Annotated in this window: 93 protein-coding genes and 2 pseudogenes; 67 read left to right on the top strand and 28 right to left on the bottom strand. The window is 36.0% G+C overall.

Annotated elements, in window-relative coordinates:
• Window positions 1–113: 113 nt before the first annotated feature.
• Together ACQKMD_RS02900 and ACQKMD_RS02895 are read left to right on the top strand one after the other, a co-directional pair.
• A pseudogene (locus ACQKMD_RS02900) lies at window positions 114–1,154 on the top strand (MFS transporter); the annotation flags it as partial.
• 64 nt (window positions 1,155–1,218) lie between these two features.
• A complete protein-coding gene (locus ACQKMD_RS02895) occupies window positions 1,219–2,121 on the top strand; it encodes a chemotaxis protein (RefSeq protein ID WP_427749274.1) in 903 nt (300 codons plus the stop codon).
• 66 nt (window positions 2,122–2,187) lie between these two features.
• Here ACQKMD_RS02895 and ACQKMD_RS02890 read toward each other — a convergent pair whose 3' ends face one another.
• Complete coding sequence (locus ACQKMD_RS02890; RefSeq protein WP_427749272.1) at window positions 2,188–2,643, bottom strand: YkyB family protein; 456 nt, start codon at window positions 2,641–2,643, stop codon at window positions 2,188–2,190.
• A 148-nt stretch (window positions 2,644–2,791) separates the two neighbouring features.
• Between ACQKMD_RS02890 and ACQKMD_RS02885 the strand changes: the two genes are divergently transcribed.
• The 17 genes from ACQKMD_RS02885 to ACQKMD_RS02805 all read left to right on the top strand — a co-directional run bounded on the left by ACQKMD_RS02885 (window position 2,792) and on the right by ACQKMD_RS02805 (window position 25,523).
• Window positions 2,792–4,330 (top strand): Ppx/GppA family phosphatase, encoded by a 1,539-nt coding sequence (locus ACQKMD_RS02885; RefSeq protein ID WP_427749270.1) that lies wholly within the window; start codon window positions 2,792–2,794, stop codon window positions 4,328–4,330.
• A gap of 3 nt (window positions 4,331–4,333) precedes the next feature.
• Window positions 4,334–6,445 carry an RNA degradosome polyphosphate kinase gene (locus ACQKMD_RS02880; RefSeq protein ID WP_427749269.1) on the top strand — a complete coding sequence of 704 codons (2,112 nt, stop codon included), beginning with the start codon at window positions 4,334–4,336 and terminating at the stop codon, window positions 6,443–6,445.
• 211 nt (window positions 6,446–6,656) lie between these two features.
• Complete coding sequence (locus tag ACQKMD_RS02875; protein ID WP_427749267.1) at window positions 6,657–8,684, top strand: EAL domain-containing protein; 2,028 nt, start codon at window positions 6,657–6,659, stop codon at window positions 8,682–8,684.
• A 123-nt stretch (window positions 8,685–8,807) separates the two neighbouring features.
• Window positions 8,808–9,575, top strand: a complete 768-nt coding sequence (fadH, locus tag ACQKMD_RS02870; RefSeq protein ID WP_427749265.1) for a 2,4-dienoyl-CoA reductase — start codon at window positions 8,808–8,810, stop codon at window positions 9,573–9,575.
• Between the two features lie 60 nt (window positions 9,576–9,635).
• On the top strand, window positions 9,636–9,878 hold the full coding sequence (locus ACQKMD_RS02865) for a hypothetical protein (RefSeq protein ID WP_427749263.1): 243 nt from the start codon (window positions 9,636–9,638) through the stop codon (window positions 9,876–9,878).
• 198 nt (window positions 9,879–10,076) lie between these two features.
• Complete coding sequence (cbpB, locus tag ACQKMD_RS02860; RefSeq protein WP_427749261.1) at window positions 10,077–10,520, top strand: cyclic-di-AMP-binding protein CbpB; 444 nt, start codon at window positions 10,077–10,079, stop codon at window positions 10,518–10,520.
• A 96-nt stretch (window positions 10,521–10,616) separates the two neighbouring features.
• Window positions 10,617–11,525, top strand: a complete 909-nt coding sequence (locus tag ACQKMD_RS02855; RefSeq protein WP_427749259.1) for a LysR family transcriptional regulator — start codon at window positions 10,617–10,619, stop codon at window positions 11,523–11,525.
• A gap of 63 nt (window positions 11,526–11,588) precedes the next feature.
• A complete protein-coding gene (dapD, locus tag ACQKMD_RS02850; RefSeq protein ID WP_427749258.1) occupies window positions 11,589–12,302 on the top strand; it encodes a 2,3,4,5-tetrahydropyridine-2,6-dicarboxylate N-acetyltransferase in 714 nt (237 codons plus the stop codon).
• A 13-nt stretch (window positions 12,303–12,315) separates the two neighbouring features.
• Window positions 12,316–13,452, top strand: coding sequence for an N-acetyldiaminopimelate deacetylase (locus ACQKMD_RS02845; protein WP_427749257.1), 1,137 nt, complete (start codon window positions 12,316–12,318; stop codon window positions 13,450–13,452).
• Window positions 13,453–13,617: 165 nt separating this feature from the next.
• Window positions 13,618–16,008 (top strand): DUF7408 domain-containing protein, encoded by a 2,391-nt coding sequence (locus tag ACQKMD_RS02840; protein ID WP_427749256.1) that lies wholly within the window; start codon window positions 13,618–13,620, stop codon window positions 16,006–16,008.
• Entirely contained in the window at window positions 16,005–16,934 is a 930-nt protein-coding gene (locus ACQKMD_RS02835; protein ID WP_427749255.1) for an ABC transporter ATP-binding protein, read from the top strand. Before ACQKMD_RS02840 ends, ACQKMD_RS02835 begins: the two co-directional genes overlap by 4 nt.
• Complete coding sequence (locus ACQKMD_RS02830) at window positions 16,931–17,779, top strand: ABC transporter permease (RefSeq protein ID WP_427749253.1); 849 nt, start codon at window positions 16,931–16,933, stop codon at window positions 17,777–17,779. Before ACQKMD_RS02835 ends, ACQKMD_RS02830 begins: the two co-directional genes overlap by 4 nt.
• Window positions 17,780–17,791: 12 nt before the next feature.
• The gene (locus tag ACQKMD_RS02825) at window positions 17,792–19,276 is read left to right on the top strand and encodes a hypothetical protein (protein WP_427749251.1); all 1,485 of its coding nucleotides are present in this window, start codon (window positions 17,792–17,794) and stop codon (window positions 19,274–19,276) included.
• Between the two features lie 12 nt (window positions 19,277–19,288).
• Window positions 19,289–20,284, top strand: coding sequence for an AAA family ATPase (locus tag ACQKMD_RS02820; RefSeq protein ID WP_427749249.1), 996 nt, complete (start codon window positions 19,289–19,291; stop codon window positions 20,282–20,284).
• Window positions 20,281–21,159, top strand: a complete 879-nt coding sequence (locus ACQKMD_RS02815; RefSeq protein WP_427749248.1) for a DUF58 domain-containing protein — start codon at window positions 20,281–20,283, stop codon at window positions 21,157–21,159. The genes ACQKMD_RS02820 and ACQKMD_RS02815 overlap by 4 nt, the downstream gene beginning before the upstream one ends.
• A gap of 10 nt (window positions 21,160–21,169) precedes the next feature.
• Window positions 21,170–22,939: a vWA domain-containing protein gene (locus tag ACQKMD_RS02810; protein ID WP_427749246.1), complete on the top strand. Its 1,770-nt coding sequence runs from the start codon at window positions 21,170–21,172 to the stop codon at window positions 22,937–22,939.
• Complete coding sequence (locus ACQKMD_RS02805) at window positions 22,923–25,523, top strand: VWA domain-containing protein (protein WP_427749244.1); 2,601 nt, start codon at window positions 22,923–22,925, stop codon at window positions 25,521–25,523. Before ACQKMD_RS02810 ends, ACQKMD_RS02805 begins: the two co-directional genes overlap by 17 nt.
• A gap of 40 nt (window positions 25,524–25,563) precedes the next feature.
• Here the strand turns inward: ACQKMD_RS02805 and ACQKMD_RS02800 are convergent, their stop codons facing one another.
• The 7 genes from ACQKMD_RS02800 to ACQKMD_RS02770 all read right to left on the bottom strand — a co-directional run bounded on the left by ACQKMD_RS02800 (window position 25,564) and on the right by ACQKMD_RS02770 (window position 32,259).
• On the bottom strand, window positions 25,564–26,733 hold the full coding sequence (locus ACQKMD_RS02800; RefSeq protein ID WP_427749242.1) for an MFS transporter: 1,170 nt from the start codon (window positions 26,731–26,733) through the stop codon (window positions 25,564–25,566).
• A gap of 130 nt (window positions 26,734–26,863) precedes the next feature.
• Window positions 26,864–27,937, bottom strand: a complete 1,074-nt coding sequence (locus ACQKMD_RS02795) for an ABC transporter substrate-binding protein (RefSeq protein WP_427749240.1) — start codon at window positions 27,935–27,937, stop codon at window positions 26,864–26,866.
• Complete coding sequence (locus ACQKMD_RS02790; protein WP_427749238.1) at window positions 27,934–28,737, bottom strand: ABC transporter permease; 804 nt, start codon at window positions 28,735–28,737, stop codon at window positions 27,934–27,936. The genes ACQKMD_RS02795 and ACQKMD_RS02790 overlap by 4 nt, the downstream gene beginning before the upstream one ends.
• Complete coding sequence (locus ACQKMD_RS02785; RefSeq protein WP_427749237.1) at window positions 28,721–29,545, bottom strand: ABC transporter permease; 825 nt, start codon at window positions 29,543–29,545, stop codon at window positions 28,721–28,723. The genes ACQKMD_RS02790 and ACQKMD_RS02785 overlap by 17 nt, the downstream gene beginning before the upstream one ends.
• Window positions 29,535–30,641: an ABC transporter ATP-binding protein gene (locus ACQKMD_RS02780; RefSeq protein ID WP_427749235.1), complete on the bottom strand. Its 1,107-nt coding sequence runs from the start codon at window positions 30,639–30,641 to the stop codon at window positions 29,535–29,537. Before ACQKMD_RS02780 ends, ACQKMD_RS02785 begins: the two co-directional genes overlap by 11 nt.
• A 15-nt stretch (window positions 30,642–30,656) precedes the next feature.
• Window positions 30,657–31,199 (bottom strand): helix-turn-helix domain-containing protein, encoded by a 543-nt coding sequence (locus tag ACQKMD_RS02775; RefSeq protein WP_038183578.1) that lies wholly within the window; start codon window positions 31,197–31,199, stop codon window positions 30,657–30,659.
• Window positions 31,200–31,587: 388 nt separating this feature from the next.
• Entirely contained in the window at window positions 31,588–32,259 is a 672-nt protein-coding gene (locus tag ACQKMD_RS02770; protein WP_427749234.1) for a LytTR family DNA-binding domain-containing protein, read from the bottom strand.
• A 183-nt stretch (window positions 32,260–32,442) separates the two neighbouring features.
• On the opposite strand from ACQKMD_RS02770, the gene aceA reads away from it, so the two are divergent.
• The 7 genes from aceA to ACQKMD_RS02735 all read left to right on the top strand — a co-directional run bounded on the left by aceA (window position 32,443) and on the right by ACQKMD_RS02735 (window position 38,308).
• The gene (aceA, locus tag ACQKMD_RS02765) at window positions 32,443–33,726 is read left to right on the top strand and encodes an isocitrate lyase (protein WP_427749232.1); all 1,284 of its coding nucleotides are present in this window, start codon (window positions 32,443–32,445) and stop codon (window positions 33,724–33,726) included.
• An 18-nt stretch (window positions 33,727–33,744) separates the two neighbouring features.
• A complete protein-coding gene (aceB, locus tag ACQKMD_RS02760; RefSeq protein WP_427749231.1) occupies window positions 33,745–35,349 on the top strand; it encodes a malate synthase A in 1,605 nt (534 codons plus the stop codon).
• 20 nt (window positions 35,350–35,369) lie between these two features.
• The gene (locus tag ACQKMD_RS02755) at window positions 35,370–35,492 is read left to right on the top strand and encodes a protein YhfH (protein ID WP_427749229.1); all 123 of its coding nucleotides are present in this window, start codon (window positions 35,370–35,372) and stop codon (window positions 35,490–35,492) included.
• A 278-nt stretch (window positions 35,493–35,770) separates the two neighbouring features.
• A complete protein-coding gene (locus ACQKMD_RS02750) occupies window positions 35,771–36,049 on the top strand; it encodes a hypothetical protein (RefSeq protein ID WP_427749227.1) in 279 nt (92 codons plus the stop codon).
• Window positions 36,050–36,399: 350 nt separating this feature from the next.
• Window positions 36,400–36,948 (top strand): peroxiredoxin, encoded by a 549-nt coding sequence (locus ACQKMD_RS02745; protein ID WP_427749226.1) that lies wholly within the window; start codon window positions 36,400–36,402, stop codon window positions 36,946–36,948.
• A 98-nt stretch (window positions 36,949–37,046) separates the two neighbouring features.
• Window positions 37,047–37,505 carry a TlpA disulfide reductase family protein gene (locus ACQKMD_RS02740; protein ID WP_427749224.1) on the top strand — a complete coding sequence of 153 codons (459 nt, stop codon included), beginning with the start codon at window positions 37,047–37,049 and terminating at the stop codon, window positions 37,503–37,505.
• A 143-nt stretch (window positions 37,506–37,648) separates the two neighbouring features.
• Window positions 37,649–38,308, top strand: a complete 660-nt coding sequence (locus ACQKMD_RS02735; protein ID WP_427749222.1) for a potassium channel family protein — start codon at window positions 37,649–37,651, stop codon at window positions 38,306–38,308.
• Between the two features lie 130 nt (window positions 38,309–38,438).
• Here ACQKMD_RS02735 and rnjA read toward each other — a convergent pair whose 3' ends face one another.
• On the bottom strand, window positions 38,439–40,106 hold the full coding sequence (rnjA, locus tag ACQKMD_RS02730) for a ribonuclease J1 (RefSeq protein WP_427749220.1): 1,668 nt from the start codon (window positions 40,104–40,106) through the stop codon (window positions 38,439–38,441).
• A 4-nt stretch (window positions 40,107–40,110) separates the two neighbouring features.
• Window positions 40,111–40,320 carry a DNA-dependent RNA polymerase subunit epsilon gene (locus ACQKMD_RS02725; protein ID WP_053417599.1) on the bottom strand — a complete coding sequence of 70 codons (210 nt, stop codon included), beginning with the start codon at window positions 40,318–40,320 and terminating at the stop codon, window positions 40,111–40,113.
• A 282-nt stretch (window positions 40,321–40,602) separates the two neighbouring features.
• Here ACQKMD_RS02725 and ACQKMD_RS02720 point away from each other — a divergent pair, with 282 nt between their 5' ends.
• Window positions 40,603–41,376: a Cof-type HAD-IIB family hydrolase gene (locus ACQKMD_RS02720; protein ID WP_427749218.1), complete on the top strand. Its 774-nt coding sequence runs from the start codon at window positions 40,603–40,605 to the stop codon at window positions 41,374–41,376.
• Between the two features lie 54 nt (window positions 41,377–41,430).
• Here the strand turns inward: ACQKMD_RS02720 and def are convergent, their stop codons facing one another.
• Window positions 41,431–41,988, bottom strand: a complete 558-nt coding sequence (def, locus tag ACQKMD_RS02715) for a peptide deformylase (RefSeq protein ID WP_427749216.1) — start codon at window positions 41,986–41,988, stop codon at window positions 41,431–41,433.
• Between the two features lie 356 nt (window positions 41,989–42,344).
• On the opposite strand from def, the gene pdhA reads away from it, so the two are divergent.
• From pdhA to qoxD, 9 genes are all read left to right on the top strand, one after another.
• Window positions 42,345–43,460 carry a pyruvate dehydrogenase (acetyl-transferring) E1 component subunit alpha gene (gene pdhA, locus ACQKMD_RS02710; protein ID WP_427749214.1) on the top strand — a complete coding sequence of 372 codons (1,116 nt, stop codon included), beginning with the start codon at window positions 42,345–42,347 and terminating at the stop codon, window positions 43,458–43,460.
• 3 nt (window positions 43,461–43,463) lie between these two features.
• Window positions 43,464–44,441, top strand: coding sequence for an alpha-ketoacid dehydrogenase subunit beta (locus tag ACQKMD_RS02705; protein WP_427749213.1), 978 nt, complete (start codon window positions 43,464–43,466; stop codon window positions 44,439–44,441).
• Between the two features lie 30 nt (window positions 44,442–44,471).
• Entirely contained in the window at window positions 44,472–45,791 is a 1,320-nt protein-coding gene (locus tag ACQKMD_RS02700) for a dihydrolipoamide acetyltransferase family protein (protein ID WP_427749211.1), read from the top strand.
• Window positions 45,792–45,795: 4 nt separating this feature from the next.
• On the top strand, window positions 45,796–47,211 hold the full coding sequence (gene lpdA, locus ACQKMD_RS02695) for a dihydrolipoyl dehydrogenase (RefSeq protein WP_427749209.1): 1,416 nt from the start codon (window positions 45,796–45,798) through the stop codon (window positions 47,209–47,211).
• 318 nt (window positions 47,212–47,529) lie between these two features.
• Window positions 47,530–48,312, top strand: a complete 783-nt coding sequence (locus ACQKMD_RS02690; protein ID WP_427749207.1) for an SDR family NAD(P)-dependent oxidoreductase — start codon at window positions 47,530–47,532, stop codon at window positions 48,310–48,312.
• 688 nt (window positions 48,313–49,000) lie between these two features.
• Window positions 49,001–49,918: a cytochrome aa3 quinol oxidase subunit II gene (gene qoxA / locus ACQKMD_RS02685; protein WP_427749205.1), complete on the top strand. Its 918-nt coding sequence runs from the start codon at window positions 49,001–49,003 to the stop codon at window positions 49,916–49,918.
• 35 nt (window positions 49,919–49,953) lie between these two features.
• On the top strand, window positions 49,954–51,897 hold the full coding sequence (gene qoxB / locus ACQKMD_RS02680) for a cytochrome aa3 quinol oxidase subunit I (protein ID WP_427749203.1): 1,944 nt from the start codon (window positions 49,954–49,956) through the stop codon (window positions 51,895–51,897).
• A complete protein-coding gene (gene qoxC / locus ACQKMD_RS02675; RefSeq protein WP_427749201.1) occupies window positions 51,897–52,499 on the top strand; it encodes a cytochrome aa3 quinol oxidase subunit III in 603 nt (200 codons plus the stop codon). The genes qoxB and qoxC overlap by 1 nt, the downstream gene beginning before the upstream one ends.
• Window positions 52,499–52,780 (top strand): cytochrome aa3 quinol oxidase subunit IV, encoded by a 282-nt coding sequence (gene qoxD / locus ACQKMD_RS02670; RefSeq protein ID WP_427749318.1) that lies wholly within the window; start codon window positions 52,499–52,501, stop codon window positions 52,778–52,780. Before qoxC ends, qoxD begins: the two co-directional genes overlap by 1 nt.
• Before the next feature lie 302 nt (window positions 52,781–53,082).
• On the opposite strand, the gene ACQKMD_RS02665 is transcribed toward qoxD, so the two are convergent.
• Window positions 53,083–53,745: a hypothetical protein gene (locus tag ACQKMD_RS02665; protein WP_427749199.1), complete on the bottom strand. Its 663-nt coding sequence runs from the start codon at window positions 53,743–53,745 to the stop codon at window positions 53,083–53,085.
• A gap of 33 nt (window positions 53,746–53,778) precedes the next feature.
• Window positions 53,779–53,904, bottom strand: a pseudogene (locus ACQKMD_RS02660) (TetR/AcrR family transcriptional regulator); the annotation flags it as partial.
• 114 nt (window positions 53,905–54,018) lie between these two features.
• Between ACQKMD_RS02660 and ACQKMD_RS02655 the strand changes: the two are divergent.
• The 5 genes from ACQKMD_RS02655 to ACQKMD_RS02635 all read left to right on the top strand — a co-directional run bounded on the left by ACQKMD_RS02655 (window position 54,019) and on the right by ACQKMD_RS02635 (window position 60,026).
• The gene (locus ACQKMD_RS02655) at window positions 54,019–57,108 is read left to right on the top strand and encodes an efflux RND transporter permease subunit (RefSeq protein WP_427749197.1); all 3,090 of its coding nucleotides are present in this window, start codon (window positions 54,019–54,021) and stop codon (window positions 57,106–57,108) included.
• A 164-nt stretch (window positions 57,109–57,272) separates the two neighbouring features.
• Window positions 57,273–57,932 (top strand): CidA/LrgA family protein, encoded by a 660-nt coding sequence (locus tag ACQKMD_RS02650; protein WP_427749195.1) that lies wholly within the window; start codon window positions 57,273–57,275, stop codon window positions 57,930–57,932.
• A complete protein-coding gene (locus ACQKMD_RS02645) occupies window positions 57,929–58,606 on the top strand; it encodes an LrgB family protein (RefSeq protein ID WP_427749194.1) in 678 nt (225 codons plus the stop codon). The genes ACQKMD_RS02650 and ACQKMD_RS02645 overlap by 4 nt, the downstream gene beginning before the upstream one ends.
• A gap of 133 nt (window positions 58,607–58,739) precedes the next feature.
• Window positions 58,740–59,702 (top strand): NAD(P)H-dependent flavin oxidoreductase, encoded by a 963-nt coding sequence (locus ACQKMD_RS02640; protein WP_427749192.1) that lies wholly within the window; start codon window positions 58,740–58,742, stop codon window positions 59,700–59,702.
• Window positions 59,703–59,741: 39 nt separating this feature from the next.
• Entirely contained in the window at window positions 59,742–60,026 is a 285-nt protein-coding gene (locus ACQKMD_RS02635; protein WP_427749190.1) for a UPF0223 family protein, read from the top strand.
• 30 nt (window positions 60,027–60,056) lie between these two features.
• Here ACQKMD_RS02635 and ACQKMD_RS02630 read toward each other — a convergent pair whose 3' ends face one another.
• Window positions 60,057–60,689 carry a YktB family protein gene (locus ACQKMD_RS02630; protein WP_427749188.1) on the bottom strand — a complete coding sequence of 211 codons (633 nt, stop codon included), beginning with the start codon at window positions 60,687–60,689 and terminating at the stop codon, window positions 60,057–60,059.
• Between the two features lie 157 nt (window positions 60,690–60,846).
• On the opposite strand from ACQKMD_RS02630, the gene ACQKMD_RS02625 reads away from it, so the two are divergent.
• Window positions 60,847–61,044, top strand: coding sequence for a hypothetical protein (locus tag ACQKMD_RS02625; RefSeq protein ID WP_427749186.1), 198 nt, complete (start codon window positions 60,847–60,849; stop codon window positions 61,042–61,044).
• A 140-nt stretch (window positions 61,045–61,184) separates the two neighbouring features.
• Complete coding sequence (locus tag ACQKMD_RS02620; RefSeq protein WP_427749184.1) at window positions 61,185–61,976, top strand: inositol monophosphatase family protein; 792 nt, start codon at window positions 61,185–61,187, stop codon at window positions 61,974–61,976.
• Window positions 61,977–62,041: 65 nt separating this feature from the next.
• Here the strand turns inward: ACQKMD_RS02620 and ACQKMD_RS02615 are convergent, their stop codons facing one another.
• Window positions 62,042–62,227, bottom strand: coding sequence for a DUF5325 family protein (locus ACQKMD_RS02615; protein ID WP_427749182.1), 186 nt, complete (start codon window positions 62,225–62,227; stop codon window positions 62,042–62,044).
• A gap of 183 nt (window positions 62,228–62,410) precedes the next feature.
• Between ACQKMD_RS02615 and typA the strand changes: the two genes are divergently transcribed.
• The gene (gene typA / locus ACQKMD_RS02610; protein ID WP_427749180.1) at window positions 62,411–64,252 is read left to right on the top strand and encodes a translational GTPase TypA; all 1,842 of its coding nucleotides are present in this window, start codon (window positions 62,411–62,413) and stop codon (window positions 64,250–64,252) included.
• A 29-nt stretch (window positions 64,253–64,281) separates the two neighbouring features.
• Window positions 64,282–64,671: a YlaH-like family protein gene (locus ACQKMD_RS02605; protein ID WP_427749179.1), complete on the top strand. Its 390-nt coding sequence runs from the start codon at window positions 64,282–64,284 to the stop codon at window positions 64,669–64,671.
• A 102-nt stretch (window positions 64,672–64,773) separates the two neighbouring features.
• Here ACQKMD_RS02605 and ACQKMD_RS02600 read toward each other — a convergent pair whose 3' ends face one another.
• Entirely contained in the window at window positions 64,774–64,977 is a 204-nt protein-coding gene (locus tag ACQKMD_RS02600) for a YlaI family protein (protein WP_427749177.1), read from the bottom strand.
• Window positions 64,978–64,991: 14 nt separating this feature from the next.
• Window positions 64,992–65,492 (bottom strand): peptidyl-prolyl cis-trans isomerase, encoded by a 501-nt coding sequence (locus ACQKMD_RS02595; protein ID WP_427749175.1) that lies wholly within the window; start codon window positions 65,490–65,492, stop codon window positions 64,992–64,994.
• Between the two features lie 178 nt (window positions 65,493–65,670).
• On the opposite strand from ACQKMD_RS02595, the gene ACQKMD_RS02590 reads away from it, so the two are divergent.
• The 3 genes from ACQKMD_RS02590 (at window position 65,671) to pyc (ending at window position 70,635) form a co-directional block, all read left to right on the top strand.
• Entirely contained in the window at window positions 65,671–65,952 is a 282-nt protein-coding gene (locus ACQKMD_RS02590; RefSeq protein WP_427749173.1) for a DUF1507 family protein, read from the top strand.
• Window positions 65,953–66,019: 67 nt separating this feature from the next.
• Window positions 66,020–67,189: an FtsW/RodA/SpoVE family cell cycle protein gene (locus ACQKMD_RS02585; protein WP_427749171.1), complete on the top strand. Its 1,170-nt coding sequence runs from the start codon at window positions 66,020–66,022 to the stop codon at window positions 67,187–67,189.
• A gap of 14 nt (window positions 67,190–67,203) precedes the next feature.
• Window positions 67,204–70,635: a pyruvate carboxylase gene (pyc, locus tag ACQKMD_RS02580; protein WP_427749169.1), complete on the top strand. Its 3,432-nt coding sequence runs from the start codon at window positions 67,204–67,206 to the stop codon at window positions 70,633–70,635.
• A 65-nt stretch (window positions 70,636–70,700) separates the two neighbouring features.
• On the opposite strand, the gene ACQKMD_RS02575 is transcribed toward pyc, so the two are convergent.
• Window positions 70,701–71,621, bottom strand: coding sequence for a COX15/CtaA family protein (locus ACQKMD_RS02575; protein ID WP_427749167.1), 921 nt, complete (start codon window positions 71,619–71,621; stop codon window positions 70,701–70,703).
• A gap of 323 nt (window positions 71,622–71,944) precedes the next feature.
• Between ACQKMD_RS02575 and cyoE the strand changes: the two genes are divergently transcribed.
• The 7 genes from cyoE (at window position 71,945) to ACQKMD_RS02540 (ending at window position 78,866) form a co-directional block, all read left to right on the top strand.
• Window positions 71,945–72,862 carry a heme o synthase gene (cyoE, locus tag ACQKMD_RS02570; protein ID WP_427749165.1) on the top strand — a complete coding sequence of 306 codons (918 nt, stop codon included), beginning with the start codon at window positions 71,945–71,947 and terminating at the stop codon, window positions 72,860–72,862.
• Between the two features lie 96 nt (window positions 72,863–72,958).
• Window positions 72,959–74,044: a cytochrome c oxidase subunit II gene (gene coxB, locus ACQKMD_RS02565; protein ID WP_427749163.1), complete on the top strand. Its 1,086-nt coding sequence runs from the start codon at window positions 72,959–72,961 to the stop codon at window positions 74,042–74,044.
• A 34-nt stretch (window positions 74,045–74,078) separates the two neighbouring features.
• Window positions 74,079–75,950 carry a cytochrome c oxidase subunit I gene (locus tag ACQKMD_RS02560; protein ID WP_427749161.1) on the top strand — a complete coding sequence of 624 codons (1,872 nt, stop codon included), beginning with the start codon at window positions 74,079–74,081 and terminating at the stop codon, window positions 75,948–75,950.
• Window positions 75,950–76,576 carry a cytochrome (ubi)quinol oxidase subunit III gene (locus ACQKMD_RS02555; protein WP_427749159.1) on the top strand — a complete coding sequence of 209 codons (627 nt, stop codon included), beginning with the start codon at window positions 75,950–75,952 and terminating at the stop codon, window positions 76,574–76,576. Before ACQKMD_RS02560 ends, ACQKMD_RS02555 begins: the two co-directional genes overlap by 1 nt.
• Entirely contained in the window at window positions 76,576–76,908 is a 333-nt protein-coding gene (locus ACQKMD_RS02550) for a cytochrome C oxidase subunit IV family protein (RefSeq protein ID WP_427749158.1), read from the top strand. Before ACQKMD_RS02555 ends, ACQKMD_RS02550 begins: the two co-directional genes overlap by 1 nt.
• A gap of 545 nt (window positions 76,909–77,453) precedes the next feature.
• The gene (gene ctaG / locus ACQKMD_RS02545) at window positions 77,454–78,374 is read left to right on the top strand and encodes a cytochrome c oxidase assembly factor CtaG (RefSeq protein ID WP_427749157.1); all 921 of its coding nucleotides are present in this window, start codon (window positions 77,454–77,456) and stop codon (window positions 78,372–78,374) included.
• Between the two features lie 30 nt (window positions 78,375–78,404).
• Window positions 78,405–78,866, top strand: coding sequence for a DUF420 domain-containing protein (locus ACQKMD_RS02540; protein ID WP_427749155.1), 462 nt, complete (start codon window positions 78,405–78,407; stop codon window positions 78,864–78,866).
• Window positions 78,867–78,907: 41 nt separating this feature from the next.
• Here the strand turns inward: ACQKMD_RS02540 and ytvI are convergent, their stop codons facing one another.
• Window positions 78,908–79,963, bottom strand: a complete 1,056-nt coding sequence (gene ytvI, locus ACQKMD_RS02535; protein WP_427749154.1) for a sporulation integral membrane protein YtvI — start codon at window positions 79,961–79,963, stop codon at window positions 78,908–78,910.
• A 111-nt stretch (window positions 79,964–80,074) separates the two neighbouring features.
• Window positions 80,075–80,440 carry a YugN family protein gene (locus tag ACQKMD_RS02530; RefSeq protein WP_427749152.1) on the bottom strand — a complete coding sequence of 122 codons (366 nt, stop codon included), beginning with the start codon at window positions 80,438–80,440 and terminating at the stop codon, window positions 80,075–80,077.
• Between the two features lie 146 nt (window positions 80,441–80,586).
• Here ACQKMD_RS02530 and ACQKMD_RS02525 point away from each other — a divergent pair, with 146 nt between their 5' ends.
• Window positions 80,587–81,657 (top strand): CAP domain-containing protein, encoded by a 1,071-nt coding sequence (locus ACQKMD_RS02525; protein ID WP_427749151.1) that lies wholly within the window; start codon window positions 80,587–80,589, stop codon window positions 81,655–81,657.
• Here ACQKMD_RS02525 and ACQKMD_RS02520 read toward each other — a convergent pair.
• On the bottom strand, window positions 81,624–82,394 hold the full coding sequence (locus ACQKMD_RS02520; protein ID WP_427749149.1) for an aspartate kinase: 771 nt from the start codon (window positions 82,392–82,394) through the stop codon (window positions 81,624–81,626). The genes ACQKMD_RS02525 and ACQKMD_RS02520 overlap by 34 nt on opposite strands.
• A gap of 117 nt (window positions 82,395–82,511) precedes the next feature.
• Here ACQKMD_RS02520 and ACQKMD_RS02515 point away from each other — a divergent pair, with 117 nt between their 5' ends.
• The gene (locus tag ACQKMD_RS02515) at window positions 82,512–83,984 is read left to right on the top strand and encodes a UDP-N-acetylmuramoyl-L-alanyl-D-glutamate--2,6-diaminopimelate ligase (protein WP_427749147.1); all 1,473 of its coding nucleotides are present in this window, start codon (window positions 82,512–82,514) and stop codon (window positions 83,982–83,984) included.
• Here ACQKMD_RS02515 and ACQKMD_RS02510 read toward each other — a convergent pair.
• The gene (locus ACQKMD_RS02510; RefSeq protein WP_427749316.1) at window positions 83,955–84,245 is read right to left on the bottom strand and encodes a PaaI family thioesterase; all 291 of its coding nucleotides are present in this window, start codon (window positions 84,243–84,245) and stop codon (window positions 83,955–83,957) included. The two genes, ACQKMD_RS02515 and ACQKMD_RS02510, sit on opposite strands and share 30 nt — an antisense overlap.
• Before the next feature lie 274 nt (window positions 84,246–84,519).
• On the opposite strand from ACQKMD_RS02510, the gene ACQKMD_RS02505 reads away from it, so the two are divergent.
• Both ACQKMD_RS02505 and ACQKMD_RS02500 read left to right on the top strand, forming a co-directional pair.
• Window positions 84,520–85,146: a LysE family transporter gene (locus ACQKMD_RS02505; protein ID WP_427749145.1), complete on the top strand. Its 627-nt coding sequence runs from the start codon at window positions 84,520–84,522 to the stop codon at window positions 85,144–85,146.
• A 127-nt stretch (window positions 85,147–85,273) separates the two neighbouring features.
• Complete coding sequence (locus ACQKMD_RS02500) at window positions 85,274–86,518, top strand: MFS transporter (protein WP_427749144.1); 1,245 nt, start codon at window positions 85,274–85,276, stop codon at window positions 86,516–86,518.
• 70 nt (window positions 86,519–86,588) lie between these two features.
• On the opposite strand, the gene ACQKMD_RS02495 is transcribed toward ACQKMD_RS02500, so the two are convergent.
• Window positions 86,589–86,864, bottom strand: coding sequence for a YqhV family protein (locus ACQKMD_RS02495; RefSeq protein WP_427749142.1), 276 nt, complete (start codon window positions 86,862–86,864; stop codon window positions 86,589–86,591).
• A gap of 304 nt (window positions 86,865–87,168) precedes the next feature.
• Between ACQKMD_RS02495 and ACQKMD_RS02490 the strand changes: the two genes are divergently transcribed.
• The gene (locus tag ACQKMD_RS02490) at window positions 87,169–87,615 is read left to right on the top strand and encodes a YlbF family regulator (protein WP_427749140.1); all 447 of its coding nucleotides are present in this window, start codon (window positions 87,169–87,171) and stop codon (window positions 87,613–87,615) included.
• A gap of 13 nt (window positions 87,616–87,628) precedes the next feature.
• Here ACQKMD_RS02490 and ACQKMD_RS02485 read toward each other — a convergent pair whose 3' ends face one another.
• Window positions 87,629–89,398: an IS1182 family transposase gene (locus tag ACQKMD_RS02485; protein WP_427749138.1), complete on the bottom strand. Its 1,770-nt coding sequence runs from the start codon at window positions 89,396–89,398 to the stop codon at window positions 87,629–87,631.
• A 154-nt stretch (window positions 89,399–89,552) separates the two neighbouring features.
• Window positions 89,553–90,452, bottom strand: a complete 900-nt coding sequence (locus tag ACQKMD_RS02480; protein WP_427749136.1) for a glycerophosphodiester phosphodiesterase — start codon at window positions 90,450–90,452, stop codon at window positions 89,553–89,555.
• Between the two features lie 130 nt (window positions 90,453–90,582).
• Here ACQKMD_RS02480 and ACQKMD_RS02475 point away from each other — a divergent pair, with 130 nt between their 5' ends.
• Window positions 90,583–90,855: a YlbG family protein gene (locus ACQKMD_RS02475; protein ID WP_427749135.1), complete on the top strand. Its 273-nt coding sequence runs from the start codon at window positions 90,583–90,585 to the stop codon at window positions 90,853–90,855.
• Window positions 90,856–90,935: 80 nt separating this feature from the next.
• Here ACQKMD_RS02475 and ACQKMD_RS02470 read toward each other — a convergent pair whose 3' ends face one another.
• Window positions 90,936–91,325 carry a DUF7147 family protein gene (locus ACQKMD_RS02470; RefSeq protein ID WP_427749133.1) on the bottom strand — a complete coding sequence of 130 codons (390 nt, stop codon included), beginning with the start codon at window positions 91,323–91,325 and terminating at the stop codon, window positions 90,936–90,938.
• A 55-nt stretch (window positions 91,326–91,380) separates the two neighbouring features.
• On the opposite strand from ACQKMD_RS02470, the gene ACQKMD_RS02465 reads away from it, so the two are divergent.
• The 3 genes from ACQKMD_RS02465 to coaD are packed head-to-tail and all read left to right on the top strand — an operon-like array spanning window position 91,381 to window position 93,897.
• Entirely contained in the window at window positions 91,381–92,802 is a 1,422-nt protein-coding gene (locus ACQKMD_RS02465; RefSeq protein WP_427749132.1) for a hypothetical protein, read from the top strand.
• A 41-nt stretch (window positions 92,803–92,843) separates the two neighbouring features.
• Window positions 92,844–93,419: a 16S rRNA (guanine(966)-N(2))-methyltransferase RsmD gene (gene rsmD, locus ACQKMD_RS02460; protein ID WP_427749130.1), complete on the top strand. Its 576-nt coding sequence runs from the start codon at window positions 92,844–92,846 to the stop codon at window positions 93,417–93,419.
• Window positions 93,412–93,897 carry a pantetheine-phosphate adenylyltransferase gene (gene coaD / locus ACQKMD_RS02455; protein WP_427749128.1) on the top strand — a complete coding sequence of 162 codons (486 nt, stop codon included), beginning with the start codon at window positions 93,412–93,414 and terminating at the stop codon, window positions 93,895–93,897. The genes rsmD and coaD overlap by 8 nt, the downstream gene beginning before the upstream one ends.
• Before the next feature lie 53 nt (window positions 93,898–93,950).
• Here coaD and ACQKMD_RS02450 read toward each other — a convergent pair whose 3' ends face one another.
• Window positions 93,951–94,859: a hypothetical protein gene (locus ACQKMD_RS02450; protein WP_427749126.1), complete on the bottom strand. Its 909-nt coding sequence runs from the start codon at window positions 94,857–94,859 to the stop codon at window positions 93,951–93,953.
• A gap of 113 nt (window positions 94,860–94,972) precedes the next feature.
• Between ACQKMD_RS02450 and ACQKMD_RS02445 the strand changes: the two genes are divergently transcribed.
• The gene (locus ACQKMD_RS02445; RefSeq protein WP_427749314.1) at window positions 94,973–96,028 is read left to right on the top strand and encodes a SepM family pheromone-processing serine protease; all 1,056 of its coding nucleotides are present in this window, start codon (window positions 94,973–94,975) and stop codon (window positions 96,026–96,028) included.
• Window positions 96,029–96,031: 3 nt separating this feature from the next.
• On the opposite strand, the gene ACQKMD_RS02440 is transcribed toward ACQKMD_RS02445, so the two are convergent.
• Window positions 96,032–97,243, bottom strand: a complete 1,212-nt coding sequence (locus ACQKMD_RS02440) for a nucleotidyltransferase (RefSeq protein WP_427749124.1) — start codon at window positions 97,241–97,243, stop codon at window positions 96,032–96,034.
• Window positions 97,244–97,369: 126 nt separating this feature from the next.
• Between ACQKMD_RS02440 and ACQKMD_RS02435 the strand changes: the two genes are divergently transcribed.
• Complete coding sequence (locus ACQKMD_RS02435) at window positions 97,370–97,903, top strand: YceD family protein (protein ID WP_427749122.1); 534 nt, start codon at window positions 97,370–97,372, stop codon at window positions 97,901–97,903.
• Window positions 97,904–97,927: 24 nt separating this feature from the next.
• Window positions 97,928–98,101, top strand: a complete 174-nt coding sequence (rpmF, locus tag ACQKMD_RS02430; RefSeq protein ID WP_038183775.1) for a 50S ribosomal protein L32 — start codon at window positions 97,928–97,930, stop codon at window positions 98,099–98,101.
• Window positions 98,102–98,222 lie beyond the last annotated feature (121 nt).

Below are 98,222 nucleotides of genomic sequence, written 5' to 3'. Positions count from 1 at the left end.
AGGGTCTTTTTGATATGCGCAATTTTGATTTAGGTGGTAGGGGTACCCCTACCACCTAAATCAAAATCATATATTCCAATAAAATTCTTTCAAAATTACTTGACTGGAGGTAAGAAAAGAGGTTTATCGTATGGTTCGCATCGATTTCTATAATTTTCACTTTCATGATGGGGGTATTTAGTTACTGGCAAACAGATACTACATTTAGTGGAGTACCAATGAGTCTGTTTTTAGTTGTTGCAAGTTTTGTCATAGCGAAGTTCTTCTTTAATTCAAGCTTAGTATTCTATGATGCCATGATGCCAGATTTAGGGACAAAAGAAGAGATGCCTCTGATTTCGGGATTTGGAGTAGCAATTGGATATTTTGGTACGATTGTTGGTTTGCTAGTCTATCCATTTGTCAGTGTTGGGGATTTCCATCGTGCATTCATTCCTACGGCGGTATTATATTTAATTTTTTCATTACCATTATTTTTCATTAACAAAGATAAACCAATTCCAAAAGAACAAAGGAAAGTTAATTCTTTCTTATTTGGTTATAAAGAAATAATAAAAACATTTAAAGAGATGCGTACTTATAAGGCGATATTCACTTTTATGATTGCCTATTTCTTTTTAAATGATGCAATTGCAACAACCATAGCGATGATGGCTGTATATGCAACAGCAATTGTCGGCTTTTCCTCGGGACAATTTATCATTCTATACTTAGTTTCTACTGTATCCACTATTGTTGGTTCCCTTGCATTTGGCCATATTACTAAAAGGGTGGGGGCTAAGAGAGCGATAACTTTTGTAGCACTGTTAATGATTGTATCTCTTATCATCGCGGTATTTGCCTTAGAACAATGGATGTTCTGGATTGCGGGAAGTATGTTTGGCGTTTCTCTCGGATCTATGTGGGTAACATCCCGAACCTATATTATCGAACTTAGCCCAAAAGAAAAGCAAGGACAGTTTTTTGGGTTATTCGCTTTCTCTGGGAAGGTTTCATCAATTATTGGTCCTGCTATTTATGGGACGGTAACTTTATTACTAAAGGAATATGGAACGCTTGCTAGCCGTGTAGCATTATCAACTTTGATTGTTTTAACTGTGATTGGACTATTCATCCATTTAAGAGTTCGCCCGAATGTCACTAAATCTATATAGGAGTAATGTACCTTGTATGTTACAATTAGAGTAAGGAAAAGTGTGACTCAAGGAGGTTAACATAATGGTAGAAAGTCAGGGTATTTTACTAGAGAGTGGAACAAATGAACTTGAAATTGTTGAGTTTGAAGTAGGTTCCAATAAATTTGGTATTAACGTTATTAAAGTAAAAGAAATCATACAACCAATTCCGGTTACTTTTATACCTCATGCTCATCCGCATGTTGAAGGGATCATTCAATTACGGGGAGAAGTATTGCCAGTCGTAGATATGAAAAAAGTATTAGGTTTATCTGGTGCTTTTAATGAGCAACAAAAATATATTGTTGCAGAATTTAATCGACAACGAGTTGTCTTCCATGTTGATAATGTTACGATGATTCATCGTATTTCATGGAATCAAATCGAAAAACCTACTGATATGTACCAAGGTGGTGGTTCACAAGTCATCGGAGTAATCAAACAAGAGGACTTAATGTTGCTACTATTGGACTTTGAGAAGATTATGGTAGATATTAACCCTGATTCGGGTATTAGTGTAGAATCTGTAAAGAAACTAGGTGATCGTCAGCGTTCAGAGAAGAAAATAGTTATTGCTGAAGATTCGCCATTACTGCGCAAATTACTGCATGATACGATGCATGAAGCCGGTTATATGAATATAGAATTCTTTGAGAATGGTAAAGACGCCTTAGATTATTTACTGGCTTTAGCAGACAAAGAAAATGATATTTCAAAGGCTGTGCAATTAGTCGTAACAGATATTGAGATGCCACAAATGGATGGTCATCATTTAACAAAACAAATTAAAACTCATCCCGTATTGTCAAAATTACCTGTTATTATCTTCTCTAGTTTAATAACAGATGATTTAAGACATAAAGGGGATCAAGTCGGAGCTGAAGATCAAATCAGCAAACCGGAGATTGCCGAGCTCATTTTAAAAATAGATCAGTACATCCTTTAAGTAAATGAATGCTAAAAACCGGATACCTTACTAATTGAGGGATCCGGTTTTATCATTATGAGTGAACTAATGTCCGTAGAAATAACTTGTATTATTTACTAAAGGTTTCTTTTTAGGCTTAGAAGTACTACCCATCTCTTTTTTTACTATTTGCTGGGTTTTTATCCCTAAATAGTCTTTTAATACATTTTTAGCTGTGTTTAAGCTCATTTTTCTTTGGGGATTACGATAGCTGTCATCAAGGTGTCCTAGATGGGGTAATGAAGAAAAGTCATCTTTTTTTGGCAGAGTATGGAAAAAATAATCTGCGCATTGAATGAGTACGGATGATTGTTGCTTACTAAAACGAGGGTTTTTCACAAAATGTAAACCAATTTTTTTCGCTCTGCTGTCGAGGATCATTTTCTCAAGTGCAAGGCGTTTTAGTTCGTAAAGAGGTTTGTTGTCTGGTGCAGTTTTTGCGTGTCTATTTACAGTATAAATAGCAGTAGCTAGTTGATCATCACAATATTCTCTTTGCATAAAATACCGCCTTTCTACTTAAGTTAATGTCTGTAATTGGTTTTGTTTAGAAGAAAATTCAGAGCATTCAATTTATAATATACATTATAATACCAATTTTACTCTCAGTTGTATAGAGAGACAAGAAAAATTCTAAGGATGTGCCCCAATGACTTATTTTAAAACAGCTATTATCGATATTGGCTCAAATACAATCCGACTTGTACTTTATACGTATGATCCACTAAGAGGATTAAAGGAAGTAGAAAATATTAAATCGGTAGCCCGCCTGAGAAATTATTTACAAATAGATAATGTTATGTCTGAAGAAGGCATACAGGAACTTGAACAAGTTTTGCTTTTTTTCCGAGACATATTAAATGATTATCACATAATAGACGTAAGAGCCATTGCTACAGCTGCAATTCGTCAAGCAAAGAATAGCTCTGAAATTATTGAACGTATGAGGAGAAATACAGGCGTAAAAATAGAACTATTATCAGGAGAACAGGAAGCTTATTTTGGCTATTTTGCTGTGGCTCATACATTAGAAACACCATCAGGGATAACAATCGATATTGGGGGTGGTAGTACAGAGCTAACCTATTTCAAAGATAAAGAACTACAGTGTTATCACAGTTTTCCATTTGGATCCGTGTCATTAAAGCAACAATTTATAGAAGGTGACACAATGACAAAAGAGGAAGGTAATAAGATTTATGACTTTGCAAAAAGTAAATTTGAGACATTGTTATGGTTGAAAGACGCTCAGTTGCCAGTTATCGGCATCGGAGGAAGTGCTCGTAATATGGCAAAACTAGATCAACGTAAAAAGGATTATCCTATTTCAGGGGTCCATCAATATGAGATGACAAAAGAGGACTTCACAAATATTAGTCATGAAGTAACATCATTGACATACGAACAATTAAACCAACTTGATGGGCTTTCAAGTGATCGAGCAGATATTATTGTACCAGTGATTATAGTATTTCAAGCGTTAATGGATGTTGTATCTAGTGAGACATTCCAATTTAGTCGAAAAGGGTTACGTGAAGGTCTTGTCATTGATCGCATATTAAAAGACAATCCAACAGCTTTTAACAAATACAATGTTTTTGAGAGGAGTACAAAATTTTTAGCTGCTGAATTTGATAAGCCATTAGAAAATACAGCTCATTTTGTGCAGCTAACGGAAATAGCCTATTTTGAATTTTGTAAAATAGGGGCATTTTTGTATAATGCGGAAGATTTACATATGTTGAAGCAAGCCGCTAGATTATTTCATATTGGCGAGTACATTGAAGTTGATGCAGCAAGTCAACATACATTTTACTTGATATCAAATCGTTCAATTGATGGGATAAGCCACGATCAGCGTGTTCGTTTAGCGTTAATTGCTTCTTACAAGAACAGAGATGATTTCAGTCGTTATTCGGAACCATTTATGGAGTGGTTTTCAAAGGACGAGTTTAAAAAAATGCGAGACATCGGTGCTTTACTTAAATTTGTCTATGCATTAGATGCCTCAAAACGAAACATTGTCGAATCGATTGCTATGGAACAATCGGGTGATAATGTAAAACTGAAGATTTTCACATTAGGTAATGCTATGGCTGAAATGTATCAAGCGAATCGCCAAAAGAAGCATATTAGTCGAATTTTTAAAGGGGAAGTAACACTACACTTTATAGATAAGGAAGGGTAAACAATGGAATTAGTCCAAGTTAAGCAGACAGAAATTACAAAACCAGAATACTACAACAATCGCGAGTTAAGTTGGCTAGCATTCAATGAACGCGTGTTGCAGGAAGCGGAGGATGCCCAAAATCCATTACTTGAAAGATTGAAATTTTTGGCGATATTTAGTTCAAATTTAGACGAATTTTTCATGGTACGTGTAGCAGGGTTACAAGATCAGGTGAAAGCTGGATTTCATAAACCGGAGAACAAATCGGGTTTAACACCAAAGGAACAATTAGCTCGAATTTCTGAGAAAACCCAAGCACTTGTTTCAAGACAAACAGCTATTTATAAAGAATTAATGAAACAACTACTACCAAAAGAGAATGTTTATACGCGCAAAATAGCAGAGCTAAATGGAGAACAAACTAATTTTATCAATGAATATTTCGAAGAAACGATTTTTCCAGTATTAACACCTGTAGCAGTTGATGCTTATCGCCCATTTCCAACATTAATCAGTAAAACTTTAAATATGATTATACTTTTGGAACAAGATAATGTAGAACCAGAATTTTGTGAAAAGGTAGCAGTTGTACAAGTACCATCTGTCTTAGAACGTTTTATCCAAGTACCATCTAAAGGGAATGAAATCACAGTGGTACTACTTGAAGATATAATCAGTGCGAATATTAATAAGTTGTTTTACGGCTACAATGTTAAATCGGTACAATCTTTCCGACTTACACGTAATGCCGATTTAACTATTCATGAAGAAGGTGCGCGTGATTTACTTCTAGAGATTGAAAAAGAGTTGAAAAAGCGTAAATGGGGTGCCCTCACTCGTCTAGAAGTGCGTACAGGAGAAATGGATAAAGGCGTACTACAATTTCTTTTGAACGAATTAGAAGATTGGGAAGCGGAAGTATATAGCGTAGATTGTCCACTAGATCTAACATTTTTATTCTCGTTTGTAAAACTTGTGAGTGAAGGCAGAGAGCATTTAGAATATGAAAGTTTTATCCCTCAGCCGCCTCAAGACTTAGAATCAGATGAAAACATTTTTGAGAAAGCATTAGTTCAAGATATTTTCTTTAATCATCCATACGAATCTTTTACACCAGTAGTGGAATTTGTAACAGAAGCTGCTAACGATCCAAGTGTTTTAGCCATTAAGCAGACGTTATATCGTGTCAGTGGCAATTCACCAGTTATCCAAGCGCTAAAATACGCTGCTGAAAATGGGAAACAAGTAACCGTACTAGTAGAGTTAAAAGCTCGTTTTGATGAAGAAAATAATGTGCATTGGGCAAAAGAACTGGAACAATCAGGCTGTCTAGTTATTTATGGAATGCATAATTTAAAAACACATTCTAAAATTACGCTAGTAGTAAGAAGAAGACAAAGTAAAATAGAGCGGTTTGTCCATTTAGGTACAGGGAACTATAATGACGCAACAGCGAAAATATACACGGATATGGGGATAATAACGACGAAAAAGAAGTTTGGTATTGATGCGACTAACTTCTTTAATTTCCTTAGTGGCTATACGGAGAAGCCCAATTTCCATCACATAGTGGTGTCACCTAATGATATTAGAATCGAGTTTATTAAATTAATTGATGAAGAAATAAATTACCATCTAAAGCATGGTAAAGGGCATTTCCGCGCGAAAATGAATTCATTAACGGATAAAGAGTTAATCATGAAAATGTATGAAGCTTCAATTGCGGGGGTAAAAGTAGATTTAATCATTCGTGGGATATGTTGTTTACGCCCAGGCATTAAAGGTATTAGTGAAAATATAACAGTTATTAGTATTGTTGGTCGTTTTCTTGAACACTCGCGTATCTATTGGTTCCATCATAATGGAGAAAATAAATTATTCTTATCTTCAGCGGATATGATGACAAGAAATATGATAAAACGTGTTGAAATTCTATTTCCAATTTTTGATACTGAAATAAAAAAACGTATTATGAAATCTATGAAAACTCAGTTCCGTGATAATGTGAAAGCACGTATTCAAGATGAGAATGGTGTGTATTATTATAACGAGAAAAAAGATGGAGATAAATGTATAAATAGTCAGGAAATCTTCTTAAAAGAAGCATATCGTGTCCTGATAGACGAAGAGTAAAAATAATAAATTATTCAAACTAAGACTTTCGCTAATATGACGAAAGTCTTCTTAATATTAGTTGAAAAATCCTGTGTGAAAATATACTTTATTAAGTCCACTACGAATAATATACCAAAAGATATAAAAGTATAAATAAAATTGTATTCAATCGAATAAAAATCAATTATGATAATACGTAGTAGACTACTTCTGTTAATGGAGGCATTATATGTATAATTCATCACTGAGTCCTCAACAATTTCAAAATTATTTACAGAAATTGTCAAGATTACATCCTGAATCCATGACTATGTTAATAGAACAAGGTAAAAATAATCAATATTGGATTACATACGTAAATGAATCGTTTAAAACGTTTTTTGAACATTCATTTGAACATAAAGTACTTGCATCACCTTTTTTTACATGTCAAATGGGAACTAATTTAGAAGATTTCCTATTACAAAAAGATGAAGTGATAGAACCATATACTAAGCAGATAACGATTATGAAGAAAACGATACAACATACCTTTAATGTCTGTGTAATTGCAGATACAACGACACAACACAAAGTAATCTGTCTATCTTTAACTAAAGTAGTAAGTAATGAACCGTATTGCTCACTAATGGATCACAATTTGGATTCTGTCATTACGATTAATCGATGTGGGCATATTATTAAAAGTAATAGAGCAGTGAATTCTGTATTTGGGTATAAACAAAAAGCTTTATTAAAAAAGCATTATTTAGACCTTGTATCCAAGCAAGGTGAGCTAAAGATGGTGAAATTGATAGAGCAAACGATCAAGCAAAAGCAACCTATAGAATTAAGTGAATGCGATATAAAAAATGTCGAGGGTAGAACATTAATGGTATACGTAAAAAGTATTCCAATTATTAAAAATAATGAAGTAAAAGAAATACAACTAATAATGCGAGATATTACAAGGTATGATGAAACAGGGAAGACGGTTTTCTATTTGTCATATCATGATCAATTAACAGGTATTTGGAATAAACGTGCTTTAAAGGAGCATTTTAAAGAAGAAGAAAGAATTTCCAAGTGTCAAGGTAATCAGATGGCGATAATTTTATTGGATTTGGATCGTTTTAAAAAAATCAACGGTTCTATTGGCTCCAACAATGGGGATGAGTTGTTAAAGAAAGTGGCCCAAAGACTTTCTACATTGTCAGACGCTAATAGCCAAATATATAGACAAAATGGTGATGATTTTATCTTTCTTTTACAACAATCAGATGTAAAAAAAACGGAGTACTTTGCTGAGAAAATATTATCTTTATTCAAAAAACCTTTTTGTGTTGATGATATAGAGTTGAATATTTCAGGTTCTATTGGCATGGTTATGTATCCATCTGATGGTGTGGAATTAGATGAGTTATTAAAAAAGGCAGATCAAGCACTTAGATACGTAAAAGAACGTGTTCCTTCTACTTTCCGCTTTTATCAAAGCAAAATGCATGATACCTCTAATAATGGAACAGTGATGGAATCCCATCTTAGACGTGCAATTGAAAAAAATGAATTAACTATTCATTATCAACCACAAGTGGATCTAGATACTGGGAAAATAAACAGTTTTGAAGCATTACTTAGATGGAATAATCCTAAGTTTGGTTTAGTGCCCCCAGGCATATTCATTCCTATTGCAGAAGAATCTGGTCTCATTTTAGAAATAGGGGATTGGGTTCTAAATCAAGTATGTATTCAGTTGAAAGAATGGCAAATTAAAGGGTTTATAGATGTACGAATTGCCGTTAATATTTCATCTAAGCAATTTAAGCAAGAAGCTTTCGCTAATGCAATAAAAAAATATATTTACAAATATGAATTAAAACCTCAAGCATTAGAACTTGAAATTACCGAAAGCTCAATGACAAATATTCATGAAACGCTTTCAATTTTACAAGAATTAAAGAAAATGGGTGTTGTTATTTCAATTGATGATTTTGGAACTGGCTATTCATCTCTTAGTTATTTAAAACGATACCCGATTGATATTATTAAAATTGATCAGTCATTTATTAAAGAAATTGAGCAAGATGAAAAAGATGAAGCAATAGCGAAAACGATAATTCATCTGGCACATAGTTTAGGTATGAAAGTAATTGCTGAAGGTGTCGAGAAAAAAGATCATGTAGAAATTTTAAAAGCTGTAAATTGTGAAAAGGCTCAAGGTTACTATTTTAGCCGACCAGTGCCGATTGAAAGTATTATCGAAATGTATTTTTGTTAGTCAGGATAATAAAAACCTTAATGAGCCGATTATTGAGGTTTTTATTTTGGTCTGAAATAAAGACAGTAATTCCGAAGTATGGTAAAATTATGAATGAACATTCATTCAAAGGGGGAATCGTAATTGTTAAATGGAAAAACAATTATTATCACAGGCGGTTCAAATGGGATGGGGAAATATATGGCAAAAACGTTTGTAGCAGAAGGTGCAAACGTTGTCATTACAGGCCGTGATTTGGAGCGTCTAAAAAACGCAAAGGATGAAATTTCAATCGATGGTAACAATATTGGTATTTTTCAAATGGATGTAAGAGAACCTGAGCATGTTGCTGGAATGCTAAAGTTTGCAGTAGATACTTTTGGGCAAGTAGACGGTCTAGTAAATAATGCTGCAGGAAACTTTATCGTCCGTGCTGAGGACTTATCTGCAAATGGATGGAAATCCGTTATTGATATCGTCCTAAACGGTACATTTTATTGCTCAAAAGAAGTAGGCAAATACTGGATGGATAACAAAATAAATGGTTCCATTCTAAATATGGTTGCAACCTATGCGTGGGATGCTGGTCCAGGAGTTGCTCATTCAGCGGCAGCAAAAGCTGGAGTATTATCTTTAACAAGAACACTAGCAGTTGAATGGGGAAGACAATATGGTATTCGAGTTAATGCGATTGCTCCGGGACCGATTGAAAGAACTGGTGGTGCTGATAAGTTATGGCAATCTGAAGAGGCTGCGAAGCGTACTTTACAGTCGGTGCCACTTGGTCGCTTAGGAAAACCAGAAGAAATTGCTGACTTAGCAACGTTCATGATGTCAGATAAAGCAGCTTATATGAATGGGGAAGTTGTCACACTTGATGGTGGACAACACTTAAATCAGTATCCTTTCTAACGACTAAAATAGTAAAGTAATGCACATACTTAGCGAAACAAGTAAGAAGGAAGTGACGCTATGGGTACGTGGACTTGGCCATTAATGGCGGTAATATTAATTATTTGTAGTATCGGTTATGTTTATACGAGACGTATTGCGAAAATGGAACAACAGGCTGTTCACAATAATGATCAACCGATTAGTCAAGCAGTTAAAGATAATCCGACGATGCTTAATCCAATTATTTGGGCATATGGCTTAGCTTTTGTTTTCGTATTCATTATAATTGTTTATAATGTTGTGAAATATCAATGGATATAAAAGGTGGTAAGAGGGAGTGTTAGAAATCCCTCTTCTCATCTTTTTTAGTTTAATTGCATAAAAACTCAGAAAAAAGAATTAAAATTAGCGTTTAGTAAAATGTTATTTGTATAAATGGAAATTGTATGAGGGACTATGATATGATTAAATTGTATTTTGCTGTTCTGAACCAAGGAACAGAAAAAGGAGTAGAATACTATGGTGTCCTTAAGTAGCAGAGAGTTCCTTGAAATGCCAATTGCTGATTTTATTATTAATTCTGAGAAAGTTGCACATGTTCAAATGGGCAATAATGCAGAGCATGCCTTACTAGTCCTAACGAAAACAGGCTATTCTTCTATACCAGTACTTGATGCAAAATACCGTCTGCATGGCATGTTAAGTATGCGTATGATCACAGAACCGATTTTGGGAATGGAACATATAGAGTATGAGAGATTAGCAGACATTAAAGTAGATGAAATAATGGATAAGAAAGTCGCGACCTTAAACATTAAAGATACTTTTCAAAGAGCATTAGATCTTGTGATTAATCATGCATTTTTATGCGTTATTGATGATGAAGGTACTTTCATGGGGATTATGACACGTCGCGTGATTTTAAAACAGCTAAAAAAACATATCTATCAATTCAATTCTTAATATGACAAAATGAGAGAAGGTCGCCATTAATGGGACCTTCTTTATTAATTATAAATGATTTAATCCATATAAGGACGATCAGGAGGTTACTTTTCGATGACTACAACAGAAGCGCAAATTGTAAAAGTATTGTCAGAAGAGGGCAATATGAGAAAAGCAGCTGAACGTTTATTTTTATCCCAACCGGCACTTTCCCAACGTTTACAATCCATTGAAAAAGATTGGGGAGCACAGTTGTTTTTACGCTCACAGAAGGGATTAACACCAACACCAGCAGGGGAGTTGGTTATACAATATGCGATTGATACAATTGCTAAAAAAGAAGAGATTTATGAAATGATTCAGTCGTTGAATTCAAAAGTACACGGTACATTGAAAATAGCATGTGCTTCGATTGTAGGGCATACATGGTTACCTAAAGTATTGAAGGATTTTATGACACAATATCCTGAAGCGAAAATTTCACTGAACACTGGTTGGAGCTCAGAAATTGTTAAGTCTCTATATGATGGGGAGGCACATGTAGGAATAGTCCGTGGACATACAGACTGGAAAGGGTCGAAGATTCACTTATTCCGTGATACGTTGTATTTAGTAGATAAAGAAATTGAAGAGATTGATGAAGTTTTCGAGACAGATCGTCCATTTATCCAATTCAAAAGTGATTCTAATTATTATCAAGAAATACAACAATGGTGGCAACGTCATTTTAAGTCTAATCCTCGGCGACAAATTACGGTAGATCAAATTGAAACGTGTAAACAAATGGCGTTGAATGGAATTGGTTATGCCATTTTACCTTCTATTACATTAAGTGGGCATGAGGATGTTAATACCATCCCGCTGACGAACAATGAAGAAGAATTTGAGCTAACACGTGATACATGGCTTATTGGTTATGAGTCTTCTTTTGAATTGCGTCAAGTCGCAGCCTTTGTAGACCTTGTGAAAAAACATGCTGAATGTTTGTATGATTATTCGAATAGTGTGGAAGAAAAGAAATGACAACGCTATTATGTTTCGTGTACAATTAGTCCATATTTTCAGAATAGTAGGAGGACGTAGCCAATGCAGAAATTGAATGCACAAGAAATTATTGCTTATTTAGCAAATGCCAAAAAAGCAACACCTGTGAAAGTTTATGTAAAAGGTGAAAAGATAGCAGAGCTTTCATTTGGTGAGGGAAGTAAAGTTTTTGGCGAAGGCAATTCAGCTGTCGTATTTGGAGAATGGGCTGAAATTGAAAAAGTTTTAGAAGCTAACGAAGCGCAAATTTCTGATTTTGTTGTTGAACATGATCGAAGAAATTCTGCGGTACCAACTCTTGACTTAAAAGGTATCAATTCTCGAATTGAACCTGGTGCTATTATTCGTGATCAAGTTACGATAGGGGATAATTGTGTCATCATGATGGGGAGTGTCATTAATATTGGAGCTGAAATTGGCGATCGTACAATGATTGATATGAATGTCGTTTTAGGTGGGCGTGCAATGGTCGGAAAAGATTGTCACATCGGTGCAGGCGCTGTTCTAGCAGGTGTAATTGAGCCACCTTCCGCATCACCAGTTGTTATTGAGGATAAAGTAATGATTGGTGCTAATGCAGTTGTTTTAGAAGGTTGTAGAGTGGGAGAAGGTGCTGTAGTTGCAGCAGGAGCAGTAGTTACCAAAGATGTACCACCGTATACTGTAGTTGCAGGGACTCCAGCAAAAGTCATTAAAGCGATTGATGAAAAGACGAAATCTAAAACTGAAATTATGCAAGATCTTCGTAAATTATAAGCGGGTGTATAAAATGAAAAGTTTACTGGAAATTAGACGTGAGTTACATAAAATTCCGGAAGTTGGTTTCAAGGAAGAAAAAACTCAAAAGTATTTACTCACAATCATTGAAAAATTGTGGAAGCCATATATTCAAATTGACGTATGGCGAACAGGTATTATCGTGACGATTAATGGCTTGAATCCACAGTTGAAAATCGGTTGGCGAACAGATATTGACGGTCTTCCGGTTTCAGAAAACACCGGTTTGTCTTATGCTTCCGAACATCCAGGCTTTATGCATGCTTGTGGCCATGACTTCCATATGACTATCGCTTTAGGTTTAATTCAAGCCTTCTCAGAAAATCGACCAGAAAACACAATAATTATATACTTCCAACCAGCTGAAGAAGGTCCAGGTGGTGCAAAGCCAATGCTTGAATGGCTACAAAGCGAAAGACCTGATTTAGTCCCTGATACTATTTTTGCCTTACATATCGCACCTGAATATCCAGTTGGAACGATTGCGACAAGACCAGGCATGCTATTTGCGAATACTTCTGAGCTTTTTATTGATTTAAAAGGTTTGGGTGGACATGCAGCATATCCTCATAATACGAGAGATATGACAGTTGCAGCATCAAATCTAATGATTCAACTTCAAACCATTGTCAGTCGTAATATAAATCCTCTAGATAGTGCCGTTGTAACTATTGGTAAGATGACTTCAGGTACTGTCCAGAATATTATTGCTGAAGATGCACGATTAGAAGGTACAATTCGTACGATGTCTGTAGAATCGATGAAACTGATTAAAAAGCGAGTGGAAGCTCTTTGTAGAGCGACTGAAATAGCCTATGAATGTAAAGTAAGCATTGATTATGGTTCATCTTATTATCAAGTGGAAAATGATGAGCAATGTGCGTATGATTTATTAAGCTTTGCCGAGCAGTTTCCTGGTGTCGTAGCATATGAATGTCCTCCAGCAATGACAGGCGAGGATTTTGGATTCTTTTTAAAAGACTTACCAGGTGCTATGTTCTGGACAGGAGCAAATACGCCACATGGATTGCATCATTCAGCTATGCAACCAGATGAAGAATTGATTATTGTTAATACACAATTTGTAGAACAATTTTTACGGTCAATTATAGTTTATGAAAACCTATAGTGTAATTTTGCACTATAGGTTTTTTACTGTACAAAAAGATATTTTTAAACTAAATAAAGAAATATTTACCTTATTTTATAATATATATATAATTTTGTTATTTATGCAACCAAATTGCTGGCAAAAACGTACTAATGAAAAAGAAGAAAGAGGGGGGAGTTTCCATTGCGAAGTAGGCTATTATTACTGGTCTCATGTTTTTTATTAATTTTTAATTTTTTACCAGGTATTCAAATCGAAGCGTCTGCTGCACCAAAGCTGGATGTGAAAACATCAGTTGGATTTGAAAATAAGGGTAAATATAACAGAGGATTACCTCTTACGATAACGGTCAAGAACACAGGAACAGCATTTTCTGGTGACATCGTTATTGACGCAATGCAAGACTATAATACTGGAAGTGGTATGGCTATCCCAATTGAACTTGGAGAAAATGAAACTAAAACGATAGAAGTAGCATTTGAACAATTTTCTGACGCCTTTGTTGGAAATGGGTCAAATCAGCAAATGATTCACTTTTACGAAGGTGGTTGGAAAAAAGGAAAATCAATTAAATACACTGGTAAAGCAAAAGTCAATCCTCAACTACTTGAAGAAGACACACCAATTGTTTTCACATTAACAAGTAATGCGGATCGATTATTGGGCTTCACTAAACTTGGCAAGAATAATACAACTAAAATGGAAGTAATCGATGTTGCACAATTAACGAACTTCACTTTACCATCAAAAGCAGCATCTTGGTCGGCGGGTGATGTACTTGTTATTGATGAATATAAATTAGCCGACTTATCAGAAGAGCAACAAAAAGCAATTATCGAATGGGTGAAAAATGGTGGCAAAGCAATCATAGGGGCTTCTGCCAATGTAGATGCAGAAGTTGGTTTATTGAAAGAATACTTGCCATTAACTTTAGGTGAAGAGCGAACAGTATCAAAAGAAACATTGAAAACGTTAACAAAAGGCGGTAATTTTAAAGAAAATGCAACAGCTTACGAAGCTGAAATAAATAAAAAAGCAGTAGTGATATTAGAAGCAGATCATTCTCCGCTTGTTGCTAAACTTGCTGTTGGCAAGGGGGAGGTTATTGAAACTGCCTTTTCTCTAGGAAATGCTCCGTTGGCAAAAGAAGACGATTACACAAAACTTCTTGAAAAAATAGTACCCATCAAAGTTAGTAACCAAGCATTACAATCAGTAATGAACCAAATGAATTGGGAAATAGTCAGTCAAAATGAGACATTCCCTTCATTCCAAGTCTCCGCTATTTTGTTACTAGTGATTGTTGTTTTATATATCTTTCTAATAGGACCTTTACTATATTTCTTACTTAAAAATAAAGATAAACGAGGACATGCATGGTGGATTATTCCTGTATTATCAATTGTGACTTCCTTATTAATCTTTTGGTACGGGGCAAAAGATCGTCTATTAAATCCTCAAATTCAAGAAACAGCTGTTTTTAAAGTAAATGATGATAGCAGTTTGTCAGGTAGCTATGCGTCGGCTTTGTTATCAAATCGTAGTGGCAATTTTGAATTTACAGCACCAAAAGATACATCAATGTCTATGTCTATGTCTAATACATATACAGGTTACAGAAATTTAAATGATGTACATCAAAAAGCCATGTTGGAACAATTTGCTGACCATCAATCATTAACGATTCGAAATAGCCGTTATTGGGCTGTTAATAGCTTAGTTGGTAATACGCAAATTAATGATGTTGGTCGTCTAGACATTCAGTTAGACGTAGAAGGTGGGGCTGTAAAAGGGACAGTTAAGAATAACTTCGCATTCAAACTTAAGGATGTTTCAATTTGGTCAGGAGTTAAGTGGTTAGAACTTGGTGATATTGAACCAAACGAGACTTTAAAAGTAACTCAAACAATTAATGGGTCTATATTATTGTCTCCAATGCAGATGGGCATGCCAGGAATAGAACCAGCAAAAAATAAAAAAGAGGTTTTAAAAAATCGTAAGCAGAGTGCTCGAAACTTAGCTTATCAATTATTAGATGGTAATGATCAACCTGCTATAGTGGCATGGGTAGATGAAGTATTGTTACCAATTGAATTAAAAACTCAAAAAGCTGAGAGAACTTCTTTGAGTTTACTAGTCCAAAATTTTAATCCGAAAACAAATTTATCGGGTGATTTCGTATTACCAGCAAATGCAATGACTAAAGAGATTAATTCAACAATGGGAGGCTATGTTGAACAAACCTTTGAGGATATAAATTCTTGGTATTTAGATGATGGTGAATATGATGTGAATTGGACGATACCACATTCCATATTAGATAAAAAAGTAAAGTGGACAGAATTACAACTTGCCAATACGGATATGCAAACTTTAACAATCAATTTGTATAATGTGAAAAAAGATAAGTTTGAAGAAATATCTGATGCAAGATTTATAGTAGACAAAGACGTTTCGCATTATATTTCAAAAGATGGGCATGTAATTTATAAATTAATTAAGAATGTTGGGAAATATAATGATAATAGGACTGTGTTACCAGAGTTGCAATTGAAAGGGGAGGTCCAAAAATGATAGAAATTAAAGGACTAACAAAAAAATACGGTTCCTTTTATGCTTTACAAGGACTGGATCTCTCAATTGGTGAAGGAACAGTATTTGGTTTTGTTGGAGCAAATGGAGCAGGCAAGTCAACGACATTTTCAATTTTATCAACACTTTTGCAACCCACGGCAGGTGATGCATGGATTGATGGTAAAAGTGTAACGAAACAATCTGAGGATATCCGTAAACTAATTGGGTATATGCCTGACTTCTTTGGTGTCTATGACCAATTGAAAGCAGATGAATATTTGGATTTTTTTGGTTCAAGTTATGGTATTCCAGCAGCAGAGCGAGAGAAGTTAATTCCTCAATTATTAGAACTAGTCAATTTAACACATAAACGCTATGAATATGTAGATGTATTATCACGTGGCATGAAGCAGCGCCTTTGTTTGGCTAGAACGCTTATACATGATCCTAAAGTTCTTATTTTGGATGAACCTGCATCGGGGTTAGACCCCCGTGCTCGAATAGAGATGCGTGATATTTTGAAACAGCTAAAATCAATGGGTAAGACAATATTAATTTCTTCGCATATTCTCCCTGAGCTTGCGGAAATGTGTGATGAAATTGGTGTTATTGATAATGGGAAATTAATTGCACATGGATCAGTATCAGCCATCCAAACACAATTACAAGGTGAAAAAGTGTTGAATGTAAAGCTAAAAGATTCTTTTGAAAAAGCTGTAAGTTTCTTTGAAGAAGATCCTTTTATAACAGGAATTGAAGTAACTGACGAGAAGTTATGTTTCCGTTATCGAGGATCAGATGAAGAGCAAATAGAGCTATTGAAAAAAGCAATATTAGCAAATATTCCAATTCTGTCATTTGTGGAAGAGGAAAAAGACTTAGAAGATGTCTTTATGGCTATAACGAAGGGAGTAGATGAAGCGTGAAATCACTGTTCACAAATCCCGTACTTATAAAAGAGCTTAAGCTGAGATTTCGCTCCTTTAAAAGCTTTTCAGGTATCATGTTTTATTTATTAGCTCTTAGTATTTTTGTTTTTGGTTTTATTTTTGTATCAATGGAGTTTAACATTAGTGGTTTTATAAATCCACAGGAAAGTGTTCTGTTATTTAGCTTGTTAACGTTTGTACAATTGGCGCTCATTTTATTTATTACACCAGGTATGACAGCTGGTTCAATTAGTTCTGAGCGTGAAAAGCAAACCTTGAGTATTCTACTGACGACAGCACAATCTTCTTTCCAAATTATTTTTGGGAAAATGAGTTCGTCTATTGCATTTTTAGTACTTTTATTAGTCGCAGGTTTGCCAATTTATAGTTTAGTGTTTTTATTTGGTGGTGTTTCACCTACACAACTACTCGTTATCTTCGCATTTTTAATTGTGACAATGCTTGCCATTGGAAGTATAGGTGTTATGTTTTCGACATTATTAAGAAAAACAATTCTCTCAATGATTGTAACGTATGGTTCGATGCTATTTATAACAGGTGTCACAGCGTTTTTCTTTTTAATCTCAATGAGGATGAATATGTCAGGCACAACCGGTATGTCAAGTAGTTCATCAATTTTTGCACATTTTTGGGGTACGATTAATCCAATTGCTTTAATGATGACACTAATCAGTCCTGAAATGTTAGATAGTTTCTATGAAGTGACGAAAATCCATTTCCCAATTTGGGCAGGGTATTTAATTTTCTATTCAATTGTGACAGTCGTTTGCTTACTTATAGCTATAAAAAGACTACGCGTTAACATGAAAAAAGCGAAATGAGGAGGGTAATCGATGAACGGTCAAAGTCGTTTAGCACTTGCAGTTAAAAAGGCAAAAACGAGCCTTTTTTTGGAACACTTTTTTACTAGAATTCAGTTGGGTTTACTAGTCGCACTGGGTGTTAGCTTTGTTTTAATGATCGTTTCTCGATTCTTTATTTTTCCTTATTATTCTCAAATTGCACTAGTAGTCGCCATCATGATTTTCATTTCTTGGACACTTTATATTTTATGGACAAAGCCATCAAAAGAGCATTCTATACATGCTCTTGATGGCTATTTCCCTCATAATCAACTACGCGCAGTATTTTCAATTGAAGACACATCGACGACCTTGTTTCAACATTTATTGAAGCAGACAGATGATAATGCTGATATAGCGTTGCTCAAATTTAAAGCAAGAAAAAAGAAAATCGTGCATGTACCCTACATATTAGGTAGCTTTTTTATTGCCGTTGCAATTTTCGCGCTTACATTATTTCCGGCGACAACACAATTAGCTGCAAAAGATGCAGAGCAAGAAAATAAAATCATTTCGGAAATAAAAAAAGAAGTGAAAAAGCTTGAGAAAAAGGCAAAATCAGAAGAAGTAAAAAAAGAATTAACGAAGCTACAGGAAAAGCTAAAAGACACTAAAACATCTGAAGAAGCGTTGCGTGAGCTCGTGAAAAAGCAAAAGGAATTACAATTAAAAGAGCAGCAATTATTGGAGAAAAAGAAATTAGCTAAAAACGATGAAAAAGGCGAAGGAAAAGGACTATCGGAGTCGGAATTGAAGGAGTTAGCCGATCTGCAAAAAGCGAATGATAGATTGATGGATGAGGCGAAGGATGCACAAACTGCGATGAGTCAACAAGGAAAACCACTATCTCAATCGCTTCAAACGGCGTTACAAAATCAGCAGTCAAATGGTCAAAGTCAAAATCAAGCTGCTACTTCTAATAGCAATGCTAGCCAGAGCTCTAGCCAAAATGCTAATAGTTCACAAAATAGTAGTTCATCTCAATCAAATAGCCATAGTAGTCCTAATCAGAACAAAAAGAGTCAAGGTCAGAAGCAAGGCCAGGGTCAAGGCCAGGGTCAAGGGCAAGGTCAAGGCCAGGGTCAAGGCCAGGGTCAAGGTCAAGGTCAAGGTCAAGGTCAAGGTCAGGGTCAAGGCCAGGGTCAAGGCCAGGGTCAAGGTCAAGGCCAGGGTCAAGGCCAGGGTCAAGGTCAAGGTCAGGGTCAAGGTCAAGGTAATCGCAATTTGCTAGCAATACCGGAACGTATTGGCAGTAAAGGGGATACATCGGTAGACTCAGGCAAAATGGGTGAGGGTAGTGCAGCAGAGATTCATGAAACAGAAAAAGGCCCAGTGCATAAAGGATCCTTACGACCTTATGAAGAAGTTGTTGGGAGTTATAAAAATTCGTATTTCCAAACAACAGATCGACTGCAATTACCAAAAGAATTACAAAATATTGTTCAAAATTATTTTACGACCATTGATAACAAATAGAGGAGGAAATCCATGTCTTACACGCCAGAGCAATATGTAACGATGAGTGAAAAATTACAAGCTGTTAGAGACGAAATTGGTCGTTTTATCGTTGGGCAGGAAGAGGCAATCGATTATACAATGTTTGCTGTTCTTGCAGATGGCCACGCCTTATTAGAAGGACTTCCCGGACTAGGGAAAACGATGTTAATCCGTACAATTTCTGAAGTACTTGATCTATCTTTTTCACGTATTCAATTTACGCCAGACTTAATGCCAACGGATATTACAGGTACGAGTGTTATTGAACGTTCAGCTGATGGAAATCAGCGTTTCTCTTTCCAAAAGGGTCCTATTTTCAGTCAAATGGTATTAGCCGATGAAATTAACCGTGCAACGCCAAAAACTCAAAGTGCATTACTAGAGGCAATGGGTGAAAAAACAGTAACTGTTCTTGGTGATACAAAGAAAATGGCAAAACCATTCTTTGTATTAGCTACCCAAAATCCAATCGAAATGGAAGGAACATATCCTCTACCAGAAGCACAAATGGACCGTTTCCTTTGTAAAATACTAGTTCCTACTCCATCCAAATCAGAACTGATGGAAATCATGAAAAGAACGACGGGGTCAATCTCAATTGAATTACAAAAAATCATGAATGATACAGAAATCGTTGAACTACAAGAAATGGTGAAAGAAATTATAATAGCTGAAGATATGCTTTCTTATGCGGTAGATTTAGTCGTTGCTACGCATCCAGATAGCTCTGATACGATTGATGAAGTAAAGCAGTATATTGAGTATGGTAGTGGTCCTCGTGGATTGCAAAGTATTGTAAAACTTGCAAAAGCACGTGCTCTTATCAATGGACGTTATCACGTATCTATTGCAGATATTAAAACTGTAGCAAAACCAGCTCTACGACATCGTTTAATGCTCAATTATGAAGGAGAAGCAACGGGCTTACAAGTTGACGATGTATTAGATACGTTACTTGATAAAATGAAACAAGGGCAAGTAGTATGAAGCAACCCCATTTTTTGCTGCCAAATGAATGGGCAAGTAAAATTCGCCGTTTATCATTAAATACAGCTACAAAAATACGCGGACATCATAAAGGATCACACCGATCACAGCGCTTTGGAGCATCTCTAGATTTTTCTGACTTTAGAGAGTATCATCCAGGTGACGATGTAAGACAGTTGGATTGGAATGTCTTTGCGAGAACAGAGAAGTTTTTTATTAAACGCTTTTTAGATGAACAGGAGATGCGTGTTCATATTTTACTTGATACAACAAAATCTATGGGAGAGGAAGCGAAATGGCTTTTTGCCAGACAGCTTTCTACAGCATTAGGCTTAATGGTGTTGAATAAAGACGATCGATTATCATTTTCATATGTGTCAAATAAGCCAACACCACCATTTCGTCGAAAAGGTTCCACGTATCAAAGGGCTTATGAAAAGACAGTAGCTGATTTATCGGAACCAATATTCAGTAAAACCTTTACTGATCATGCTTTGCAAACCTTGCCTAGGGATGCAACAATTCTACTAATTATTTCAGATATGCTCGAGCCACTTGAAAGATGGAGCGCTTTTTTAAGTAAAGTGCCAAGATTTGCTGGGGATATTCGACTTCTTCAAATACAGTCAGCAGATGAAAAATTGCCAACGTACTCTGGGGATGTGCGATTAGTTGATGTAGAGACATCGTCGAGCGTTAATGTATCAATGTCGCAAAATGTTCTTCGATCATATGAAGAAAAACAACAAGGGCACCAATTGCAGCTTGAGGCAATATGTAGAAAATATGGTGTTCAGCATATAACCTTGCAAGTGGCAGATGGACTTCAACATGCTCTATTCAACCAACTAGTCAAAGCAAAATGGCTACAGTGAGGTGAAGTAAATGGGATTTAATCAACTACCGTTTCTATTAACAGGAATTATTCCTCTAACGGTTTTAATTTATTATTTTTTCCGTAAGAAGTATGTGGAGAAACAAATTTCCTCTACGCTTTTTTGGGATGAAGTAATGAAGGAAACGAAGGCTTCCCCTTATTTGCAACATTTACAAAGAAATGCTCTATTTTATTTGCAAATACTTGGACTGATTATACTCGTTTTCGCTTTATTACAGCCGTATTGGAAAACGAAGTCTATTGCAGGTGATCAAATTATTTGGGTAGTTGATACATCAGCTACAATGTTAGCAGAGAAAGATGGTCAAACGATATTTGAAGGTCATCAAAAAGAAATGCTAGATTTAACGAATAAGCTAGGTGGTAAAGCTGTTACGATTATGACAACTGGGCCAGAGCCACAAGTTATTTTGCGCAACGAAACAAATACAAAGACAATTCAAAATGCCGTGAAATCATTAGAAGTTACATATGCTAATGAAGAATTTCCAAAAACGTTAGACTTTTTACAGACATTCATTAGCAAGAAATCAGCGGTTATTTATTTGTTCACAGATGCTATAGAACGTGACCAATTGCCACTGGAATTATCAGATATTAAATGGATTGTTATAGGGGCACCTGATGACTTACAGAACATTTCATTGCAGCGTTTTGGTGCAACAAAAGTAGATGGCCAGTTGAAAGCGATAGCTCAAGTGAAAAATGATACGAGTAAAGAACAGCAGGTAACAGTCACTATTTCTAATGATACAGGTAAAACGTTAGTAAATAAGAAAATTACTATTCCTGCAAATGAAGAAGAACGTGTTCTCTTCGATAAACTTACTGATCAAACAGTACTAACAGCTAAGTTGAAAGTAAACGATAACTACAAAGTGGATAATGAAATGACCATTTTGGTACAGCAGAATATGACCAAAATTTTAGTCGATCAAGGGTTACAGCAACTTGTACAAAAAGCATTTCAAGCAATGGATTTCCCAGTAAGTATCGTACCATCGTTACAATTGGAAGATTCAAAGGACGATGCAATTATCGTGACAAACCAAACGAAGTTGTTAGAACAAAAAAAGCAACCCGTACTATTAATTGGCCGTGATGATAAAAAAGCAAAAAAAATCAGCGGTGAGGTTGAAACGGAGAATTCTAATCTCTTTGCTTATGCACCGATTAAAGATGTCTATGTCAATGAGCTATATCCGGCATTTAAGGAGTATAAAACAGTTGCAACAATTGGTGATGAGCCGTTTATTCAAATTTCACCAGTAGGACATATTGTAGTCTTAGCTGATATACAAATGACAGACTGGCCATTACATCCGTCATTCCCTTTATTTTTATGGAGCGCTAAAGAAAATCTTGCTAGTAGTGGTAGTGATATTGGTACGTTTTCACCAAATGAAAGACGTACTATATCTTTAGCAGAAAAAGATAGAGAAACAATGGGGTATGAAATTTATACCCAAGATGGTGAATATATTCGTAGCTTTGAAAATGGTAGCAGTTTTATCGCACCTACCAAACCAGGACTCTATATGATCAAATCAGGAAACGAGGAAAAACGCTTCGCAGTTACATTACAACAGCAGGAGAAAGTAATTGTACAAGGAACATCGTTTGAATATGGGGAGACGGCAGATAAAAAAGCGACTAACTTTGTACAGCAATCCCTTGTACCATTGTTTTTATTCTTTATCATCGTATTATTACTAGCTGAATGGGAGGTGCAACGTCGATATGGATTTACGCATTGATGACCCCCTATGGCTACTGTTATTTATACCGGTTCTATTGTATTTTGGATGGGCGTGGTTACAAAGTAGGGAAAGTTATAATAAAGAACATAAAATTATTTTCTGTATGCGTGTAGTAGCAATAAGTCTTCTCGTTTTTGCATTGAGTGCACCTTATATATTATTGTCGATAAAAGAAGAACAAGTAGTCTTTTTAGTAGACCGTTCTGCCTCGATGAAAGGAACTGAAAAAGACATTGCCAGTTGGATCCAAGAAAGTATGGAAAGTAGTAAGGAATATCAATCTAAAGGAGTTTATAGTTTTGCTACAGGAGTACAGACAGATCTTGGCTTAACGGCTAACAGAACCAATTTACCAGAATGGCCTGTATTAAAAGACAGTGGTCAAACAAATTTAGCAAATGCCTTACAGTTAGTAACGAATGTAGTAGACAAAAATAAGGCAACCCGTATTGTTGTTTTTTCAGATGGTGTTGAAACAGCGGGGTCAACAACAGAACAACTTAGTCGATTACAAAATAGTAATGTTCAAATTGATACAGTAAAAGTGGATAAACCAGTAAAACAAGATGTTGCCATTACTTCCTTTGAAACACCGCCAGTGGCATATAAAGGTGAGCGACAACAGTTAACTGTGCAAATAGAAGCTTCTACAAATACAACAAGCGAGCTACTATTATCAGCGAATGATAAAATAATTGAAAAGCAAAAAGTTCAGTTAGATAGTGGTTCAAATACAGTTACTTTCCGCCATACAGCTAAAGGTGATGGTCTTATTAAGTATAAGGCCCAGCTTAAAATGGCAGAAGATGCATTACTTGAAAATAATGAATTGACAAGTGTTACTACAGTACAAGGAACACCACATATATTATTAGTACACAGTGACGATGTGAAATCAAGCAGTCTATCGAATGTTATTGACCAGAGCACTCTGAAGGTAGATACCATCTCCGCGTTGGAATTACCTTCAATGCAGTCTTCTTATATTGGTTATGATGCTATTATTTTTGACAATGTCTCAGGGCATTTAGTCGGAGAACAGAAAATGGCGATGATTGAACAGGCGGTTAAAAACTTTGGTATGGGCTTTATGATGATTGGTGGGGAAAATAGTTTTGGTCTCGGTGGTTATTTCAAAACGCCGATTGAGACCATTTTGCCTGTTGAAATGGAAGTGAAGGGGAAAGAAAAGATTCCTTCTCTTGGTTTAACAATTGTTCTAGATCGTTCTGGAAGTATGTATGGTAACAAAATTAATTTAGCAAAGGAAGCAGCTGCACGCTCAGTTGAATTATTGCGCGAAGATGATATATTTGGTTTTATCGCATTTGACGATCGGCCATGGGAAATCATACCGCCAAATCCGTTAGAAAATAAAAAGCAAGTGATTGAGCAAATTCTATCTGTCACACCAGACGGAGGGACGGAAATTTATACATCTTTAAGCTTAGCTTATGAACGTATGCAAGATTTAAAGTTACAGCGCAAACATATTATTTTGTTAACAGATGGTCAGGCAGCCACAAATAATTCCTATGAGCAGCTAATTGAAGAAGGTAAAAAAGCGAATATTACACTTTCTACCGTTGCAATTGGACAAGATTCTGATCGAGGTTTGCTTCAATATCTAGCAGAAGCAGGAGCAGGTCGATTCTATGATGTGGCAGATGAAGAAACAATTCCGTCGATACTCTCTCGTGAAACTTCGATGTTGACCCGCACATATATCGAAGACAATCCATTTTACCCCATCATAGGTGGAGGGGCAAAATGGCAAAGTCTATTTAAAGATGGCGTGCCGAAAATGAACGCATATATTGCTACTACAGCTAAACAGACAGCTAATGTCATTATAGAAAGTGAAAAGGACGATCCTGTTCTTGCAGAATGGAAGTATGGTCTAGGAAAGACAATGGCCTTTACATCGGATACAACAGGAAAATGGAGCGGGGATTGGGCTCGCTTCCAAGGATGGTCAGATTTTTGGAACACGACCGTATCGAAGCTACTCCCTTCATATAATGAAGTGCCTTATAATATTCAACAGCAAAGCGACGGTTCTTTTATCGTTTCAGACCCGACAGCACAATCGGCCTTTATGGACATAGTCGTTGTAGATGAAAAAGGTGAAGAGTTATCAATCACAGAAGAACCTTTATCACCAGGTAAAACTCGTGTGAATTTTGATCATGGACCTGGATTAGTATTCTTTAGAGTTTCCAATGAAGATGCAGGGATGTATCAGGCTGGACTGACAATCCCTTACAGTGCAGAATATCAAATACAGCCGGACAATACGAAGTTATTAACAGAGCTTTCGACAAAAACCAATGGTAAAGAACTAACAGAACCGGCCGAAGCATTTCGTAAGCTTCCTTCAGCAAGTTCAAACCAGCAGAACATTGCACAATGGTTAGTGTTAATGGCGATGTTATTATTCTTTATCGATATCACAATAAGACGCTTCGGTTGGACTACATTACGAAATATTCCAAATGGAATTCGTAAAACAAAAAAAGAAACTCAACAAGAAGAACAACTTAACGTTGGTGAATTGTTGAAAAATAAGAAAATACGTTAAAAAGGCGGCTCGAATTTGAGCCGCCTTTTCATATGTTCTATTAAGCTTGTGCTGTTTTTCTTTTTGTCCAAATTGCAGTTAGACAGAAACAACCTACTAAAATTATTGTTCCAAAAATATATGGACTATTCATTTTCCAATCGAATAATATGCCGGCAAGGGCAGGTCCAATCATATTTCCTAAGCTCATATATGCATTATTCATACCAGCAGCGAATCCTTGTTCATTGCCAGCTGTTTTTGAAATCAGAGTATTTACAGCCGGACGAATTAAAGTGGTTGCTGTTGAGAATAGAGTCGCCACAAGTAACATGATAAAGTATCCACTAACGAATAATATTCCTAGCATACTAATGGAAGCAACTACAAGGCCAAATAAAATAATTTTCATTTCTCCAAATCTCTTAAATAGACTATTTAATGCAAAGCCTTGAACGACCACTCCAGCAAAACCACCAACAGTCATTAATATGGCGATATCAGTTGCTGTGTATGAAAACTTATAAGTTAAGAACATTGATAAAGTCGCTTGGAAGTTTGATATTCCAAATGAGAATACAAAGACAACAATAAGTAGTACAAAATATGAGGCATGGAATGAACGAGATAGTTGTTTGAATATGTTTTCACCTTTTACAACATTCTGTATTACAGGGGTTGTCGCTGGTAATAAGATAAGAGATAAAACGCCAGCAATAATAGAAGATGAACCAGCAAAGTAAAATGGAAAGTGCAAACTAACATGAGACAAAAAGCCACCAATTCCAGGTCCAATCATAAAGCCTAGTGAAACAGCTGCTCCAATTTGCCCCATCGCTTTTCCGCGTGCGTCAATGGTTGTAATATCTGCTACATAAGCCATAATAGGTGGTACGATAAAGGCAGAGCCTACTCCTATTAAGAAACGACAAACGAATAACATCCAAAGCTCTGTAGATAAGCCAAATGAAATTTGTGCAATACCGTTTAGAATTAGACCAAAAACTATTAATTTTTTTCGACCGATACGGTCAGATAAATTCCCAGCAATAGGGGAGAACAGAAATTGTGCAAAAGCAATAATAGCAATTAAAAAACCGAGTACTTGTCCAGCTGCACCGAATAGTTTTAAATAAGTTGGCATGACGGGAATAATGAGACCAACGGCACTCATGGTGATAAACATATTGAACATTAATAAGATCAACGCCAATTTATTAGAGGATTTCATAGATTGCTCTCTTTCTTGTAGAAGTATTTCGTGTTACTAATTAATGATACTGATAGAATTATACAGTTAGATTTTGCGTTAAGCAACAAAAGAAGCTCAGTAAGGTTTACACCTACCGAGCTTCTTCATTCTATCGTATGGACATTTTAAATTTTAAGAAAAATTCATTGTACTCACCGATTTTTTCTTTACCTAAATTTTTATACACATGTAAATTATTTCGAACTTCTTTTGAAGGATAGTAACGTTCATCGTTCACTACTTCTGGGTCCATTAATTTTAATGCTGCCTTATTAGGTGTAGAATAGCCGACATAATCAGCATTTTGAGCAGCTACTTCAGGATCTAACATGAAGTTAATAAATTTATGGGCACCCTCTATGTTTTTAGACGTTTTAGGAATAACCATGTTATCAAACCATAAATTAGAGCCTTCTGATGGTACATTATACGTTAAGTCTGCATTTTCATTCATCATATCAGCAGCTTGACCTGACCAAGTTAGAGCGACAGATGCATCACCATTTACCATTAATTGAGTTACTTCATCGCCGATAATAGCTTTGACATTTGGGGCCAGTTTAATTAGTTTATCAGTTGCTGCCTGTAATTCATCGGTATCAATTGAATTAAGTGATTTCCCCATACTGTTTAAGCTAACACCTAAAACTTCACGAGCACTATCAACTAATATCACTTTTCCTTTTAGAGATGGATCCCAAAGGTCATCCCAGCTATCGAAATTTTGACCATTTAACATCGTTGGATTATAAACAATGCCTACGGTACCCCAGAAATAAGGGACGGAGTATTTATTCTTCGGATCAAAATCTAAATTTAAGAAATCATCATCGATATTCTTGATGTTTGGAATTTTTTTGTAATCAATTGGAAGCAGTAACTTACGTTCTTCCATTTGCTCAATTGTGTATTCAGATGGCATCGAAATATCGTAAGATGTACCACCTTGTTCTATTTTCGTCATCATCGCTTCATTTGAATCAAATGTTTCGTAAATAACATGAATACCAGTTTCTTTTTCAAATTGTTTAAGTAAGTCGGGATCAATATATTCTCCCCAGTTATAAATGGTTAAAATATCTTTTCCTGATTTACCGGAAGTTTTGTCCATTACACTTGCAGCGTACATCAGTATTGCGCAAACAAGAATTATGCCAACTGTATAACGTACTAATGACTTCATTTCGGAACCTCCGATCCACGTGCGCCTTTACTACGGTTTGTGATGAAGTAATAACCGAGCACAAGTAACATCGTAACAAAGAATACTAATCCAGATATAGCATTAACAGTTAAAGAAACACCGGCGCGCGCCATTGAGTAGATTTCAACTGATAAAGTACTGAAGCCATTTCCAGTAACGAAAAACGTCACAGCAAAATCATCTAGAGAATAAGTTAACGCTAAAAAGAATCCGGCGAAAATACCTGGTTTGACATAAGGTAAAATAACGCGTGTTAAAATGTCTCGACGTGTAGCACCTAAATCAAGTGCTGCATCAATAAGAGAAGAACTCATTTCTTGCAGTTTAGGCAATACCATAATGACAACAATTGGAATACTGAAAGCGACGTGTGATAATAATACAGAACTGAAGCCTAATTTAACTCCAACCATTGTAAATAAGATCAAGAATGAAGCCCCGATAATTACATCTGGACTAACAATTAAAATATTATTTAGCGAGAGTACAGTATTGCGTAGTTTTTGATTGCGCATAGAAATAATTCCAATCGCACCAAGAGTTCCGATTATCGTAGAAATGAGTGCAGACAATAATGCTACTACAACTGTATTAATCAAAATGTTTATCAAACGTGTATCTTCAAATACAGCTATATAATGCTCTAATGTAAATGATTTGAAATTTGTCATCGTTCCGCCACTGTTAAAAGAGTAAAATACTAAAAACAGAATAGGCGCATACAAAACGACAAAAACCAAAGCTAAATAGAGCTTTGAACTTTTACTTAGCTTTTCCATTTAGTGATGCCCCTTTCTCTTTTTGACCAGTGATTAGCATAATGATGAACATAAATAGTATTAAGAATACAGCGATTGTCGAACCCATTCCCCAGTTTTGAGTAACCAAAAATTGTTGTTCAATTGCAGTACCAAGTGTAATAACGCGATTACCTGCAATGAGTCGAGTAATCATGAATAGAGATAATGCAGGGATGAATACAGCTTGAACTCCTGATTTAATACCGTTCATTGTAAGTGGTAATATAACTCTACGGAATGTAGTTAGTTTAGAAGCACCTAAATCGCGAGAAGCATAAATAAGTGCTGGATTTAGTTTATCCAGTGCATTGAAAATCGGTAAAATCATAAACGGAATGAAAATATAAACAGCTACAAAAACAAAACTCATATCAGTAAATAGTATTTGTTGTTCTGGAATGCCGATTATTTTCAAAAATGCATTAATTGGACCACTCATGCCGAAAATTCCAATGAAAGCATACGTTTTTAAAAGTAAGTTAATCCATGATGGAATAATAATTAATATTAGCCAAAGTTGTTTTTGCTTTGTTTTAGTAATTAAATAAGCTGTAGGATAAGATACTAATAATGAGAATAGTGTAATCAGAAACGCGTACCAAAACGAACTTAACGTCATTTTCAAATAAACGCCCGTAAAGAAGTTTTGATAGTTTGCTAATGTGAAATTCCCATTTAAATCAAGCAGTGAGTAATACACAACCAATATAATTGGTGCAATTACAAAGAGCGCAATCCACAAATAGTACGGAATGAGCGTAATTGAACTATTTTTTTTATTTCTCATCTTCTTCATCTCCATATGATTCTAAACGTTTGTCAAAGTCTTCCTCTGTTTCGTTTAGACGCATAACGTGAATGGCTTCAGGATCAAAATCTAGTCCGATTTTCGTACCAACTGTTGCTTTTTTTAATGAGTGTACAAGCCATTCGTTTCCATCTCCATCATAGGTAGATAATTCATAATGTACGCCGCGGAATAATTGTGTATCTACAGTTACTTCTAACTTACCTTTTTCAAGTGACGTAATTTCCAAATCTTCAGGTCGAATTACGATATCTATTTTTTCATTTGGATTTAAGCCTTGGTCGACACATTCGAATGTTTTGCCAGCGAAATTCACGACAAAGTCTTCAATCATCGTACCAGGCACTATATTTGATTCACCGATGAAATCTGCAACGAATCGGTTAATAGGTTCATCATAAATATCAACTGGTGTACCACTTTGTTGAATATTTCCCTCGTTTAAAACGAAAATTTCATCCGACATTGCTAATGCTTCTTCTTGATCATGTGTAACGAAAACGAAAGTTTTACCTAGTCGTTGTTGTAATTCGCGTAGTTCATATTGCATTTCTGTACGAAGCTTTAAGTCTAAAGCAGACAAAGGTTCATCTAATAAAATAATTTCAGGGTCATTAACGATTGCCCGAGCTATAGCGACACGTTGACGTTGACCACCTGACATTTCAGAGATTTCTCGATTGCCATAACCGTCTAAGTTAACAAATTTTAATGCTTCATTTACACGAGTTGTAATTTCAGCATTTTTTAGTTTTTTGATACGTAATCCAAACGCTACATTTTCAAACACATCTAAATGTGGGAATAGGGCATAGTCTTGGAATACAGTATTCACTTGTCGTTCATTTGCAGGAACATTATTGATTTTCTTACCATTAAAATAAATTGAGCCACTCGTAGGCTCCATGAAACCAGCGATTAGGCGGAGAATTGTTGTTTTACCACAACCAGATGGACCTAGTAGCGTGTAAAACTCACCTCTCTCTAATTCAAAACTGATGTCTTTTAATACAACAGTGCCATCAGAATAAGACTTTGACACGTTTTCAAAGCGAATAATTGAGTTTTCAGTCATGTTGGGCCTCCTAAACTATAAATAAGATTCGGTTGCGACGAGTAAAAGCTCGGTTTTTCCTGCGTGAGCATTAAACAGCTGATGAGTATCCGAAGCATCGAAATAGACCGCATTACCTGCAGTTGCGATATATTCTTCCTTACCTAATACAAGTCGAACACGCCCTGTTAAAACATAAATAAATGTTTCAGATAGAGAAGGCTCAAATTGTTTGAATTCACCGTTTTGTTCAAATGTTAAAATGACAGGTTCAATTTCTTTTTCATTAGAAGTTGGAATAAGCCATTGAATACGATATTTTTTATCTTCGTCTGTAAAGATTGTTTGGTCCTCATCTGTGTAGACGACCTTTTGTTCTTCTTGTTCATCATCAAAAAAGTCTTTTGGTGTTGAGCCAAGAACTTCTAGCAATGTGAAGAGAGTTTCAATAGAAGGGGAGTTAAGATCTCTTTCTAATTGTGAGATGTAACCTTTGCTCAAATCTGTTCTTTCGCCTAACTCTTCTTGAGTAAGCCCCTTTTTTAGGCGAAGTCGTTTAATCTTTTTGCCGATTTGCATCTACCTTGCTCCTCGATTGTTTACTATTCGTAAACTTAAAGAATCAAAAGTTTACTTTAACGAAACTTTTAGTTTACTCAAACGATATCTATTATACAAAATTGACAGCATTTTTCAACCGTTTTAAGAAAAAATAAAAGCTAGTTTGAAAGTTTATGAGAAAATATCCGTAATTCTAAGTTGAAAATTGTATTCTCTATTATTTGGGTACCCAAAATTGGAAAGAATGTATTCCATTTATATAGAAGATGATTCTGTAAAGTTGTTTAGTAATAATATAAATTAAGATTATTTTGTAGGATATAATCTATCAATTCTTCAATTGAAACTTTTAGAATTAAAAAACCGAATGCGTTTTCGCATCCGGTAGACAGAATTAATATTAATTCTAAAATTCTAGAGCTTTTTTCACATCATTAATATAGGAACTACTCACAGGTAGTTCAGTATTATCTTTCAAAACTATCATTAAATTAGAAGAGAAGTCTTTCGTTATTTTTTGAATGGAGTGAATATTTACTATATAAGAACGGTGAATTCGTAGAAAACAATCAGGTAATCGTCTATGTAACTCTTTTAAAGTTAAGTTTGTTTTGTATTGTTCACTTTTAGCATAAAACCAGCTCTTTTTATTTAAACTCTCGAAATGCGAAACTTTCTCAATTGCGATAGGCGCCCATTCATCTTCTTGTTTACCAGTTATAAAGCGAAACGGTTCTTTTATAGCAACCTGGTGATCAGGAGGTAATATGACAAGTAGTGCTGCAGGCTGCCCATTTAAGTCGATGGGATAACCAATGCCGTAATAGGGTGTACCTAATAGCTCTTCTTCTACAACAGCTTCAATCTTTCTTCGTTCTTGAATGACTCGTTCTGCAATGCTACCTTTTTTTATACCTTTTCCATTATTTAGATGTACATCATAAGCGCCAGCTAAATAGTAGATGTACGATTCTCCGGTGGCAATCGCCAATGTGGCATCTTGTGGAATCCAATCTGCTAACAAATTCTTGTATTGATTAATTAGTTCTTTTGCAAAACCAACTTTATCCTCAACCATTTGAAGCGCCCCCTCAATTCATCTTGGAAAAACGTTCTTTCATCGTAAAAAAATGGGTTTTTGTCAAAAAACAATAACAAAAATTAGAAACTGTTATATATTAATTTATAACAACGTTTACTGTTATGCAACAATAAATTCAAGCAGACTTTAACGTAAATTAATTGGAAGGTGTGGATTGTAATGGTATCAAGACAACAACAAGTGGAGCAATTAGAAAAAAGCTGGGCAGAAGAGGGTCGTTGGTTAGGGATTGAACGTCCATATAGCGCTGAAGAAGTAGTTAAATTACGCGGTTCTGTAATTATTGAACATACATTGGCAAAAAAAGGTGCTGCACGTTTATGGAAATCTTTGCACGAAGAAGATTTCATTAATGCTTTAGGAGCATTAACAGGTAATCAAGCAGTACAACAAGTTAAAGCAGGTTTAAAAGCAATTTACCTAAGTGGTTGGCAAGTAGCGGCAGATGCAAACCTTTCTGGTCAAATGTATCCTGACCAAAGCTTATACCCAGCTAATAGTGTTCCTACGGTTGTTAAACGCATTAACCAAGCACTACAACGTGCAGACCAAATCGATCATGCTGAAGGGCGTGAAGATGGTTTTGACTGGTTCGCACCAATTGTAGCAGATGCGGAAGCAGGATTTGGCGGACCATTAAATGTCTTCGAATTAGTTAAAGGTATGATTGAATCAGGTGCATCAGGTGTTCACTTAGAAGATCAATTAGCTTCAGAAAAAAAATGCGGTCATTTAGGAGGCAAAGTTTTATTGCCAACACAAAATGCAATTCGTAATCTGATTTCTGCAAGACTTGCAGCTGATGTTTTAAATGTACCAACAATTCTAATTGCTCGTACTGATGCTGATGCTGCGGATATGGTGACAAGTGATATCGATCCAAGAGATTCAGAATTTATCACAGGAGAGCGTACTCCTGAAGGTTTTTTCCGTACAAAACCGGGTATTGACCAAGCGATTGCTCGTGGGCTTGCTTATGCGCCGTATGCAGATTTAATTTGGTGCGAAACATCAACGCCGGATTTAGAAGAGGCAAAAAAATTTGCTGATGCAATCCGTGCAAAATTCCCAAATAAAATGCTTGCATATAACTGTTCACCGTCATTCAACTGGAAAGCAAACTTAGATGATGAAACAATCGCTAAATATCAAGTGGAACTAGGTAAAATGGGTTACAAATTCCAATTTGTAACGTTAGCAGGATTCCATGCTTTAAACCATAGCATGTTCGAATTGGCGCATGATTATAAAGACAATGGCATGGCTGCATATTCTAAACTTCAACAAGCTGAATTTGCTAATGAAACAATAGGTTATACAGCTACAAAACATCAACGTGAAGTAGGAACTGGTTACTTTGATGATGTATCTCAAGTAATTTCAGGAGGAACATCTTCTACAACTGCTATGAAGGGCTCTACTGAAACAGCACAATTTATTTAATCAAATGGGGGATAGGTTATGAGTACTAGACATGCAACTTCTCAAGATATTAAAATTTTAGGAAAACAATCGGCAGCGAGCGAAGAAATTTTAACAGCTGGAGCTTTGCAATTTATAGCAGCGTTACACCGCCAGTTTGATCAAAGAAGAATGGAATTATTAGACGAGCGCCAAAGTAGACAACAGCGCATCGATGCTGGAGAGAAACTGGATTTTCTACCAGAGACAAAAGAAATCCGCGAAGGAGAGTGGACCATTGCTCCACTCCCTGCGGACCTACAAGATCGTCGTGTAGAAATTACGGGGCCTGTTAATCGTAAAATGGTCATTAATGCACTGAATTCTGGTGCCAAAATGTTCATGGCATGCTTTGAAGATGCAACGTCTCCTACTTGGGATAATATGATTGAAGGGCAAGTGAACATGTGTGATGCAGTACGCAAAACGATTTCATTTACACAAACATCTGATGGTAAAACATATAAATTAACTGACAATCCAGCTGTCTTGCTTGTTCGTCCGCGAGGTTTACACTTACTCGAGAAAAATATAGAAATCGACGGTAAACAAATCGCTGGAGGTTTGTTTGATTTCGGTTTATATGTCTTCCATAATGCTAAAGAGTTAGTAGATCGTGGTTCCGGTCCGTATTTCTACTTGCCAAAACTTGAAAGTCATTTAGAAGCCCGATTATGGAATGATGTATTTATCTATGCTCAAGAGCAACTTGGTCTTCCGCAGGGGACGATTAAGGCGACTGTCTTAATCGAAACGATTACAGCCGCATTTGAAATGGATGAGATTTTATATGAATTGCGTGAGCATTCAGCAGGGCTAAATTGTGGACGATGGGACTATATTTTCAGCTATTTGAAACGGTTACGTAATCAACCAGAAGTAATTTTACCTGACCGTGGCCAAGTGACTATGACATCGCCATTTATGCGTGCGTACACATTGAAATGTGTGCAAACTTGTCATAAACGGAATGCACCAGCTATTGGGGGTATGGCTGCGCAAATTCCGATTAAAGATGATCCAGAGGCAAATGACATCGCTTTTGGAAAGGTGCGAGAAGATAAACGCCGTGAAGCTTCAGATGGTCATGATGGTACTTGGGTTGCACATCCAGGATTAGTATCAGTAGCAATGGAGCAATTCGATGAGCATATGAAAACACCAAACCAAATAAATCGTAAACGGGAAGATGTGCATGTGACAGCAAAAGATTTGTTAAAAGTACCAGTAGGAACAATTACAGAGGCTGGATTACGAGTCAATTGCAGTGTAGGGGTACAATATATCGCTTCATGGTTAAGAGGTAATGGAGCAGCGCCAATTAACCATATGATGGAAGATGTGGCTACTGCAGAAATTTCACGTTCTCAAACTTGGCAATGGATTCGTCATCCGCAAGGGAAACTTGATGATGGTCGTGAAATTAACGAGCAGTTATTTATAGAAGTATTACAGCAAGAACTTGCACAAATTGAACAACAAGTTGGCCAAGAAAACTTCCAAAATGGTCGGTATGAAGAAGCGGCAGACATTTTCGAGTTCTTGACGTTAAAACCGACATTTGAAGAATTTTTAACTTTACCAAGCTATAGTCATATTCAATAACAAAAACGGGGGAGATTACAATGGAAACAAAGAAACAAGAAGTAGCAAAAAAACATTGTCGTGAATGTGGTTGCCTAATTGTTGAGCGTGTGGAATCGACTCTTTATGAGTGTGAGCGCTGCATCGGTATAAACGAAGAATGAATAATTAAACTCATCGGTCAACAATAGGCTGATGAGTTTTTTGTTGTATTGAATTAAAAGAGACATTCATCAGCAATAACATATTTGAAATGTTTTTACTTAGACTTTTTAACCTATTCTATATGCCTCTAGTGAAATTTAAATCAATCTATTCGACCTTTAAAGTAATTATAGAATATATGCAATAGTTCGTCGAAATGTTCTTAAAAAATAAAAAGTATTATAGAGAAAAATGGCGGAGAGTTATGCTAAACTAGATATCTAAGGAGGCGGAAATATTGGGAAAGAAATTGTTTTTTTATCTAGATCCTAAAGAACGACAGGGTGCAGTAAAAGTCCCAAGTGATCCCGTTTTTGAAGGTACATTTCTAATGGCAAATAATCGCTTAATTGATGCAGTAGCGTTAGAAGATTATTGTCCTGAATGTTTAGGATTATTACGCTATTCTGATGAATATGATTCGTTGTTTTGTGCGAATTGCAATGAATGGCGAGAAGAGGAATGTGACGATCCCTTCTGTGATAATTGCAAAGGCCGACCTAATCGACCTTTGTAAAAGATGTTGTAGAATAGTCAACAATCAATGAGTGGGATATTTATGCATATGCAAAATATTAACATTGACTAATAAACCTAAAATTATTAAGATTTCAAACTCCATCTTTGGAGTTTTTTCTTTTTTTATCATTTTTTTAATAAAATCAATAGATATTTATCGGATATAAGTTTTTTATTCTTGAATACATAAAATGTCGATTATTTGTCACAATAAGAGATAGATTAGAATAATTATTAAGTGTCTATGATTGATTTCGCAATGGTGATTTGCTATTGTAGGAATTGGATTAATGCGAAAATTATAGTTTTTCGCAATAGCATATATAAAAATATTTGGAGGGATTCAACATGGCAGAACGTTTAGTAGCAAATCAAGCACCACGCTTTGAAATGCAAGCAGTACTAGCTAATAAAGAATTCGGTAAAGTTAATTTAGAAGAAAACATGAAAAACGACAAATGGACTGTTTTATTCTTCTATCCAATGGACTTCACATTTGTATGCCCTACAGAAATCACTGCAATGTCAGATCGTTATGACGAATTTGAAGATCTTGATGCAGAAGTAATTGGTGTTTCAACTGATACAATCCACACTCACTTAGCATGGATCAATACTGATCGTACTGAAAATGGTCTCGGTCAATTAAAATTCCCATTAGCAGCTGATCACAATCAACGTGTATCTCGTGATTATGGTGTGTTAATTGAAGAAGAAGGCGTAGCACTTCGCGGATTATTCATCATCAATCCAGAAGGCGAACTTCAATATCAAGTTGTTAACCACAATAACATCGGTCGCGATGTAGATGAAACTCTTCGTGTACTACAAGCACTACAAACTGGTGGTCTTTGCCCTGCTAACTGGCGCCCAGGTCAAAAGACTCTTAAAGTTTAATTTAGATTTTTAACATCAAAAAGGCCTAACAAATGTTAGGTCTTTTTTTGAAAGATGAGAATATACTAAGTACGAATTCCATTATGAGGTGATTAAATATGAAACTACGTGCACAAATGCCTGAATTAGTAGGCGAAACAGCTTGGTTAAACGGTAAAGTATCAAAAGAGAACTTAATCGGCAACAAACCAACACTAATTCATTTCTGGTCAGTTAGCTGTCATTTATGTAAAGAGGCGATGCCAGAAGTTAATAAATTCCGTGATGAATACAGTAGAGAATTGAATGTTATTGCAGTTCATATGCCACGTTCTGAAAATGATTTAGATTTAGACGTTATTAAAGCAACTGCAGCTGAGCATGATATTACTCAACCAATCTTTGTTGACAGTGAAATGAAGTTAACTGATGCTTTTGATAACGAATATGTACCTGCATATTATGTTTTTGATAAAGAAGGTCAACTTCGTCACTTTCAAGCAGGAGGCAGTGGTATGAAAATGCTTGAAAAACGCGTTAACCGTGTATTAGACGAAGTTCGTAAAGCTGACGCATAAAAAATTTCAAATGTCATAAGAATTGTCCCATTTTTATTAGGACAATTCTTTTTTTGTTGGGAAAAATAGCAATTGACCCGTTTGTATGCTTGAATGTATTGTGTTACACTATGTCCATTCTTTACAGTATCGGGGGAAATTTCATGAAAAAAGAATTTGTTGTCATTGGTTTAGGCCGTTTTGGTGGCAGTATTGTTTCAGAGCTGATCCAACAAGGTGCTGATGTAATGGCGATAGATAAACATGTAGAAAGAGTCGATGAGTTTGCTCCAATCGCTACACAAGCAGTCGTAGCAGATACGACGGATGAATCCGTTTTGAAATCACTTGGAATTCGTAACTTTGAACATGTAATTGTAGCAATCGGTGATGATATCCAATCGAGTATTTTAACAACATTGATGTTAAAAGAAATAGGGGTACAAAAAATTACTGTAAAAGCACAAAATGATTACCATGAAAAAGTTTTACGGAAAATTGGTGCAGATCATGTTGTCCATCCAGAACGTGATATGGGAATTCGCATTGCGAATAACATGATGTCCAATAATGTACTCGATTACTTGGAGTTATCTGAGGAACATTCAATTATGGAGATTAAGGCAAATCATTTATTAGAAGGCCATACAATCATTAACTTAGACATTAGGGTAAGATATGGTATTAATATTGTAGCGATTAAAAGAGGGCAGGAAATCATCGTTTCACCACAAGCAGATGAGGTCATTCATGAAGGTGATATTTTAATTGTTATAGGAGCAGATGTTGATATTAGTCGTTTTGAGAAAAAAATGATGAATTAAGAGTAAAATTAGAGAGCTAGGGACGAATGATTCTTTGTAAAAATAAACAGAACAGTAACTTCCATTTTTGTAGACTTTCGCTAAAAAACATAAAAGGGTAGAGATTTTAAAAATCTCTACCCTTTTGTAATTAAACTTCCATTATTATAGGTAAAATCATTGGACGACGTTTTGTTTTTTCAAACAAGTATGGTCCTAACGCATCAGTGATATCATTTTTCAATTCTGACCACTGAGGAGTTTTGTCTTGTAATGTACGTTGTAAGTGACGGTTTAACATTTGTTGTGCTTCGTTAATCATCATACCTGATTCACGCATATATACGAAACCACGAGAGATAATATCTGGGCCAGAAACAATTTTCTGTGTCTCCATATTCACGCTAACAACAACGATAACTAGACCTTCTTCGGAAAGGATGCGGCGATCGCGCAAAACGATATTACCGATATCACCAATTCCGTTACCATCAATGTAAACATCACCAGAAGGAATTCGACCTGATACAGCAGCCGTGTTAGGGCTAAGTGCAAGGACGTCACCATTCTCCATGATGAATGTATTATCTGGTTCTACGTCACAATCAACAGCTAAATCAGCATGCATACGAAGCATGCGGTATTCACCATGAATTGGCATAAAGAATTTTGGTTTAATCAGACGAAGCATTAACTTTTGTTCTTCTTGAGAACCGTGCCCAGACGTATGAATATTATTTAATGAACCATGAATAACTTCTGCACCTGCACGGAATAACGAGTTGATTGTTTTATTGACGCTAATTGTGTTACCTGGGATTGGTGAAGATGAAAATACAACAGTATCGCCAGGTTGGATTTGGATTTGACGGTGAGTGCCGTTAGCAATACGAGAAAGTGCAGCCATTGGTTCGCCTTGGCTACCTGTACAAAGAATTAGTACTTCGTTAGCTGGCAAACGATTTAACGTTTGTGAATCAACAAAAGTTTCTTTAGGTGCAGTGATGTAGCCTAATTCACGACCAATTGTAATGGCGTTATCCATACTTCTACCAAATACAGCAATTTTACGTCCGTGACTAGCAGCGGCATCAGTAACTTGTTTTAAACGGTGAATGTTTGAAGCAAATGTTGCGAAAATAAGTCGCCCTTCTACTTTACGTAGTATTTCATCAATACTTTCGCCAACTTTACGTTCAGACATTGTGAAATTAGGAACTTCGGCATTTGTACTATCAGATAGTAGACATAACACACCATCGCGTCCGATTTCAGCCATTTTTGTTAAGTTTGCTGGTTCACCAACAGGAGTAAAGTCAAATTTGAAATCCCCTGTATGAACGATATTACCAGGAGGAGTTTTTACGACAATACCGTATGCATCCGGAATACTGTGAGTCGTTCTGAAGAAGCTCACAGAAGTTTTACGGAATTTAATAATGTCCTCTTCTTGGATTTCAATCATTTTTGTTTGACGAAGTAAACCATGCTCGTCCAATTTATTACGTAACAAACCTAGTGCAAGCTTGCCACCGTAAACAGGAATGTTAATTTGACGTAGCAAATAAGGAATACCACCAATGTGATCTTCATGCCCATGAGTAATGAAAAGACCTTTAATCTTGTCTACATTTCTTACTAAATAAGTGTAGTCTGGTATAACATAGTCAATACCTAATAGATCGTCTTCAGGGAATTTAATTCCTGCATCAATCAAGATAATTTCATCTTGAAATTGTACGGCATACGTATTTTTACCGATTTCGCCCAGTCCGCCGAGTGCGAAAACCGCTGTTTGGTCATTCTTGACAAACTTCATACGTTTAGAGCTTCTCCACGTGGAAATGTTCGCTTGCTTGTTCATACTCTAAGTAGTTTCCTTCAAGCAATTGAACAAATTCGATGTTGTAGTTACGGTCTTTAAGTTTTTGACGAACTTCACGCTCATCTGCCGCTTCTAAATATAAGCTTTTAGTATTTTCGCGAACTGGTACTTCAAGCGCATTTTCTTGATAATAAACTTTGTAAATCATAATATGCTCTCCTTTAACACGTTCAAAATAATTGCATTTCCTTTATATTATCACGCTAGTAACTTAAAATAAAGAAAAGCCCTCCAAAATTATGAAGGGCAAATATACTTAAGCGATTGTTTTTTTTCCGAGCAAGCCATTGAGCCGTTTCAACAATTGTTTTTTTAGGCGTTTAAACATGGCATATCACTCCTCGTGGACATTATACAATATTAAACTTTCGCTGTAAAGTTTTTTTACTTAACATATAGAATTTAGAGAAAAAGGAGGAAGTAATTTAGTATGAAGAAAAAAATATTGTTTTTTGACATTGATGGTACACTATATAATTCGAAAAAAGAAATTCCACAAACAACAATTGAAGCGGTCAAAAAGGTAAAAGATAATGGTCATGAGGTAGTCATAGCGACAGGTAGGGCTCCATTTATGATTAAGGAAGTTCTTGAAACGCTAGAAGTGGATTCTTATGTTTGTTTTAATGGCCAATATGTTGTATATAAGGGGCAGCGTATTTCGTTGAAACCAGTGCCTCTCGAACAATTGAAAGCTCTTGTTAAATATGTTGAGAAACAGGATAAGCCATTAGTCTTTTTAGATAATCAAGAGATGGTTACTTCTATACCAGAACATCCTGAGATAAAGGAAAGCTTGACTTCGTTACTCTATCCTATGCCAAGATTAGATAAAGATTTCTACTTAACTCATCCAATTTATCAAGTATTGTTGTTTGTAAGTATCGAAGAAGAAGAAGAATATGCAAAAGCTTTTCCGAAATTGCAGTTAATTCGATGGCACACTTATTCTTGTGATGTATTAAATAAAGGCGTTTCTAAAGCGTATGGGATTGAACAATTACTTGGATATACAAATTTTGAGATGCAAGATGCAATAGCATTCGGTGATGGTTTAAATGATGTTGAAATGCTGACGGCAGTAGGGACAGGTGTAGCTATGGGGAATGGACATTTGAAAGCGAAAACTGCTGCGAGTTTTGTGACGGACCATGTAGATGAAGATGGATTAGTAAAAGCAATGGAAAAATTACATTTGGTATAAAAACAATAAAAAAAGCCTTACTATGATTTTACGATTCATAGTAAGGCTTTTGTGTTATTTATTTTCAATTGGTTGCGAATTCGGTATATCAGCGAATGGATTGGATTCATTAATGTGATCATAGAACATGACACCATTTAAATGGTCTAATTCATGTTGAAAAGCGATAGCGGGTATACCTTTTAAGCGCATTTTCTGCTCTTCGCCATCAAGTGTATGAAATTTAACTGTTATTCGTGCATGGCGTGGTACGAAACCAGATACGTTACGATCCACCGATAAGCAGCCTTCACCATTTGTTAAATAAGTATTTTCTACTGAATGGCTAACTATTTTTGGGTTTACAGCGACAAAGCTGATTTGATTGTCATTATCATCAGGTAGATGAAGAGCAAACATTCTTTTTGACTCATTTATTTGCGGAGCGGCAATACCTATGCCGGAACGCAAGTCGTATTTTTCGCTTATTACTGGGTCTTGACTATTAATGAGGAATTCGAGTAAGTCTTGACCTAATTTTTTGTCCTCAGTTGAGAGGGGGAAAGTTAGTTCTTTCGCACGGGTACGTAATGTTGGATGCCCTTCGCGAATTACATTATTCATTAAAATCATTTCATTTCTTCCTTTCGATACAAAATCTATATTCATAGTATAACGTACAACGATAATCGTTCAATGGAAAAAAGATTCTTAAAAGATTATTTGTTTAAGATTACGACAACTGGGAATACATAAGGCGAGGTGAAAATCTGTTCTAGTAAAGAGTAGAAAAACAAAACTGTTGTATAATACAGTTGTCAAAATGTATATAGTACAGCTTTTTCCAAAAAGTAAGAATAAAATAATGTAAGCATTATCATAACAATGATTGACCTATTAAATTTAATTCAGTATACTGAAAACGAATAAACCTTGTATTACTAAAAAGAAAAATATTTATAATACAGACACAGAGGAGATGTGATAGCATGGCTTCACAAAAATCAAAGCAATTCGATCCAGTTGCAAATCTGCATGAGATTGAAGAAAAATTTGAAATGTTTCAGATTTTGAATGAGGAAGGCGAAATTGTTAACGCAGATGCAGATCCGAAATTATCGGATACTGAACTTGTTGAGTTAATGCGCCGAATGGTCTTTACACGTATTTTAGACCAACGTTCAATCTCATTGAACCGTCAAGGACGCTTAGGATTCTATGCGCCTACAGCGGGTCAAGAAGCTTCTCAAATTGCTTCACACTATGCACTTGAAAAAGAAGATTATATTTTACCGGGATATCGTGATGTACCTCAAATTTTTTGGCACGGACTACCGCTTTATAAAGCGTTCTTATTCTCGCGTGGACATTTCATAGGTAATCAAATTCCAGAGGATGTTAATGTATTACCACCACAAATTATTATAGGTGCTCAATATATTCAAACAGCTGGCGTTGCACTTGGTATGCAAAAACGAGGCAAAAAGTCAGTTGCTGTAACTTATACGGGGGATGGTGGTTCGTCTCAAGGGGATTTCTACGAAGGTATTAACTTTGCAGGAGCGTTTCGTTCACCAGCAATCTTCATCGTTCAAAATAACCAATTTGCGATTTCAACTCCACGTGAATTGCAAACTGCTGCGAAAACAATTGCTCAAAAAGGGATTGCGGCAGGTATTCCAAGCATCTTGGTAGATGGAATGGATCCACTTGCAGTATTTGTGGCAACTAGAGATGCACGACAACGTGCAGTAAATGGTGAAGGTCCTTCATTAATCGAAACAATGTGTTATCGTTATGGTCCTCATACAATGGCTGGGGATGATCCAACACGATACCGTACTTCTGATACAGATTCACAATGGGAAAAGAAAGATCCAATTGTACGTTTCCGTAAATATTTAGAGGTAAAAGGTTTATGGAGTGAAGAAAAAGAAGCAGAAGTAATTGAAAAAGCTAAAGAAGAAATTAAAGCAGCTGTCAAAGAAGCGGATTCTGCACCAAAACAAAAAGTAACAGAACTTATCCGTAATATGCACGATGGCGATTTACCATATAATTTACAAGAGCAATACGAAATCTTCAAAGAGAAGGAGTCGAAGTAACCGATGGCACAACTAACGATGATTCAAGCAATTACAGACGCACTACGCTGCGAATTAAAAGATGACGAAAACGTTTTAGTGTTCGGTGAAGACGTTGGAGTAAACGGAGGGGTATTCCGTGCGACTGAAGGTCTTCAAAAAGAATTTGGTGAGGATCGCGTTTTCGATACGCCACTAGCAGAATCAGGCATTGGTGGATTGACTATCGGTCTTGCACTTCAAGGATTCCGTCCGGTACCTGAAATCCAATTCTTTGGTTTCGTATATGAAGTAATGGACTCTGTAAGTGGACAATTAGCACGTATGCGTTACCGAACAGGCGGAGCACTTGGTGCACCTGTTACGATTCGTTCTCCATTTGGCGGTGGTGTACATACACCAGAAATGCACTCAGACAGTTTAGAAGGTTTAATGGCATCTCAACCAGGATTAAAAGTAGTTATACCATCAACGCCTTATGATGCAAAAGGATTATTAATTTCTTCTATTCGTGATAACGATCCAGTTGTCTTCCTTGAGCACTTAAAATTATATCGTTCGTTCCGTGAAGAAGTTCCAGAAGAGTCTTATACTATTCCACTAGGAAAAGCTGATGTGAAGCGAGAAGGAACAGATTTATCAATCTTTGCATACGGTGCAATGGTACACGAATCACTAAAAGCTGCTGAATTATTAGAAAAAGAAAATTACTCAGTTGAAGTTGTGGATTTACGAACTATCCAACCACTAGACATTGAAACAATTATTGCTTCTGTTGAAAAAACGGGGCGTGCGGTTGTTGTTCAAGAAGCACAAAAACAAGCAGGTATTGCTGCTAATGTAGTTGCTGAAATTACAGAGCGAGCTATCCTTAGTCTTGAAGCACCGGTACTACGCGTAACAGCACCGGATACAATCTACCCGTTCCCACAAGCAGAAGCAGTTTGGTTGCCGAATCCAAAAGATATTGTTGAAACAGCGAAAAAAGTACTAACATTTTAATTCGTTCTCGAAACAGAAAGGGTGAAACATATGGCATTTGAATTTCGATTACCAGATATTGGTGAAGGGATCCATGAGGGTGAAATTGTAAAATGGTTCGTAAAAGCGGGTGACAAAATTCAAGAAGATGACGTGCTTTGTGAAGTACAAAATGATAAAGCAGTCGTTGAAATACCTTCTCCGGTAGAAGGTACAGTTGAAGAAGTCCTTGTAGAAGAAGGTGTACTTACAACTGTCGGTACAGTTTTACTAAGAGTAGACGCTCCAGGATATGAGGACATCCAACTTAAAGGTCATCATGATGAAGAAGATTCCAAAAAAGAAGAACCAGAAAAAGTTGCAGTTGAAGAAGCTCCGAAGGTAGAAACAACTGTAACATCACAACCAGCTGTAGAAGCTGATCCAAACAAACGTATAATTGCAATGCCATCTGTCCGTAAGTTTGCGCGTGACAATGATGTTGATATTAAACAACTATCAGGTTCAGGTAAAAATGGACGTATTGTTAAGGAAGATGTGGAATCATTTATGAATGGTGGCCCATCTCAAGCCGCAACACAGGCAGTAGAAGCACCAGTTGCAGAAGAGGCTCCAGTGACTGAAAAAACTACGGAAAAAGCTTCCGTACAACCAGTATTAGAAGGCGATTTCCCTGAAACACGTGAGAAAATGTCAGGTATCCGTCGTGCAATAGCAAAAGCAATGGTGCACTCAAAACAAACAGCTCCACATGTAACATTAATGGACGAAGTGGATGTTACAGAACTTGTTGCACACCGTAAAAAATTCAAAGAAATCGCACTTGAAAAAGGTATTAAGTTAACTTATTTACCGTATGTAGTAAAAGCTTTAGTTAGTGCATTACGTGAATTCCCAGAATTTAATCGCTCACTTGATGATGCAACACAAGAAATTGTGCAAAAACACTATTATAATATTGGTATAGCTGCCGATACAGATAAAGGCTTACTAGTTCCTGTTATTAAACATGCAGATCGTAAATCAGTATTTGCAGTATCTAACGAGATTAATGAGCTTGCTACAAAAGCACGTGACGGTAAATTAGCACCAAATGAAATGAAAGGTGCATCTTGTTCGATTACAAACATAGGTTCTGCTGGAGGCCAATGGTTTACTCCAGTAATTAACCATCCTGAAGTAGCTATTTTAGGAATTGGTCGAATTGCAGAGAAACCTGTAATAAAAAATGGTGAAATTGTAGCGGCACCTGTGTTAGCATTATCATTGAGCTTTGATCATCGAATGATCGACGGTGCTACAGCGCAACATGCGTTAAATCATATTAAGCGTTTGTTAAGCGAGCCCGAATTATTATTAATGGAGGCGTAAGAAAATGGTAGTAGGAGATTTCCCAATCGAAACAGATACACTTGTAATTGGCGCAGGCCCTGGTGGATATGTTGCAGCAATTCGTGCAGCGCAAACTGGACAAAAAGTAACAGTTGTTGAAAAAGAATATGTAGGTGGCGTATGCTTAAACGTTGGTTGTATTCCTTCAAAAGCATTAATTTCAGTAGGTCACCGTTTAGAACATGCTAAAAACTCAGCAGACATGGGAATTGTGGCTCCTGAAGTTAGCATCGATTTCAAAAAAGCACAAGAATTTAAAGACGGTGTAGTTAAGAAATTAACTGGTGGCGTATCAAGCTTATTAAAAGGCAATAATGTAGATGTAGTAAGTGGAGAAGCATATTTCGTAGATGCAAACACAATCCGTGTGATTAACGAGGATTCTGCACAAACATATACATTTAAAAATGCGATTTTAGCAACTGGTTCACGCCCTGTTGAAATCCCAACTTTCAAATTTTCTAAACGCGTAATAAACTCTACAGGAGCACTTTCTCTACAAGAAGTTCCTGGCAAACTTGTTGTTATTGGTGGAGGTTATATCGGTACTGAGCTAGGTTCTGCATTTGCAAACCTTGGTTCAGAAGTAACAATTCTAGAAGGTGGCAAAGATATTCTAGCTGGCTTCGAAAAACAAATGACAATGATTGTTAAAAAAGGTCTTAAGAAAAAAGGCGTTACAATCGAGACAGGCGCACTTGCTCAAGGCGTTGAAGAAACAGAAACAGGCGTTACTGTTAAATACGAAGTAAAAGGCGAAGCAAAATCTGTTGAAGCCGATTACGTATTAGTAACTGTTGGTCGCCGTCCTAACACTGACGAAATTGGCTTAGAAGAACTAGGTCTTGAGTTTGGTGAACGTGGACTATTAAAGGTCGACAAACAATGTCGCACAAATATACCAAACATTTATGCAATCGGTGATATCGTTGCTGGACCACAACTTGCTCACAAAGCTTCTTACGAAGGTAAAGTTGCTGCTGAAGCAATCGCTGGTGAAAAATCAGTAGTAGATTACTTAGCAATCCCTGCTGTTTGCTTCACAGATCCAGAAATGGCAACTGTGGGACTTTCTGAAGAGCAAGCAAAAGAAGAAGGTTATGAAGTAGTGGCTGGTAAATTCCCATTCGGTGCTAACGGCCGAGCATTAGCATTAAATGAAACAGAAGGCTTTGTGAAACTAGTTTCTCGTAAAGCTGATGGCTTATTACTTGGTGGTCAAATCGTTGGTGCTGGTGCTTCTGATATGATATCTGAAATTGGTTTAGCAATTGAAGCAGGTATGACTGTTGAAGATGTTGCGATGACAATTCACGCACACCCAACATTAGGTGAAATCACTATGGAAACTGCTGAAGTATTACTTGGTAACCCAATTCACATCGTAGCTAAAAAATAAAATGGCTTTGCCAATTTTTAAACCTCTTGAAGTTCTTGGACTTCAAGAGGTTTTTTATGTGAAAATATCTAAATGTAATACAAATGGTTAGTCATTATAATCGGATTGATTTAATAGGATACAAATAGAGAGTTCAAATTAATTTACTCATTTCAAAATAATTCCCTCTATATAATAGAGTAATATTAATAATTAATTTACAAAGTAGCTATATGTATGTATGGTATAATAATCCTGTATTTATATAGAGTGAACGAAAAGGTGCTTTTTTATCGGAAATGAATTTATTTATTCAGAACAACAAGGGAGTGCTGAAAAATGGATTTAGGTTTACTAGGAAAAGTAGCGATTGTAACAGGGAGCAGTAAAGGAATCGGTCTTGCAACAGCACTACAGCTCGCTAATGAGGGCGCTGACGTTACAATTTGTGCACGTAATGAAGAAAATTTAATACATGCAGCGAAAGTAATTTTCCTGGAAACAGGGCAAAAAGTACATACAGTTTGTGCCGATGTATCGATAAAAGCAGATTGTGAGAGAATTATAAATGAAACAATCGAACATTATGGCCAACTGAATATTTTAGTGAACAATGCAGGTACAAGTTCTGCTAATCCATTTGATGTTGTTGAAAACGAGCTTTGGCAAGAAGATCTAGATTTAAAACTATATGGTGCTGTGAATTGTTCTAAATTTGCGATCCCTCATATGAGAGCAGTGGGTGGTGGAGCTATTGTGAATGTTACTGCTGTAAAAGGAAAGGCCCCATCTGAAGCATCATTACCAACATCAGTAAGCCGTGCAGCAGGGTTAGCTTTAACGAAAGCGATGAGTAAAGATTTAGGGAAAGAGCAGATTCGTGTAAATACTGTGTGTATAGGATTAATTCGTAGCTCGCAAATTGAACAGAAATGGCAAACACATGCCCCAGGTCTTAGTTGGAATGCATTTTCAGAAGAAATGGGAAAGAATATTCCACTCGGTCGGATAGGTGACACAGAGGAAGCAGCAAATGTTATTACTTTTTTAGCATCAGATGCAGCTTCTTATGTTAGTGGTACTGCAGTTAATATTGATGGTGGCTCCGCCCCAGTTCTATAAATATGAAAATTTCCCGTTTTATGATTCGGGAAAGTCTTGGTCATAGAAAATTAAGTTAAAATAATAGATACTGAAAAACTTTATAACACTGCTAGGATGTTTGGGTATAGACAAACTTGCTAGCAGTGTTTTTATTTTGTCCATCTATTAGTCTGGATAGTGCATTTTGCGTTTATTAAAAGTTATAGTTAATATGTAATAACCCTTATTAAGGAAGAGTTGTTAAATATGAATAAAATGGATCAATATAATTATTACTAGTACACATTTTGTACAAAAAACATACATAGAACGTTCATAATGATGAGAAATTCTTATGTTTATGGAGAGCTTTTAATTTTTTTATTAAGTATTAAGGTTTATAATTTCATTTGAATCGAGCGAGAAAATTGAATGTTCCTCTGAAGAGTATTAGGCGCGAAAACCTGGGTGCCTAATTTCTCCTATTGGTAACGTGAGAATGTATTTAATACTTTATCTCAATTATGTAGGCTATTAAAACATCGAGACTACAATGAATTGTCTCATCGTTGCCAAACAAAAGGAGTAATCCTCAATAATCTAGCGAATTCAAAATGAGTTTTTTGTTTTGGAATACTATGAATTTTTTAGGAGGACGATTTTTTCAAGTCTATTTAATATTCTAAAACACATATCAAGTAAGTGGTTTTTTTGAAGGGAGTACAATATGAATAAAAAAATGCTAATCTTGCCAACGTTAATGTCAATCATGGCTTTATTCCTATCTGGTTGTGAACCATTAATGATTTTTGATGCAAAAGGTCCAAATGCGAAGACTTTATCAAATACAATTGTTTTATCCATTATCGTGATGGCGTTTATATTGTTAGTTGTTTATGTATTATTAGCGAATATGCTTATAAAATATCGCGCATCTAAATCACCGAGTGATTATGAACCACCGCATGAAGAGGGTAGTACAAAACTCGAAATTATTTGGACAGTTATCCCAATTCTTATCGTAACTGCACTATCAATTGTTACGGTTAGTACTACATCAAAAGTTGAAAGTAAACAAACAGGTTATGACAATAAAGAACCAATCGTTATATATGCATCTTCTTCTAACTGGAAATGGCATTTTAGCTATCCAGAAGAAGGCGTTGAGACAGTAAACTATGTTAACATTCCAACGGATCGCCCAATTGAATTTAGGCTATATTCATTTGGTCCAATCACAAGTTTTTGGATACCTCAATTAGCAGGACAAAAATATGCGATGAGCGATATGGTAACGAAAATCCATATGGCAGCAGATGTCGAAGGTTCATTTATGGGTAGAAACTCAAACTTTAACGGTCAGGGATTTGCTCAGATGGAATTTGAAGCACAATCAATGTCTCAAAAGGACTTTGACGAATGGGTATCTGACGTGAAAGCGAATGAGCCAGCGTTAACAGAAAAAACATTCAATGAATTACTAGATACGGACATCGTAGGCCGTAAAAGTTTCTCTTCTACACATTTAACATTTAGTCCTGCTCCAGAAATGGATCATGGAAATTCGTCAGATATGTCTGATGATGCTGGAGATATGGATGGTATGGATATGTCAGATGAAGAAATGAAGCATTCTAATCACTAGGTTGCTAGATTAGATGTATGAAAGGAGTCACAAAAATGAGCATGAAAGAATTATTTGAACCGATGAAAGAGCCAATGATCATGGGCGCGGCCATTAGTATTGTAGTAGGTGCCATTGCGATTGTTGCTGGTCTGACTTACTTCAAAAAATGGGGCTATTTCTATAAAAACTGGCTTACTACAGTTGACCATAAAAAAATCGGTGTTATGTACATTGTTGTTGCATTAGTCATGCTGTTCAGAGGTGGTATTGACGCCTTATTAATGAGAGCGCAAACTGCTATTCCTGAAAATGGTTTGCTAAATGCTCAGCACTATAATGAAATCTTCACAACTCACGGTTTAATCATGATTATTTTCATGGCAATGCCGTTTATTATCGGGTTAATGAACGTAGTAGTACCATTACAAATTGGTGCGCGTGACGTAGCGTTTCCTCGATTAAATGCACTTAGCTTTTGGCTATTTGCTGCAGGTGCAGGATTATTAAATATTTCCTTTATCATCGGTGGATCACCAGATTCTGGTTGGTCAGCATATTTCCCACTAGCTAGTATTGAATTCAGCCCAAGTGTTGGGAATAACTATTATGCTTGGTCATTACAATTATCAGGTTTAGGTACGTTAATGACTGGTATTAACTTCATTACTACTATTATGAAAATGCGTGCACCAGGTATGAAATTAATGAAAATGCCTATGTTCACTTGGTCAGCATTAATTACAAACGTCATTATTACATTTGCTTTCCCTGTTTTAACAGTGGCACTTGCACTTATGACATTAGATCGTCAATTCGGTACTAAATTCTTCGCTATGTCTGATGGCGGTATGGATATGCTATGGGCCAACCTATTCTGGGTTTGGGGTCATCCGGAAGTATATATCGTTATTCTACCGGCGTTTGGTATTTTCAGTGAGGTTATCTCTGCATTCTCACGTAAAAACCTATTCGGTTACAAATCAATGGTCATGAGCATGGTCTTGATTTCTTTACTTTCATTTATGGTTTGGGTTCACCATTTCTATACAATGGGTCACGGCGTTATGGTAAACAGTATCTTCTCTATTACAACAATGCTGATTTCTGTACCGACGGGGGTTAAAATCTTTAACTGGTTGCTTACAATGAGGCATGGTAAGATACAATTTACAACCCCGATGCTTTATGCACTTGCATTTATTCCAATCTTCACAATCGGTGGGGTAACAGGAGTAATGCTAGCGATGGCTAGTGCTGACTATCAATATCACAACACAATGTTTTTAGTTGCCCACTTCCACTATGTACTAATTCCGGGTACTGTGTTCGGTGTGTTAGCAGGTTACCATTTCTGGTGGCCAAAAATCTTTGGTTTCCGCTTAAACGAAAAATTAGGGAAATTAGGTTTCTGGTTCATTGCAATTGGCTTCAACGTTGCTTTCTTCCCGTTATTCATTCTTGGTTTAGACGGCTACGCTCGTCGTATGTTCACTTATTCTGCAAGTACTGGCTATGGTCCATTAAATATGATTTCCTTCTTAGGAGCTCTAGGTATGGCTGTCGGATTTGCATTCATTTGTTATAACATTTACTATAGTTTCCGTCACAGCCCACGCGACGAAAACGGCGACCCTTGGGATGCGCGTTCACTTGAATGGGCAACACATAGTCCAGTCCCTGAATATAATTTTGCGATTGTACCCCAAGTGGATCAATTAGATGAATTCTGGTATGCGAAAAAAGAAGGGCGAGATATTACGGCAGGTAAATATGAACGTATTCATATGCCTAATAATAGTGGTGCTCCAATGTGGATGGCCGGTGTACTATTCCTATTCTCATTCTTCTTTGTATTTAGTGTTTGGGCAGCTGTTATCGCCTTTGGTATAGCTACACTTGGATTTATGGCATTCCGTTCATTTGAAAAAGATCACGGTCACTATATCGAAGTGGCTGAAATTGAAGCAACTGAACGTCAATTGAGAGGTGACAAATAATGTCGAAAGAAAATACATCACTTCCATTAGAATATCGTACTGAGGAAAATCGATTAAAGGTTTTTGGTTTCTGGATTTTTCTAGGTGCTGAGATTATCCTATTTGCAACTTTATTTACTGTATATTTCATATTGCAGAATCGTACAGGTTCAGGTCCTGCTGGTTCAGAAATCTTTGAAATGTCACCAGTATTAATAGAAACTTTCTTATTATTAACAAGTAGTTTCTTAATTGGACTCGGTGTTCATGCCATGAGAATTGGCCGCACAAAAGCAATGATAGTGTTCTATATCTTGACATTATTACTTGGAGCAGGTTTCTTGGCTGTTGAGGTAATGGAATTCGTAACATATGTTCATGAAGGTGCAACAATTACAAAAAGTGCCTTCTTATCATCATTAATGACTCTACTTGGTACGCATGGTGCTCACGTAATGTTTGGTTTACTGTGGGGGATTGCGATCATCGTACAAGTAGTTAAACGTGGATTAAATACGCAAACTGCAAACAAAGCATTTATCTTCTCGTTATACTGGCATTTCTTAGATGTCGTATGGATCTTCATCTTCAGCTTCGTTTATCTGAAAGGAGTGTTGGGATGATGAAAGAATTATTTCCAAAAGAACATGTTATTGGGTTTATAGGGTCACTGATATTAACATTAGCTGCACTAACAGTTCTTATTGATGGTATACCAAAAGGAGTAGCAATGACTATTTTAGGTGCGACAGCTCTAGCGCAAGCTGTTGTACAACTCGTGCTATTCATGCATATCGGAGAAACAGAGGATAAAAAATCTCTTTACACAAGTGTCATTTACGCTGTAGTGGTTGGTCTTATTACTATCTTTGGTTCATTGTTAGCGATGGTCTGGGGATATTAAGATATATAATGGAAAAAGCAGTTCAAAGTAAATTACTTTGGACTTCTTTTTATTTATAAATTCACTACAGTTGTTCATATGCATTTTTGGTCGTTACATTTCAGATTAGTTAAGATCAATTGTTACATAAGTTTTGGAAGTTCGTCTAGTAAATCGGAGAGTGAAAATGATAGTTTAATATTGACCGACTAGTCATATCCCTTTAATGCCGAGTATAGTATTAGGTAAAGGTGTTAATTTCGATTATGACATATGAATAAAAAGAGATAGTTGTGCATCGTTGCGACTATCTCTTTTGTATGCTATGAAAGTTGTGTTGTATATTGTTTTATTAATAAAGCAAGCCATTGTAAATTATTTTCTTGTTTAATATTTGACATCATCCCTTTTAACAAAGCAAGGCGAGGATTAGTAAGCTCAAATTCATCCTGTATTAAAGTTAAAGTGTCCTCAATAATAGGATGTTCTTTATAAGTTTCCTTCCAACGAGTTACTTCCTCTTGCACTTCAGATGCAGTAACAGAATATGCTTGAATACGAGGTTTGCATTGCCATAATTGTTCAGTAACAAAAGTTTTTTTAGTATGTTCGACTAGAATATCTAATTTTTCAATAAGTGTAGAACTTAAATGAATAAAATCGTAGGGCTGTCTATGAAAAATGATGAATTCTGAATAGCCTTTCATAACCCCCTTTAAAAAAATGAGAATGTCATATTGAAAAGGCTCAATGCGCTTTCCGTAGACTTCATTTAATAATGCAAGGGTCGTTTTATCTGCAAGATCATTATAATAATTGAACTTTTGAAGTATTTGTTCATTAATTGGATTCATTTGCTCTTTCATAAACATTGATATTAATGGCAACTTTTCTTCAAATAACTGAAAATGTAATAGAAAATAGTTTTCGAGCTTTTCTTTTGGAAATATGTCACTTTCTAATAAATCATTATATTGACCAATCATTTCTCTCAAAAAATGTTCGAATATAGCTATGAATAAATCATCTTTCGATTTAAAAGATAAGTAAAATGCGCCTTTTGAAATACCGCATGCATCTGTTATATCTTGAATAGAGGTTGAAGCTATGCCGTCTTGTGCGAATAATTCTACAGCTTTTTCGATAATTAATTGTTGCTTAGATATAATAATTCACTCCCTATCATTAAAAATTGACAACTGACTAATCAGTCATTATTATATAGAATAGTGACCAAATAGTCAAAAAGGCGGTGCAAGATGCATTCTACAATTAAATTTATGCTTAAAAACAAGCTGGCGGTATGGTTAGTTACTATTATCCTAGCAGTAGCGGGTGTTTATGCAGGCTTGAAAATGAAGCTTGAGACAATCCCTGATATTTCAATTCCGATTGTCACAGTTACGACAGTCTATCCTGGTGCAACACCAGAGCAAGTAACAGATGATATTTCTATACCATTTGAGAAAGCGGTTAACAATTTAAAATCAGTAAAATCTGTGTCCTCCAATTCATATCAAAATGCATCAAGTATTCAAATAGAATTTGAATATGGTGCTGATATGAAAGAAGCAGCTGATAATGTAAAGGAAGCAATCGCAAAAATCGACCTTCCTGATACAGCACAAACACCAACTATTGACCGTGTAAATATTAATGCATTTCCGGTTGTAGCTTTAAGTGTTTCAGACAAAAATAAAACAATCGAAGAGCTAACAAAAACGGTAGAAGATTACTTTGTTCCGAAAATGGAAGCAATCGATGGTGTCTCTTCAGTAGCAGTAACAGGTCAACAAGTTGAAAAAGTTCAATTAACTTACGATCAAAAAAAATTAGCGCAATACGGCCTAGATGAAGCTACGGTTAAGCAATACATTCAAGCGATGGATATCACAGTTCCACTAGGTATGTTTCAATTCAAGGATGCAGAACAATCAGTGGTTGTAGATGGTAAATTAACAACGTTAAAAGATTTAAAAAATCTAGACATTCCTGTGCGACCACAAGCAGGAGCAGCAACATTAGGACAGCAACAACCTGCTGAGCCATTTGTGAAATTAGGTAAGCTTGCTAAAATCGAAATGATTGGCGACGTAGAATCTGTTTCTCGTACAAATGGTCAATCAGCAATTGCTGTACAAGTTGTGAAATCACAAGAAGCAAACACAGTTGACGTCGTAAACGATGTTAAAGAAGCTTCGAAACAATTTGAAAAAGATAATAAAGGCATGCAAATTGATATAACTATGGACCAAGGTAAACCAATCGAGAAGTCAGTATCAACAATGTTAAACAAAGCATTATTCGGTGCTATTTTCGCAGTAATTATTATTATGCTGTTCTTACGTAACATTCGCTCTACAATTATTTCAATCGTATCGATCCCACTATCTTTATTAATTGCTGTATTGATTTTGAAACAATTCGATATTACTTTGAATATGATGACACTTGGTGCGATGACTGTAGCAATCGGTCGAGTTATCGATGATTCTATCGTAGTAGTAGAAAATATATATCGTCGAATATATTTAGAAGGCGAGAAATTACAAGGTAGAGCGTTAATACGTGAAGCAACGATTGAAATGTTCAAGCCGATTTTATCTTCGACTCTTGTCACAGTAGCGGTATTCTTACCACTTGGGTTAGTTGGCGGTATGGTAGGTGAATTGTTCATGCCGTTCGCATTAACGATGACATTTGCACTTGGTGCATCATTAATCATTGCGATTACAGTCGTACCGGTATTAGCGCATACATTGTTCAAAAAAGAGTTATATGGTAAAAAACAAACGAAAAAGGAAGAACATGGCAAGCTGTCGCAAAGCTATAAAAAATTACTTAGCTGGGTACTTGATCATAAACTAGTTACATCTATTGCTACAATTGCAGTTTTAGTAGCAAGTCTATTCTTAGCACCGTTTGTTGGATTTAGTTTTTTACCGGACGATGAACAAAAAATGGTCTACTTAACGTATACACCAGAGGCTGGTGAAACACGTGATAGCGTTATTAAAGACGTTGAAGAAGTAGAGAAAATGATTATGGATAAAAAAGATGTGCAAACAGTTCAAGTATCAATTGGTGGAGCAAATCCAATGATGCCAGGTGCTTCAAATGGAGCATTAATGTATATTATCTATAATCCTGATACAAAACAGTTTAGTGATATCAAAGCTAAATTAATAGAAGAAGTTGTTGCTGTTGACCAAACAGGAACTTGGAAAAGTCAAGATTTCTCAACTACAGGCTCAAGTAGCGAATTAAATTATTCGGTTTACGGGAATACGTTGGAAGAAATCAAGCCAGTTGTAAGAGATATTGAAAAAATGATGAAAAAGCGTGATGATTTAAAAGACGTTAAAGCATCACTGTCTGAAGCATATGATGAACACACATTAGTAATCGATCAAGATAAAGTAAAACAATTGGGCTTAACAACAGGACAAATTGCAATGGCGATTAACCCGAACGTGCGCTCAGAAGTATTAACATCGATTAATAAGGACGGTAAGAAAATCGAAGTTTCTGTTCATAAAGAAACAGCATCACCAGATGACTTTGCTGATGTATTAAAACAAAAAATCAAATCTCCTCTTGGTATGGAAGTTAAACTTTCAGAACTAGTAGATGTTAAAGAGGGGACAACTTTATCTCAAATCAATCGTAGTAAAGGCAAAATCTATGCGAGCGTAACAGCTACAGTTACTTCAAAAGATATTACAAAAGCATCAAGTGCAGTACAAAAAAATATCGATAATCTAGATCTACCAAACAACGTCGAAGTAAATAGCAGCGGTGTGGCAGAAGATATGGCTGAAGCATTCACTCAACTAGGATTAGCGATTCTAGCTGCAATTGCGATTGTTTACTTCATTCTAGTTGTAACATTTGGTGAAGGATTAGCACCATTAGCAATTCTGTTCTCTCTTCCATTTACTGTAATAGGTGCGCTGGTAGCATTATGGATAACTGGCGAAACAATTAGTGTATCTTCAATGATTGGTCTATTAATGTTAATAGGTATCGTAGTAACAAATGCGATTGTATTAATTGACCGTGTAATTCATATGGAACATGAAGGTATGACAATGCGCGAAGCAATTTTAGAAGCAGGAGCAACTCGTCTTCGTCCAATCTTAATGACTGCAATTGCAACTGTAGGGGCTTTAATTCCCTTAGCGATTGGGGCAGAAGGAAGCGGCTTGATATCAAAAGGCCTAGGTGTAACAGTAATCGGTGGTTTAATCAGTTCTACTGTATTAACTTTAATCATCGTTCCACTTGTTTATGAACTATTGTCTAAGATGTTGAAAAAGAATCGAGCATCTGAAAACTTTGACGATTAATTATAAATATTGAAAATAGGAAAGAAGCTATCTAACATTACTTAGTTAATGAAGGATGGCTTCTTTTTTATTCCAGTTAGATTCATAGACATCTAGAGAAGATAGGCGTACAATATTTCGTATTACTTTATAAACGTGGTATGTGTTAAAAGGAGAGTTACGAAATGCAATCTAAAGTAGGGAAATTGAAATTAGTAAAACACAAAAATGGAAATTATAAGATAGCGATAAAAAATGCCCAAGTAAATGATCTAGAAATAAACGAAACAGTAGTGAATGAACAGGAAATGAAAGAGCAAGAAGTGAAAGAATCTGAAAAAAGTGAAGTTGAAGTACGAAAAATGGAAATAAAAGATTTGTCAACAACACAAATGGATTCGACGCAATTGAAGCAGAAAAATGTTAAAAAAATTAAAATTTTAGAACAAAGATCAATTAAATGGATGCGTATAATTTTACAAATGGTAGTATTATATATTTTCTCATTTGTTGGCACGACTATCGTAAATTTGTTAGGTGTCAAATTTCCGGGTAGTATTGTTGGTTTACTCATTTTATTTGCTTTGTTACTTAGTAATGTAATGCCGGTATCACTGATTGAAGAAGGAGCAGGATTTATGTTAGCAGTTTTACCGTTGTTTTTCGTTCCGGCAACAGTAGGTGCTATTAAGTATCCTGAATTATTATCTTTACATGGTATATTGCTATTACTCACAGTTATAAGTAGTACAATTTTTACTATTATTGTATCAGGGAGAATATCAATATTTTTAGAGAAAAAAGAAAAGGTCGAATCTGAAGAAATGAAGGAGGGCGTAAAATGAAAGCTATAGCCATTATACTTATAACTATTTTCATATTTTATTTAATGTCAAAATTATATGCTCGTTTTTCGACTCCGTTTTTGCTTCCTATATTAACAACGACAATTATAGGTGTTTCAATTTTAGTGTTGGGTAATATTCCTTATGAAACATATATGACTGGTGGTAAATGGATTGATACGATGCTTGGGCCAGCAGTTGTAAGTTTAGCCTATCCACTGTATATGCAGCGACATATGATTAAAACGTATAAGCTGTCTATTATTTCTGGTGTTGTTGTAGCAATGATTTCAGGCCTAATTAGTGTTTTTGCCTTGGCAAAGCTATTGCGATTTGATGATGAAATGGTAAGGTCGTTACTTCCGAAATCGATTACAACGCCGGTTGCAATGCAAGTAAGTAGCTCTTTAGGAGGAATTCCTCCTATGACTGCAGTTTTTGTTATGGTAGCAGGCTTTACTGGCGCTATTTTAGGACCGCTTATATTCCGGGTGTGTAAAATCGATAGTGCAGTGAGTAGAGGTGTTTCAATGGGGAGTGGCGCTCATGGTTTCGGAATTTCAAAACTAACTGAATATGGCGAAAAGACGTTATCCATGGGATCAGTATCAATGACATTAAGTGCTGTTATTGGCGCATTTTTTTGTCCGATATTTGCAATGCTAATATTCTAAAAAGAGCATGTGAAAATTCTCTTTGAACTTTTCATATGCTTACTTTATTTCTCGGGAAATAAAATGAAAAAAGGGTTTCGCTAATATTCGGCGAACCAGTTTAATATAGGGAAACAAAGGGGAGTTGTAACAGATGAAATGGCAAACGAGAGTTACCGAATTATTAGGAATAGAATATCCAATCATTCAAGGTGGGCTTGCTTATTTAGCATATGCAGATTTAGCTGCTGCTGTATCGAATGCAGGCGGATTAGGACAAATAACAGCTATGAGTTTAGAAAGTCCTGAAGCATTACGAGAAGAGATTCAGAAAGTACGCAAGTTAACGGATCGGCCATTCGGTGTCAATTATGCTATCGGGCAGCATGGTCGATCATTTGAGCATATGTTAGCAGTAGCAATTGAAGAAAAAGTACCGGTCGTATCAATGACAGGTGGTAATCCTGCGCCAATTTTCAAACAACTAGGAGGGACAGATATTAAGAAATTAGTATTAGTTGCTGCGCGCAGACAAGCGCAAAAAGCGGAAGAGTTAGGTGCAGATGCCGTTATGGTTGTAGGACAAGAAGGTGGTGGCCATCTAGGTCGAGATGATATCGGGACAATGGTACTAGTACCTCAAGTTGTAGATGCTGTATCTATTCCTGTAATTGCATCAGGAGGCATAGGTGATGGACGTGGCTGGATGGCAGCACTTGCATTAGGTGCAGAAGGTATTGAAATGGGAACCCGTTTTATTGCTACTAAAGAATGTATTGATGCATCCGTTGCGTATAAAAACACCTTGATTAATAGTACGGAGGCAGATACGACTGTTATTAAACGATCTATAGGAGCACCAGCACGTGCTATTAGAAATAGTTGGACGGATCAAATTCATGATATCGAAAAAGAAACACCAACATATGAAGCTTTAAAAAATTTCATAAGCGGTCAAGCAAATAAAAGATTTATCTATGAGGGTAAGGAACAAGAAGGGTTTGGTTGGGCTGGACAAGTTACAGGATTGATCCAAGATGAACCGACTGTGAAGGAACTTATACAGCGAATGGTTGCACAGGCAACGGAAATACGCTTAAAATGGGGAGTACAATAATAAGGCTTTATTAGCCTGAATCAAAAGGTAGGTAAGATTATGGAATACTCATATCCGTTCTCAACGGACTGGTCTACAGAAGAGATTGTAGATGTAATTGCGTTCTTCCAAGCAATCGAAAAAGCGTATGAAACAGGTGTTAAACGCGAAGATCTAATGTCAAAATATAGACGTTTTAAAGGAATTGTACCAGCGATGGCTGAAGAAAAAACAATTTTCCGCGAATTTGAAGAAGTTAGTGGCTATGTAAGTTATTCAATTATTAAGCAAATGAAAGATGCTCCTGTAGGTTCAAAAATTAAAGGTGAAATAAGAAGAAGATAAAAGTAAAAGAACAGGCGTATGCCTGTTCTTTTACTTTTTGTTGACCATAGAATTATAAATAGGGACTAAAGCATCAAACGTTTCTTCGGTTAACTTCTCGAATTCTTCTGCAGATAATTGAATGGCTTCTTCTTTTGGAAGTTGTAGACCTACTATAAATTCTCCTTTTTTCACATCACGTAAGCGTTCCAGTAAACCAAGTAGCTGACCGTTATTCAAGGCTTCTTTGATATTAATGCCTTCAGGAGAAAAATGATCTCCTGAAACATAGAATTTCTTTGGTAGCTTGTTAAATAAATTTTGGTTTTTTAGCAAACGGTCAGCAATTTCGGCCTTACTTGGCGCTTCATAAATAACACAAAGAATGATGAATAGATGAGTGCCAAATAAGCCAACCTGAAAATGAGGAATTGATTTATAGCCGCGTTTGTACGGAGCAAATGCAACCCAGCTATCTTTTGGGGGATTTACTTTACGACGTGCATGTTTTGCTACATGAGGGAAAAATTCATCTGCAGTTTTTGCGGAAAAATATGTAGAAAATGTCGTACCTAATTCTTCAAATTTGGGTCTAACGGTATTGATAAGTGCTTCCATTCGTGGTTCTAAGCCATCTATGGAGAAAATGTCGAAATCTTTTTGAGTCCATTTTGTTCTAGGCATAATAATTTAACTCCTTTTGAAAGTTTATGTTTATTTTATTAGAAATTTGGGAAAAAATCTTGTAGAAGGACTTATCATTTTTCACATCATGCATATAATGTAGTAAGACACTTTAAGTCCTAGCTTGCACAAACAAAATAAAAAGGAGCTGGTTAGTATGAAACAAGTAGTACACATTATTCGCAAAGTTGATTATGAAAAGCAATATGTGAAGGGTCTGCAATTAGAAATGGATTATGAACTAGCAACATTATTTGATGCTCTGCAAGGTAAGGATGCAAAACAAATTGAATTAAGCAAAATTCGCCTTTCTGAAATTCATTTGGAATTGGAGGCATTTCATGCTTTTGCCTAAAGAGAGAATCAAAATTCGCCGGTGAACATCTGCTAATCAAATGAGAAGCAGATGTTTTTTTGCTATAATAGAGATAGGCAAAGAACATTAACTTGGATTTATAGAAATGATGTTTTTTTGCTTCGAAAGGTGGGGTTACGGTGGGGATTATAGCAATACATGAATTTACAGTTAAAATTATTCATGAAGCAGGAGAACGAATTCGTCAATCATTATCAGAAAAGTTAGAAATTGAAACAAAGGCTAATGCGAATGATCTTGTAACGAATATTGATCGTGAAACAGAATTGTTTTTTATCGAACAAATTCATTCTTATGATCCTGCATACAAAATTCTCGGTGAGGAAGGGATGGGGGAACCCCTTGAATCATTAGATGGTGTCGTATGGATAATTGATCCGATTGACGGGACGATGAATTTCATACGACAGCATCGTAATTTTGCTATTTCAGTTGGAATTTATGTTGATGGAATCGGAAAACTAGGGTACATATATGATGTAATGCGCAATGATTTGTACTATGCTATAGAAGGACAAGGCGCATACATGAATGATCGTAAGTTAGAACGACTACAACCGCTACCGTTAAATGAAGCGATTATAGGAATTAATGCTACTTGGGTTACACCAAATCGCTACATTGAACACAATAAGATGATAGACCTTGTACATCATGTTAGAGGGACAAGATCGTATGGCTCAGCTACTTTAGAAATTGCCTCAGTAGTATGTGGACGAATGGATGCTTATATGTCCATGCGTTTATCACCTTGGGATATTGCTGGTGGTGCAGTTATTGCAAATGAAGTCGGAGCGATTGTGTCGAACTTGAGAAATGAAGCGATAAATTTGGAGAAACAAGATACATTTATTATTGCAAATCCTAAAATTCATCAGACAATCATTGAACAATACATTCATTTGAAATAGAATATAGTTATAAATAAAAAGAATGAACTCGCAAAAAGCCAGTTCATTCTTTTTATTTGGAAAAGTTATAGCAAGCCTTTTTCACGGAATTGTCGTTTAGTTTTAAAGCCGTAGCCCATAATGGCACAAACTAATAAAATGGCGCCGAAGATACCAAGTACGCTTTTAAAAGCAACGGCGATTCCTATTGAACACATTGCTAGCACTGCAGCTAACGCAAAAAAAGCCATAACGACTTTAGCATTTTTCATTTTAAATCCTCCAGTTGATGAATTTGTTTGACTTATAAGTAATTATAACTTAAGTCCAACTAATAATTTTACTGTGAAATAATAAAAAAATTTGAAATACTAGTTGTTAAGAAAAGACAAGCAACATCTCTTGTGTTATAATAACACAGTTATGGACTCGAAAATAGAATGTGGAGTGGAATAATGACAAATTTACGTCAAGACATTAGAAATATTGCAATTATAGCTCACGTTGACCATGGTAAAACGACATTGGTTGACCAATTATTACAACAATCTGGTACTTTTCGTTCAAATGAAAATGTCGCGGAAAGAGCAATGGACTCAAACGACATCGAACGTGAACGTGGTATTACAATTTTAGCAAAGAATACAGCAGTAAACTACGAAGGTACTCGTATCAATATCCTAGACACACCAGGGCATGCCGATTTCGGTGGAGAAGTTGAACGTATCCTGAAAATGGTTGACGGTGTACTTTTAGTTGTAGATGCATATGAAGGTTGTATGCCTCAAACTCGATTTGTATTGAAAAAAGCATTAGAACAAAAATTAACACCAATCGTAGTAGTAAACAAAGTCGATAAAGATTCAGCACGTCCTACAGAAGTTGTGGATGAAGTAATCGACTTATTAATCGAATTAGGTGCTAATGAAGATCAATTAGAATTCCCTGTCGTATTTGCTTCTGGTGTAAATGGTACTGCATCACTTGATTCAGACCCATCTAAACAAGAAGAAAATATGAAATGCCTATTCGAGGAAATTATTAGTCACATCCCAGCACCAGCTGATACTCGTGATGAACCATTACAATTCCAAGTAGCATTACTTGATTATAATGACTACGTTGGTCGTATTGGTATCGGCCGTGTATTCCGCGGTAAAATCCATGTTGGACAACAAGTTGCACTTATGAAACTTGATGGCACTGTGAAAAATTTCCGTGTAACTAAAATCTTTGGTTTCTTCGGATTAAAACGTGAAGAAGTTGAAGAAGCATACTCAGGTGATTTAATTGCTGTTTCAGGTATGGAAGACATTAACGTAGGTGAAACTGTTTGTCCAACTGAACACCAAGAAGCTTTAACACCATTACGTATCGATGAACCAACATTACAAATGACTTTCTTAGTAAATAACTCACCATTTGCAGGTCGTGAAGGTAAATGGGTAACATCACGTAAAATTGAAGAACGTTTACGTGCTCAATTACAAACTGATGTAAGTTTACGTGTAGAAGATACTAATTCTCCAGATGCTTGGACTGTTTCAGGTCGTGGTGAACTTCACTTATCGATTCTTATTGAAAACATGCGTCGTGAAGGTTATGAATTACAAGTATCTAAACCAAAAGTTATCATTAAAGAAATTGATGGTGTGAAATGTGAACCATTTGAACGTGTACAAATCGATGTACCAGAAGATGCTGTAGGGTCAATTATTGAATCATTGGGTTTACGTAAAGGTGAAATGTTAGATATGGTGAACAATGGTAGTGGCCAAGTTCGTTTAATCTTCATGGTACCTGCTCGTGGATTAATTGGTTATACAACAGAATTTATGTCTTTAACAAAAGGTTTCGGTATTATTAACCATACTTTCGATAGCTATCAACCATTACTATCAGGTAAAATTGGTGGACGTCGTCAAGGTGTACTAGTTTCTATGGAAACAGGCAAATCAACTACTTATGGTATGATGCAAATTGAAGACCGTGGTACACTATTTGTTGAACCAAGTACAGATATTTATGAAGGTATGATTGTTGGTGAAAATACACGTGATGCAGACATTACTGTTAATATCATCAAAATGAAACAAAAAACAAATATTCGTTCAGCTAACAAAGACCAAACGAATGTTATTAAAAAACCTCGTATTTTAACTCTTGAAGAAGCATTAGAATACTTGGCTGAAGATGAGTACTGTGAAGTTACACCAGAATCTATTCGCCTTCGTAAACAAATTTTAAACAAAAACGAACGCGAAAAAGCAGCTAAGAAATCACGTAGCGCTGAGTAATCATTCGCTAAATGAAAGGAAGGAAAGTCTTGGATATTAAATCCGGTTTTTTAAGTGAACTGAATTTTATTCAACTTGCCGCACCTGATGTATCAAATAATGATGCATTTGTATTTGATAAAATGTATCCGGTAGCCAAGTATGTTTATCAAAATGCATCTGATTTTAGTGTTGCTAGTAATATTTTGTTATTGGTTATTTTCGCATTGTCGATTGTTGTATACAATCTTGGTTTTGCGAAGAAACTTAAGTTTTGGCAAAATATCGTTATTTATTTCTTCTTGTTTGTCGGCTGTATCTTTTTGACATTCTTTGCAGCCTATTTACCTGTAGTAGAAGGATTATTGATTATCGCACTTGTGTTAATCATGTATAAAATTGGTCTGCGTAGAGATAAAAAAGCTCAAACATCACAATAACGATCTAGTAAATCACATATAAAGAAAAGAGCAATTGAGGACAAGCTAGCTGAATCTCAATTGCTCTTTTTATATTTTATTTAAACTACATACATAGAAAAATTAGAACTCATCTTCAATAAGCGAATGCTTTTTCCTGAAAATAAATCGACCAGTTGCAATACGGGCATTCGTTTTTTCCGTAATGCGATCATGACAAGTGAGACACATATACGTATGAATAGGGCGATTTCGTAATTTTTTTGCTTCTGGTGAATAATCGGGTAATTCATTAATAGAATCGCAAATGACACACTTAACTCGCATCGTTCAAGTCCCTCCTATTCTACTCGGATTGCTACAAGACCTTTAATTGGGTTATCTACATTTGAACCGTCACCGTTGATTACATAGACAGGTCCGTTATCAGTTAGCATTTTACCGTCTTGGCTATATTTTAAGATAAGAGCCTCAGCTTCTTCTATAGGGAAGTTATATTCAGAGCCATCTCGGCATTCTAAAATAACCATAGTTGCGCCATCTTTAATTTCTGCATTGTTTAGGAATGGCTTTAATATGATACCGAATGTGCCAGTCATCATATGCTTTTTCTCAAATTTTCGTTCAGATTTTAAAGTTGGTGGAAATGTAGCTCCCTCCATAATTTCACGTGACCAGTGTTTACCGGCTTTTTCCATATATTCTTCGTCAGCGTTTACAACTACTCGTTCTTCAGTAAAATATGTGTCTAGATCTAATTTACGATCATCAAATATCCAAACGGTTGGATCTAATGTGATAGCAAAATTCACGGCACCTTTAATTTGAATGATAGATTCCATGTTGATTCCTCCTTGAATAGTACATTCCATATCTCAGTATACAGCTAATTTATGTAGTTAATAAAGAAATATAATTGGTTATACGGTTTACTAAGTTATATACTTGCAATTTTACTGCGCAAAAGATAAACTTTATTAAGATAGAATAGAAGAAATATCAGGTAATGGGGGCGTCCTCATGGATACAAAATCGCAAAGTTCATATCAGGAGAAGGCATTGGAACTCCTTATTGCTGACGCAGATAAAATTGCTAAGCTTATTAGAGTGCAGATGGAGCATTTGACAATGCCCCAATGCCCACTATATGAAGAAGTTTTAGATACACAAATGTTTGGCTTATCACGCGAAATTGAATTTGCAGTTAAGTTAGGCTTGCTTGAACGTGAAAAGGGAAGAGAGATTCTCGATTCACTGGAAAAAGAATTATCTGTATTGCATGATGCATTTACAGAGAAATAAGTAAAAAACTCAAACACGCTGTTGTTTGGGTTTTTTTGCTACAAGATGATTAAAAAGAGGTATTTACATGAAAACATACTTAAAAAGATACGCAAGAAATTTTGATTATCCACTGTTTTTTACATACTTATTACTTTGCCTTTTTGGACTGGTAATGGTTTATAGCGCTAGTATGGTATGGGCAGCAAGTAACTGGGGTTACAGTGCAGATTTTTATTATAAAAAGCAAATTACGAATCTATGTCTTGCTTCAGTAGCATTTGTAGTTGGGGCTTTCATTCCCTACAAGATGTATAAAGAAAATAAGATGATAGTATTTATGTTAAGCGTGATGTTCGCTTTGCTATTAGCCGTTTACTTTTTTGGTTTTAGTCCAGGTGATTCGGGGGCTAAAAGTTGGGTGAATCTTGGTTTTGCTAATTTACAGCCATCCGAGTTTGTGAAGATTATTATCATTTTGTACTTTTCAGCCGTTTTTGCTAAGAAATATGAAAAGGGGAAGATTGATAATATTAATGAATCAATCATTCCACCTATTGTTGTGTTATTTGCTGCTTCGTTTCTTGTCTTTCTCGAACCGGATTTAGGTACTATACTCATTATATTATTTATCGGTGTATCCGTAATTGCAGCGAGTGGAATTAAGATTAAAACCTTTAACAAAATTTTAGGGGTTTTAATGTGCTGTGCGGCGATTGCGTCAATTGGTATCTTCTTTATCAGAGATAGTTTTTTTACGGAGAAACGTATGGGACGTATTCGTGCTTATTTAAATCCTTTTGATGATGAACAATTTTTTGGTTATCAAATGGTTAATGGCTATTTAGCAATTGGTGCCGGGGGGATAAAAGGGCTAGGTTTAGGTCAATCTGTACAAAAAATGGGGTATTTACCAGAGCCACATACCGATTTTATTTTGGCAATCATAGCAGAAGAATTGGGTATTTTTGGAGTAGCGATTGTATTAGGCGGTCTAGGCTTTATTGTTATTCGAGCATTGCTCATTGCCTTACGAACAAAAGATCCGATGGCAAGAATGATTGCAGCTGGTATTGCCAGTATGATAGGGTTTCAAACGTTTATCAATGTAGGTGGATTAACGGGTATTATACCTTTAACCGGTGTACCTCTCCCGTTTATTAGTTATGGCGGAACCTCATTAATTTTGTTATCTTTAGCTATGGGGATACTTATAAATGTCTCCATGTTTGTGAAGAGAGAAAGGAATAAAGTTTAGAGGGGGTAAGGGAAATGGCAATTAATAAAATACTAGTGGCGAACCGTGGTGAAATTGCGATTCGTGTGTTCCGAGCATGTACAGAGCTAAATATTACAACAGTCGCAATCTATTCAAGAGAGGATAGTGGCTCATATCATCGCTACAAAGCTGATGAAGCATACCTTGTTGGTGACGGTAAGAAACCAATAGATGCGTATTTAGATATAGAAGGTATTTTAGCAATTGCTAAAGATGCAGGAGTGGATGCAATTCACCCTGGATATGGTTTTTTATCTGAAAACTTAGAATTTGCAAAACGTTGTGAAGAAGAGGGCATCAAATTCATCGGTCCAACTTCTAATCATTTAGATATGTTTGGTGACAAAGTAAAAGCTCGTGAACAAGCTGTAGTAGCTAATATCCCAGTAATTCCTGGAACAGATGGTCCTGTTGCATCTATTGATGAGGTACTAGCGTTTGGTGAGCAACATGGATTCCCATTAATGATAAAAGCTGCACTTGGTGGCGGCGGGCGTGGTATGCGAGTAGTACAAACTGCTGACGATGCTGTTGAAGCATATGACAGAGCTAAATCTGAAGCAAAAGCTGCATTCGGATCTGACGAAGTGTATGTAGAGAAATTTGTAGAAAAACCAAAGCATATTGAAGTGCAAATTTTAGGAGATAAAGAAGGCAATATTGTTCATTTATATGAGCGTGATTGCTCAATTCAACGTCGTCATCAGAAGGTTGTTGAAATTGCACCCTCTAACTCAATTACACATGAATTACGTGAAGAAATTTGCCAAGCTGCTATAAAATTAATGAAAAATGTGTCTTACGTAAATGCTGGGACTGTAGAATTTTTAGTAGCAGGAAATCAATTTTATTTCATCGAAGTAAATCCTCGTATCCAAGTTGAACACACGATTACAGAGATGGTAACAGGGATCGATATTGTACACGCTCAAATTAAAATTGCAGAAGGTTTATCTATACATAGTGATGAAGTTGGCATCCCTGAGCAATCACAAATCCCACTTTTTGGATATGCGATTCAATCTCGTGTAACGACTGAAGATCCATTGAATAATTTCATGCCAGACACTGGTAAATTGATGGTTTATCGTTCAAGTGGAGGTTTTGGAGTACGTTTAGATGCTGGTAATGGTTTCCAAGGTGCGGTCATTTCACCATATTATGATTCATTGCTGGTGAAAGTTTCAACTTGGGGTATGACATTTAAAGAAGCAGCGGCTAAGATGGATCGAAATTTACAAGAGTTCCGTATTCGTGGTATTAAAACGAATATTCCATTTTTAGAAAATGTTGTTCGTCATCCGAATTTTATAGATGGTCAGTTCGATACAAGTTTCATTGATACAACGCAAGAACTATTTTTATTCTCTCCACGTAAAGATCGTGGTACAAAACTATTAAGTTATATCGGGAATGTTACGGTTAATGGTTTCCCTGGTATTGAATATCAACAAAAACCAATTTTCTCAAAACCTCATAAACCAGAAATTAAAATTGTACAATCTATTCCTGCTGGTACGAAACAGATCTTAGATGAACGTGGACCAGAAGGTCTTGTGCAATGGATTAAAGAGCAAGATGATGTATTATTAACGGATACGACAATGCGCGATGCACACCAATCGTTATTGGCAACTCGTGTACGTTCACGTGATTTGTTTGATATTGCAGATGAAACAGCACAAATTATGCATAATTTCTTCTCACTAGAAATGTGGGGCGGTGCAACCTTTGACGTTGCATATCGTTTCTTAAAAGAGGACCCGTGGGATCGTCTAATTAAACTACGTGAAAAAATGCCCAATGTACTATTCCAAATGCTATTGCGTGGCGCAAACGCAGTAGGTTATAAAAACTATTCAGATAATATTATTAGAGAGTTTATCTCAAAATCTGCAGATGCGGGAATAGATGTATTCCGTATTTTTGATAGTTTGAACTGGATTAAAGGTATGGAAGTAGCTATTGATGCAACAAGACAGTCAGGAAAGATTGCAGAAGCTGCTATTTGCTACACAGGAGACATTCTAGATGACTCTAGAGCAAAATATACAGTTCAATACTATAAAGACATGGCAAAGGAATTAGAGGCTGCTGGGGCACATATTTTAGCTATTAAAGATATGGCCGGCTTATTAAAGCCAGAAGCTGCATATCGCCTAATTTCAGAATTAAAGGCTACGACAGATTTACCAATCCATTTGCATACGCATGATACAAGTGGCAATGGTATTTATTTATATGCTAAAGCAATTGAAGCAGGTATTGATATTATTGATACAGCGCTAGGTTCAATGGCAGGACTTACATCGCAACCAAGTGCTAATTCGCTTTACTATGCGATGAAAGGAAGCAAACGACAAGTAAGAGCAGACATTGAAGGACTAGAAAAATTATCTTACTACTGGGAAGATATTCGGAAATATTACAGCGACTTTGAAAGTGGCATGATTAGTCCGCATTCTGAAATTTACGTTCATGAAATGCCAGGTGGTCAATATAGTAACTTGCAACAACAAGCTAAGGGTGTAGGTCTTGGTGATCGTTGGGATGAAGTGAAAAGTATGTATTCCCAAGTTAATTTATTATTTGGAGATGTTGTAAAAGTAACACCTTCCTCAAAAGTAGTAGGAGATATGGCTTTATTCATGGTACAAAATGATCTAGATGAAAAATCAGTCATTGTACGTGGTAAAACAATCGACTTCCCAGATTCAGTAATTGAATTCTTCCAAGGTTATTTAGGACAACCATATGGTGGATTCCCAGAAGAGTTACAAAAAGTTATTTTAAAAGACCGTGAAGCAATTACTGTAAGACCGGGAGAATTATTAGAGCCAGTGGATTTGAAAGCACTCCGAGATGATTTTTTTAAAAAATATAGTCGTCCAATTACAAGCCATGAAGTACTTGCGACAGCTCTATATCCAAAAGTCTTTGAAGAATATATGAAGACAGTAGACATGTTTGGAGATGTATCAGTATTAGATACGCCAACGTTCTTATATGGTTTAAGACTGGGCGAAGAAATTGAAGTTGAGATAGAAAAAGGTAAAACACTAATCATTAAGTTAGTATCTATTGGCGAAGCACAATATGATGGTACACGAGTTCTTTACTTTGAATTAAACGGTCAACCTCGTGAAATTATTATTCAAGATATGACAGTCGAGGTAGATGGAGATCGTAAACCGAAAGCTGACCCTACAAATCCAGGTCAAATTGGGGCAACAATGCCGGGTACAGTTTTAAAAGTAGCCATTTCTAAAGGCAGCCCTGTAAAACGTGGCGAGCATTTGCTGATTACAGAAGCTATGAAGATGGAAACGACTGTTCAAGCACCTAAGGACGGCGTTATTAAAGATATTCATGTAGTAGCTGGAGATGCAATTTCAACTGGTGACTTGCTAATCGAAATGGAATAGTTGGCAGAAAAAAACACGCTTTTGCATATGCAAAAGCGTGTTTTTTTCTGCTTCTGTTACTAAATTTATTTACTTTTTTGATTTTGTCGACTTCTAGATAATAATAGAATCATATAACACAATAAACCAAACAATAGTGTGATTAATAATGAATGTAGTAATGCTAATGTGATATTTAAGCGAGAAAGAACTACAGCCATACCCGCTAACACTTGAAGTGAAACTATTATTAGTGCAATAATCCAACCCCAATAGAGGACACGTTGTTCTTTATAATGTTTAATAGCATGAATTGCAATGATTAGAATCCAAACAAAGATTAATCCTGCTGCAAAACGATGCCCCATTTGAACCCACTCATAGAAATTAGTAGGTAATCCAATTTCTTTGTTATTACATAATGGCCAATCTGGACAAATTAAACTTGCTTTTGTATGACGTACTAAGGCACCGGTATATACTACAAGATAAGAATATATCGTAACGCCGATTGTATGTCTTTTCAGCGTATTACCGATAATAACCTTGTCCGCATCAAATTTCTGATCGACTTCGAAAATAATTAATGTGAGTAAGAGTACTGCTGCAAATGAAATAAGTGATATACCAAAATGAAGAGCTAAAATAAAATCGCCTTGTCCCCATAAAACTTGAGCAGCACCGATTAAAGCTTGTGCAACCAAGAAGAATAATGCCATGAAAGATAAGAATTTTACTTCACGAATATGTCCTAATGCTTTCCAAGCCCACACTGTCAAAATCAAAATAAGAAATGACACGGCTCCAGTAACGACACGATGGGAAAATTCGATTAATACTTCTGTAGTAATTTCTTTTGGTATTAGAGAACCGTTACAATCAGGCCAATTTCTACCACAGCCCATACCACTATCAGTTTTTGTGACGAGTGCTCCGCCCAGTAAAATGAGCAACATTCCAATTGTTGCAGCAACAGCAAACCATTTCATGTATTTACTATATTGCATAATTGCCACCTACTTTATATATAGTAATCACCTTTTAAAGGTGGTACCTGCCTTTCTGATAATAGCGAAAATAGGATCAAAAAACAACTTGTAAAAAGTATTGTCATTCTAAAGAGAAAGTGATTTCACAAATTGTTCATAATATCGTACAAGAACCTTCACAATTAAAACGAGAAAATGATTTACTATAGATATGTTGTGTTAGAGAAACCGGTTCCAATTACCCTTCGACACGAAATTTCACTTTCTGTCTAGAAATCAACGCTATTTTTCGTTATAGTAGGGTTAACGGAATATGCTTATCAATCGAAAGGAGGGGTAATATGTCAAATGGTCGTATACTGTCTGCTAATGGAAATTCGGAACCTGAAGCAAGTTCTCTAGTAAAAGATTTTTTAGCACTTATCAAAATTGGTATTGTTAATTCCAATTTAGTAACAACTTTTACAGGACTTTGGTTGGCTTTTCAATTCACCAATAAACATTTTCTACAAGAATTGGATGTCATGTTCTTTACTTTAGTAGGTGCTGCATTCATTATTGCGGGATCTGGTGCGATGAATAATTATATTGATCAAGATATTGATCCGATAATGAAACGGACAAAGTCAAGACCGACGGTAACTGGTAGATTTAAGCCGAGTCTTGTATTGACAATCGCTCTCTCACTTTTAATTGTAGGTGAATTTTTGTTATTTATGGCATCTTTTGCTGCCGGTGTGTGGGGACTTGCAGGCATAATAAGTTACGTAGTCTTGTACTCCATGTGGTCAAAGAGAAGGCATGTAAGTAATACCGTTGTAGGAAGTATCTCCGGAGCTATTCCACCGCTAATCGGCTGGGCTGCTGTTGAGCCAGGACTTGGTTCTGGTGCATTGGCACTATTTTTAATAATGTTTGCGTGGCAACCACCGCATTTTTATGCACTTGCTATGAAGCGTACTGAAGAATACCGAGCAGCAAATATTCCAATGCTTCCAGTTGTAAAAGGCTTTGCAAGAACGAAACGTTCAATGTTAGTATGGGTATTACTGTTATTCCCACTACCATTCCTGCTTATGAAGCTCGGAATAGGATTTATTATTCTCGCAACAGTATTGAACCTTGGTTGGTTCACACTTGCTTTAACAGGTTTTAAAGCGACAGATGATCTAAAATGGGCGAATAAGATGTTTATTTATTCATTAAATTATATGACTATATTATTTGTCTCAATGATTATTTTCTCTGTCTTTGCCTAACTTTGGGATTCTTTCTTTAAAAGAATTCATATAGAATGAACCACAGTCCTAGTTACACATGTAAATACAACAAAGAAAGAGGGGTTTAATTAAGCTATGATGAAAGGGCTTAAAAAATGGCGTCTATTCGGATTGTTAGCAGCACTAACGATTTTCCTTTCAGGTTGTGGCGAAGAGTATTTATCAACTTTAACTCCAGCGGGTCAAGTTGGTAAAGATCAATACAATCTACTGCTATTATCAACTGCAATTATGACGTTAGTTATTATCGTAGTGGTTATCATCTACGTACTTGCTATTGTTAAGTTCCGACGTAAAAAAGTTGGAGAGAATACAATTCCTAAACAAGTTGAAGGTAGCCATACACTAGAGATTATTTGGACAGCGATACCTATCGTATTATTATTAATCTTGGCTGTTCCAACTGTAAGTTTAACTTACAAATTTGCTGACACTAAAGCTATGGAAGCGAAAGACGCTGAAGGTAATGCAAAAGCAGTTACTGTAAACGTAACAGCTAAATTATATTGGTGGGAGTTCGAATACCCAAATCAAGGTATTGTAACTTCTCAAGAATTAGTAGTACCAAAAGGTCAGAAAGTTTACTTCAACTTAAAAGCTGCTGACGTAAAACACTCATTCTGGATTCCTGCAATTGGTGGTAAAATGGATACGAATGTTGATAACATCAACAAATTCTATTTAACATTCGATAAAGAATCGGACGGATTGAAAGACGGAGTATTCTATGGTAAATGTGCTGAACTTTGTGGTCCATCGCATGCTTTAATGGATTTCAAAGTTAAAACACTTAGCCAAGATAACTTCAACAAATGGGTTGACAACATGCAAGCTACTAAAGGTAAAAAAGCTGATGCTAAATCTGCTGATTTAGGTGAACAAGTATTCGCTAATAGTTGTATTTCTTGTCACGCAGTTTCTGGTGAAGGTACAGGAGGCCAAACAGCTCCTAGCTTAGCTGCATTCGGAGATCGTAACCGTGTTGCAGGTTTCCTTGAACACTCAGAAAAGGGTATTAAAGACTGGATTAAAAACTCACAAGAGCTTAAACCAGGAAACCAAATGCCAGAAGAAAAAGCTTTAAATAATGGTAAAGAATTCACAGATGAAGAGCTTGATGCTTTAGCTGCATACTTAATGGGTCTATCTGTAGAAAAATAATTTGATTTAATTCATATTGAAGGAGGTTAAAGTTGTGAGCTCAACTGCAAAGAAAAAGGGCTTTGGCGCAACTATATGGGACTACTTAACAACAGTAGACCATAAAAAAATCGCCATTCTTTACCTTATTGCCGGTACGTTCTTCTTCGTAGTCGGTGGTATTGAAGCAATGCTTATTCGTATCCAACTTGCAAAACCAGATAATGATTTTGTGAGTGCGGGACTTTTTAATGAAATTATTACGATGCATGGTACAACAATGATATTCTTAGCTGCGATGCCATTGTTATTTGCATTCATGAACGCCGCTGTACCATTACAAATTGGTGCACGTGACGTTGCGTTTCCATTCCTAAACTCTTTAGGTTTTTGGTTATTCTTATTTGGTGGTGTTTTCCTAAACCTTTCATGGTTCTTAGGTGGAGCTCCTGATGCAGGTTGGACTTCATATGCATCATTATCTCTAGCGTCACCAGGTCATGGTATTGACTTTTATGCTTTAGGTTTACAAATTTCCGGTGCGGGTACACTAATCGCGGGGATTAACTTCCTTGTAACGATTATTAACATGCGTGCACCTGGTATGACATATATGCGTATGCCATTATTCACATGGACTACATTTGTAGCGTCTGCTTTAATTTTATTCGCATTCCCTCCACTTACTGTGGGATTATTCTTTATGATTTTTGATCGTATGTTCGATGCAAACTTCTTCAATCATATTAATGGTGGTAATACAGTTATCTGGGAGCATTTATTCTGGATCTTTGGACACCCTGAAGTATATATCTTAGTACTTCCTGCATTCGGTTTATTCTCCGAGATTTTCGCGACATTTGCACGTAAACGTCTATTCGGTTACTCTTCAATGGTATTCGCGACTATCTTAATCGGTTTCTTAGGCTTCATGGTATGGGCTCACCATATGTTTACTGTAGGTCTTGGGCCAACTGCAAACGCAATCTTCGCAGTAGCGACAATGGCGATTGCTGTACCAACAGGTATGAAAGTATTTAACTGGTTATTAACAATTTGGGGCGGTAACATTAAAGTTACAACACCAATGCTTTATGCATTAGGTTTCATCCCATCTTTCGTAGCTGGTGGGGTAACAGGGGTTATGCAAGCATCTGCACCTCTTGACTACCAACTACATGATTCTTACTTTATCGTAGCTCATTTCCACTACGTTATCGTTGGTGGTATCGTATTAGCACTATTTGCTTCAGCACATTATTACTGGCCTTTAATGTTCAACCAAATGTTAAATGAAACTCTTGGTAAGATTACATTTGTATTCTTCTTCATTGGTTTCCACTGTACATTCTTTATACAACATTTCTTAGGTTTAATGGGTATGCCACGTCGCGTATTCACGTTTATGAGCGGACAGGGTTGGGATTCATTCAACCTGATTAGTACAGTTGGTGCTTTCTTAATGGCAATCGGTGTTATTTTACTAGTATTAAACGTAATTATCACTGCTATTAAAAATGAACCAGCAGGACGCGATCCATGGAAAGATGGACGTACTCTTGAGTGGGCTATTCCACAACCAGTACCATACTATAACTTTAAACAAACTCCACTTGTTCGTGGATTAGATACTTTTTGGATCGAAAAAATGGAAGGTAACAAAGAAGGTATGACATATGCTGAACCAATTTCAGATATCCATATGCCAAACAACTCATTCATTCCATTCATGATTTCATTTGGTTTATTCGTTGCAGCATTTGGTGCACTTTATCACCAAGATGCAGATAAAACATGGTCACTTCCAGTATTAATTGCTGGTTTAGCGATTACATTTGCTTCAATGATTGTTCGTTCTCTTAAAGATGATTTAGGTTATCATATTCATAAAGAAGAACTATTGAATGAAAAAGGGGGTAAACACTAATGGATTTAAAGAAAAAATTTACCCCACAATCTTGGCCTGCACATCCAGAGAACTCTACACTTGAAGGGAAAAACAAAACATTAGGTTTTTGGATTTTCCTTGGCGGTGAAACAGTTTTATTCGCCACTTTATTTGCTACTTTCTTAGCACTAAAGAATAAAGGGCCAGCTGGAATGGAATTCTCAACTCAAAGTCTTTTTGAGTTACCACTTGCTTTCATTATGACGATGTTACTTTTAACTTCATCATTAACAAGTGTTTATGCTATGTACCATATGAAAAACTTTAATTTCAAAGCAATGCAAGCTTGGTTAATCGTTACTGTTCTATTAGGATTTGGATTCCTTGGTCTTGAAATTTATGAGTTCTATCACTATGTGCACTTAGGCTTTACATTTACTCAAAGTGCATTCGGTTCATCTTTCTATACTCTAGTAGGAACTCACGGACTGCACGTAATCATCGGTTTAGGTTGGTTCATTCTTTTAATGCTACGTAACTCTAAACGTGGCTTAAACCTTTATAATGCACCTAAGTACTACTTAGCGTCATTATACTGGCACTTTATCGACGTAGTTTGGGTATTCATCTTCACTGTAGTTTACTTGATGGGAGTGTTGGGCTAATGTCACATGACGTTGAAGCACGTACAAGAAGTCAACACGAGTATGAATATGCTCGTAAACGCGCAAACCAAGGTATGCGTAATCAAGTAACAGTATTTGCGATTATGATTTTCTTAACATTCATCGCATTTGCTGCAGTTCAAGCAGGAATGTCTGCTTACTTAGTTGCACCGCTTATTTTATTATTTGCGGCTGTTCAAGTAGCGCTACAATTGTATTACTTTATGCACTGGAGCGAAAAAGGTCATGGAATGGCACAATTCTTCATGTACTCTGCTGCATTCATCGCTTTTACAATGATTCTTGCTTTTGTAACAATCATTTGGTGGTAAGAACCAAAGAAAAAAAACCGAGTCTATTATAGGCTCGGTTTTTTGTTTTTATATCGTTATTTAGTAGTTGATAGAAAGCTTAGAAGCACTTTCGATCCTAATAATTGCGGAAATAAGGACATTAATAGTCTGTTAAATAACAATCGTGGGAGTTAGTGCAACAATCGGCAAGGTTAGTGCAACAATGATGGGAGTTAGTGCAACAATCGGCAAGGTTAGTGCAACAAACGTGGGAGTTAGTGCAACAAATATATTTCTACTAAAGATTATTTGAATCTCCGACCCGAAAGTTCCCGTGCTTGTCGAATCTGAACGAGCGCCTTCAGCATTTAAGTGTATCCAGCTTTGCGCGTTAGCGGCTCGAGGTCACTTCCATTTTCTCGGTCAAAGTCTGAAAAGATGACTTTGATTCGAAAATTCCAGTGCTTGTCGCCGCTGAACGAACGTGCAAAGCATTTAATAATAAAAATGTCATGATTCGTTCATTGAAGTTCGTGGGGTTGGGACTTATAATGAAGGTATTGAAACTAAAGGAGCGAATTACTATGCCTCTAAGTATATTTGGATTTCAAGCAATGTGGAGCCCTTATTTAATAGGTGTCATTTTGTTTTTAATTGTACTATATTTTCTTATTACTGTTAAATGGAGAACGGACTTCAAAGATAGTGAACCTTTGAAGAAACGTGAGGCGATCAATTTCGTAATCAGTATGATTTTGCTATATATTGTTATGGGTTCGCCAGTCGATTTAATGGCTCATATTATGTTTACAATGCATATGGTGCAAATGGCTTTGCTACTACTATTAATACCAATTTTCTTAATTCAAGGTATTCCGAATTGGTTATGGAAGTTTGTCATTGAATTACCGTACATCAAGCCTGTATTTCATTTTATGACTAGACCGATGTTTGCTTTAGCATTTTTCGTTGCATTATTCTCTTTTTATCATATTCCAATGATTTTGGATTATATAAAACTAAATGAAACGTTACATGGAATGTATACATTACTTCTATTTTTATCAGCATTATTTATGTACTGGCCACTCATTAATTCTGTAGAAGGACAACCTCGAATGAAGGATTTACACAAAGTGGGCTATATTATCGGGAATGCAGTTCTTATCACGCCCGCTTGTGCGTTAATTATTTTTGCTTCATCACCATTCTATGCTACGTATACAGATGGTGAATTGTGGATGAAAGCAATGGAATTATGTGTGCCTTCATCAACATTAGCAGGACTATCACTATCGGGACCTGAATTATTTACCAATATGGATCCTATGTATGATCAACAGCTAGGCGGAATCATTATGAAGATAATTCAAGAAATTATCTTTGCTTCTGTATTAGGCAAAGTGTTTGTTAGATGGTATCGTAATGAACAAGATAATGCCGAAGAAATTACGCAAAAAGCCTTATTAGAAAGACAGCAACTAAATGCTAATCAGTATCAATAATCATAAAAAAGATTGTTAGGAGAAAAAAGCATGAATGTACCTATATTACCTACAATTAGTACAACTTTTATTGCATTAAGTGCTATCTTAGTAGCAATTGGTTGGGCACTAATTAAGCAAAGAAAAATTGAAGCGCATAAGAAAACAATGATTGCTGCTGCAATTTCAGCTTTAATTTTCTTTATCATTTACGCATCACGTACAGTATTTATTGGTAATACAGCATTTGGTGGACCAGATAATTTGAAAATCTATTACACAGTATTCCTAGTATTCCATATCTGCTTGGCAACTACAGGAGCCGTTTTCGGTATCGTAACATTATTAGCAGGTTTCAAAAATAACCTTGTACGTCATCGTAAAATTGGACCCATTACAAGCGTGATTTGGTTCTTTACGGCCATTACAGGTGTAGCAGTATATATATTACTTTATGTTTTATACGAAGGTGGAGAAACAACTTCTGTTATTAAAGCTATTTTAAATAATTAAACCTAAAAAGCCGTTCCCTTATTATTTTGGGAACAGCTTTTTTATTTGATAAATTTACTTAGTAAACCTGCTTCCTTAGCTGTAATAAATATCATGACAATTAATGGGCCTATAAAGAAACCTAAAAATCCAAATAATTGTAACCCGATGTACATACTGATTAATGTAGCAAGTGGAGGTAATCCAATTTGAGCACTCATTACTTTTGTTTCCAAGATTTGGCGTGTAATTATTATTACAATTGCTAATAGTGCCAGCTTAATACCCATTGCCATTTGACCCGTAAGCATAGCGTAAATGGCCCAAGGAGCTAATATAACAATTGCACCTAGAATAGGTAATAAATCAACAAACCAAATGATTAAAGCCATGATAATGGCGTATTTAGGAATGATGAATAGTAAAGCGCAAAAAGTAATAACTAAAACAGATAAACTAACGATTAATTCGGCTTTGATATAACCGAATAATACAATATGGAGTTTTTGAAAAAGTACTTTCCACTTATCTGCTTTATTTTGAGAGATATATGCGTTGAACTTTTTTTTGAGTTTTGGCATTTCTGACATAAATAAAAAGAGAGCGAACATATAAACAAGTAAATTGAGTAAAAAAAACGGTAACTTTGAAACGATCATTTTTAAGCGATCGTAGTTGAAGAATTCGATAAATGAGGATTGAAGCCTTTCGATGACTCTATCAATACCAAGCTGAATTTCGGTAATTACTTCTATAGGTAGATCGTGAGTAACCTTTGCTAAACGATTTTGAAGATTCAACCAAGAGGCAGTTAATTGGTCGAAAAGTTCAGGAGCTATTTTTGATAAATGAGAGACTTGAGTGATAGTATTAGTAATGGCGAAGTACAGGATACTTGATAATACGATTAAAAAGAAAGAGAATACAATGATAACTGTAAATCTTCTAGATTTAATCCATTTTCGTTGTAGAAGTTGTATAAGTGGCTCAAGCAAAAGAGCAGTCATAAAAGATAGTAAAATTGGTATAGATGCTGGAATTAAAATGTATAATAGTAATAGAACTATAATGGTCAATAATACTTTTTTCAATATACTAAAAAAATTGGATTTGGCCAATCAAATCACCTATCTTTTATATTTTCGCTCATAGTATGGATGATTTTCTATTTTTTATCCAGTAAAAAAAGTGCTGTAAGTTACCAGCACTTCAATTAAACAATTAAACAATTAAGCATGAATTTCGAATAATTTAATTTGTTTTTCAAGAGATTTTAAAATTTCTTGGCATGATTTTACTAGATGAGCAGGGAATGCTTCACCTTCACCATATTCAACACCATGCGGGAAGTAGTGTTTACCAAGAGCTGGTTTTAATAAAGTAATGATTGCATCATTAGCCCCGATATCACCGTCTTTTGTAAAACCGAATACACGTAGGTAGAATGTACCTTCACGTACATCAATGCGTCTATCCCAAGTTACTCGTTCGTAATCCCAGCCTGTTGCACGGATTAAACCATGTTCGCGCATAAGATCATCAAGAAGTGTAATGTCAGCTAAAGTGTTTTCAAGTCCTGTATTTTCGAAATACATAAATTTCGTCCTCCTTTGACTCATCGTACCATATATACGTTCCATTTTATAATAGAGCAAAAATGCACTAGTTGCAATGACAACATTGTGAATACATCATGGCAATTGGTATAATAAAATAACTAAACAAATTGGGGAGAGGCCATGTGAAAGCGTTATTTCGAATATTACTTATATTAGCAGCTATATTAGTTGTTTTCTTCTATACAAATCAGTCCGTAAAGGAAAATGAACTACTAACGGCTCCAAATTCACAAGGAAAAGTAATACCTAAACAAGTTGTTCCAGATGTGAATGGTAAGGCAATACCTAGACCGAAAGAGGGCTTATCAACTTTAGTTGGAAAATCTACTAATTCATTGGAAAAATTACTAGGCAAGCCAAGTCGAGTAGAACCTTCTGCTTATGGCTATGAATGGTGGGTGTACGAAGAGGGGTATAATGATTATTTAATGGTTGGCGTAGAGGGGCATAAAGCAACACAAGTGTATATTTCCGGTGTTAATGGTGAAGCGCTACCTTTCAAGATAGGTCAGTCATTAGATGATATTTATCGATCAACTATTATTGATACGGAAGTCAATGTGCAAATTGACAAAAATATTTACACCTTTATTTTAAATGAAGAAGATATGAAAACACGTATTTTAACGATGTATGATGGTTTATATGCACAAATGTATTTCGATGCGACAGATCGAACATTACAGGCAGTTCGCTTTATAGATGGAGAAACACTTGTGAAGCAGCAGCCTTATGATATGACTTATGTCGGCGATATGATCACACCAAATGTACCGTCATCTTATTTACAAGCTGAAGTAGATTTAGCGAATAAGCGACAACTTTTCGATTTGACGAACGTTTATCGTACACAAAAAGGTTTGAAAGCTTTAAATGCAGCAATTGATTTAAATGGCATTGCCCAAAGTCATGCTGCGAGTTTAGCGCTTGGCAAAATGTCAAAAGAGGGTATTCAGCAGGATACATTAAAAGAGCGATTAAAAAATGCAGAAGTTAATTTTGATATTGCTGCAGAAAATGTAGCTGAGGACTACTTAGACGCTCCTGAAGCGATTAATGGATTGCTCAATTCAGAGAAACATCGAGACACATTATTAAATGAAGATTATAATCAGCTCGGCTCAGGTGCTTTTGGTAAACACTTTTCACAAGTATTTATTCAGAGTATAGATAGTATGTCAGATGAACCATGATGAATAGCAGGAACGATTAGTGTTCCTTGGTCCATAGAAAAAGTATTTCGAATATGCAGTGTGAGATGGTGCTTTTCTGCCGTCTCCGCTGCTTTTTTTTGCACAATAGGGTGGCTATTATTTAGTAATTTATGGAATTCTGGATAAGTCAATTTCGATATTAATTCTGCGTTAGCGTTAATTTTGGGATTGTAAGTCATAACGCCAGGAACATCTTTATAGTATTCTATAAATTGTGCCTTCAATGCAGCTCCAAGTAGCGCCGCGGTTAAATCACTACCGCCACGTCCTAACGTAGTAATATCTCCTTCTGCTGTTGAGCCCTGAAAACCAGGGACAATGACGCAAGAAGTCTCATTTAATGCTTTCTCTATTGCTACTGTGTGAACAGCATGGATTTCAGCGTCACCGAAGTTATCGGATGTTTCAATGCCAATATTTTGCCCATACAACAAAGTATTGTCTATACCGCTTTGTTCTAATTCAGCTGAAATGATAGCTGCAGCAATCATTTCTCCACAAGCGGCAACGAGGTCTTTTGCCTTAGATTCGTTTTTAAACGCGTTTGTTAATGTTAGTAAAGTATCAGTGGCATAATAATCACCACCACGGCCCATAGCTGAAACAACAATGACTGCCTTTTCAAATTTATGAATTGCCTTATGAATATGAAGGATGCAATGTTTACGCGAAGCTTCGGATTGCATTGCGATTCCACCAAACTTTTGAATAATCATAGTGAATACTCCCATCTTTCTTCGTGTCATTTTGTGCACTCTCTTCATACGATACAAGTGAATAGCGGATTGTAATAATGTATTCGATGATGTTAAAAAGGTGCAGGAGGAAAACAGTTGATCTTAGCAGAGCTAATTAAGGATTGGCCTTGTGAAGTGCAGGGCGGCTCAATACGTACAGAAATAAGTGGAATAACTGATGTTGCAGATCAAATAAAGCCAGGTAATGTTTTCGTTGCAAGGAAAGGGAAACAACATAATGGGTGGCTTTTTGTCTCTGCAGCGGTGGCAAATGGAGCAGTAGCTATTGTGTATGACCAAGACCAGCCAATACAACACTCAGAAGTACCCCATGTTTGGGTACCTGATTGTTCAACGTTTTTATCTTATGCATGTAAGGCTATTGTAGGTGATAAAATTGAATTATTGACGGTGGTTGGGGTAACTGGTACAAATGGCAAGACGACTGTAACACATTTTATTGGGCAGATACTACACAGACTTGGAGCTAAAGTAGCTGTACTTGGTACTTTGGGTTTATGGATTAATGGTGAGCGGCAGGAGCAGAATACTTCTTCTATGACTACACCACCTCCAACATATTTGTACCCGATTTTTGCGCAATGCGTTGAATTGGGCGTGAAGTATATTATTATAGAAGCATCTTCTTTAGGATTGTCGCAGCATCGATTAGATCACTGTCCAATTGACTATGGCGTATATTTAAATATGAGTAGAGACCATTATGATGAACATGGCAGTAAAGAAAAGTATGAATTAGCCAAGAAAAAATTAGCCGCTTTAGCAAATAAAGTGATCGTTAATGCTGACGATCCATTTTGTTTAAATATGAAACAGCATCATGTAAGAACTTTTACTTTTGGTCGACATCGAACAGCCGACATTAGCGTCATTCATAAAGAGATAGAAGGCACATCAACTGTTTTACTTGTGCAGTATTTGGAACATCCAGTTGAATTAATAATGCCATTTGTAGGGGAACACCATCAACAAAATGTGTTAGCAGCAGTAGCAACTGTGCAACAACTTGGATATTCGCTCCAAACCATTGCCCCAAGTATTCCTTACCTCACATTGCCTTCAGGAAGACAACAAGAAGTAGAGAACGACCTTGGTGTTCGAATTGTCATTGACTATGCACATACACCTAGTGCTCTTGTAGCTGTTTTACAATCTCTTAAATTAATATCGAAAAAGAGATTAATAGTTGTTTTTGGCTGTGGAGGAGACCGTGATCATGGAAAACGTCGAGAAATGGGGAAAGTAGCTGATAGTTATGCTCACAAAATATGGTTAACAAGCGATAATCCTCGTAGAGAACAAGCTGATATGATAATTGCACAAATTGCACAGGGCATTGATCTGACACCTTATGCAATTAAAATTAATCGCAAACAAGCGATTGAAAGTGCGATAGCTGAGGCCCATTCGGGTGATACTGTTTTAATCGCGGGAAAAGGGCATGAAACGACTCAAATAATTGGTAATGAAGTCGTTCCATTCTCAGATTATGAAATTGCTAAAGAATATATAAAACAATTAAAAGCGAGGCTCAATGACGAAAAATGAGCCAGTTGCGAATGCAATTTGTTTGCCATCTTCTTGTTCAATTGAAGCTTCGAGTACCATAGTGCGACTAACTTGATGAATAAATTTAGATTTTGCAATTAATGTATTTTGATTAGCAGTTGTCACATAATGTATTGTTAAATTACTTGTAACTACACGATAGCCTTCAGCTACGACGTAACTCGCATGTGTTCCCATACAAGTATCAGCCATTGTTGCAATGACACCACCATGTGATAAAAAATTTAATGTATTATGAATAACAGGTGAACGGGTACCGAAGTTTTATCAGCGAAATTACTATGAATGTAAAATAACTAGCATCAAAGCGAAGGATGAAAATTTACATCCTTCGTTTTTTTCTTTGTTTTTAAGTATTGATGTTAATCAATTCATTACTAGCAAGAAGGGGAATTTTTTAATAATAGATTATAAGAGCGCTTTAATTATTCTTTAGAATTTTTTTTTTAGTAGTCGTACAAGTAATGCACGCTGAATATGATGCAAAGACACTATAATATCGGAGGGGTATTTCATGAATTCCATAGTTCCCTACTTCTTTTTAGGGGTATCTTTAGCTACACCAATTGGTCCTGTTAAAGCGACTTTATTAAATACAGGTATTAAAAATGGATTTTTTCATGCTTGGTTTTTCGGGCTTGGTGCGGTAGTCACCGACATTTTATATATGGTTATGGTGTACTTTGGAGTCGGACACTTTATAGAAATACCTTTCATTAAAACTTTACTTTGGTCATTCGGTTTTTTCGTTCTTATGTATACAGGGATTGAGAATCTGCTTACAATACATACTATTGAGATGGATTCAAAATTTGGAAAAGTGGTTCGATTAAGACATTCACTATTATCCGGTTTTTTAATGGCATTGCTTAATCCATTAACTATCCTTTTTTGGTTAGGTATCTATGGATCGGTGCTTGTAGGAGGAGCGGGAAAATTAACAGGGGTGGAAATAATTCTATATAGTTTATTCATATTACTGGGTATTTCTCTAGTTGATTTAATAATGGCCACTATATCAGGCGGTTCACGAAAAATATTATCGCCCTCTTTTTTGAAAATTATTTCAGTTATTTCATCTTTATCGATGATTGGGTTTGGCATTTACTTTGGTATTCAAGCTTATCATTCCATTTTCTAATTTGTCCAGATGTTCACTACTCTAATCTTTAGTGTACAAAATGTTTATCTTTACGCATAAAAAAAATAAGCAAGGAAACCATACCTTTAATAATTGAAAAAACCTAATAGTTAATAGAGGTGTATGGATGGGAAATGTGAATAATCGTGAAGACAAAGTTAGCCTCTGGTGTATAATCAGTTTGGCATCAATCCCATTAGTTATGACGCTTGGAAATTCTATGCTTATCCCAGTGTTACCGATCTTAGAAAAAAATGTAGGTATTTCCTCATTTCAATCAAGTATGATCATCACGAGTTATTCAGTAGCGGCAATTATTCTCATCCCAGTTGCAGGCTATTTATCGGATCGTTTTGGGAGGAAAAAGGTCATTTTACCGAGCTTAATATTAGCGTTAATCGGTGGATTAATCGCTGGTATTGCATCTTGGAAAATGGAAAATCCGTATATGGGTATTATCATTGGGAGGGTTTTACAAGGCGCAGGGGCATCGGGTGCTATGCCGATAGTATTACCGTTAGTAGGTGACTTATATAAAGATGATGATGAAAAAACAAGCTCTTGTTTAGGAATCATTGAAACGTCAAATACATTTGGAAAAGTGTTAAGTCCGATTCTAGGTTCATTGTTCGCAGCTTTCTTATGGTTTTTACCATTCTTCTCTATATCTGCTTTTAGCTTAATCTCTATCGTCCTAATTTTCTTCTTTGTGAAAGTACCGAAAGATAAAGATGAACCAGTGAAACTAAAAGAATTTTTGACAAATGTTAGAACCACATTTAGGCTAGAAGGAAAGTGGTTATTAACCGTATTTCTAAACGGGGCATTTGTAATGCTTGTGTTGTTTGGTGCGTTATTTTTTTTATCTGAAAATCTTGAAAAAACGCATGATATAAAAAGCGTGAAAAAAGGATTTGTGTTAGCCATACCTTTACTGATGCTCTGTATCGCTTCTTTTATTACCGGAAGGAAGATAAAAGGGGATATGAATCTCATTAAGAAGATGATGATTATCTGTTTAATTGTTCTTTCTATTAGCGTTGTTTTTGTTGGTTATACAGCAGAAAAGTTGGTTCTATTGTTAGTAGTGACTAGTGTGGCGGGTATAGCAATCGGCGCATTATTACCAGTGTTAGATGCTATTATTACCGAAAATATTCGAAAAGAGGAGAGAGGTACTGTCACTTCTTTTTACAGCTCAGCTAGATTTATCGGTGTTGCAGCAGGACCACCTGTGATGTCTCTCGTTATGGAGAAGTATCTAAATGTAAGTTATATTTCAGCAGGGGTTATAGGGTTTATTATCTTGTTTTTAGTATTTAAATTCATTCAAATTGATAAAATTGGTCAAAAAAATAGCGCCATAAAATAAAAAGGAGCGATCAGTTCAACTTAGCTGAATCGTCCTTTTTATTTGTGATATAAAAAAATTAAGTTTGAACTTACTTGGAATTCAAACTGAAAAGGATAAGAAAAATTCCTGAGAATAGACAAACCATTTTAAGCATTGATACCTTTTCAGCTAAGCCTGCTAACCCGATTCCAGTCGTAACAATTAAAACAGTAGGACCGACTAATGCCAGGAGGGTATTGATATAGAAAGCTTTTTCTAAATCATTGTACTTCAACATGAAAAGAGCTGCTGTCACCTCAATACTTCCTGAAAGTAGTCTTAATAAAATAATAAAAAGAAGAGCTCTTTCGATAAAAATGACCACCTCATTTTTTCATATTCATCGTAAGTGGATGTTTTAGCTTGTACAGCAATAGCAAAAAATAGTTTAAGAAAGAATATGTAGATTTAGCTTTTTAATAACTATCATCTTAGCTTTTTTATAGTGTATGTATGCTTTTCCGCATTTATCAATAAGTCATGCTTGTTGATAAAATAGTTGCGATTTCTAATTAGTGAGATGTGTGAAAAACTAAGAGGTTTAATTAACTAAGTTATTTTTTCCAAATGCTAACTTAACAATAAAACAGTAAATCTGTTATGATAAGAATGGAATGGGGGAATAAAATATGATGATGACTTCTGAGTGGGCACAAATCCTTGATGAAGTAGATGATCTGAGTAATATGATACGATCCTCCAAAGAAATAGCAACGTTGCAGCATGCCTACAACAGTGTTTATTCCGATGTTGAACTTGTAGAAGAAATTGCTTCATTCCAACGAATGAAAGATCAATACGAGGATGTTCAACGTTTTGGGAAGTATCATCCAGATTACCAAACAATTATGAAATCGATTCGTTTACAAAAAAGGAAACTCGATTTAAACGATAAAATAGCAGCCTTAAAAGTTGCCGAAAATGATTATCAAGATTTACTTGATGAAATCAGCTTATTAATTGGCAAAACGGTATCGGAGGCTGTAAAAGTGCCTGTTAGTAACCCATTCTTAAACTCTAGCTCTTCATGTGGTTCGGGTTGTGGATCTGGCGGTAGCTGTTCTTGTTCAGCATAATAAAAGGGGCTGTCTAATAAGTCCCTAAAATAAAAGTTCCAAAGAAAAACGTACTGTTTTTCTTTGGAACTTTTTTCGTTTTTCTCTGTTTTGGTGAAAATAGCTGGAGGATTCCAGCTATTTTCAGTAAATTGTGGGCCATTGCCACAATGCCGTACTCCGTTCTCACTTTTTCTAAACCTCGAAGTGAGAATCGACGAAACGACCGATTGCCCTTGATATGACCAAATACACTCTCTACCTCGATTTTCCGTCGAGCGTAAATTTGTGCGTTTGGTTCAGACCAAAGGCTAGTTTGTGCTTTTGCTTTGAGTTCTTCATAAACGGTATTGTAGTGAATCTGTCGATTCCCTTTAGCTTTTGAACATTGTGCTTTCAATGGGCAATCTGCACAATCTTCACATTCATATATTTTGAAGTCTCGTGAAAAACCATATTTATCTGTACGTGTAGAATAACGTTTAAAAGGTACTTTTCGATTGTTAGGGCATATGTATGTATCATCTTGTTCGTTGTAAACCCAGTTACTTGCATGACGAATGTCTTTTTTATAACTTCGTTTTTGTTCACTTAAAAATGTGCCATAAGGAATCAATGCCTGAAATTCTTGGTCCATTGAATAGAGATAATTGCTTTCACTTCCATAACCGGCATCTGCTATGACGTTTTTTGGGAACGGAACGGATGATTTTTTCAATTCTTCCAAATGTGGAATAAAGCATCGTGTATCAGTTGGACGTTGATGCAGAGTATAAAAAAGAATGAATTGATTTTCTGTTGCCATTTGTATATTGTAACCCGGTTTTAATTGTCCATTTTGCATGTGATCTTCTTTCATCCGCATGAATGTGGCGTCGGTATCCGTTTTAGAATAGCTATTGCGCTCACCGAATAACTGTTGTTGGTATTCATACTTTTCAAGGCGTGGACGAAAATCTTCACGAATTTGCTTTTTGAGTTTCTTGGATTCGCTTAACTTTCTACGTTTTTCCTTTCGGGCTTCTGGTTCTGTTTCATCTTGGAATTCTTTGGTTTGCTTGCTGATTTGGCGTGTAAGAATCTCTTCTGCTTGTTCTAGCTTCTCTTTTGGCGTAATAGAGGACTGGTTGTCCTCACTCACGATAGAGCATTCATCCCCTTTTACGACAGATTGAATAAATTGATAAGTCTCATCAATTTTCTCTTTCAGTTTTTCTTCAAAACGAGTTGTTGCTTTTTTCCATACAAAAGAATACTTATTAGCGTTAGCTTCAATCTTTGTGCCATCTAAAAAGTAGTTTTCCATTGTTATATACTTTTGTTCGATAAGTTGATGAATCATTTTTTCAAATAATAGTTGAATTCGTTCAACCATAAACGATGTTTTGAAACGGTTAATTGTACGATAATCTGGTTTTTGCATCGCAGCTAGCCACATTGCTGGGAGATTTTCATTCAGTAATTTGGCGATTTCTCGGCAAGAATATACTTTTTGCGAATACGCATAGAGAAGGACTTTTACCATCATTTTAGGATGATATGCACTGCGACCACCACCTTTGTATGGTTCGAAGAAGTATTCATCGTCTATTCCTTCGATCATTTCATCCACTACTCGCGCAATATGATTAATTGGAATAAGGTCTTGAAGATCGAAGAGGCATATACTTTGTTGGTTATTATATGGAATGAATGTAGGGTTTTCATTTTGATTTCTAGAAACGAGAGTTTCTTCCCCAATTTCTAGTGGAAGCGTTGTTTGAGTCATGTTATAATTTTCGTTAGTAGTCTTTGGATTGCTCATAAAAAATCGCCCTTTCAGTAATTGTTTGTTTTGTCACTTACATTTTACAAGAAAAGGCGATTTTTTTGTATTTAATTTTAAAGAAATAGGGCTGCACTCAAAAGTCGGTTTTCACCGACTTTTGGGACAGCCCCTTTTGTTTTTTGTAACTCTGTTATCCATTTAATAGTTCAATTGCTAAATCAGGGCGATCAGTGACAATACCTTTAGCACCGACTACGAGTAATTGCTCCATAGTTGATACGTCATTAATTGTCCAATAATGTACAGGAATATTTAAATTCTCTAAGAAACGTATAAAGTTAGCATTATCTAAAGCGAAAACACCAAATTTTGATGGAATCTGGAATACGTCAACTTTTGGATGGTATAGATGACCGAATTGACTAGTAAATGAAGTATAAGCCTTTTTCACTTCACCTTGACCAGCACCTAAAGCGACCTTATTTTGAGCATAAAGATTGAATCGATCGATTTGTTCGTCGAAGAAGCTTGTCACAACAACACGATTTTCGACTCCTAACTCTTCGATTAAACGCCAAAGTTTAGAAGGCATTAGTCCTCCCTCATATGTATCTGGCGCATCTTTCATATCAATATTTACGAGCATTTGAGGGAAATCTTCTAATAATGAACGTAAAGTAACTATTGATTGTTTTTCCTCTCTATATGGTAAGTAACCATCCAAATCAACAAAATTATAGCCAAAGTTTGATAAATGCAATTCTTCTAAAGTTAAATCTGCTACGCGACCTGTTCCGTCACAAGTACGATCAACATACTCATCATGGAAAACAACGATTTCTTCATCTTTTGTTAAACGAATATCGATTTCGAAGCCGTGAACACCAAGTTCTGCTGCTTTGTGGAATGCAGCCATTGTGTGTTCTGGTGCTAAATGTGAGCCGCCACGATGCGCCAGTACAATAGGGTGGTCATATTGTAATGCATCTTTATCGCTTCGTTTTTGAGGTTTTGAAAGAGCTTTTGTACCTGCCCATGCTGCTGCGCTTGCCGCTGCAATTGCGATTGCAACTTTCGTTTTCTTTCCCATAATAGTCCTCCTCTAAATGCAGACTTCTAATTTTATTATAACGGATAAACCATATCTCTGTCAGCTAAACTTGGTTGCGGTTGAATTCCAAGCTATGGTATTCTTGTTTGTAAGAAAAGAGGGAATCCATATGAAAGACCGACAAGGCCTGATTGTGTATGTCCATCATTTAAAACAAGCAAAATCGTTGCGAAGATATGGACATGTACATTATATTTCAAGAAAATTAAAATATGTTGTACTTTATTGTGATCAAGATGAAATTGAAGTGACGATGGTCAAAATGATACGACTTCCGTATGTTAAAAATGTAGTGCCCTCATATCGTCCTTTTGTATCAACTGAGTTCGAAAATGCGAAACCTGATAAGGCAAAAGAATACGATTATAAAACTGATTTATAAAACATTGGTTATATTTGTCGATAAAAAGAACATCCAGTATATTGTTGTCAAACTGAATGGAAATTGATGAAACGTATCAGTTAGTACATGGATGGGATATAATGATTGAGACGCATAATACCAATAAGATATTGGTAATAGAGAGTACTTTCTGCAAATTCGGATGAGTGTTTTACGTTTAACGTAATTGCTTGTCTACCGATTTCAGTTATTTTATTTTCGAATAGTTGAACTCGTTTAGAAGGCTTGGTTTGTGAATGCGAAATACCTTCTCTACAAATATAAAGTGGTGTAAATTTACTTTCACCAACTGGATTAAAAGCTACTGCAAGAGAAGCTACGCTTTTGCCGTTATGTTCAGATACAAGTATGAAGGCATTACGATAGCGATGCTGATTTGTTTCGACAAGTTCGCATAGTTCAAAAACGTCACCAAAACCTTTGCCGAGTTCAATAAATTGTTGAATCATTGTTCGTACACATCCTTTCCTAACACATAGTATCATGATGCAGGAGGATTAGCACATGAAATTTGCTGCCAGCTTATTTTCAATTTTATTATTTTTAAACGGCATAATGTTAACTTTTCAGTACCATGTCTTTTCGGACCAAATGGCAGAAGAGGATAAGGTATTTAACTATGACCAAGAAATAGAAGTGAATTATCGTAAAGGAAAGTTGATAGTGAATCATCACTTTACTGACCTACCTCAAGATAATGTGAAGCTTATTTGGCCAACCAAGAGTAAGAAAAAGGCATGTCTCTTAGATGATGTCAAAAGTTGCGAACGCTTAAATGACCAACTTACTCAGCTAAAAGCGGGAGATGAAGAGAAACAATCTGTCTCTTATGAGATTCCAGTATCTAAAAAAGGGCTTACTTCAGGTGGAATTTTACGTAATATTTTTATAACATTACAAAATGGGAACCCAGTTCATACACAGGTTCACATTTCTGATGAAACGAAATCGGGTGGTCAATGGTTCACTGGTCTACAATTAGTAGGTCAAAAAACACTTGATCTATTAGATTATTCAATGTTTAGTGGTTATGGAGCAGTGACTGATCTATATTGGCAAAAACAAAAGTTAAAAACTGTCTTTGAAAATGAGCAAGTCACGTTATATAGTGACAAGGCGATATCGAAGGATTTAAAAACAGATTTAGAAGACTTTTCTTTGGATGGCTTTAATCATGTTACGATAATGCAAAGTTCCAAGAAAAACTCAGCAGGTCGCATTTTATTTGCACCCGAATTTAATGTGGGTTCCATTGAAAAGAAAATAGTCATGTCTCAAATTGGACAACAATATGACTTCGTAAGTAATAACAATTGGTTGCCAATTGCCATTGCGGCCTTTGTATCAGGGAAAGAAATTGGTTCTGATAAAGCAAATGAAGTCACTCAGATTGTAAATAAGTACATGACGAACGAACAATCAAAAGCTTGGAAAAATAGTTTAATTGCTCAAAAAGGTGAAGAAATCTCGCCAAAACGACTCGACAAATTGTTGTCAAAAACACTTGATTTACAAACGTCGTTTTTTGAAATGAATGACAATGATGGCGCTGAAATTGCTCCTTTGTTGTTTGAAGATGCGCGTGATGTATATTTGAAAGATACTGAGGATAAAGATACGCAAGTTATTTTTAAAGACGGTAGTATCTTTTACAAAGCTGTTCCCGTATTAAATGGTCTTGGCTATGAAGTAAACGAGGGGAAAAATGGATTGTATATAGAAAGTGATACTCGAAAATTCAGATTCCCGATGACTGAGTCATTCTATGTTTATAACCAAAAACGCTACAATACCATTTCGCAACCTTTCGAAAAGTTTGGTGATGATTATTATGTGGAAGAAGCATGGCTTGTTAGATTATTCTTAGTCGATGTGGAAAAGTCGGATGACAAAATTAATATTGCGCCATCGGCTGTTTTGAATTAAAATCGATTAAAAATGTAAGTAAGAGAAGGTTTGGTGAAACAATGAGAGTGATTGCTGGTGACAGAAAAGGGATGCCTTTAAAAGCGGTATCTGGCACAACCACTAGACCAACAACAGATAAAGTTAAAGAATCATTATTCAATATACTAGGTCCTTTTTTTGACGGAGGTTCCGTTTTGGACTTATTTGCAGGTAGTGGTGGACTTGGTATTGAAGCCATTAGTAGAGGTATGGATAAGGGGATTTTCATTGAAAAAGATGGACGTGCCTTTCAAAATCTAAAAGAAAACATACAAAAATGTCGTTATGAAGAGCAAACTGAGCTTTTTCGAAACGATGCGGTTAGAGCTATGAAAGCCCTTATAAAAAAAGGGGTGCAAGTTGACTTGATCTTTTTAGATCCACCTTATAAAAAACGAGCATATTATGATTTAGTAGAAGAAATAGTATCGAATAATGTTATCTCAAGCTCAGGTACGATTGTTTGTGAGCATGATCGTGATACGGATTTACCAGACAACTTCCTACATTTCGAGAAAATACGTGAAGAGAGTTATGGTAGCATTATTATTTCATTATATCGTTCTGTGAAGGAAGAAGGAGAATCCATTGAATAAAATTGCTGTTGTACCAGGGACTTTTGATCCAATTACGAACGGACATTTAGACATTATAAAACGTGCCGCCGATATTTTTGATGAAGTTTATGTTGCTGTGATGAATAATTCCTCAAAAAAACCATTATTTAATGTGGATGAAAGAATGGATTTAATTACACAAGTAACGTGCGATATGCCCAATGTTAAAGTGGATTCATCTTCTGGGTTATTAATCGACTATGCAAAAAAACGCAATGCAGATGCTATAGTACGTGGTTTGCGTGCAGTTTCTGACTTTGAGTATGAAATGCAGATAACATCGATGAACCGCTTCCTTGACGAGCAAATTGAAACATTTTTCATTATGACGAAAAACCAGTACTCATTTTTAAGTTCTAGTATTGTTAAAGAAGTATCGCAATATGGTGGAGATATCCATGGCCTAGTACCAGATATTGTTGAATTTGCATTAAAAGAAAAATTCAACTCGAAATAAAAGTAAGGCTGTTTTATGGTATATATCATAAAACAGCCTTTTTTGCGCTGATTTTACAAGAAAATAATCCAGTACAGTAGAGGAAGTACAGGTACCATAATCAGTCGCATTAGAAAGTATGGAACAAGAGGGATATCAGCATCCTTTGCTAAAACCGCAACTTGTAAATGGATACTCAAACCTTGTATTGTTAAAATAGTGATGAGCCATAAAGGTAAATAAGGTGAACTAGTAAATGATTGTGTTGCAATATGTAAACTAGATGTCATTTCTAACACTGCATATAATGAAACTGCCAAAACTGTAGGCAAATCGAGAAAGAAATGAAGTAATGTTTTTGCAATCACATGGCTAATTGTTGTGAAAAATATGACAGTTGTACCAACTAAAAGAACAGTCGGTATACTACCTTTCATACTTTCGATTAAAGGAAATGAAGCATGTTTTACTTCCTTTTTCGCAGCTATTGTTTCAGTAGGTCGTTTGGAAAATAATATGAAAATGCCAAGGATTAATAAATTTACACTGTGAATTAGCAGTAGCATTTGCCAACCAATTGAGGAATTTTCAAGTAATTCATAACCAACAAACCCGATCATAAAGAGTGGGCTAGGAGCATGACAAATAGCAAGTAGAAACTTACTTTCTCGCAATGTTAATTGTTGTTCCTTTGTCATAAAGGCGATTGTCGCTGCACCAGTTGGAAATCCTCCTAATGCACTTATGCCATATGCTTTCAAATAAAGTGCGGTCTTAGAAGAATTACTACTACCTTGATTTGTCAGGCGTAGTAACCATTGGGTCAAAATTAAATAAGGTAATAAATAGGGGAAGAGTGCGTTCATAAATAATTTAATACCAACATCTGCCCCTTCATGAGCAATACCTGGTTGCAAAAGTAATAAAGCAATAAGTACCCAACAAATAATGATGTTCATACGAGAAACGAGAATTAGCTTCACCCATTCTTATCTTTTTGTAAGTCAATTTCACATATGCTAAATTTTTTTTAAAAAATCGAACAAACCTTCTAGTGTTTCGTCATATATATAGCTTAAGAGTTTGTTAAATGGAGGTGCAAGTCTTGAATATCAAGAAATTAATAGGTTTTATAGTCATTGCTGTAATTGCAGTATTAGGTTTTGTCTATCCATTACCTTATTATATTATGCAGCCAGGTGGAGCTTATGAGCTCTCTCAATTTGTAGAGGTAGAAAATGCTGATTTAGATAGCAAAGGAACAATGAGTCTAATGACGGTATCGATGTCCACAGCAACACCCTTTACTTACGCTGGTGCAAAACTAAGTAGTCGAAAAGAATTACTTCCAGAAACGCAAGTAAGAAGCCCACATGAAAGTGAGGATGAATATAATTTACGTCAGTTAAAACTTATGACGGATTCACAATTTAATGCCAAATATATTGCGTTCAAAAAGGCAAATAAAGATTACAAGATTCATTATAATGGCGTCTATGTTGTCTATGTTTTAGAATCTGGTGCTAGTGATGGTATTTTAAAACCTGGTGACCAAGTGATTAAAATAGACGGGAAAAAAATTATTCGTCAAACTGAATTGATTGATTATTTAGAGGGTAAAAAATCAGGTGATAAAGTAACGCTCTCTATCATTCGAGATGAAAAAGAGCAAACTAAATCTGTTACTCTTAAAAAAATACCTGGTACAAAGGAAAAAGTAGGTATTGGGATTACTTTCACAGAAAATAAATCCATTACAACTAACCCGAACGTAAAAATAGAAGCTGATGATATTGGCGGTCCTTCTGCAGGGTTGATGTTTACTTTAGAAATCATCGATCAATTAACAGCAGGCGATTTAACAAAAGGTTATAAAATAGCGGGTACAGGCGAAATGCTTGAATCAGGTGAAGTTGGTAGAATTGGTGGCATTGATAAAAAAATAATTGCTGCAGATGACGGGGGTATTGAAATCTTCTTTGCTGCCGACGACACGATATCGGATGAAGTAAAGAAATTAAATCCAAGAATTAAAACAAATTATGAAGTAGCTGTAGAAACAGCAAAAAAAATAGACACGAAAATGAAAATCGTGCCTGTTAAAACAGTAGATGATGCATTAAAATATTTAAATGGCTTACAACAAAAATAAGGTTTATACACGAATGGGCGGGGTTTTATAATCCAAGCCCATTCTTTTTGTATTTTCAGGTCCGTTAAGAGCAAGCATATACAAATCGGTGGCGTGAATATCTTGCATTAGCATGGCGTCGTCAAGGCTCGCTACACGGCTAATAATAGGTAGTTTAAATTCTTTTTTCTTTAAGGATAAATATTTTTGACCATTATTCGTCATACCTAACAATCGAATATATGAAGGTTGCTTAAAAGATTTTAAACGTTGCCAAGTAAAGCCGGTGAAAATATGTGTTAACATACGCTGTATACGTGTCCATGTGTAACGTTTTGATTTGACTTTTTTCATAAATGCCTCAAATGATTCACTTTCTTTTGCAGCACGTAGTAGCAGATGTTCAATACCTTCTGTCACCTCAGCAAAAGATGCTAGCTCTTGTGGTGTATGACGAATGATTGTAAATCGTAACAGTGGCCAGAAAGCCTCCCAGCTTCCAAAAGTAGTATTTGATTGCTGCCATTCATCTAATCCTTTTAAAGACGCCTGAGGCATATAAGAGACGATTCCATCAATAGAAGCCTCTTTAAAAACTGCTTGTCTAATTCCAGTAGCACTAGCAATTGTTGAATCTACTTCAATCGTATCATGAAAACCTGCCTTAATACGCTGTATCGTCACAGCTTTCATCTTCGAACGAATTTTATATGCTGCTTCAATATAATGAAAACCTAAAATATTATTTGGTTTTGATAAATCAACGAATGACTGTCCGTTCATTGGGACAAGCTGTTTGTATGCCGTATTTAACGCTTGAGGATAGCTTATACCTGTTTGAATAGAATCCTTTATTATTTGCTGTAAAGTGTCGTTATGCTCTTGTAACAGGCTGTAACTATTTAAAAACGGTATTATATTACCTTCTTCGCTACCAAATGAAAAATAGTTACAGCACAGAGCATCTAATATACTTATACCACCTTTAGCAAAATCAGATGCTTGAGCGGTGGCGTACACATAAGGTAATTCGACAACAAGATCTGCACCTGAAGCGAGGGCCATTCGAGTTCTCGACCATTTATCGACAAAAGCTGGTTCACCTCTTTGTAAAAAGTGACCGCTCATCACGGCAATGACAATATCTGCATTTGTTTCTTTACGTGATTGTCTGATATGATGGAGATGGCCGTTATGAAAAGGATTATATTCTACAATTACACCGGTTGCTATCAAATCTTCACCCCATTTACACTCTATGACGTAATTATACGGATAGTTTGTTATAGTGACAAGAAAATATCTTGACATCTATTATTTAGCATTATATAATCAACTTTGTTGTCTTGAGGTGATAAACGTATGAAATGGGCAATCCCACAATTATCTAAATATCGCCAAAACGGGATGCCGATTGACGAATTAGTTCAATTGGATGATGTGATGAAACGTAACCCGGACATCCGTCAGATTACACCTGTTCATGTAAAAGGGCACTGCACATTTGGTGCATCCCAAATCACTTGTCATTTTCAATTGACAGGCACGCTAATACTTCCTTGTGCACGAACATGGGAAGACGTTGAGTTTTCATTTGATATTGAGTCCGACGAAATATTCAGTTGGTCAGAAACTGTTGATGAGAATGACTATGATAACCTTCACGTTGTTGAAGGTGAAGTAGTAAATGTTGACCCTGTGTTAGAAGAACTAATTTTATTAGAAATTCCGATGCAAGTGTATAAAGAAGATGCGACAATTCCGGCACCTAAGAATAACTCTGATTGGAGTTTTTCAACGGAGGACGAGTTAGCCTATCGAAAACAGAATGACACAAAAAAAATAGATCCAAGACTTGCTAATTTAGCTAAGTATTTTGATCAAACAGACGAATAACCGATCTGTAAGGAGGTGCCATCGATGGCTGTACCATTTAGAAGAACTTCTAAAACTGCGAAACGTAAACGTCGCACACATTTCAAACTAGCTCTACCAGGTATGGTTGCTTGCCCAAACTGTGGTGAAAGTAAATTGGCTCACCACGTATGTAAAGCATGCGGTCAATACAAAGGTAAAGAAGTTGTGAGCAAATAATTCAGTATTTGTTCTGGAAAAGACTACTAAAGAGACCATGGCTCTCTAGTGGTCTTTTTTTTATTTTTATTTTTATTTTAAATGCTGAACGCGCCCGTTTAGCTCCGAAAGGCACTGGAGT

The organism is Viridibacillus sp. NPDC096237 (assembly GCF_050278625.1).
Lineage (GTDB): Bacteria > Bacillota > Bacilli > Bacillales_A > Planococcaceae > Viridibacillus.
This window is presented reverse-complemented; position numbering and strand designations above follow the sequence as displayed.

What these genes read in the sequence shown, in the direction of transcription:
- ACQKMD_RS02895 (WP_427749274.1), top strand. Translation starts at nt 1,219, where the DNA reads ATGGTAGAAAGTCAGGGTATTTTACTAGAGAGTGGAACAAATGAACTT.
- ACQKMD_RS02890 (WP_427749272.1), bottom strand. Translation starts at nt 2,643, where the DNA reads ATGCAAAGAGAATATTGTGATGATCAACTAGCTACTGCTATTTATACT.
- ACQKMD_RS02885 (WP_427749270.1), top strand. Translation starts at nt 2,792, where the DNA reads ATGACTTATTTTAAAACAGCTATTATCGATATTGGCTCAAATACAATC.
- ACQKMD_RS02880 (WP_427749269.1), top strand. Translation starts at nt 4,334, where the DNA reads ATGGAATTAGTCCAAGTTAAGCAGACAGAAATTACAAAACCAGAATAC.
- ACQKMD_RS02875 (WP_427749267.1), top strand. Translation starts at nt 6,657, where the DNA reads ATGTATAATTCATCACTGAGTCCTCAACAATTTCAAAATTATTTACAG.
- ACQKMD_RS02865 (WP_427749263.1), top strand. Translation starts at nt 9,636, where the DNA reads ATGGGTACGTGGACTTGGCCATTAATGGCGGTAATATTAATTATTTGT.
- cbpB (WP_427749261.1), top strand. Translation starts at nt 10,077, where the DNA reads ATGGTGTCCTTAAGTAGCAGAGAGTTCCTTGAAATGCCAATTGCTGAT.
- ACQKMD_RS02855 (WP_427749259.1), top strand. Translation starts at nt 10,617, where the DNA reads ATGACTACAACAGAAGCGCAAATTGTAAAAGTATTGTCAGAAGAGGGC.
- dapD (WP_427749258.1), top strand. Translation starts at nt 11,589, where the DNA reads ATGCAGAAATTGAATGCACAAGAAATTATTGCTTATTTAGCAAATGCC.
- ACQKMD_RS02845 (WP_427749257.1), top strand. Translation starts at nt 12,316, where the DNA reads ATGAAAAGTTTACTGGAAATTAGACGTGAGTTACATAAAATTCCGGAA.
- ACQKMD_RS02835 (WP_427749255.1), top strand. Translation starts at nt 16,005, where the DNA reads ATGATAGAAATTAAAGGACTAACAAAAAAATACGGTTCCTTTTATGCT.
- ACQKMD_RS02825 (WP_427749251.1), top strand. Translation starts at nt 17,792, where the DNA reads ATGAACGGTCAAAGTCGTTTAGCACTTGCAGTTAAAAAGGCAAAAACG.
- ACQKMD_RS02820 (WP_427749249.1), top strand. Translation starts at nt 19,289, where the DNA reads ATGTCTTACACGCCAGAGCAATATGTAACGATGAGTGAAAAATTACAA.
- ACQKMD_RS02815 (WP_427749248.1), top strand. Translation starts at nt 20,281, where the DNA reads ATGAAGCAACCCCATTTTTTGCTGCCAAATGAATGGGCAAGTAAAATT.
- ACQKMD_RS02810 (WP_427749246.1), top strand. Translation starts at nt 21,170, where the DNA reads ATGGGATTTAATCAACTACCGTTTCTATTAACAGGAATTATTCCTCTA.
- ACQKMD_RS02805 (WP_427749244.1), top strand. Translation starts at nt 22,923, where the DNA reads ATGGATTTACGCATTGATGACCCCCTATGGCTACTGTTATTTATACCG.
- ACQKMD_RS02800 (WP_427749242.1), bottom strand. Translation starts at nt 26,733, where the DNA reads ATGAAATCCTCTAATAAATTGGCGTTGATCTTATTAATGTTCAATATG.
- ACQKMD_RS02795 (WP_427749240.1), bottom strand. Translation starts at nt 27,937, where the DNA reads ATGAAGTCATTAGTACGTTATACAGTTGGCATAATTCTTGTTTGCGCA.
- ACQKMD_RS02790 (WP_427749238.1), bottom strand. Translation starts at nt 28,737, where the DNA reads ATGGAAAAGCTAAGTAAAAGTTCAAAGCTCTATTTAGCTTTGGTTTTT.
- ACQKMD_RS02785 (WP_427749237.1), bottom strand. Translation starts at nt 29,545, where the DNA reads ATGAGAAATAAAAAAAATAGTTCAATTACGCTCATTCCGTACTATTTG.
- ACQKMD_RS02780 (WP_427749235.1), bottom strand. Translation starts at nt 30,641, where the DNA reads ATGACTGAAAACTCAATTATTCGCTTTGAAAACGTGTCAAAGTCTTAT.
- ACQKMD_RS02775 (WP_038183578.1), bottom strand. Translation starts at nt 31,199, where the DNA reads ATGCAAATCGGCAAAAAGATTAAACGACTTCGCCTAAAAAAGGGGCTT.
- ACQKMD_RS02770 (WP_427749234.1), bottom strand. Translation starts at nt 32,259, where the DNA reads ATGGTTGAGGATAAAGTTGGTTTTGCAAAAGAACTAATTAATCAATAC.
- aceA (WP_427749232.1), top strand. Translation starts at nt 32,443, where the DNA reads ATGGTATCAAGACAACAACAAGTGGAGCAATTAGAAAAAAGCTGGGCA.
- aceB (WP_427749231.1), top strand. Translation starts at nt 33,745, where the DNA reads ATGAGTACTAGACATGCAACTTCTCAAGATATTAAAATTTTAGGAAAA.
- ACQKMD_RS02755 (WP_427749229.1), top strand. Translation starts at nt 35,370, where the DNA reads ATGGAAACAAAGAAACAAGAAGTAGCAAAAAAACATTGTCGTGAATGT.
- ACQKMD_RS02745 (WP_427749226.1), top strand. Translation starts at nt 36,400, where the DNA reads ATGGCAGAACGTTTAGTAGCAAATCAAGCACCACGCTTTGAAATGCAA.
- ACQKMD_RS02740 (WP_427749224.1), top strand. Translation starts at nt 37,047, where the DNA reads ATGAAACTACGTGCACAAATGCCTGAATTAGTAGGCGAAACAGCTTGG.
- ACQKMD_RS02735 (WP_427749222.1), top strand. Translation starts at nt 37,649, where the DNA reads ATGAAAAAAGAATTTGTTGTCATTGGTTTAGGCCGTTTTGGTGGCAGT.
- rnjA (WP_427749220.1), bottom strand. Translation starts at nt 40,106, where the DNA reads ATGAAGTTTGTCAAGAATGACCAAACAGCGGTTTTCGCACTCGGCGGA.
- ACQKMD_RS02725 (WP_053417599.1), bottom strand. Translation starts at nt 40,320, where the DNA reads ATGATTTACAAAGTTTATTATCAAGAAAATGCGCTTGAAGTACCAGTT.
- ACQKMD_RS02720 (WP_427749218.1), top strand. Translation starts at nt 40,603, where the DNA reads ATGAAGAAAAAAATATTGTTTTTTGACATTGATGGTACACTATATAAT.
- def (WP_427749216.1), bottom strand. Translation starts at nt 41,988, where the DNA reads ATGATTTTAATGAATAATGTAATTCGCGAAGGGCATCCAACATTACGT.
- pdhA (WP_427749214.1), top strand. Translation starts at nt 42,345, where the DNA reads ATGGCTTCACAAAAATCAAAGCAATTCGATCCAGTTGCAAATCTGCAT.
- ACQKMD_RS02705 (WP_427749213.1), top strand. Translation starts at nt 43,464, where the DNA reads ATGGCACAACTAACGATGATTCAAGCAATTACAGACGCACTACGCTGC.
- ACQKMD_RS02700 (WP_427749211.1), top strand. Translation starts at nt 44,472, where the DNA reads ATGGCATTTGAATTTCGATTACCAGATATTGGTGAAGGGATCCATGAG.
- lpdA (WP_427749209.1), top strand. Translation starts at nt 45,796, where the DNA reads ATGGTAGTAGGAGATTTCCCAATCGAAACAGATACACTTGTAATTGGC.
- ACQKMD_RS02690 (WP_427749207.1), top strand. Translation starts at nt 47,530, where the DNA reads ATGGATTTAGGTTTACTAGGAAAAGTAGCGATTGTAACAGGGAGCAGT.
- qoxA (WP_427749205.1), top strand. Translation starts at nt 49,001, where the DNA reads ATGAATAAAAAAATGCTAATCTTGCCAACGTTAATGTCAATCATGGCT.
- qoxB (WP_427749203.1), top strand. Translation starts at nt 49,954, where the DNA reads ATGAGCATGAAAGAATTATTTGAACCGATGAAAGAGCCAATGATCATG.
- qoxC (WP_427749201.1), top strand. Translation starts at nt 51,897, where the DNA reads ATGTCGAAAGAAAATACATCACTTCCATTAGAATATCGTACTGAGGAA.
- qoxD (WP_427749318.1), top strand. Translation starts at nt 52,499, where the DNA reads ATGAAAGAATTATTTCCAAAAGAACATGTTATTGGGTTTATAGGGTCA.
- ACQKMD_RS02665 (WP_427749199.1), bottom strand. Translation starts at nt 53,745, where the DNA reads ATGATTGGTCAATATAATGATTTATTAGAAAGTGACATATTTCCAAAA.
- ACQKMD_RS02655 (WP_427749197.1), top strand. Translation starts at nt 54,019, where the DNA reads ATGCATTCTACAATTAAATTTATGCTTAAAAACAAGCTGGCGGTATGG.
- ACQKMD_RS02650 (WP_427749195.1), top strand. Translation starts at nt 57,273, where the DNA reads ATGCAATCTAAAGTAGGGAAATTGAAATTAGTAAAACACAAAAATGGA.
- ACQKMD_RS02645 (WP_427749194.1), top strand. Translation starts at nt 57,929, where the DNA reads ATGAAAGCTATAGCCATTATACTTATAACTATTTTCATATTTTATTTA.
- ACQKMD_RS02640 (WP_427749192.1), top strand. Translation starts at nt 58,740, where the DNA reads ATGAAATGGCAAACGAGAGTTACCGAATTATTAGGAATAGAATATCCA.
- ACQKMD_RS02635 (WP_427749190.1), top strand. Translation starts at nt 59,742, where the DNA reads ATGGAATACTCATATCCGTTCTCAACGGACTGGTCTACAGAAGAGATT.
- ACQKMD_RS02630 (WP_427749188.1), bottom strand. Translation starts at nt 60,689, where the DNA reads ATGCCTAGAACAAAATGGACTCAAAAAGATTTCGACATTTTCTCCATA.
- ACQKMD_RS02625 (WP_427749186.1), top strand. Translation starts at nt 60,847, where the DNA reads ATGAAACAAGTAGTACACATTATTCGCAAAGTTGATTATGAAAAGCAA.
- ACQKMD_RS02615 (WP_427749182.1), bottom strand. Translation starts at nt 62,227, where the DNA reads ATGAAAAATGCTAAAGTCGTTATGGCTTTTTTTGCGTTAGCTGCAGTG.
- typA (WP_427749180.1), top strand. Translation starts at nt 62,411, where the DNA reads ATGACAAATTTACGTCAAGACATTAGAAATATTGCAATTATAGCTCAC.
- ACQKMD_RS02600 (WP_427749177.1), bottom strand. Translation starts at nt 64,977, where the DNA reads ATGCGAGTTAAGTGTGTCATTTGCGATTCTATTAATGAATTACCCGAT.
- ACQKMD_RS02595 (WP_427749175.1), bottom strand. Translation starts at nt 65,492, where the DNA reads ATGGAATCTATCATTCAAATTAAAGGTGCCGTGAATTTTGCTATCACA.
- ACQKMD_RS02590 (WP_427749173.1), top strand. Translation starts at nt 65,671, where the DNA reads ATGGATACAAAATCGCAAAGTTCATATCAGGAGAAGGCATTGGAACTC.
- ACQKMD_RS02585 (WP_427749171.1), top strand. Translation starts at nt 66,020, where the DNA reads ATGAAAACATACTTAAAAAGATACGCAAGAAATTTTGATTATCCACTG.
- pyc (WP_427749169.1), top strand. Translation starts at nt 67,204, where the DNA reads ATGGCAATTAATAAAATACTAGTGGCGAACCGTGGTGAAATTGCGATT.
- ACQKMD_RS02575 (WP_427749167.1), bottom strand. Translation starts at nt 71,621, where the DNA reads ATGCAATATAGTAAATACATGAAATGGTTTGCTGTTGCTGCAACAATT.
- cyoE (WP_427749165.1), top strand. Translation starts at nt 71,945, where the DNA reads ATGTCAAATGGTCGTATACTGTCTGCTAATGGAAATTCGGAACCTGAA.
- coxB (WP_427749163.1), top strand. Translation starts at nt 72,959, where the DNA reads ATGATGAAAGGGCTTAAAAAATGGCGTCTATTCGGATTGTTAGCAGCA.
- ACQKMD_RS02555 (WP_427749159.1), top strand. Translation starts at nt 75,950, where the DNA reads ATGGATTTAAAGAAAAAATTTACCCCACAATCTTGGCCTGCACATCCA.
- ACQKMD_RS02550 (WP_427749158.1), top strand. Translation starts at nt 76,576, where the DNA reads ATGTCACATGACGTTGAAGCACGTACAAGAAGTCAACACGAGTATGAA.
- ctaG (WP_427749157.1), top strand. Translation starts at nt 77,454, where the DNA reads ATGCCTCTAAGTATATTTGGATTTCAAGCAATGTGGAGCCCTTATTTA.
- ACQKMD_RS02540 (WP_427749155.1), top strand. Translation starts at nt 78,405, where the DNA reads ATGAATGTACCTATATTACCTACAATTAGTACAACTTTTATTGCATTA.
- ACQKMD_RS02530 (WP_427749152.1), bottom strand. Translation starts at nt 80,440, where the DNA reads ATGTATTTCGAAAATACAGGACTTGAAAACACTTTAGCTGACATTACA.
- ACQKMD_RS02520 (WP_427749149.1), bottom strand. Translation starts at nt 82,394, where the DNA reads ATGATTATTCAAAAGTTTGGTGGAATCGCAATGCAATCCGAAGCTTCG.
- ACQKMD_RS02505 (WP_427749145.1), top strand. Translation starts at nt 84,520, where the DNA reads ATGAATTCCATAGTTCCCTACTTCTTTTTAGGGGTATCTTTAGCTACA.
- ACQKMD_RS02500 (WP_427749144.1), top strand. Translation starts at nt 85,274, where the DNA reads ATGGGAAATGTGAATAATCGTGAAGACAAAGTTAGCCTCTGGTGTATA.
- ACQKMD_RS02490 (WP_427749140.1), top strand. Translation starts at nt 87,169, where the DNA reads ATGATGATGACTTCTGAGTGGGCACAAATCCTTGATGAAGTAGATGAT.
- ACQKMD_RS02485 (WP_427749138.1), bottom strand. Translation starts at nt 89,398, where the DNA reads ATGAGCAATCCAAAGACTACTAACGAAAATTATAACATGACTCAAACA.
- ACQKMD_RS02480 (WP_427749136.1), bottom strand. Translation starts at nt 90,452, where the DNA reads ATGGGAAAGAAAACGAAAGTTGCAATCGCAATTGCAGCGGCAAGCGCA.
- ACQKMD_RS02475 (WP_427749135.1), top strand. Translation starts at nt 90,583, where the DNA reads ATGAAAGACCGACAAGGCCTGATTGTGTATGTCCATCATTTAAAACAA.
- ACQKMD_RS02470 (WP_427749133.1), bottom strand. Translation starts at nt 91,325, where the DNA reads ATGATTCAACAATTTATTGAACTCGGCAAAGGTTTTGGTGACGTTTTT.
- ACQKMD_RS02465 (WP_427749132.1), top strand. Translation starts at nt 91,381, where the DNA reads ATGAAATTTGCTGCCAGCTTATTTTCAATTTTATTATTTTTAAACGGC.
- rsmD (WP_427749130.1), top strand. Translation starts at nt 92,844, where the DNA reads ATGAGAGTGATTGCTGGTGACAGAAAAGGGATGCCTTTAAAAGCGGTA.
- ACQKMD_RS02435 (WP_427749122.1), top strand. Translation starts at nt 97,370, where the DNA reads ATGAAATGGGCAATCCCACAATTATCTAAATATCGCCAAAACGGGATG.
- rpmF (WP_038183775.1), top strand. Translation starts at nt 97,928, where the DNA reads ATGGCTGTACCATTTAGAAGAACTTCTAAAACTGCGAAACGTAAACGT.